This is a genomic window from Methanofollis formosanus (assembly GCF_019633745.1).
Lineage (GTDB): Archaea > Halobacteriota > Methanomicrobia > Methanomicrobiales > Methanofollaceae > Methanofollis > Methanofollis formosanus.
The window spans coordinates 172,229-287,571 of record NZ_CP037968.1 but is presented as its reverse complement, the minus strand read 5'-3'; the positions used below and the strand labels follow the sequence as shown (position 1 = coordinate 287,571).

General features: G+C 57.8%; 89 protein-coding genes and 1 tRNA gene (2 of these 90 running past the window's edge). 46 read left to right on the top strand and 44 right to left on the bottom strand.

What is annotated here, in order from left to right; genetic code table 11:
• Positions 1-839 carry the 3' portion of a PHP domain-containing protein gene (locus E2N92_RS01140; protein WP_220681871.1) on the top strand. Its footprint begins 13 nt before the window's first position, so 839 of the gene's 852 nt are visible here — the last part of the coding sequence; its start codon lies off the left edge, out of view; the stop codon is at positions 837-839.
• A 600-nt stretch (positions 840-1,439) separates the two neighbouring features.
• Here the strand turns inward: E2N92_RS01140 and cls are convergent.
• The 4 genes from cls to E2N92_RS01120 form a co-directional block, all read right to left on the bottom strand.
• A complete protein-coding gene (gene cls, locus E2N92_RS01135; protein ID WP_220681870.1) occupies positions 1,440-2,870 on the bottom strand; it encodes a cardiolipin synthase in 1,431 nt (476 codons plus the stop codon).
• Positions 2,871-2,953: 83 nt separating this feature from the next.
• On the bottom strand, positions 2,954-3,703 hold the full coding sequence (locus E2N92_RS01130) for an ABC transporter permease (protein ID WP_220681869.1): 750 nt from the start codon (positions 3,701-3,703) through the stop codon (positions 2,954-2,956).
• Between the two features lies 1 nt (position 3,704).
• Positions 3,705-4,691 (bottom strand): ATP-binding cassette domain-containing protein, encoded by a 987-nt coding sequence (locus tag E2N92_RS01125; RefSeq protein WP_220681868.1) that lies wholly within the window; start codon positions 4,689-4,691, stop codon positions 3,705-3,707.
• Positions 4,688-5,170: a PadR family transcriptional regulator gene (locus E2N92_RS01120; protein ID WP_220681867.1), complete on the bottom strand. Its 483-nt coding sequence runs from the start codon at positions 5,168-5,170 to the stop codon at positions 4,688-4,690. Before E2N92_RS01120 ends, E2N92_RS01125 begins: the two co-directional genes overlap by 4 nt.
• 171 nt (positions 5,171-5,341) lie before the next feature.
• Between E2N92_RS01120 and codB the strand changes: the two genes are divergently transcribed.
• Positions 5,342-6,622 (top strand): cytosine permease, encoded by a 1,281-nt coding sequence (codB, locus tag E2N92_RS01115; RefSeq protein ID WP_220681866.1) that lies wholly within the window; start codon positions 5,342-5,344, stop codon positions 6,620-6,622.
• On the opposite strand, the gene E2N92_RS01110 is transcribed toward codB, so the two are convergent.
• Entirely contained in the window at positions 6,567-7,460 is an 894-nt protein-coding gene (locus tag E2N92_RS01110) for a hypothetical protein (RefSeq protein WP_220681865.1), read from the bottom strand. The genes codB and E2N92_RS01110 overlap by 56 nt on opposite strands.
• A gap of 144 nt (positions 7,461-7,604) precedes the next feature.
• Between E2N92_RS01110 and E2N92_RS01105 the strand changes: the two genes are divergently transcribed.
• A complete protein-coding gene (locus E2N92_RS01105; protein ID WP_220681864.1) occupies positions 7,605-8,714 on the top strand; it encodes a chloride channel protein in 1,110 nt (369 codons plus the stop codon).
• A 99-nt stretch (positions 8,715-8,813) separates the two neighbouring features.
• Here the strand turns inward: E2N92_RS01105 and E2N92_RS01100 are convergent, their stop codons facing one another.
• Positions 8,814-9,464, bottom strand: coding sequence for a CPCC family cysteine-rich protein (locus E2N92_RS01100; protein WP_220681863.1), 651 nt, complete (start codon positions 9,462-9,464; stop codon positions 8,814-8,816).
• Positions 9,465-9,730: 266 nt separating this feature from the next.
• On the opposite strand from E2N92_RS01100, the gene E2N92_RS01095 reads away from it, so the two are divergent.
• The 3 genes from E2N92_RS01095 to E2N92_RS01085 all read left to right on the top strand — a co-directional run bounded on the left by E2N92_RS01095 (position 9,731) and on the right by E2N92_RS01085 (position 13,221).
• Positions 9,731-11,452 (top strand): hypothetical protein, encoded by a 1,722-nt coding sequence (locus E2N92_RS01095; RefSeq protein WP_220681862.1) that lies wholly within the window; start codon positions 9,731-9,733, stop codon positions 11,450-11,452.
• Positions 11,453-11,682: 230 nt separating this feature from the next.
• Positions 11,683-12,708 (top strand): helix-turn-helix domain-containing protein, encoded by a 1,026-nt coding sequence (locus E2N92_RS01090; RefSeq protein ID WP_220681861.1) that lies wholly within the window; start codon positions 11,683-11,685, stop codon positions 12,706-12,708.
• Positions 12,709-13,221: a PIN domain-containing protein gene (locus E2N92_RS01085; protein WP_220681860.1), complete on the top strand. Its 513-nt coding sequence runs from the start codon at positions 12,709-12,711 to the stop codon at positions 13,219-13,221. It begins immediately after the preceding gene.
• 66 nt (positions 13,222-13,287) lie between these two features.
• On the opposite strand, the gene E2N92_RS13680 is transcribed toward E2N92_RS01085, so the two are convergent.
• Genes E2N92_RS13680 through E2N92_RS01065 form a run of 4 tightly spaced genes read right to left on the bottom strand, consistent with a single transcriptional unit; the run spans position 13,288 to position 21,741 of the window.
• Complete coding sequence (locus E2N92_RS13680; protein WP_281425790.1) at positions 13,288-15,294, bottom strand: PKD domain-containing protein; 2,007 nt, start codon at positions 15,292-15,294, stop codon at positions 13,288-13,290.
• A complete protein-coding gene (locus E2N92_RS01075) occupies positions 15,291-16,043 on the bottom strand; it encodes a hypothetical protein (RefSeq protein WP_220681859.1) in 753 nt (250 codons plus the stop codon). The genes E2N92_RS13680 and E2N92_RS01075 overlap by 4 nt, the downstream gene beginning before the upstream one ends.
• A gap of 10 nt (positions 16,044-16,053) precedes the next feature.
• Complete coding sequence (locus tag E2N92_RS01070) at positions 16,054-18,915, bottom strand: DUF3821 domain-containing protein (protein ID WP_220681858.1); 2,862 nt, start codon at positions 18,913-18,915, stop codon at positions 16,054-16,056.
• A 9-nt stretch (positions 18,916-18,924) separates the two neighbouring features.
• Complete coding sequence (locus E2N92_RS01065; protein WP_220681857.1) at positions 18,925-21,741, bottom strand: hypothetical protein; 2,817 nt, start codon at positions 21,739-21,741, stop codon at positions 18,925-18,927.
• A 646-nt stretch (positions 21,742-22,387) separates the two neighbouring features.
• Here E2N92_RS01065 and E2N92_RS01060 point away from each other — a divergent pair.
• The 4 genes from E2N92_RS01060 to E2N92_RS01045 all read left to right on the top strand — a co-directional run bounded on the left by E2N92_RS01060 (position 22,388) and on the right by E2N92_RS01045 (position 24,778).
• Positions 22,388-22,660 carry an ACT domain-containing protein gene (locus tag E2N92_RS01060; RefSeq protein WP_220681856.1) on the top strand — a complete coding sequence of 91 codons (273 nt, stop codon included), beginning with the start codon at positions 22,388-22,390 and terminating at the stop codon, positions 22,658-22,660.
• 11 nt (positions 22,661-22,671) lie between these two features.
• Positions 22,672-24,036 (top strand): PFL family protein, encoded by a 1,365-nt coding sequence (locus E2N92_RS01055; protein ID WP_220681855.1) that lies wholly within the window; start codon positions 22,672-22,674, stop codon positions 24,034-24,036.
• Positions 24,037-24,179: 143 nt separating this feature from the next.
• Positions 24,180-24,449: a hypothetical protein gene (locus tag E2N92_RS01050; RefSeq protein ID WP_220681854.1), complete on the top strand. Its 270-nt coding sequence runs from the start codon at positions 24,180-24,182 to the stop codon at positions 24,447-24,449.
• Positions 24,446-24,778 (top strand): type II toxin-antitoxin system RelE/ParE family toxin, encoded by a 333-nt coding sequence (locus tag E2N92_RS01045; protein ID WP_220681853.1) that lies wholly within the window; start codon positions 24,446-24,448, stop codon positions 24,776-24,778. Before E2N92_RS01050 ends, E2N92_RS01045 begins: the two co-directional genes overlap by 4 nt.
• A 77-nt stretch (positions 24,779-24,855) precedes the next feature.
• Here E2N92_RS01045 and E2N92_RS01040 read toward each other — a convergent pair whose 3' ends face one another.
• A complete protein-coding gene (locus tag E2N92_RS01040; RefSeq protein ID WP_220681852.1) occupies positions 24,856-25,386 on the bottom strand; it encodes a GNAT family N-acetyltransferase in 531 nt (176 codons plus the stop codon).
• Between the two features lie 431 nt (positions 25,387-25,817).
• Positions 25,818-26,474, bottom strand: coding sequence for a hypothetical protein (locus tag E2N92_RS01035; protein ID WP_220681851.1), 657 nt, complete (start codon positions 26,472-26,474; stop codon positions 25,818-25,820).
• 239 nt (positions 26,475-26,713) lie between these two features.
• Between E2N92_RS01035 and E2N92_RS01030 the strand changes: the two genes are divergently transcribed.
• The gene (locus E2N92_RS01030; protein ID WP_220681850.1) at positions 26,714-27,508 is read left to right on the top strand and encodes a hypothetical protein; all 795 of its coding nucleotides are present in this window, start codon (positions 26,714-26,716) and stop codon (positions 27,506-27,508) included.
• A gap of 24 nt (positions 27,509-27,532) precedes the next feature.
• Here E2N92_RS01030 and E2N92_RS01025 read toward each other — a convergent pair whose 3' ends face one another.
• A complete protein-coding gene (locus tag E2N92_RS01025; RefSeq protein WP_220681849.1) occupies positions 27,533-28,111 on the bottom strand; it encodes a HEAT repeat domain-containing protein in 579 nt (192 codons plus the stop codon).
• 88 nt (positions 28,112-28,199) lie between these two features.
• On the opposite strand from E2N92_RS01025, the gene E2N92_RS01020 reads away from it, so the two are divergent.
• The gene (locus E2N92_RS01020) at positions 28,200-29,033 is read left to right on the top strand and encodes an esterase/lipase family protein (RefSeq protein WP_220681848.1); all 834 of its coding nucleotides are present in this window, start codon (positions 28,200-28,202) and stop codon (positions 29,031-29,033) included.
• Between the two features lie 64 nt (positions 29,034-29,097).
• Complete coding sequence (locus E2N92_RS01015) at positions 29,098-30,150, top strand: hypothetical protein (protein WP_220681847.1); 1,053 nt, start codon at positions 29,098-29,100, stop codon at positions 30,148-30,150.
• Positions 30,151-30,546: 396 nt separating this feature from the next.
• On the opposite strand, the gene E2N92_RS01010 is transcribed toward E2N92_RS01015, so the two are convergent.
• The 4 genes from E2N92_RS01010 to E2N92_RS00995 form a co-directional block, all read right to left on the bottom strand.
• Entirely contained in the window at positions 30,547-30,819 is a 273-nt protein-coding gene (locus E2N92_RS01010) for a type II toxin-antitoxin system RelE family toxin (RefSeq protein WP_220681846.1), read from the bottom strand.
• Positions 30,816-31,046: a DUF7557 family protein gene (locus E2N92_RS01005; RefSeq protein ID WP_220681845.1), complete on the bottom strand. Its 231-nt coding sequence runs from the start codon at positions 31,044-31,046 to the stop codon at positions 30,816-30,818. Before E2N92_RS01005 ends, E2N92_RS01010 begins: the two co-directional genes overlap by 4 nt.
• Before the next feature lie 675 nt (positions 31,047-31,721).
• Entirely contained in the window at positions 31,722-33,806 is a 2,085-nt protein-coding gene (locus E2N92_RS01000) for a M3 family metallopeptidase (RefSeq protein WP_220681844.1), read from the bottom strand.
• A gap of 66 nt (positions 33,807-33,872) precedes the next feature.
• Positions 33,873-35,660: a dipeptidase gene (locus tag E2N92_RS00995; RefSeq protein ID WP_220681843.1), complete on the bottom strand. Its 1,788-nt coding sequence runs from the start codon at positions 35,658-35,660 to the stop codon at positions 33,873-33,875.
• A gap of 154 nt (positions 35,661-35,814) precedes the next feature.
• Here E2N92_RS00995 and E2N92_RS00990 point away from each other — a divergent pair, with 154 nt between their 5' ends.
• Entirely contained in the window at positions 35,815-36,651 is an 837-nt protein-coding gene (locus tag E2N92_RS00990; RefSeq protein WP_220681842.1) for a PDC sensor domain-containing protein, read from the top strand.
• A 416-nt stretch (positions 36,652-37,067) separates the two neighbouring features.
• Here E2N92_RS00990 and E2N92_RS00985 read toward each other — a convergent pair whose 3' ends face one another.
• Positions 37,068-37,931, bottom strand: a complete 864-nt coding sequence (locus E2N92_RS00985) for a cupin domain-containing protein (protein WP_220681841.1) — start codon at positions 37,929-37,931, stop codon at positions 37,068-37,070.
• Positions 37,932-38,280: 349 nt separating this feature from the next.
• On the opposite strand from E2N92_RS00985, the gene E2N92_RS00980 reads away from it, so the two are divergent.
• Positions 38,281-38,529, top strand: coding sequence for a hypothetical protein (locus tag E2N92_RS00980; RefSeq protein ID WP_220681840.1), 249 nt, complete (start codon positions 38,281-38,283; stop codon positions 38,527-38,529).
• A gap of 242 nt (positions 38,530-38,771) precedes the next feature.
• Entirely contained in the window at positions 38,772-39,914 is a 1,143-nt protein-coding gene (locus E2N92_RS00975; protein WP_220681839.1) for a tetratricopeptide repeat protein, read from the top strand.
• A gap of 769 nt (positions 39,915-40,683) precedes the next feature.
• On the opposite strand, the gene E2N92_RS00970 is transcribed toward E2N92_RS00975, so the two are convergent.
• Positions 40,684-40,821: a hypothetical protein gene (locus E2N92_RS00970; protein ID WP_220681838.1), complete on the bottom strand. Its 138-nt coding sequence runs from the start codon at positions 40,819-40,821 to the stop codon at positions 40,684-40,686.
• Positions 40,822-41,177: 356 nt separating this feature from the next.
• Positions 41,178-41,261 (bottom strand) — tRNA-Leu (locus tag E2N92_RS00965).
• A 508-nt stretch (positions 41,262-41,769) separates the two neighbouring features.
• Between E2N92_RS00965 and E2N92_RS00960 the strand changes: the two genes are divergently transcribed.
• Together E2N92_RS00960 and E2N92_RS00955 are read left to right on the top strand one after the other, a co-directional pair.
• A complete protein-coding gene (locus tag E2N92_RS00960) occupies positions 41,770-42,819 on the top strand; it encodes an alpha/beta hydrolase (RefSeq protein ID WP_220681837.1) in 1,050 nt (349 codons plus the stop codon).
• Between the two features lie 97 nt (positions 42,820-42,916).
• Entirely contained in the window at positions 42,917-43,630 is a 714-nt protein-coding gene (locus E2N92_RS00955) for a SagB/ThcOx family dehydrogenase (RefSeq protein WP_220681836.1), read from the top strand.
• 73 nt (positions 43,631-43,703) lie between these two features.
• Here E2N92_RS00955 and E2N92_RS00950 read toward each other — a convergent pair whose 3' ends face one another.
• Entirely contained in the window at positions 43,704-43,964 is a 261-nt protein-coding gene (locus E2N92_RS00950; protein WP_209629481.1) for an RNA recognition motif domain-containing protein, read from the bottom strand.
• 166 nt (positions 43,965-44,130) lie between these two features.
• Positions 44,131-44,394 (bottom strand): hypothetical protein, encoded by a 264-nt coding sequence (locus E2N92_RS00945; protein ID WP_220681835.1) that lies wholly within the window; start codon positions 44,392-44,394, stop codon positions 44,131-44,133.
• Positions 44,395-44,512: 118 nt separating this feature from the next.
• On the opposite strand from E2N92_RS00945, the gene E2N92_RS00940 reads away from it, so the two are divergent.
• Positions 44,513-45,097: a hypothetical protein gene (locus E2N92_RS00940; RefSeq protein WP_220681834.1), complete on the top strand. Its 585-nt coding sequence runs from the start codon at positions 44,513-44,515 to the stop codon at positions 45,095-45,097.
• 33 nt (positions 45,098-45,130) lie between these two features.
• On the opposite strand, the gene hcp is transcribed toward E2N92_RS00940, so the two are convergent.
• Complete coding sequence (gene hcp / locus E2N92_RS00935; protein WP_220681833.1) at positions 45,131-46,756, bottom strand: hydroxylamine reductase; 1,626 nt, start codon at positions 46,754-46,756, stop codon at positions 45,131-45,133.
• A gap of 87 nt (positions 46,757-46,843) precedes the next feature.
• Between hcp and E2N92_RS00930 the strand changes: the two genes are divergently transcribed.
• The 4 genes from E2N92_RS00930 to E2N92_RS00915 all read left to right on the top strand — a co-directional run bounded on the left by E2N92_RS00930 (position 46,844) and on the right by E2N92_RS00915 (position 50,335).
• Complete coding sequence (locus E2N92_RS00930) at positions 46,844-47,203, top strand: winged helix-turn-helix transcriptional regulator (protein WP_220682910.1); 360 nt, start codon at positions 46,844-46,846, stop codon at positions 47,201-47,203.
• A 105-nt stretch (positions 47,204-47,308) separates the two neighbouring features.
• Positions 47,309-48,370: an AI-2E family transporter gene (locus E2N92_RS00925; protein ID WP_220681832.1), complete on the top strand. Its 1,062-nt coding sequence runs from the start codon at positions 47,309-47,311 to the stop codon at positions 48,368-48,370.
• Positions 48,371-48,551: 181 nt separating this feature from the next.
• Positions 48,552-49,787 (top strand): methyltransferase domain-containing protein, encoded by a 1,236-nt coding sequence (locus E2N92_RS00920; protein WP_220681831.1) that lies wholly within the window; start codon positions 48,552-48,554, stop codon positions 49,785-49,787.
• Positions 49,788-49,864: 77 nt separating this feature from the next.
• Positions 49,865-50,335, top strand: a complete 471-nt coding sequence (locus E2N92_RS00915; RefSeq protein WP_220681830.1) for a hypothetical protein — start codon at positions 49,865-49,867, stop codon at positions 50,333-50,335.
• On the opposite strand, the gene E2N92_RS00910 is transcribed toward E2N92_RS00915, so the two are convergent.
• Complete coding sequence (locus E2N92_RS00910; protein ID WP_220681829.1) at positions 50,313-52,040, bottom strand: ABC-ATPase domain-containing protein; 1,728 nt, start codon at positions 52,038-52,040, stop codon at positions 50,313-50,315. The genes E2N92_RS00915 and E2N92_RS00910 overlap by 23 nt on opposite strands.
• Positions 52,041-52,144: 104 nt before the next feature.
• Here E2N92_RS00910 and E2N92_RS00905 point away from each other — a divergent pair, with 104 nt between their 5' ends.
• Together E2N92_RS00905 and E2N92_RS00900 are read left to right on the top strand one after the other, a co-directional pair.
• Complete coding sequence (locus tag E2N92_RS00905; protein ID WP_220681828.1) at positions 52,145-52,627, top strand: YkgJ family cysteine cluster protein; 483 nt, start codon at positions 52,145-52,147, stop codon at positions 52,625-52,627.
• Positions 52,628-53,506: 879 nt separating this feature from the next.
• Positions 53,507-54,211, top strand: a complete 705-nt coding sequence (locus E2N92_RS00900) for a queuosine precursor transporter (protein ID WP_246589266.1) — start codon at positions 53,507-53,509, stop codon at positions 54,209-54,211.
• Between the two features lie 251 nt (positions 54,212-54,462).
• Here E2N92_RS00900 and E2N92_RS00895 read toward each other — a convergent pair whose 3' ends face one another.
• Complete coding sequence (locus E2N92_RS00895) at positions 54,463-56,052, bottom strand: GAF domain-containing protein (protein ID WP_220681827.1); 1,590 nt, start codon at positions 56,050-56,052, stop codon at positions 54,463-54,465.
• Positions 56,053-56,174: 122 nt separating this feature from the next.
• On the opposite strand from E2N92_RS00895, the gene E2N92_RS00890 reads away from it, so the two are divergent.
• From E2N92_RS00890 to E2N92_RS00875, 4 genes are all read left to right on the top strand, one after another.
• Positions 56,175-56,852 carry a DUF169 domain-containing protein gene (locus tag E2N92_RS00890; protein ID WP_220681826.1) on the top strand — a complete coding sequence of 226 codons (678 nt, stop codon included), beginning with the start codon at positions 56,175-56,177 and terminating at the stop codon, positions 56,850-56,852.
• 2 nt (positions 56,853-56,854) lie between these two features.
• Positions 56,855-57,691, top strand: a complete 837-nt coding sequence (locus E2N92_RS00885) for a DsrE family protein (protein WP_220681825.1) — start codon at positions 56,855-56,857, stop codon at positions 57,689-57,691.
• A 12-nt stretch (positions 57,692-57,703) separates the two neighbouring features.
• A complete protein-coding gene (locus tag E2N92_RS00880; protein ID WP_220681824.1) occupies positions 57,704-58,033 on the top strand; it encodes a DUF5400 family protein in 330 nt (109 codons plus the stop codon).
• 119 nt (positions 58,034-58,152) lie between these two features.
• The gene (locus E2N92_RS00875) at positions 58,153-59,313 is read left to right on the top strand and encodes a TIGR04083 family peptide-modifying radical SAM enzyme (RefSeq protein ID WP_220681823.1); all 1,161 of its coding nucleotides are present in this window, start codon (positions 58,153-58,155) and stop codon (positions 59,311-59,313) included.
• A 215-nt stretch (positions 59,314-59,528) separates the two neighbouring features.
• Here E2N92_RS00875 and E2N92_RS00870 read toward each other — a convergent pair whose 3' ends face one another.
• Both E2N92_RS00870 and E2N92_RS00865 read right to left on the bottom strand, forming a co-directional pair.
• On the bottom strand, positions 59,529-60,359 hold the full coding sequence (locus E2N92_RS00870; RefSeq protein WP_220681822.1) for an SDR family NAD(P)-dependent oxidoreductase: 831 nt from the start codon (positions 60,357-60,359) through the stop codon (positions 59,529-59,531).
• 14 nt (positions 60,360-60,373) lie between these two features.
• Positions 60,374-61,168 (bottom strand): acetoacetate decarboxylase family protein, encoded by a 795-nt coding sequence (locus tag E2N92_RS00865; protein WP_220681821.1) that lies wholly within the window; start codon positions 61,166-61,168, stop codon positions 60,374-60,376.
• 407 nt (positions 61,169-61,575) lie between these two features.
• Between E2N92_RS00865 and E2N92_RS00860 the strand changes: the two genes are divergently transcribed.
• Positions 61,576-62,166 carry a DUF308 domain-containing protein gene (locus E2N92_RS00860; protein ID WP_246589264.1) on the top strand — a complete coding sequence of 197 codons (591 nt, stop codon included), beginning with the start codon at positions 61,576-61,578 and terminating at the stop codon, positions 62,164-62,166.
• 5 nt (positions 62,167-62,171) lie between these two features.
• Positions 62,172-62,777: a hypothetical protein gene (locus E2N92_RS00855; RefSeq protein ID WP_220681820.1), complete on the top strand. Its 606-nt coding sequence runs from the start codon at positions 62,172-62,174 to the stop codon at positions 62,775-62,777.
• Positions 62,778-62,845: 68 nt separating this feature from the next.
• Here E2N92_RS00855 and E2N92_RS00850 read toward each other — a convergent pair whose 3' ends face one another.
• Complete coding sequence (locus E2N92_RS00850; RefSeq protein WP_220681819.1) at positions 62,846-63,610, bottom strand: 4Fe-4S binding protein; 765 nt, start codon at positions 63,608-63,610, stop codon at positions 62,846-62,848.
• A gap of 317 nt (positions 63,611-63,927) precedes the next feature.
• On the opposite strand from E2N92_RS00850, the gene E2N92_RS00845 reads away from it, so the two are divergent.
• Positions 63,928-64,368, top strand: a complete 441-nt coding sequence (locus tag E2N92_RS00845; protein WP_220681818.1) for a hypothetical protein — start codon at positions 63,928-63,930, stop codon at positions 64,366-64,368.
• Between the two features lie 653 nt (positions 64,369-65,021).
• Here E2N92_RS00845 and E2N92_RS00840 read toward each other — a convergent pair.
• The 7 genes from E2N92_RS00840 to E2N92_RS00810 form a co-directional block, all read right to left on the bottom strand.
• Positions 65,022-67,247 (bottom strand): tetratricopeptide repeat protein, encoded by a 2,226-nt coding sequence (locus E2N92_RS00840; RefSeq protein WP_220681817.1) that lies wholly within the window; start codon positions 67,245-67,247, stop codon positions 65,022-65,024.
• A gap of 586 nt (positions 67,248-67,833) precedes the next feature.
• On the bottom strand, positions 67,834-69,348 hold the full coding sequence (locus E2N92_RS00835; protein WP_220681816.1) for a tetratricopeptide repeat protein: 1,515 nt from the start codon (positions 69,346-69,348) through the stop codon (positions 67,834-67,836).
• A gap of 509 nt (positions 69,349-69,857) precedes the next feature.
• Entirely contained in the window at positions 69,858-71,672 is a 1,815-nt protein-coding gene (locus tag E2N92_RS00830; RefSeq protein WP_220681815.1) for a toll/interleukin-1 receptor domain-containing protein, read from the bottom strand.
• A 555-nt stretch (positions 71,673-72,227) separates the two neighbouring features.
• Positions 72,228-74,147: a protein kinase domain-containing protein gene (locus tag E2N92_RS00825; protein WP_220681814.1), complete on the bottom strand. Its 1,920-nt coding sequence runs from the start codon at positions 74,145-74,147 to the stop codon at positions 72,228-72,230.
• A gap of 289 nt (positions 74,148-74,436) precedes the next feature.
• On the bottom strand, positions 74,437-75,513 hold the full coding sequence (locus tag E2N92_RS00820; RefSeq protein WP_220681813.1) for a hypothetical protein: 1,077 nt from the start codon (positions 75,511-75,513) through the stop codon (positions 74,437-74,439).
• 47 nt (positions 75,514-75,560) lie between these two features.
• Positions 75,561-75,851: a RyR domain-containing protein gene (locus E2N92_RS00815; RefSeq protein ID WP_220681812.1), complete on the bottom strand. Its 291-nt coding sequence runs from the start codon at positions 75,849-75,851 to the stop codon at positions 75,561-75,563.
• Between the two features lie 18 nt (positions 75,852-75,869).
• Positions 75,870-76,727 carry a M48 family metallopeptidase gene (locus tag E2N92_RS00810; RefSeq protein WP_220681811.1) on the bottom strand — a complete coding sequence of 286 codons (858 nt, stop codon included), beginning with the start codon at positions 76,725-76,727 and terminating at the stop codon, positions 75,870-75,872.
• Between the two features lie 341 nt (positions 76,728-77,068).
• Between E2N92_RS00810 and E2N92_RS00805 the strand changes: the two genes are divergently transcribed.
• Both E2N92_RS00805 and E2N92_RS00800 read left to right on the top strand, forming a co-directional pair.
• Positions 77,069-80,119: a tetratricopeptide repeat protein gene (locus tag E2N92_RS00805; RefSeq protein WP_220681810.1), complete on the top strand. Its 3,051-nt coding sequence runs from the start codon at positions 77,069-77,071 to the stop codon at positions 80,117-80,119.
• Between the two features lie 495 nt (positions 80,120-80,614).
• The gene (locus tag E2N92_RS00800) at positions 80,615-86,212 is read left to right on the top strand and encodes a P-loop domain-containing protein (RefSeq protein ID WP_220681809.1); all 5,598 of its coding nucleotides are present in this window, start codon (positions 80,615-80,617) and stop codon (positions 86,210-86,212) included.
• On the opposite strand, the gene E2N92_RS00795 is transcribed toward E2N92_RS00800, so the two are convergent.
• On the bottom strand, positions 86,209-87,963 hold the full coding sequence (locus tag E2N92_RS00795) for an NAD-binding protein (protein ID WP_220681808.1): 1,755 nt from the start codon (positions 87,961-87,963) through the stop codon (positions 86,209-86,211). The two genes, E2N92_RS00800 and E2N92_RS00795, sit on opposite strands and share 4 nt — an antisense overlap.
• Before the next feature lie 288 nt (positions 87,964-88,251).
• Positions 88,252-89,103, bottom strand: coding sequence for a toll/interleukin-1 receptor domain-containing protein (locus tag E2N92_RS00790; RefSeq protein ID WP_220681807.1), 852 nt, complete (start codon positions 89,101-89,103; stop codon positions 88,252-88,254).
• A 297-nt stretch (positions 89,104-89,400) separates the two neighbouring features.
• Between E2N92_RS00790 and E2N92_RS00785 the strand changes: the two genes are divergently transcribed.
• Positions 89,401-90,042 carry a hypothetical protein gene (locus E2N92_RS00785; RefSeq protein ID WP_220681806.1) on the top strand — a complete coding sequence of 214 codons (642 nt, stop codon included), beginning with the start codon at positions 89,401-89,403 and terminating at the stop codon, positions 90,040-90,042.
• Positions 90,043-90,138: 96 nt separating this feature from the next.
• Complete coding sequence (locus E2N92_RS00780; protein WP_220681805.1) at positions 90,139-90,816, top strand: class I SAM-dependent methyltransferase; 678 nt, start codon at positions 90,139-90,141, stop codon at positions 90,814-90,816.
• A 13-nt stretch (positions 90,817-90,829) separates the two neighbouring features.
• On the opposite strand, the gene E2N92_RS00775 is transcribed toward E2N92_RS00780, so the two are convergent.
• Positions 90,830-91,981 (bottom strand): hypothetical protein, encoded by a 1,152-nt coding sequence (locus E2N92_RS00775; RefSeq protein WP_220681804.1) that lies wholly within the window; start codon positions 91,979-91,981, stop codon positions 90,830-90,832.
• Between the two features lie 115 nt (positions 91,982-92,096).
• Here E2N92_RS00775 and E2N92_RS00770 point away from each other — a divergent pair, with 115 nt between their 5' ends.
• From E2N92_RS00770 to E2N92_RS00750, 5 genes are all read left to right on the top strand, one after another.
• Positions 92,097-92,750: a hypothetical protein gene (locus E2N92_RS00770; RefSeq protein WP_220681803.1), complete on the top strand. Its 654-nt coding sequence runs from the start codon at positions 92,097-92,099 to the stop codon at positions 92,748-92,750.
• Positions 92,751-92,819: 69 nt separating this feature from the next.
• Entirely contained in the window at positions 92,820-94,055 is a 1,236-nt protein-coding gene (locus tag E2N92_RS00765; RefSeq protein WP_220681802.1) for a cation diffusion facilitator family transporter, read from the top strand.
• A gap of 68 nt (positions 94,056-94,123) precedes the next feature.
• Positions 94,124-97,174 carry an ATP-dependent helicase gene (locus E2N92_RS00760; protein ID WP_220681801.1) on the top strand — a complete coding sequence of 1,017 codons (3,051 nt, stop codon included), beginning with the start codon at positions 94,124-94,126 and terminating at the stop codon, positions 97,172-97,174.
• A gap of 49 nt (positions 97,175-97,223) precedes the next feature.
• Positions 97,224-98,591, top strand: a complete 1,368-nt coding sequence (locus E2N92_RS00755) for an ATP-binding protein (protein WP_220681800.1) — start codon at positions 97,224-97,226, stop codon at positions 98,589-98,591.
• A gap of 30 nt (positions 98,592-98,621) precedes the next feature.
• The gene (locus tag E2N92_RS00750; RefSeq protein WP_281425802.1) at positions 98,622-98,795 is read left to right on the top strand and encodes an ADP-ribosylglycohydrolase family protein; all 174 of its coding nucleotides are present in this window, start codon (positions 98,622-98,624) and stop codon (positions 98,793-98,795) included.
• A 66-nt stretch (positions 98,796-98,861) separates the two neighbouring features.
• On the opposite strand, the gene E2N92_RS00745 is transcribed toward E2N92_RS00750, so the two are convergent.
• Positions 98,862-101,810: a tetratricopeptide repeat protein gene (locus tag E2N92_RS00745; protein ID WP_220681799.1), complete on the bottom strand. Its 2,949-nt coding sequence runs from the start codon at positions 101,808-101,810 to the stop codon at positions 98,862-98,864.
• A gap of 117 nt (positions 101,811-101,927) precedes the next feature.
• On the bottom strand, positions 101,928-102,761 hold the full coding sequence (locus E2N92_RS00740; protein WP_220681798.1) for a viperin family antiviral radical SAM protein: 834 nt from the start codon (positions 102,759-102,761) through the stop codon (positions 101,928-101,930).
• Positions 102,762-102,853: 92 nt separating this feature from the next.
• On the opposite strand from E2N92_RS00740, the gene E2N92_RS00735 reads away from it, so the two are divergent.
• The 5 genes from E2N92_RS00735 to E2N92_RS00720 all read left to right on the top strand — a co-directional run bounded on the left by E2N92_RS00735 (position 102,854) and on the right by E2N92_RS00720 (position 108,148).
• The gene (locus tag E2N92_RS00735; protein WP_220681797.1) at positions 102,854-103,633 is read left to right on the top strand and encodes a hypothetical protein; all 780 of its coding nucleotides are present in this window, start codon (positions 102,854-102,856) and stop codon (positions 103,631-103,633) included.
• Positions 103,634-103,710: 77 nt separating this feature from the next.
• Positions 103,711-103,839, top strand: coding sequence for a hypothetical protein (locus E2N92_RS13675; RefSeq protein WP_281425789.1), 129 nt, complete (start codon positions 103,711-103,713; stop codon positions 103,837-103,839).
• 1,257 nt (positions 103,840-105,096) lie between these two features.
• Positions 105,097-106,134: a tRNA-guanine transglycosylase gene (locus E2N92_RS00730; protein WP_246589261.1), complete on the top strand. Its 1,038-nt coding sequence runs from the start codon at positions 105,097-105,099 to the stop codon at positions 106,132-106,134.
• The gene (locus tag E2N92_RS00725) at positions 106,131-106,970 is read left to right on the top strand and encodes a hypothetical protein (protein ID WP_220681796.1); all 840 of its coding nucleotides are present in this window, start codon (positions 106,131-106,133) and stop codon (positions 106,968-106,970) included. Before E2N92_RS00730 ends, E2N92_RS00725 begins: the two co-directional genes overlap by 4 nt.
• Positions 106,967-108,148, top strand: coding sequence for a BREX system ATP-binding domain-containing protein (locus E2N92_RS00720; protein WP_220681795.1), 1,182 nt, complete (start codon positions 106,967-106,969; stop codon positions 108,146-108,148). The genes E2N92_RS00725 and E2N92_RS00720 overlap by 4 nt, the downstream gene beginning before the upstream one ends.
• Positions 108,149-108,297: 149 nt before the next feature.
• Here E2N92_RS00720 and E2N92_RS00715 read toward each other — a convergent pair whose 3' ends face one another.
• The 4 genes from E2N92_RS00715 to E2N92_RS00700 form a co-directional block, all read right to left on the bottom strand.
• Positions 108,298-109,815: a HEAT repeat domain-containing protein gene (locus E2N92_RS00715; protein WP_220681794.1), complete on the bottom strand. Its 1,518-nt coding sequence runs from the start codon at positions 109,813-109,815 to the stop codon at positions 108,298-108,300.
• Between the two features lie 263 nt (positions 109,816-110,078).
• Positions 110,079-113,267 carry an AAA domain-containing protein gene (locus E2N92_RS00710; RefSeq protein WP_220681793.1) on the bottom strand — a complete coding sequence of 1,063 codons (3,189 nt, stop codon included), beginning with the start codon at positions 113,265-113,267 and terminating at the stop codon, positions 110,079-110,081.
• On the bottom strand, positions 113,267-115,339 hold the full coding sequence (locus E2N92_RS00705) for a hypothetical protein (protein WP_220681792.1): 2,073 nt from the start codon (positions 115,337-115,339) through the stop codon (positions 113,267-113,269). Before E2N92_RS00705 ends, E2N92_RS00710 begins: the two co-directional genes overlap by 1 nt.
• Positions 115,336-115,343 carry the 3' end of a DEAD/DEAH box helicase gene (locus E2N92_RS00700; RefSeq protein ID WP_220681791.1) on the bottom strand. It continues 2,563 nt past the right edge of the window, so only the last 8 of its 2,571 coding nucleotides appear in the window; its start codon lies beyond the right edge, outside the window — the gene reads right to left on this strand; it ends in the stop codon at positions 115,336-115,338. Before E2N92_RS00700 ends, E2N92_RS00705 begins: the two co-directional genes overlap by 4 nt.

The following is a 115,343-nucleotide window of genomic DNA, read 5'->3' as shown; positions in this document are numbered from 1 at the left end:
CATCCACCCCGATCGTCTTCAAGACGCCGACCCCTGAAGAGACCGCACGCCCGGGTTTCCTTGCCGCCGACCTCCACGTCCACACCAACCACTCCGACTCCTCCACCAGGGTGCAAGACCTCCTGCAATCGGCCGCAAGGCAGGGGATCGGGTGCGCGGTCACCGACCACAACCAGGTCGGCGGGGCCGTCGAGGCCTGCCGGGCCGGGAGCGGTGTTCCGGTCATCCCGGGGATCGAGGTGAGCGCCGACGACGGCCCCCACCTCCTCCTGTACTTCCCGGCACTCTCCGACCTCACCGACTTCTACCGCCGCCACATCGAGAGGAAGAAGAGAGAGGGTCCGTGCCTCGCGATAAAGATGACGACGGCAGAGGTCCTGGACGCCCGGGAGGGCTATCACTGCGTCGCCGTCGAGGCGCACCCCTGCGGCTACGCCTTCCTGAACCGCGGCATGCGGCAGGGGATCGAGCGCGGGTGCATCGAGGCCGAGACCTTCGACCGCCTCGACGCCCTGGAGGTGATCTGCGGCGGGATGGCCCGCGCCCACAACCTCGCCGCCGCCGACCTCGCCCGGAGCCATGGCCTTGGTCGGACCGGCGGGACCGATGCCCACCTCCTCCGCGAACTCGGCGGCGTCGTCACCTGTGCCGAGGCGGAGAGTGTGGAGGAGTTTCTGGAGGCCGTCGTGCATCGCAAGACCGTCGTGGTCGGGCGGGAACGCACCCTCGCCGAGAAGGCGATGATGGGGGCGGCGGTCCTCCCCCACCACATCCCGTACGCCATCCCGATTCTCAGGAGCCGGATCAGGGAGACGTTTTTTGAGGGGATGGGGAAGTAGAATCGGGCATGAGCCTCGGGCTCAAGCATACGGGATGAAAATTTTTCTGATGAAATCTTCGGGTGTGGAATAGTCCATGATTATTCCGTTGCGATGGTGCGGTGAGCGTGAACACCACTCTATCGCCGCCCCCTGGCTATCTTCGTCCGTGAGGGGTCCGGGGGGCAAAGCCCCCCGGCGCGAGATGACGGTGAAGAGTCTGCGATGAGGGCGGCCCGTCCGATCATCAAGCCTTCCCACACGCTTACGCCGGGGGCGCTGCCCCCGGTCCCCCGGAATTGCGATTGGGCCGGGAAGGCAGAGGATGGAATCATTCAGCGGAGGTATTATTTTCTCTGCGTATCTCCCTTGAGGGACCCTAAAGAGGCCAGGTCATCATAAAAAATCTGGAGAGCCGATCATCTGGATCATTTTCATGGTAAACCCTTGATCCCTTAACTCAAGGGCATCGGGAGGAGCACAGCGCCGTGCCGCCCCTCGGCTATCTTCATCCGTGGGGGTCCGGGGGTGAAACCCCCGGCGCGAGACAGCGGTGAAGATTCTGCGATGGGGGCGGCCCGTCCGTCCGATCGGTTCTCAGGATCTTTTAACCACAGACCCCTACCCCAGCGGGGAGAAGAGGCGGGAGACCGACTCCTTCATCCTGACCCACCTGGGCCGGGCGGCATAAAGTTCAGGCGTGATCTCGGTGCAGACCTCGAGGTCCCGGACAAACCGCCGCTTCATCTCGCCCCCGACCGTTGTATCGTAGAAGAAGGCGTTCGCCTCGAAGTTCAACTTGAAACTCCGCACATCCCAGTTGGCGCTCCCGACCGAGCCCGCCGTCCCGTCGACGACGATGGTCTTGGCGTGGATGAAGCCGTTGTCGTAGGTGTAGGCCCGCACGCCGGCGTCGAGGAGGTCGCCGACAAAGGAGAGACTGGCCCAGTAGACGAACGGATGGTCGGGCTTGCAGGGGATCATCACCCGCACGTCGACGCCGGAGAGCGCCGCGAGGCGGAGGGCGTCGGTGACGCTCTCGTCGGGGACGAAGTACGGGCTCTGGATATACACCGACGACCGGGCCGAGTTGATCAGCTTGATGTAGCCCTCCTTGATCGGGCTCCACCTGGTGTCGGGGCCGCCCGAGACGATCTGGACCGGGACGGTGCCGGGCACCTCGGGGTCCGGGAAGTAGACCGGGTCGGAGCCGTGGTACTCGCCGGTCGCATGGTTCCAGTCGAGGAAGAACCGCAGCTGCAGCATGTTTACGGCCCGCCCGGTGATCCTGACCGCGGTGTCCCGCCAGTATCCGAGCGGCCCGGTGCCCAGGTACTCGTCGCCGATGTTGAACCCGCCGATGAACCCGACCGTCCCGTCGATGACGGCGATCTTTCGGTGGTTGCGGTAGTTGACCCGGTACAGCGAGGGGAAGAAGACCCCGATCTCGCCCCCGGCGTCGGTCAGTTCGCGGAAGGCCTCCTTCGACCCGCCGCCTGCCCGCGTCCCGACGGCGTCGAAGAGGAGACGGACCTCGACGCCTTCCTTCGCCTTCTCCGCGAGGGCATGGACGACCGAGCGCCCGAGTTCGTCGTCGTTGACGATGAAATATTCCAGGTGGATGTGGTGACGTGCCGCACCGATGGCTTCGAAGAGGGCGGCGAACTTCTCTTTCCCGTCGGTGTAGACCTCGACCTCGTTCTTCTCGGTCACGAGCGCCTGGTTGTTCCTGAGGAGGGCGAGGATGGTGTCGCGGTATTGTTCGGCCGCCGGGTTTGCAAACCTGAACTCGCGGTCGACCAGGTCCTGGTGCTGCTCCTCGAAGAGCCCTTTGAGGTACTGGTCGGCCTCCTCCTTGAGGGTGAACATCTTCTGCCTGGTGAAGTTCTGCCCGAAGATGAGGTACAGGGCAAACCCGAGCGGGGGCAGGAGGAAGAGCACCATCAGCCATGCCAGGGCGGCGGTGGGGTTTTTGCGTTCGAAGAAGACGACGACGATGGCGAAGAGGATGTTGAAGAAGAGGATGACGCTGAGGATGAGTGTCCAGTCCATTATCATCCTCATCGGTGGGAGGCGAGATATGGGTTTCGAGAGAGGGCCGACACTCGCCGGGAGCGCCGGCGCCCTCCCCCCTCTCATACCGTGATCTTTCTGAAGAGATAGGCCCCGACGACGGTCATCACGACGGCGCACCCGCTCAGCACGATACCGCAGAGGAGCGGATCGATCTGGGCCGAGCCGGAGAGCCCGTAGCGTATCCCCTCCACCCCGTAGGTGAGGGGGTCAAGGAGCGTGAACGGCCTGAGCCAGGACGGGAGGCTGCTGATGGGGAACAGCGCGCCCGAGAGGCCGAAGATCGGGAAGACGACAAAGTTCATGACGAGCTGGAACCCGTGCATGTCCTCCATCCTGGATGCGATGCCGATCCCGAAGGCGGTGAAGGTCACGCCGATGAGGAGCATGAAGAGAAATGCGATGACGAACCCGGCCGGATTGGTGAGTTGCAGCCCGATGAAGAGCGAGAGCACCAGGATGATCACGCCCTGGATGAACGCCGTCGTGGCACCTCCAAACGTCTGGCCCAGCATGATCTCGATCCTGGAGACCGGGGCGACCAGGGTCTCCTTGAGAAACCCGAACTGCTTGTCCCAGATGACCTGGATGCCTGAGAAGATGGAGGTGAAGAGGACGCTCATCGAGACGATGCCCGGGATGAGGAATGCGACATAGCCCTCCTCGGCGCCCGGGATCCGCACCACCTCGTTCAGCCCGAAGCCCATGATCACCAGGAAGAAGAGGGGCATCCCGAGGCTGCCGACGATCCTGCTCCGTGAACGGAGGTAGAGTTTGATGTTTCGCAGCCAGATGGTGTAGACGATGTCCATGTTACCGCCTCATCCGATGACGCATCAGCATCTGGTTCGTGCCTGACGCGTGTTCGTCCCGCATCGCCCGCCCGGTCATGTGCAGAAAGACGTCCTCGAGGGTCGGGGTGTGCACCGAGACCGACCTGATCCCGACGCCCTGCGCACTGAGAAGGTTCACGATCCCGGGAATCTCCTCTTCGGCGTGCCGGAGGCGTACGGTCACGGTGCTCTCCTGGCGTTCGACCTGGCCCGGCCACGCCGCATCGATCCTGGCATATGCCTCCTCCGCGTCTGGCGAGTCGATGGTGATGATGTCGCCCCCGATCGCGGCTTTGAGATTCTCCGGGGTGTCCATGGCGACGATCCGGCCGTGATCGATGATCGCCACCCGGTCGCAGAGGCGGTCGGCCTCCTCCATGTAATGGGTGGTGAGGATGATCGTGATCCCCTCTTCGGTGTTCATCTGCTCGATGTACGCCCAGAGGTGGTTTCTCGTCTGCGGGTCCAGGCCGAGGGTGGGTTCGTCGAGGAAGAGGACAGCCGGCCGGTGCAGGAGACCGCGGGCGATCTCGAGACGCCGTTTCATCCCGCCTGAGAAGGTCTTGACCTGGTGGTCTTTCTTCTCGCCCAGGCCGACCAGGTCCATGAGCTCGGCGATCCGCCGGTCCCGCAGGTCTCCGGGGATCCGGTAGAGGCGGCCGTGAAAGTCCATGTTCTCATAGGCGGTGAGTTCTTCGTCCAGGGTCTGGTCCTGGAAGACGATCCCGATGGACCGGCGCACGCCGTCCTCGTCGGTCAGGATGTCGTGACCGTCGACGGTCGCCCGGCCCGACGTCGGTCTGAGCATGGTCGCCAGCATCGAGATGGTGGTGGTCTTGCCGGCGCCGTTGGGGCCGAGCAGGCCGAAGATTTCTCCTTTGCGGATCGCAAACGAGATCGCGTCGACCGCGACGAAGTCGCCGAAGGTCCTGGTGAGTTCCCGGACGTCGATGGCAGGGTTGGTCATTTGATCCTCCGCAGGTCGTCGAGGCATTGCCCGAGAATTTTTTCTGCCTCTTCGTCTTTTTCAGGTGGGAGTGCGTCGATGACGCTTCTGATCTCGACGAAGAGGGCGTTCACCTCGCGTTTTTCATCTCCAAAGATCTCGACGAGCAGATTTTTCATCTGCAGCATCTTCTCTCTCGACTCTCTCCGGTGCTGTCGGTGGGCCCGCAGCGTCTCCTCGCCGCTCTTCGTCAGTTCATAGACCTGCTTCGAACGTTTTCCGGTCTCACAGACGCGTATGAGTGCTTCTTCTTCGAGTTGTTTCAGCAGGGGATAGAGGGTCCCCTTGCTCGGCACCCATGTCCCTTCGGTCTTTTCCTCGATCTCCTTGAGGAGGTCGTAGCCTGACTTCGGGCCCCGGGCGAGAGAGTGGAGGATGTAGAGGGCGATGAGCCCCCGCTCCCGTCCGTTCTTTGATGGAAACTTCCAGATGCCTGTCATGGTGGTGGTCGCGTGATGTTTCGGTTCCGAACCGTTCTATTCCACACCATGTACCCCCATGAGAAGATATAATCCTTTCGCCTACGGCTCCAGACCGCCATCGTCCACAGATCAGAACCCTGAAAACCTCTCCACGCCCACGTTTTCCAGAGCCAACCCGGCGGTGCCACCATGGACAAAGGCTACGACGAGACCATCGAAGACTACCCCCTCTCTCCCGTCCCCCCGCATGCCCGCCGGGGTTTTCTCCCGACCGTCGTCATCCTCCTCGGCTTCACGTTCTTCTCGGCGACGATGTGGGGCGGCGGTGCGATCGGCGTCGCCTTCCCCTTCTGGCCCGACCTGATCGCCGTCATCCTCCTCGGCAACCTCCTCCTCGCGGGCTACGTGGCGGCGCTTGCCTATGTCTCCCAGAGGAGCGGACTGAACACGGCGCTGATGGGCAGGTACTGTTTTGGCAGAATCGGGAGCCGCTGGCCCGACCTGGTCCTCGGCCTCACCCAGGTCGGGTGGTACGCCTGGGGGACGGCGACGATCGCTATCCTCTCTGTCGACCTCCTGGGCCTCGGCGAAGGGTGGACGGCGCCGCTCATGATCCTCTTCGGCGTCACCTTCTGCCTGACCGCTTTCATCGGGTACCGCGGGCTCGAACGGCTTTCCCTGGTCTCGGTCCCCCTCATGTGCCTGCTCATCGTCGTGAGCATGGCGCTCGCCACGCGGGACGCCGGGGGCGCGGCCGGGATCCTCGCCATCGCGCCCACGGCCACCATGGGCGTCGGCGAGGCGGTGACCATCGTGGTCGGAACCTTCATCGCCGGGGGGACGCAGGCGACGAACTGGACGCGGTTCTCCGACACCCCGCGCACCGCCGTGGGTGCGGCGGTGATCGCCTTTCTGCTGGGAAACGGCCTGATGGTCCTGGTCGGTGCTTACGGTGCGCTGGTCTATGGGGAAAGCGACATCGTGCAGATGCTCGGCCTCCAGGGCCTGCTCGTCGGGGGCGTCGTGATGCTCTTCATGAACATCTGGACGACGCAGGACAACACCATCTACAACTTTTCGGTGGCCGGGTGCGACCTGTTGCGGACGAACCGGCGCCGACTGATCACGCTCGGCGGAGCGGGGGCGGGCACCGTCCTCGCGCTTCTCGGGATGTACGACTGGCTCGTCCCCTATATGCAGATGCTCGGCATCCTGATCCCGCCGATCGGCGTGATCATCCTCGCGGACTTTGTTCTTGTTCGGAAGGGCCGGTATCCCTCTCTCGAGGAGGCGGACCGGTGCGCCGTTCGCTGGGCCGGGGTCGTCGCCTATATCCTGGCGTCGGCCGTCGCCGTCTCTTCTCCGGGCATCCCCCCGCTCAACGGGATCGTCGCCGCGTTTCTGCTCTACGGCGTCACCGCCCGATACCTGCAGCCATCCGCCGCCTCAGTTCCGCGCCGTTCTGGATGAAGACGATCCCGAGCGCGACGAGGATCAGCGCCAGGAGGTCGAGCATCAGTTTCAGGAAGGCCTGCGGCGCGAGGAAGATGAGCGAACCGAGGACGAGCGAGAGGATCCCGAGGGCGAGGCGTTTGAAGAGGCCTTCGGGTACGGCCTGCCGTCCCCTGGAGACGCGTCTGAACGAGACCAGGGCGCTCGCAAACATCCAGACGGCCAGGACGACGAAGATGATCATGGTCCAGAGCGCGACCGGGAGGGAGGCCGAACTGGCGCCCAGCGCCACGACGCACAGCCCGAGGAAGACGCTCCCCTTCGAGGCGACGGCCGGCGGGTGGAGGGAGACGCCATTCATCACGATGAGGAGGCCGAGGCCCGCGATGAGGAGAGGGATGAGGAGCGAGACGAGCACGGCGAAGATGTGGACCGGGTGGGCGAGGATGGCGAGGGCGGCGAGGATCACCGCACAGCCGGCGATGACCATGAACTGCCAGGTCCTCCGCTGCCCTTCGAGGACCAGACGGGTCTCGTCGCTTCTGGCGGTGCGGGCGCTGGTGACCAGGGCGAGGAAGGTCTCGCCGATCATCAGGATGAGCGGGGCGTCGTCGATGAGGTGGAGGAGCGGGTGCTGTTTTGGGTCGTAGCGGTCGTAATGGACCCGCCACTCGGCGGCGGTCTCATGGAGGTGGTAGTTGCCTTTCCGGTAACTGGCCAGGGTGCCGGGCGAGGGGACATTGATCCTGGACCGCTTCCACCCGCCGTCCAGCGGTTCGGTCACCGCCTCTCTGGGGACAGCGACTTCCCATACGCCCTGGTCCAGGGGTCCGAGGAACTCTTCAAGTCTGGTCATGGTCTCGTTCGTTGTGTACCGGGCAAATCGTATCAGTACACTCTCAGGAGAGGGGATATGTCTTGTCTTTTCGAGTGGGGGAGGACGCCGGTGTCCCGCGCCCCTATAAATATCACGCCGCCCATCTCAGCCATGACCTGACCGATGCCGCCGGACGATCCCGCCGCCTTCGGGCACACCCTGCGTTTCGCACTCGCGGCCGTCCTGCTTGCGGTGGCCGCCGCGGGAGCGATGGTGCTCTTCCTCGCGGTGCAGTACGGGGGGGTGGCACTGATCTGGCCGGAATCGCCGCCGGTGCCGTACTTCACCCTCCTCCTCACCACCGCGGGCGGCCTCGCGGTCGGGCTCTGTCTCCATCTCTTCGGCGACCACGTGGGCCTGCTCCAGGAGACCCTCGCGACCTTCGAGAAGACCGGCCGCTTCGAACCGCAGTATCTCCCGGCCGGGCTGCTCACCATCTACCTCTCCCTCGTTTCCGGCGCCAGCCTGGGGCCTGAGGTGGCCGCCGTCGATATGGGCGGCGGGATGGGCACCCGCCTCGGCGACCGGGTGGCGGCCCTGAAAGACCGCGTCCGAGACCTCTCGACGGTCGGCTTCCTCGGGTGCCTGGTGGGTTTTGCGATCTATCTCCTTCTCACCGGTCCGCCCGGCGCCCTGTACCCGGTCCCGCCCTACACCTTCGTCGCCGTCGACCTCCTCTACGCGGCGGTCCTCGGTCTCGTCGGCGCCGCGGCCGGGGTGGGCTTCATCTATTCCTACCACCTCTTTGCCCGCCTCACCGCACCCCTCGCCGACCGCCCGCTCCTCCGCGGCCTGCTCGGGGGTCTTGGCCTCGGCATCCTCGGCACCCTCGCCCCGCTCGTCCTCTTCTCAGGCCAGACCGAGTTCCGGACCGTGCTTGCCGAGGGGGCGGCGATGGGCGCGGTCATGCTCCTCGGGATCGTCGCGGCCAAGATCCTTGCCAGTACCTGGTGCATGGCCACGGTCTTCAAGGGCGGCCCGGTCTTCCCGCTCTTCTTTGCGGGCGGCACCCTCGGCATGGCCGCGAGTCTCCTCGCCCCCGGCGTCCCCATCGCCCTCGCCGTCCCCGCGGCCATGGCCGGGATGACCGTCGCGGTGCTGAAGATGCCGTCGGTGGTCCTCGTCCTCCTCGCGATGGTGTTTTTGCAGTGGGATATCGTGCCGGCGGTGGTGGTCGCGACGCTGGTGGGGTACGCGGCGACGCGGGGGGTGGTGTTGATTGAGAAGGGGTGATGGGGTGGGCGGCCTGACCGTCCTGTTCGACCTGAATTCTGAAAAAAATCGGTGGCATGATCACATGCCGGCGCTGAGCACAGTTACACTATGGAACCGTCAGGACCGTTTGTATTTGAGCGGCCCGTCTCTGTCGACAGAGTGTATTGAGCGCTGATCATAGGCACCATATTTTCGGAAATTTTCTCTTCCTTCTCTCAGTGTCATATGATTGGGGCCGCTATATTCATGGTCCTCGTTCACGCCGTCGTCCTCCCAGAAACAGACGTCGCAGATCTCATACATCCCTCTCTCACCCAAAGTATGATACCCGCAACAGGGACATCGCTCAAGTTCGTCCTCGTCGCCTACAATTGCGTCGATCTCCGGATTGATCGTTTTCAGTCGTTCAAGGACGTATTCGTTCCTGGCACCACAGTACTCGAAGGGCCGATGGAGGTACACCAGATAATCATACCTCGGGTTATCAGGGTCTCCGGGCACTTCTTTCTCAATGATCTCGACTACAATGTCTTCGGGAACTTTGTCCTTGAGATATTCTCTGGTCGCGGCTGCAGAGATCGTATGGTAATAGTCCCAGAAGCTCAGGAGTAATTCTTTCCGTTCACCAGCAGACAGCCCGAGGATATCATGTTTGGTGAGGAGACATTCAGCATCTTCCCGGGAAATATCTCCGGAGAGATCCATGATGTCAGGGAGATTGGCGTACTCTTCCAATGACAGGAGGCGGGGTTCGTCGTTTGATACCATGTCATATCATGGAATCAATATTCCGATAAATATGACGGGTTTGAATTTATTTCGCTGACATAATAACCCTTGATTAAAACGATCTATAATTTTTTTTCTTTTCACAACCGGCGGTTTGCCCTCCCGTGGGATTCTGGAAATGGGTCTGCACCTGATTCCTCTCTCGTCAGTATGTACTTATCCGGCACGTTCCGCACCTCCAGGTTTACACAAATCCCCCATCATACCACAATATTCATACAAATCACTGATATACGAATAGAGGAATGCAAAACGGGCACATCGAGGTCTTACCCTCCAATATCGTGATGGAAGAATACCTCACTCCGGCAATAGCATATTACCACGAGATACTGGACAAAATCACCCCCTATTTTTTTGTAGACAATAAACTCGTCAAAATGATCGGGCTCCAGCAGCTGGTCGTCTCAAAGGAATACCAGATCAAACGGAATGACGCACGGTCGGCGAAGGGGGTCGATTACGTCAGGGAATGTGTCGCCCGGATACACTCGCCAGATCATCTGCTCGATATCATGGAACGCTGGGGAGCCTTCGACCTCTGCTTCTCGGCCCCGTCCTTCAAAGACCCGGGTCTCGGGACACAGGTGAGAAAAACATTCTGCAAGGTTGGCACCCGGCTTTTTGACTGCGATAACTGCCCGAACACCACCTGCAAACACAACCTCCTCTGGTCGGACTCCTCGATGGTCTTTGATATCGACACCAGCGAGCCCAGACTTGAAGAGACGTTCCACGCCCTCACCGCAGCGATGGAGACGCTTGGCCTCGACTACGCGGTAAAACTCTCTTCCCTCAAGGGATTGCACATGAACGTGGGCCTCCCGGCAGATGCCGGCACCACACTCTTCGACCGGAGCATCTGCCAGTATTGCCTCATGAAAGAGTTGCAGGCGCAGGGGATCCCGGTTGACGACAACTCCCTCGACCCGGTCCCGATCATCAGGGCGCCCTACTCTCTCCACTACCGGCGTCTCACCCCGTCACTCCCGGTGGACGAGGAGACCTTCGACGAAGCGAGAGAACATCTCCGGTCAATTGAAAGAGAGAACCTTATCGATCGGATCCCGCGCTCCCTTGAGGTTGCCGGCGACTGGGATCTGACCTGGGACGTAACCCCGTGCACCGACGATCGATTCGACCGGATTCTCGGAAGATGGAGAGAACAGGCGGAGCGTGCAATCCTTCGCGAGAAGAGTACCCATGAGAAGAGCAGATCGTCGGCGGGGATCTTCCTGAGAAAAGGGCGGGAGATGACCGACGAAGATCAGAGAAATGCCGCCCGATTACTCCTTGAGACCGGCAAGAGCAGGGAGCAGGTGCAGGCCATCCTCAAAGAATGTCTGAACAATCCACCCAAGGCGGAAAAAGATCACCAACCGGGACGCACAGGAATGGTCAGACTGGAGGCCCAGCAGGACATCCCGGGCTATATCATGAGCATCCCCCCACCGCTGGTTCTTCTTCTGATCGACAATGCGACCCTTGAGGATATGCGCCGGATCACCGGTGCACCCCCGGTCCCGGTGAAGGCGCAGTGCACGAACACCGACGAAGGCATGAAGATGCTCTTCCAGGAACCAAAACTCTTCAGGCGGTATCCCAGAAAATGGAACTGCCGCAGCATCTTCATCGGAGGTCTTTATTCATCGTTCAAGTATTGTTCGGCTGCCGACACCGTGGTCTCCGTCAAGACCAGGCATGTCTGGGACCGGGACATGAAGGTCCTCACCGAACTTGAGCAGGTGCTCAACGAAGGGAACCACGACTTTGTGACCGCCCATCTCCTTGGCCTGGACTATTGCAAAGATCATGGCCTCGATACCGACGGGGCTCTCCTCGTGTTCGAACGGATCATAAAAGCCGTGTCGTCCTCAACATCGAACGTCGTCCTGATCACCGATCATTCGGGGGAAGAGATGGTCCCGTTTTTTGCCTCTCTGGTGCATGGGGACGAATATGCCTGACTCGGAAGAGAAGATGTACACCATGGGAGAATCAGGATCTTTGAAGGACAATTCGTTCAAAGATGGAATCAGAAGGCTCTGAAACCCGCCGTCCCACCTGAAAAACCCCCCGTAGAAAAAGATCACAATCTTCAAATATCGTGATGGAGACTGGTGCATAGTTTACAAAATCACGAACATCAGAACTTTTGTAAACTTCACGGCAACCAGGTCGAAGAGGAGTGAGCCATATGAGCATTGCCGAGCGGATAAAAGCGGCCCGAAGAAGTGCCGGGATGAACCAGCGGGAACTCGGTGCAGCAGTTGGGGTAAGTGCGACGGCGATTTCGAAGTACGAACGAGGAGAGGTGGTCCCGGGTTCGGGTACGCTCATCCGCCTCAGTGAGGCCCTGGACGTCAATATCGACTTCTTCTTCCGGCAGATCACGGTGCACCTCTCAGCACCGCAGTACCGGTGCCACCGACCGCTCACCAAAAAAGAGGAGCATATCATCCACGCGAAGGTGACCGACTGGCTGGAACGCTACCTGGAGATCGAGATGATCTCGGGCATCCGGGCCGATCTGGACCTCCCGCCGCGCGAAGAGTGCCGGGCATCCGGCATGGAGGAGGTGGAAGCAGTCGCCTCGCGGCTACGCGAGGCATGGGACCTTGGCCTCGACCCCATCGAGAACGTGATGGACGTCCTGGAACAGCACGGGATCAAGGTCGGGACCATCGAGGCACCCGACTCCTTCGACGCCCTGACATTTTACCACGACGAGAGGACGCCGGTGATCGCAGTCAACACCGCCATGAGCGGGGACCGCCAGCGCTACAACTGCGCCCACGAACTGGGGCACCTGCTCCTCCAGGTGGAGCACCCACTCGATGAAGAAGCGGCGGCGCACCGGTTTGCCGGTGCATTTCTTGTGCCCCGCGAGATGGTCTGGAAAGAACTGGGGAAGAAACGCCATGCCATCGATCTCCGGGAACTCTATCTCCTCAAGCACAAGTATGGGATGAGCATGAAGGCCTGGGTCCGTCGTGCCCTGGACCTCGGGGTCATCACCGGGGTGACCGCAAAAGGGCTGGATGCCCGGCTGAACCAGGTGAAGGCCGGCAAAGAAGAGCCGGCGAAAGCGGTGAGACATGAAACGCCCACGTACATGCATCTGCTCATCCTGCGGGCCATGAACGAGAAGAAGATCACGCAGTCGCGGGCCAGGGAACTCTTCGGGGGCGACCTGCCCGGGATCGCCGCAGGGGCTGAGTAGGTGCGGCGGACGCAGGGCATCCCCCCGACCTGCGCCGTCGATGCAAACGTACTCTTTGATCTCTTCGCCGGGGGAGTCCTGCACGATCTCTTCTCCCTTGAATGTGTCTTCCTGACCACCGACATCGTGGCCCATGAGGTCAGGACCATCCCGCTCACGGACCTGCTCTGTCTTGGGCTCGAGATCCGGGAACTTCCCGGCGAGCAGGTCCTCGAGATGCTTGAACTCAGGAAGAACTATCCTGCTCTTTCCATGGAGGACATCTCGGTGATGGTCCTCGCACGCCATAGCGGGGCCGTCCTTCTCACCGGGGACGGCACGCTGCGAAAAACCGCACGGGAAGAAGGAGTTGTGCTCCACGGCACCCTCTGGCTCATGGATCTCCTCGTCGCCGGCGAGATCGTGACGCCGAGCAGGGCGGCCGGGGCGATCGAGACGATGCGGCAGAACGGGCGCTGGCTGCCGGGCGAGGAGTGCGAACGGAGGATCGATGGGTGGAGAGAGACGGAGTGAACGAGGTTGGACGACCCCCAGGTCAGGGCGCCTGTAAGGTCTTGCACTTCGTCCGAAAAAAAGAAATTATCCGTTCAACGCAAACCACGCGTCCCGCAGCCCCACATTGTACTGCGCGATGAACATGGCGTCGCCCACCTCGATCACGCCGTTCCGGTGGACGTCGGTCTTCTGGAACTGTTCGGTCCCGGGCGCGGGTTCTGCCGTGATGCCGACGACCTCTTTCAGTACCCTGAGCGTGTCGGCCTGGTCGACCACGCCGTTGTCGTTCGCGTCGCCGTAGAGGAGCGGCGTGACCGTGATGTAAGCGGCCTTCGTGCAGGTCTCCTCGCCGCCGTTGACCGAGAGGGTCACGGTGTAGTTGCCGGGTGCGGTGTAGGTGTGGGTGGGGTTTTGTTTGGTGGAGGTGGCATCGTCGCCGAAGGTCCAGAGCCAGTTCGTCGGGGCGCCTGTGGATTGATCCGTGAAGTGCACGGTGAGGGGAGCGGCGCCCGAGGTGACGTCGGCGGAAAACCGGGCGGAGGTACCCGTGCCGCTCACCGTGATCGTGCCGCCGGAGGTGTCGGTTCCGCCCGGACCGCTCACCGTCAGGGTGGGGGTGTAGGTGCCGGCCGTCGCGTAGGTGTGCGTGACAGTCCTGGCGGTCGCGGTTACCCCGTCGCCGAAGTCCCAGAGCCGGGCGGTGATATCGCCGGACGAGACGTCGGTGAAGGTCACCGCGAGGGGTGCGACGCCCTTGACCGGATCGGCGGTGAACGAGGCTATCGGTCTCTCGATGCCGACCAGGACCGTGGCGGTGCCGGTGGCGGGCGCGTACCTCCCGCCCGCGTCGTCGTCGACCTTCGCCCCGGTGATCCCGCAGGCAGTCACGCCCTTCTCCCCGCCCTTGAGGGTGAAAGTGCAGAGGGTGACGTTCCGGTCACCCGGGCGTACGGCATTGTTCAGGTCCGCGGCCTTCACCCGGACCGAACCGGCGGGCAGGGTGTCGTGTGTCTGCATCTGCGCCCACTCCGGGAATGCGACGGCGGCGATCTCGGCCATCGCCGGATCCCGGACCTCGAAGGAGAACAGATACCCTGACAGCCCCTGCGGCACGGTGTCCATCACCACCGAGACCGTGGTCGTCTCGCCGGGCGCCACCTCCGCGACCGAGGGTTCGATCTCAAGGGAAGTATCTGCCGCGGGCGCGACCGTCACCTGGCACCCGCCGGTAGCGGGAGCATAGCGCCCGCCGGCGTCGTCGTCGACCTGCTTGTGGGTGATCGCGATCTCCGCCGACCCGGCCGCGACCCCGCGGAGGCGGAGGGTGCAGAGCGTGACATCGGTCGCACCCGCACCGACTTCATGGTTCAGGTCCGCGGCCTTCACCTGGATGCAGCCCGCGGGCACCGTCCCGTTCCCGGTCATCCCGGCCCATGCCGGAAATACGATCCCGTCGATCACCGCCACGTCGGGATCGTCCGAGGCCACCGTGATCTCATAGCCGGAGAGGCCCCCGGGCACACGGTCCATCGTCACCGCGACCTCGACGACCTGATCAGGGAGGAGGGTGGCGCTGGCCGGGTCCATGGCGACCGATGTCGTCGGCCCGCCGCCCACGACCACCGTCGCCGGCGCGGAGAGCGGCGCATACCTCCCGCCCGCGTCGTCGTCCACCGCCATCGCGGTGACCGTAAGCGCGGTCGTGCCCGCGGTCTCACCCCTGAGAGTGAGGGTGCAGAGGGTGACGTCGGTCGCACCCGCCCCGACGGCATTCTCCAGGTCCGCGACCTTGACTTCCAGGGCGTCTGCCGGCAGAGGGCCGGCGGCCGTCATCCGGGCCCAGTCAGGGAACTCCACGCCGGCGATCCCGGCGACCGCCGGGTCGTCGATCGCGAAGGTGATCGCATATCCGGACAGCCCCTGCGGGAGGGTGTCGATCACGACCGCGACCGTCGCGTTCTCCCCTGATTCCGCCTGCACCTCGGCAGGGCTCATGCCGACCACCGGCGCCGCGGCGCATGCCGGTGCGACGAGGAGGAGCGAGAGAAGGAGCAGCGCTCCGACGGCCGCCCGACCGGTGATGCGGGTCATCGCTCCCTCCTGCAAAAGACGATGCCGGCAACGGCCAGGCCTGCACCGACCAGGAGAGCCTGATCGGTGCCCGCCGCCTGCTCTGTCGTGGCTGTTGGCACAGAGGTCGTTGCGGCGGCGGCCGTGGCCGGCGTCCTGGCGACCGTCTCCGTCTCCTGCGGTGTTTCGGCCGGGGCGGTGGTGCCGCCCGGGGTCTCGGTCACGGTTGCCGGGGGCGTGGTGACGGGTGCTGTCGTCGCCCATTCATCATCCCCGGAGTCCCCGGAGGAAGAAGCCTCTTCTCCCACGCTCAACCGGCGCTCCACAACCGCAAGCACATACCGTCCCCCGGTGTCGTCGTCGATCTTTTCGGGGGTGATGACCAGGGCGGTCGTCCCCTCGGCGGTCGGCGTGACCGTAACGGTCAGCAGGTCCACGGTATCCGCACTCCCCTCCACCTGCCGACCGATGTCTACGCCCGAGGCCCAGGTGCATGCGGACGGCAGGGTGCCGTTGGAGTGGAGCGTCGCCCAGGAGGGGAAGGAGACGGCGGTGATTGCCGCCACGTCCCCGTTCTCCACGCAGACGCTGATGTTGTAACCCGAGACTCCCTTCGCCGCGTCGTTGAGGCTGACCGAGACCTGGACCGGCACGCCGATCCCGGCACCCGAGAGGTCGCCGTCCACGACGAGGGCGGGTTCTGCGCTCGCCGGGACGGCGAGGAACACCCCCAGCGAAAGAAGGATAAGAACGATGGTTCTCGACCACATGGTTCTTCCCTCAGATCGACCTGAAGAGTTCGACGACGTCGTTGAAACCGATAAACCCGCTTGTATCATAGTCAAAGGCGCCGCAAGGCTGGCTCTTCTCGATGAACGTCATCCCGTTGAAGTACAGCACCACGTCGTTGAACCCGGTCCAGCCGTTGCCGTCAAGGTCTTCATACCTCCCGTCCCCGTCCGGGTCGGTCGGGATGGGATAGAACCCTCCTTCCGGGTGCGGGAAGGCGTGGATGGCGATGACCTCCAGGAGGCCGTCCTCTGTCTGCGGGGCATACCTGCTCCAGGCGTCGCTCTCGACGGTCCGCGGCGAGATGGCGATGCCGGTGCTCCCTGCGGCGTCGCCGCGGACGGAGAGGGTGCAGAGCGTGACCTCGCACGCTCCCGGCGTGACCATGTCGTTCAGGTCGGCGGCCCGGATCGTGAGAGTGTCGGCGGGCAGGTCCCCCGTCTTTGCGAGGCCGGCCCATGCGGGGAGGTCGACCTTCACGATCTCGGCGGCCCCGGTCTCGGTCAGGTCGACGGTGATCTCAAACCCGGAGAGTCCCTGTGGTGCACGGTCCAGGACAACCGAGAGCGTCTCGGTCCCGCCGACGGCGACGGTGCTGTTCCCGGGCCTGAGCCGGAGAGTGCAGGGGACCGAACCGCTGACGGTGAAGGTGGCGGTCTGCTGCACGTCGATGTTCACGGACTCCACGCAGACGGTGTAGGTGCCGGGCGCGAACGCCGAGGTGTCGATCTCAAACGACCACTCGTTCCCGCCGTCCTCTCCTCCGACCACCGTCGCCGTGCCCGAGGCGACGGAAGAGTTTGCGGCGGCGACGTCGACGTAGAGGACGTTCCCTTCTGCAAGGTTCGTCGTGCCGGTGATGACGAAGCGGTCGCCGACCGGCCGCTCGCCGATCTCGTCGACGGAGATCCGCGGTTCTTCGATGGTGACGACGCAGTCGGCATGGATGTCGTCACAGTTCGGTGAGTCGAGGGCGTTGACGAGGGCGGCCACATTCCCGGAGGCCGAGAGTTTGCCGAGGTCGATGAGGTTGCCGACGGCGTCACGGATGACGAAATATGTCGGGTTATGGAGCCTCCCGGTGGCCATTGCCTCCTCGATCTCAACCTGGGTGGCAGGGCGGACGTTGAACATCCCGTCTTTCATCGGGTGCTGGACGATCACCGAGTAGTTGCCCGGGCTCAGATAGGCGGTATCGGCCCGTTCAACAATGAACGTGAAGGTGCCGTCCTCACCGACGGTTGCGGTATATCCCAGGAGATTGTAGTTGTTCCCGAGCATCCACACCAGGACACAGTCCGGAGAACCGGTCGCCGTGCCGGTGATCGTGAAGCAATCGCCCTGTGCTACCTCTTCACCGGATGTCCCGGCGACAAGGGTGGGGTCTTTGAGTTCGAAAGAGCAAGCGTCATAGATGACGCCATCGAGATGGCCGGCATCGACCCAATATCCGTCTGCATCGGTGCACGTACCCGCCGCATAGAGCGTATAGGTGCCGGCGCTGAGGACCGCGCCGCAGCACGGGGAGGCCCAGCGGTATTCCCAGGTGCCGTCCGACTCGACGCACCGGCAAGCATAGTGGCCCCACGACGCCATCCCGGTGACGTCATTCGGACTGACACCCCTCCCGTCGCCGAGGTTCGGCCCGGTCAGGAAGAGGTAGACGTCGTCGCTGTCGGTGTTGGTGCCCGTGAAGACGATCTCGTCGCCGACAGAATGGGACGTCCCTTTTGCAGCGAGGGTGACCTTGCCCTTCTCGACGGTGACCTGCACGCTGTCGGCGGCCGTGGCGTCGCCGGTGTTGACGACCGTGAGCGTGTAGACGGTGTCGCTGGTGGAGGCGTTGGTCGCGAACTCGATCACCCGCGTGCCGGTTGCATCGGTGGCGACCGTCGCCGCCGTACCGGAGACATAGATGTCCCCGGCACAGGCGCGTTCATCATTTGCCCTGGTGTCGGCGGCCGCGTCGGCGGCGCCGGAGAAGGCGCCTTCCGTCATTATGACCCCGGGTTGGGCCGGGGAGATGAACGGGTACGCGGCGTCCCCGGCGTCCTCGATGTAGAGGTTATAGCAGGTCTTCGCGTCTCCGGTGATGCGGACCACAAAGGGGTTGCCCCGTATCACGCGTTCCCTGTCGGTCTCGATCGTCGTGCCGACGGTGGCGACCTTGAAGGTCACGATGTTCGAATTGTCGGCATAGTCGTTGAAGCCGCGGGGGCTCTCCCACTCAGCCCGGGCGGTGTAGGTGCCGTCCTCCATCTCGCCGACGTCGAGGCCGGTCACGTACACCTTCGGGCAGTCCAGTGCGATCCCGGTGAGACTGGTACCTGCGATCTGCGTGGTGGTCGCACCGTCCGGTGTGGTGAGTTTGATCCTCACGGTGGCCGTCGGCAGGAAGGTGCCGACCTCGGGGGCATCGAGCACAAAGGCGATCCTGCTGTTTCTGGAGACAGTGCCGCCGTCGATCGAGGCGCTCCTGTCCACATCGAGCACGGCGTCCAGCGAGACCGACGGATCCCTGATGTAGATCTTCTCGACGGTCGGCGCCGAGTTCTGGTGGAGGTAGTAGGTGCCGTAGTGGCCCGCCAGGTCGATCTGGACCAGGTCGAGATCTGCAGCATTATCCACTCTGAAAGCATATTCCTGGCCGTAGGATACGTCATCGTACTGATATTGTGCGAACAGGTCGCCGTTCATAACGAAGGAAGAGAGGTCCAGCCCCTCCTCATAATCAAAGACAGTGTCGCCGCTTGCGACCGTCCGTGCGGACACCGGCATGGCGATCGCCGAGAGGGTCAGCACGACGACGAGAGCAACCACGCAGCCGCCTGTCAAGAATTTTTTCACGTCCATGGAAATCACCTAGATCCTCTCGAAGAGGCCGACCACATCGTTGAACCCGATGAAACCGCTTCCGTCGTAGTCGAAGGCATCGATGGGCTGGTTGTGCTCGATAAAGTCCATCCCGTTGAAGTAGAGCACCACGTCGTTGAACCCGGTCCAGCCGTTGCCGTCGAGGTCCTCGAACACCCCGTCACCGTCCGGATCGGTGGGTGGCGGATACGCACTGCCGTCCCCTCTCTGGAACGGGACGACCGTGACCACGTCAAGGGTTCCCTTGACGGTCTCGGGTGCATACCTGCCGCCGAAGTCGGTGTCCACTTTGGTGGGGACAAGGGTGATCCCGGTCGTGCCGGTCGCCGTGCCCCTGATGGTGAGGGTGCAGAGGGTGACGTCCGCGGCCCCGGCCGCGACCTCGTCGTTCAGGTCGACGCCCGTGATCCAGAGGGTGTCGGCGGGCAGAGCGCCGGTCGAGGAGAGGGCGTTCCAGGTGGGGAAGGAGACTCCGACGATCTCGGCCACGGCGGGATCGTCGAGGGAGACGGTGAGGTTGTATCCTGAGAGTCCTTCCGGCGCGGTGTTCAGGACGACGGCGTACTCCGTGGTCGAGGAGAGGAAGGCCGTGCCCGTGGCCGGGGTGAACGAGAGGGTGGGGGTCGGTGCTCCCCTGACGACGAAGGACCCTGAGGCCGAAGTCTCCACCTCGACCCCTGAGACCTGGACCTCATAGCCGCCGGGTGCGAGGCCGACGGTGCTGATCACATGGGACCAGCGGTGTTCGCCGTTCACGTCCGCAACCTCAAGAACGCTGGAGAGGTTCACTGAGGCCGACCTGACCGTGAGCGCCAGATGGTCGCCGGCGGCCAGGGTGGTCGTGCCCGTGATCGTGACGTTCTCACCGATATCGACCTCCCCGATCTCGTCGATCACGATCTCTGGGATCTGGACGGTAAACGCGGCGCCGGCACAGATGTCGTCGCATGCGGGTTCCCGGATCGCTTCCAGCACGGTAAATGCGGCGTCAGAGGCGGTCATGCCGCTCAGGTCGAGGACGGCGCCGGTGGCGTTGACGACCCTGACGCTCCCGCCCTGAGGAACAGTCGGGTCGGGCCTGACCGCATAGGTGCCGTCGGTCATCGGGTGCTGGACGATGAGGTAGTGCTGGCCCGGGTACATCAGGGCGGTCATGTCCCGCTCGAAGGTGTGGAGGAAGGTGTCGTCTCCCTGGACCGGGAGCGTGTAGGTCTCAACGGCACCGCCGTCCCCGAATGCCCAGAGGGCGACGGTTTCGGGGGATCCAGTCGCCGTACCCTCGATGGAGACCTCGTCCCCTGCGGCGATGCGGGTGGCCGAGGCCTGCACCGATACGGATGGGCCCTGGACCCGAACAACAGCGGAGTCGTATTTCACGTCTCCCAGGTCTCCAGCGCAGACATATCTGCCGCTCCCGTCCACAAAGGAACTGGCGGCGTACAGGGTGTAGATGCCGGGGGGGAGAGCGTCGGGGTACATCCCGGTGTCCCAGCAGTATTCCCAGGTGTCGTCGGCCTGCACGTCCACCGTGAGGTAGGCACCGTTCGCCGCCGATGCCGAGAGATTGTCGAGCGGCACGCCGTTCTTGTCGAGGTTCGGGCCGGTCATGAAGAGGTAGACTGTGTCGCTGTCGGTGTTGGTGCCGGAGAGTGCGATCTCCTCTCCCGGATAAGAGGTGCCCGCCCCTCCGGCGGTTATGGTGACCTCGCCCTGCTCGACGGTGACCGTGACCTCGTCGGACCTGGTGGCGTCTGAGGGGTCGACGACCTTGATCGTGAAGGTCCGATCGTCGGTGGCGGCCGTCGTCGAGAACTCGAGGGTCCGGGTGCCGGCGGAGGTGGTGGTCACGACGGCGGCGGTGTCGGGCGCATAGGGACCGTACCCGTATGCACGCTCACGATTTGCGATCTGGCTTGCTGCCGGGTCGGGGGCGCCGGTGAATTCCGTCGCCATCAGGGTGACGCCCGGTTGGCCGGGTTTGATGAGGGGGTACCCGTCGGGTGGGATGGCTGCGTCCCTGACATACAGGAAGTACGCCGCTTTCGGTTCGCCGGCGAGGGTCACGGCAAAGGAGTTGCCCCTGACAAGGCGCTCCTTGTTGGACTCGATCCCGAAGGGGAAGGTGCCGACCGTGAAGTTCACCGTGTTGGAGTCGGCGGCATAGTTTGCGAAGCTATGGGGGCTCTGCCACGTTGCCTGAGCGGTATAGGTGCCTTCTTCAAGCCCGAAGAGGTCGATGGCACCGATATATGTCAACGATCTGTTCAGGGCGTGGTTCGTGAGGTATCGGTCCCCGATGACGAACGTCTTCGCCCCGTTGGGTTTGGTGATCTCGACCTTTACCGTGGCGTCCAGGGAGGAGAGTGCGACCTGGGGGGCGACGAACTTGAAGGCAATCGGGGTCCGGGGTGAGACCTTCATCCCGTCGATCGAGGACGAGTGGTCATACTCCAGGACCACGTCGAGCGTTACGGTCGGTTCACGGACGTAGACGCGCTTGCCGGTCGCGGCACCGCCGGAGACGAGGTAGTAGGTGCCGTAATGGCCCTGCAGGTCGATCGCCGTCAGGTCGAGAGATGCCGCCTGGGGGATCGGGATAACGTAGACCTGAACCTTGCCGGGATCGTCGTCGGTGTACTGTACCAGTCTGTCGCCGTCCGCTGCGATGGCGGTGAGGTCGAGGTCGGTCTCATAGTCGAAGATGAGATCTCCCTCTGCGACGGTCCTCGCCGCGGCCGGCATGATCAGCAGGGCCGCAATAAGCAGAAAGACAATAATAACATGGTTGAAGGGGGGTTTTTTCATCGATTTCACTCCGTTACCGATGAGATCTGGAGACGGTGCGGCACGGTACGGTCCGCGCCGGGATGGAACGCTCCATATCAGGTATGATCCCCCAATAAGGATGGCAATATTATATTCTTTTCTATTTTTATCTTGAAAATTTGTCGATATGGAATATATAATGAATATATGCTCAATATTTTCATAATTGTGGGTTTGTCCCAGGGGTCTCAAACAAAGATCCGGGACGGTGTCCCGGGCAGCGGAACCGAATCGCAGGCCATGGCAGACGCGGTCCCCCCTTCCGGTTCGGGCGAGCGCCCCGGGATCTCTGCGTCTACAGCAGGACCGTCCGTTCAGGTAGCCCTTCACCAGGTCATGGGGGGACGAACTCGGTGCTCCCGACCGGCCGGTGCGGGGGCGTCGCATTGCCTGCCGGGATCTGCGGGTTCTTCTCGCCGATGAGCCCGGTGTACCGGAGAGGCATCCGGCGGAGAGGAGCGTGCAGATGAAGTTGAGCGCGATCGTCCTGTGCATGGGCTCGAGACTCGACCGAAAAAATAAATCTGATCTTCCGGAAGCGATCGTCTCAGACCTGCCCGGTGTTTCCTCTGCGACGAAATTAATCTTGAGAGAACACCAATGTATTACCAGGATGTGCCAGGGCATGAAAAAAACCATCATCACGGTCGTGGGCAGAGACACCGTCGGGATCATTGCGAAGGTCTGCACCTATCTCGCGGAGAACCAGGTGAATGTCGAGGACATCTCCCAGACCATCGTGCAGGGTTACTTCAATATGATGATGATCGTCGACACCGGCAGGTCAACCAAACCCTTCGGCGAGATGGTCAATGAACTCGAGGCGCTCGGCGATGAGATCGGGGTCAGGATCCGGTGCCAGCGCGAGGACATCTTTACGAAAATGCACCGGATCTGAGAGGCGTGCCGATGATCAATCTCTTAGAGGTCAACGAGACGAACACGATGATCGAGCAGGAGAAGCTCGATGTCCGCACCATCACGCTGGGCATCAGTCTTCTCGACTGCATCGACGCCGACCTGGACACCCTCAACCGAAATATCTACGAGAAGATCACCCGCGTCGCACGAGACCTCGTCTCGACGGGCAGGGAGATCGAACTTGAATACGGCATTCCGATCGTCAACAAACGCATCTCCGTCACCCCCATCGCCCTGGTGGGAGGACGGGCCTGCACCTCTCCCGAGGACTTCGTGACGATCGCAGAGACCCTTGACCGGGCCGCGAAGGAGACCGGGGTGAACTTCCTGGGAGGCTACTCCGCGCTCGTCTCCAAGGGCATGACGAAGGCCGACGAGAATCTCATCCGCTCCATCCCGGAGGCCCTCGCATCCACGGAGCGGGTCTGCAGTTCGGTGAATGTCGGGTCCACCAGGACCGGCATCAACATGGACGCCGTGAAACTGATGGGCGAGATCGTGCTGGAGACGGCCGAGGCGACGAAAGAGGACAGTTCTCTTGGGTGTGCAAAACTCGTCGTCTTCTGCAACGCCCCCGACGACAACCCCTTCATGGCCGGGGCCTTCCACGGCGTGACCGAGGCGGACGCGGTCATCAACGTGGGCGTCAGCGGGCCGGGCGTGGTGAAGCACGCCCTCGAAGGCGTGCGGAGCGAGAACTTCGAGGTGCTCTGCGAGACCGTGAAGAAGACGGCCTTCAAGGTCACCCGCGTCGGGCAACTGGTGGCCCAGGAGGCCTCGGAGCGGCTCGGGGTGCCGTTCGGGATCGTCGACCTTTCGCTCGCACCGACACCGGCGGTGGGCGACAGCGTGGCCGGGATCCTGGAGGAGATGGGCCTGGAGTCGGTCGGTGCGCCGGGCACGACGGCGGCGCTCGCGCTCCTCAACGACCAGGTGAAGAAGGGAGGGGTGATGGCCAGTTCGTTTGTCGGCGGACTGAGCGGCGCCTTCATCCCGGTCAGCGAGGACCAGGGCATGATCGACGCCGTCAACCGCGGGGCCCTCTCGATCGAGAAACTCGAGGCGATGACCTGCGTCTGCTCGGTCGGCCTGGACATGATCGCGATCCCTGGCGATACCCCGGCCACCACCATCGCCGGCATCATCGCCGACGAGGCGGCGATCGGCATGATCAACCAGAAGACGACCGCCGTCCGGCTCATCCCGGTCATCGGGAAAGAGGTCGGCGACACGGTGGAGTTCGGCGGGCTGCTCGGGTATGCGCCGGTGCAGCAGGTCAACCCCTTCGGCTGCGAGGCGTTCGTGAACCGCGGCGGGAGGATCCCGGCGCCGATTCATAGTTTCAAAAATTGAGAATTTCTCCGGGGGCTTTCCTCTCGATAGACGGGGATGGGAAGGACTCCCTCTCCTCACAGCGGTTTCGGGCTGAGGAGAGGAGGTCCTCTCCCATGGGCGTCCCCATTTGTTATATATAGTTATACACCAAACGATCGCCCATGTCCACCTCCACCGCCTCGCACTCACCCACCCTGGAGACCATCCGCATGATCGAGGACTTCGCCCGGGAGCACAGCGGCGAATACCGGCGCCGTGCCATGTGGTCCAGTCTCCCCAGAAAAACCATGTACCAGACCTTTAAGACGGTGATCGACTATCTCATCGAGTCGAACAAGATTGCAATCGATGCAGGAGGCAAGGTCTGCTGGATCTTCGACCCCGACCTCACGCGACGCTACCTGGGGCGTGACGACCTGCAGATCCGATGAAGGCGAAGATCTTTTTTGCCGACGAGAATGTCAGGGATTCTTTTGTCGCCCTGAAACATTCACGCCGCTCCGAGGACCAGAAACTCTCGGCGATTCTTGACCGGGCGTTCGACGCCCTCTCAGAGAACGCCTTCCGTGGCGTCCAGATCCAGAAAAAGCAGGTGCCGAAGGCGTATCGGCGGTGCCATTCTTCGATCCAGAATCTCTGGAAGTACAACCTGACCGACTCCTGGCGCCTGATCTATACCGTGGCCAGCGACGGGGAAACGATCGTGGTGATCATCGAGTGGCTGGACCACACGACCTATGAGCGGCGGTTCGGATACTGACCGTTTTCCCCAGAGATAGCCACCCAGATGATTTCAACAAAGCCGTTCGAAGATGAACCATCCCATCGTTTTTGCATTTATTCGTCCCTGAAACAAGCGTATATCACTTCGTCCATGATCGCCCCGTTCTTTGTGATCGCTTTTTTATGCACGGCCTCCCGTTGAAAACCGCATTTTTCAAGGACACGCGCTGATGCACGGTTGTTCTCAAAGATTCCCGCCTGAATTCTGACAACGTCCAGACGCTCGAAGGCAATTGGTACGAGAGCCTTCACTGCTTCGGTAACAATTCCCCTGCCCTGATAGGGTGCTGCCAGCCAGTACCCGATCTCTGCCGTATTTCGGTACACGTCGTCCAGAGGGGTGACACCGATCCCTCCGGCAGCCTCTCCGTCCACCTCTATTGCGAGCAGGATCGCGGACGACGTGCCGGATGCCATATGTATGAAATTTTCGGCATCGTTCAGGGTATAGGGGGAGGGGAAGCCGTCCCGCATAGAACCCGCGATATCCGGATTGTTCGCATGGCGTGCAAGGGCGGGTGCATCATTTCTCTCCCAGGGACGAAGAGATGCTGATTTTGTCTGGATACAGAGGGGCGGTTTCATTGTATCATATCTCGTGCACGTATGGTTTCTTTTTATCTGGTCGATATTATTCGATCGGTCTTTGCCGGTGTTCTCATCGCCTGTTGTGTGTGGAAGGGGCGATCCTTCTGCTTGTTACCGGGGAGCGAACAGATATCAAGTGTTGAGCCGCCCCCACCGATCTTCATCGGGGGATCGGGGGGCACGGCCCCCAGGCACGATATGGCGATGAAGATCCTGCGACGGGGGCGGCCAACCCCCCCACTCGCACTCCGAAAAAGCAATTTTACAGAGTCAAAAAATGTTTTTGATCCTGGGGATGGTTCAAGCGTGAATACTTTTGGGATGACCTCTTATTGTGAATGAGGGGATTAAGAGGGTATAGTTTTTGATCTCGGTCTATCGGTTATGTACTTTTTTGAGGATGGATTTCGACGAAATCAATTTTCAATTTATTTGATTTCGCTAAGGTGTATTATCCAAAACTTCAAAAAGAGCATATAATCTTCAGAGTCTGAGGATATTTCAAATTCGATTACTTCGCGCTCTCCTTTCTTTGTTGTATTTATTTCACTTATGGCAAATCTTTTATCTAAACGATTCAGCTCGATGTTGACGCATAACGTATCTGCTTCGTTCACGAAACTTGCATCAATGAATGGACGTTTTAAAAATCGATCTGTATAACCCACAAAAAGTTTTGCAACATCAAGAGCATCTTCTACAACATCTGCATTTGGGTTCAGATATTCATGTTCCAGTAAATTTCGATTTTTATTTATTTTTCCTAAGATCCGTGGTGTTATTACACCAATTTGTTTTAAATGATCTACTTTTTTTGGAAAATCCCATCTTTTTTCAATTGCATGATCATATAAGTCGAAAACGTACAGAAGAGAGTCTATTTGACAGTGGATTGCCCGTTTTACATTTGAAAGACAGTTTATATATTTGTGTATTAAATCGCTGTTTAAATCGTCTTCAGAATATTTTAGATACTGATGAGATGTTATTTCAAATGGTATTTCAATATCTTCTTGAGAACCTCCGTCAAAGTGCAACTTTTCACGGTAATACCTTGCTAGGGATTCTTGTTGGCTCTCTTGCATTATCCGATCAGATGTTTTTTCTTAATATATTCCTTTCTTTTTGCCTCTATTTTGTAATTTTGGCCATATTATTGTAATATTTGTACATGGGCAACATACCCTGCCAGTAAAATGTCAATGCCCCCCTCTAGATTGACCATCGAAATCGTCGTCTCCTCACATCTGTTCGCGATAGAGAGAAAGAGGAATCGTTATCTTTAGATTCCTATTGTGAATTATCCGGGGCCGCCGATACCTGCATGACCGTCGGTGTGATTCAACATGCAGATGATGGAACTATCACAAATTCGTGGGCACACCCGATTTCCATGATGGGCATCATTATCTGTCAGATAATATTTCTAGTTCATTTTATGCAAAGAAAATGTGATATTTGCGGGAATGACATTGGTGATACCAATTCTTTTTGTGGCATGTGTGGTGTCGATTTACGGGAGGCAAAAAGCCCGGACGAACCCGAGATCATGATCGAAAAATCTCGACCCTCCCGAAACGGAAAAAAATCCACCTTGCAAAAAGATTCTCCGAAAGACGGGGACGTCATTCACTGGTGTGCGATCCGTACTCTCTGTGACTCGCATGAGATGTCCTTTCCACTCTTCATGAATCTTATTCTGGTTTTTGCCAGCGGTAAAAGGAAACTGGGTTTCTGTGATTGTCCCGCATGTCACCAGGGATACCGGGAGATGTTGGCGAATATCATTAATGTCACCGAGAAAAAGAAATTGACCGCACATAGTCGGGTGATTGTAATTCAAACTCGCGGGGCTCAGATCGACGGCGTGAAGTTCGACATCCCGGAATATGTAGGTCCTCTCACCGAAAAGAGAGGGGAGAAACCAACTCCTCAAATCGAAGATCCCGTACCTCACCCCGCAAACAGGGGGAAGATCACGATCGAAATTGATAGCGATGTGCTTGAGAATGCAGTGCTCACGGTATTAAAATCCGAGAAAGGCCGGGAGATCATTCAAGCTATCCCGAGAAAGTACACAAAAACAAAAGGTCAGGACGGAAAGGGGAAGAAGGGGTAAATCCCCGCGGCACTACCGAACGGATCAGGTGAAATCCTTTATCTCACCCAACTTTTCGAGCGCCTTCTCGACCGGCGTCTCCGGGGTGTGAAACGTCCGCTCCGTGATGGAGGCGAGGACGACTTTTTCGGCAGGATCGGTCACCCGTCCGCTCCACGAGGCGTCACTCTGCCAGACACACTCGAACTCGTCCCGCTCCCGCGCCTTCTGCAGGGGCCCGATCGCACGCCTGTCCCCGATCTCGCCGAGGGCCCAGGCCGCGACCCAGACATAGTCGGAGCAGGCGCTTGAGAGGCCCCGGATCAGGGGTTCGACCGCCCGAGAGTCTTTCAGTTTTCCGAGGGTCCAGGCGGCGGCCATATTCAGGGTGAACTCCCCCTCCTCCCTGACGACAGGAGCGGTGAAGTCCAGGGAGGCGATGAGAGGGTCGACGGCGCGGGGGTCGCCGAGATGGCCGAGGGCCCAGGCGGCCTTCCACCGCACGGCGATATCGTCGTCGGAGAGTTTCTCTATCAAGGACGCCCCGGCGTCGTCGCCAAGGTCGGTGAACTCCTCTCTCCAGTCCCAGGACTCCTTCTCAAATGCCCGGATCGTGCGGTCCATATGCCGCTGAGATATGGGCCATGCCATATATCTCTTCCCCGGACCGGACCAAAGGCTCATGGTGTTTCAGGGAGAGAGAAATCGCGAGATGCGGCGAGAAAGCTGTCCGGCCGTACTGGTCCACGGGTGGAGGAGTCATCCCGGCGTCTGGAAACGCCTGATACCGCACCTTGAGGCGGCAAAGATACCGTACTGGATCTATGACCACAGCGAGATGGGCGACGCCGTACCCGGCGAGACCGCCGCGGCGTTCGGGGACTTCCTCGCCCTGACGCGGGACGAGACCGGGTATGCCGGACCTGTGGACATCGTCTGCCACTCGATGGGAACCTGCATCGCCCGCTACCTCCTGGAGGTGATCGACGGGGGACGGCGGGAGGAGCGGGTCGGGCAGTTGATCGGCCTCGGGCCGCCGAACAACGGATCTTCCATTGCCGAACTCTTCAGCGATCCCGAGTACGGCCCCGAGGTCGTCGACCGCCTGGCCGGGGTCTTCGTGCCCCGCACCTTCGACCCCGAAGACGACGTCATCGTGCAGGAGTTCAGGCCGGGCAGCAGGACCATCGCCGCGCTGCGGGGTGCGAAGGGCCGCGACGACATTGCGTACAGGCTGATCCTTGCCGCGAACCTCACGGCCACCCCTGCCTTCTTCCCCTGTTTCGAGGGAAAGACCTGGACCCTCGGCCCCGACGGCGAGTGGCTGACGACCTATGCTGGCGACGGCATCGTGCCGCTCACCGACTCGTACCTGCGGGGCGCAGGCATGGACATCCTCCCGGCAGACCCTGTGGCCCTGGCAGAGCGGCCCGAACAATACTGCCATATCGGCCTGCCCAGGAACCCCGAAGTGATCGCGAGGGTGATGGAGTACCTCCAGAACCCGGCGACCCGCCCCGGGTCGGTCTGCCCGGAGAGGGAGTAAGAGGTTGAAAAGAACATCAACAGGCACATTAGGTGCGGCGGCATTCTCTCATCAGAGTTGATGCATGCCGTCGATCAGAAGATGCCCCTCCTGTACGATCTATTATGACGAGAGCCTGCCTGCATGCCCGTTCTGCGGGGCCCCGAACGATACCCTGCCGCACGGGCCGCTCTCATCGCCGGACAGGGGAACGGTCCGCAACCCCCTGGTCGCCGCCCTCTGCAGTCTCCTCTGGGTCGGGTGGGGACAGTGGTATAATGGGCGGACCGACGACGGCCTCTTCTATCTCGGGGCATACACAGTCACGGCACTCCTCGCCACCTTCCTCGTCGTGCCGCTCTTCTTCGTCTCGTTCTGGGCATCCGCGGCAGTGCTCCTGCTCGCCGTCGCGGCCGTCGTCGGGATCCTCGGCCATTCCATATACGACGCCTACAGGACGGCGGACAAAATCAACCGGGGCGACGCGGCATTCACCGGGAAGAGCAGGCTCTTCTGGGTGCCGGCCTCAGTGTATGTTCTGGTGATCGCCATGATCGCGGTGATCCTGCTCATCGGGCCGGTGCCTCCGGCAGAAGAACATGCCGATGACATCATAGATGCCCCTGTACCGGTGGCGACCACGCCGCCGGCGCCCGACACCCAGAGAACAGAGTTCTTCGACCTCTTCCTGACAGAAGACGATCTTCCCGCAGATTATGCCCCGCCCAGATACAAGTTGATACCCGAGTCGGACCTCTCCCCGACCATGAGAGAACTCGGGGCGAACGTAGGATTTGTAGAATTTTTTTCAGAAGAACCGGCACCAAAGCCGGGGGACCTCGTCATCTCGCAGAAACTCATCACCTTCCCTGAAGGAAATGCCACCAGAATGGTCGACTCCGACTACGAGACCTACTCCATCGGACGAAACGAAGTGCTCGACCCGCCCGCCATCGGGGAGAACTCCGCGGCATTCAAACTGATCGGACGTGACCGGAATGCGACCGAGGACCACATTCATTACGTGATCACCTTCTCGCAATACGATCTCTATGAGATGTTCGTGACCGTCGGGCCTGATCCCGATTATGAACTGCTTGAGGATCTCGCCGTGAAAGCCGCGGCAAAGATTCCATGAAGGGCTGGATCGGAAATAAAAGTTCGTATCCCCGTTCTGGAGTGTGGAAGGAACTGATCCTTGATCCTTCTCCATGTGACCAGGGAGCGAACAGAAATCAAGTGTTGAGCCGCCCCCACCTATCTTCACGCACGTTGACAGGAAAGATATTGCAATTGAGGGCGGCACTGTCGATCAACGTGCCTTCCCCCATGCTTGTGCCGGGGGCTCTGCCCCCGGACCCCCGTGATGAAGATAGGGCAGGGAAGGCCGAATAAATGATTCTGAAAGACGGGATGTCGTCCTCCCCCTATCTTCGCACGGAGGGTTCGGGGGGCGGCCAGCTCCCCGGCGAAGAGAACCATCAAGATGATTTCTACAGAGCCGTATCAAGAGCGTTTCTCCAGAGTCGGTGTGTCAATATTTCCGGTAAACCGTGCTCCGGTTTCCAATCTCAATCACGGCGATAACCATCGTATTATCTTCAATGATGAGAATGACCCGATAATGTCCCACACGAAGAGAGTACACCGGACTGCTCTGGTGTCCCCTCAATTTCTTAACGTGAGATCGAGGATACGGCTCGTCTGCCAGGGCATAGAGTTCCTCTTTGATCTGTCGGGCATCGGGATCCGGGATCCTGTTGAAGTCTCGCTCGGCACCCGGCAGGATGATCAGCCGCCAGATCATTCAAGGCCCCGTTCCCGGACAACCCCTTCAAAGGGGCGACCCCGACCGGCCCGGATATCTGCGATACCCTCCTCAATCTTTTTCAAAGTATCTTCGCTCAAGGGTTCAGGGTCATATGCCATGTCCAGAAGACGGTTCAACGTCTCGTCGTAGGTCTCTCGGGGGTGGATCTTGATGCCGTCCAGACGGGACTTTGTCTCGGGCCGAAGCTGGATCGTCGTGACCATAGTGATCCATAGAGGACTATAGGGCATAAAGATTGTGGGACGTGCTCAGAATAGAACCGAAGATCGGGGAGTGCTCCAGGCAATATCTGACACCAAAAAAACTCTATCTGTGCGAGTTTTTGTTATGAAGCCGTCCCAGAACTCGCCTTGCCCTGACAGGCGAGTGGAAGAATTATCGGAAAGCACGGTGTCGTTCCAGAGATTATTGCCGCCCCTCCCCTATCTTCGTCGTGGGGGGGGTCCGGGGGGTCTCCCCCCGGCAGGAGAGAGTGAGGGAACATGCTTTCTACTCTCTGTGGGCGGCACGTCGGATCGGTCCGCCTTCCTCCGTCAATCGCGCCGGGAGTACCGACTCCAGAACCCCGTGATGCCGGTTAAGGCGGGGGAGGAAGAGGAATGGCCAGGAAGAGTCTCGATCCTGATGATGGATCGAAACCTGGATACTTCTGGGATATGGTCTATGAATACAGGTCACTGCTCAACGTAACTCAGTCAGATTTCCTGAAATTTATTTTCAGTTACATTTTGGGGCACTACCGAAGATCGACTCAGAAAATCTGCAGGGTAAAATCCCTGATCGCTATCCTCTGTCCCCTGCTTATTCTCTGTTCGCGGGAGGACGTGAGGAAGGCCCCCGCCGAAGACCTCCGTCAGGAAGATCTTTTCCAGAGCCGATCAATCCTCCCCGTCGACCTCGATCCCGAGGTGCCGGCACAGCGCCTCAGGCCCCGGCTCTCTCCCCAGGAAATTCTCCAGAAGCACGGTGCCGTCTTCCATATTGCCCCGTGAAAGGATCTCGTCCCTGAACTTCATCCCGGTGGTCCGGTTGGTCATCCCGCCCTCCTTGAACTCGTCGACGATATCGAGGGCATAGACCTTCGACCAGAGATACCCATAATACCCGGCATCGTACCCGCCCATGAGATGGCCGAACGACGCGGGCTGATGGGTACCGGCAAGAGGCCGCGTACCCGTTACATCCTCATAGGTCTGAGACCAGACCTCGGTCACGTTGACCGGTGCGGTCGCGGTGTGGAACCGCATATCCTCCAGAGAATTGACAAGCAGACGACCGGTATAGAGATTCCCTGCCCCGACATCCCTGGCCGCAATGACGCGGTCACGAAGTTCAGGCGGAATTTTTTCGGACGAGTTGGTATAATGGCCTGAGATCGATTCCAGGACCTCGGGATCCCAGGCCCACTCCTCAAGCGTCTGGGAAGGCGTCTCGACAAAATCCCACTCCACATTGAACCCTGACAGAGAGCCATACGGTGCGGTCGTCAGGAGATAGTGCATCGCATGCCCGGTCTCGTGGAAGAGCGTCTCGATCTCGTACATGGTCAGAAGCGACGGCTTCTCCCCTTCGGGCGTGCGGAAATTACCTATGATCGCAACGACCGGCGTCGAGTACGTCCCGTCCTTCATCCTCCCGCCGATCACCGGCGTCGCACAGAAGTGCCCGAACTTCCCCTCACGCGGATAGAGATCAAGATACAGGTAGCCGATCAGATCATCGCCGGTCTGGTCTTTCACCGCATAAAGCCTGACATCTGGATCCCAGACAGCAGCGTCCTCGACCTCGGAGAACTCGACGCCGAAGAGCGTCCCGTAGGTGTCGAAAAGGCCCTGAAGGACGGTGTCGAGCGGGAAGTATTCCCTGACCTCCTCCTCGTCATAGGCATACTCCTCCTGCTTCTGGATATCCTGGAGGTACGCGACATCCCAGGGCTCGACCGTCGTCGCCGCCGGGTCCATACGCGTCTTGATCGCGAGAAGGCCCGCCATCTCGGCGGTGTATTTTTCCTTCAGGGGTGCCTGCATGGAGGTGAGAAATGCCATCACATTGCTCGTGTTCCCTGCCATCCTGCCCTCGATCCGGTAGTCGGCCCATGTGGCGTACCCCAGTTCCCGTGCAATCTGCTGGCGGAGCACGATCGCCTCTTCGAGCAGGGGGGTGTTCGCCTCCGCCTGCCGGTTGTGGTATGCCTCGTACATCCGCTTGCGTGTCCCGGCATCGTCGGCATAGGTCATCACCGCGACATAGTCGGGGCGCTTCGCGGTGACGAGATAGGCCCCCTCCGGCGTCTGCGAGAACGCCGCCATCGACGACGACGGCACGCCGGCAAGTTCGTCGGCGGTGCACTCGATCGTGGTGTTGTCGTTGTTCAGGTTGGCCGAGTACCTCGTCTCGAGTCCGCTCAACTCAGTCCTCATCTCCCGAACCTTCACGAGGCGATCTTCAGGGAGCTTCAGCCCGTTCTTCTCAAACTCCCTCATGGTCACGTCGTAGAGCCGGGACTCCTCGGGAGTGCGCGGGATCCGGTCATGGAGAGCGTCGTAGAGATCGCGCCGGGTGTAGACACCGGTAAGGAAGACCGATGCAGATTCTTCACAGGCCATGCCCTCTGCGGCGATTCTTTTGTCGGGGTACACCGAGCCCATCAGCATGAGGGGGCCGACGGCGTCTGAATAGTCTGCGAGTGTCCGGTCGAATGCGAGGACCGTGTTCTCGAAGGTGCGATCTTCAGGAGGGATCGCGGCAATGGCGTCGAGCGAAGCGTTTGCCTTCTCCTCTGCGGCCTCGTTCAGTTGCGTGATCTCGCCGGGGGAGTAGTGGCTCCGGATGGGGTCGACACCGTTTGCGGGCTCTTCTTGCCGTGCATTCTCAAGACATCCTGCGGTCGTGAGGAGGAAGGCGGTCAGGAGGATGAGCCACGATAGACGGTGAAGACGGATAGGGGGGACGCGGGTATGCATGGAAATCAGGTTGTACGTCGCTCTGACGGAAGATAAAGGCGCAAGCCCGAGAGGGCAAAAAAAGGATCAGATCCTCTCCAGGATCTGATCGATCGACGCGTTTCTGGGGACCCAGACATTCTCGCCGGTGTAGTTCAGGCCCGGCGTGGCGCGGAGGCGCTCGAGGTCGTAGACCCTCGGGCCGTACTGGTAGTCGGCCTCCTGGTACCACCATGCCGGATACCCGGGTTCGTCGACGTCCTCGGTCGCCGGGTCGGTGATGAGTCCGTTCGAGTACTTCACGACCAGCATCGCCGAGAGATCCTGCCACTCGTCGATGATCTCGTCGCCCCGCTGCACCGTGAAGTCGGTGAGGAGACGGCGGGCACCGGCCTCGTCGCCCGCGGCGATCATCGCGGCCGCCCGTGCGTCGGTCTCCCCGACCTGCCGGATCGAGTCAGCTTCGAGTGCGGCCTGTTCTGCCCGGATGTCCTCGATCATCGCGTCGTACCTGAGCATCGCCCAGTTGGTCACGAAGTCGAAGGTCCAGTAGGCGGCGTCGGGGTCGTACTCTGTCCGCGTCCCGGTCGTATAGGCGGTTGAGACATTCTCCGATCCGGCGTACATCGGTGCGTACACCGTCTCGTAGGTCACGGCCGGACCGAACCAGAGGACGCCCCCGACAGGGTCGGGGAGGCTGGACCGCGCCTCGGCGACATAACTGTAACTGCAAAAGACCGCCGATACCGGCCGCGGGTTCGCCCCGGCCCGCACCTCGATAGAGGACTCGTTCTGGAAATCGGTGTGGGCGTCGGCGGGCCCGAGATAGCGGTACGGGTTCCCGAACGGTCCGGCGGCGACGCCCGCCGTCAGGTCGAAGTCGGTGCCCTCATAGTGGTCGCGGAAGAGCGAGAGGGCGGTCGTGCGGTTGACGGGCGTGTCGGGCACGACCGTAAAGGGCAGGGCCTTCGTGTACGAGTCCTCGACATAGGGGCTCAGGTTCAGCGAGGGCGCAAGCCGGTCCTGGATGCGCCAGACCCTCATCAACGAATAATAGGGATGGGAGTATTCGCCGTAACTCGTCGCCTCCAGCCAGTCGAAGTCGCCTTCAGAGGACGACCGGAGCCCGTACTCCTCGGCGATGGCGAAAAGGTCGGGGGTGTACAGCATGTCCGGGTCGCCCTCCGCGAAGGTGCGGATCCTGAACTCGTTCCCGGCCACGAAAACCTCGCCGTCCGGGATCTTCTCGGCGACCCAGAGCCCGCCGGTGCCCGCCGGACTGGAGCACATCTCGATGACCCACGCCTCCTTCGGGTCGGCGAAGATGAGCGTCTCGCCGGTCCCGTAATAGCCGTAGGTGTCGATGAGGCTGCCGACCAGTTCGACCGCGTCCCGTGCGGTGGTGCAGCGTTCGAGCGCCACGTTCGAGAGTTCGGACGAGTAGAAGATCCGCTTCCCCTCCTCGGCGTCGAGCTGGACCTTCGCATAATCGGTGCACTCGGCGCTGAGCAGTTGGTGCTCGTTCATCATGGCGTAGGAGGCGGTGTAGTAGGCGTAGGTGTGCGGCACCTGTTCGATGGAGCCGAGGACGAGCCCGGTGGCGTTCCCTGCTTTTTTGCCTGCGGCGTCAGAACCGCTGTTCGGATCGAAGTAGATCGCCCTCGTCGCTCCCGGGGCATGGTCTGCCGCCGGGACATAGGTCAGGGTGATGTCGTCGATGTTTCTCCAGTCGGGCCCGACGCCGTCGTTGGTGTGGCCGACATACATCGTGCCGTTCTCTGAGGCGCCCGGCGTGACCGCAAAGATGGTGCACGCCGAGACGGGCGCACACGCAAGAAGAATCAGCAGGACCAGAAAGATTCCCGTACGTCTCATACGGAAAAGTGGAGATCTGAGAAATAAAAGTATCGTCATTGTGTGTTTCACCACTTCCGATCCCCATGGACCGAATCGGAGATGTTCTCCTCTCGGTGTTTCCCCATTTTCTCCGTGCGTCGATTTCTTTTCCTCCCCTGTCGACAGGTGATGTATGAAATCACACGTATGGACGATCGCTCTCGTCCTGGTGGCGGCCTCCCTGCTCTGTGCCGGCTGTATGACCCCCACAGAGGACGGTGCCTCTGATGACGCCGCCCGCGTGGAGATGCTCTCCCTCCTCGGCGAGATGCAGGGGACGGTCACCGGAAGCCTGACGGCGATCGACCGGGCGGCGGCGGAGACGGCCGCGGGTCTTGGGAGCACCGGGCTTTCGGGGCCAGAGGCTGAGGCGCTCCTCGACGGTGCGCTGGCGGCCGATCCGTCCGTCTCCACGGCGATCGTGGTCGCGCGCAACGGCACGGTCACTGCCGCCAGGCCCGCCGCCCTCGGGCTTGTCGGGAGCAACCTGGGCGAGCAGGCGGTTGTGCAGCGGGTCTTCGAGCGGAAGGTGCCGGTGATGTCAGACCTCTTCCCCCTTGCAGAGGGCGGGTACGCGGCGACGATCGAGTGCCCCGTCTTCTCGCCGGATGAAGAGATGATCGGCATGGTGAGCGTCTCCTTCCTGCCCGACCGTCTCGTCGGCGAGCACGCAGAGTCTGCCATCACCGGGACGCCCTATACCGTGATGGCCGCCCAGGCAGGCGGTCTGGTGCTCTACGATGCGGACCCCGAAGAGATCGGGAAGGAGACGCTCAACGAATCCCTGTATGCGGACTTCCCGGAGATCCTCGAGACTGCACGATCATTTTCCGGGAACTGGTCCGGGCATGCGACCTACTCCTTCTATGACACCGGCTTTGGAGAGGTCGTCGATAAGGAGATGTACTGGACGACGGTCGGTCTGCACGGTACGGAGTGGCGCCTGGTCGTCATCCGCCCCCTCGTCTGAGGGCGTGCCCGACCAAAAGATCACTTTTTTTCACGATCTCTCTCAGGAGAAAAACGGCCGGTGCGGCCGTTCACTCAGAGGTCGTCCTAGAACTCCCCCTGGCCTTGATAGGTGACCTGAAGACGTTTCTGAGGCACGGCGCCGTTCAAGAGCGTGCTGCCGCCCCACCCCTATCTTCGTCGTGGGGGGTTCCGGGGGGCACGGCCCCCCGGCGAGAGAGAGCAAGGAAACACGCTTTCTTCTCTTTGTGGGCGGCACATCGGATCATCACGCCGGAGGCAGCGCTCCAGGAATCCCCGGGATTGTGATTGAAGCGAGGAAGGTAGAGGAATAATGACTGAGAAGAGTCTCGATCTCGGGATTGATCGAGCCCCGGATACTTCTGGGATATGCTCGAAAAATAATGGAGAGGCCGGTCACTCCAGCATCTCGGTCCGTTCGGGCGTCCAGGCCGGGTCGACGAAACTGAGCATCGTCGAGTTCGTCGCCGCGACGTTCCGGTAGCCTTTCACGCGGTCGGGCGGGACATAGGCCGCACTCCCGGCAGGGACTCGCACCGATCCGGCGTCCGGGGTGAAGACCTCGACCTCGCCGTCGAGCACATAGACCAGTTCGGACGATCCGTTGAGCCGGTTGTATCCGATCGACCCGCCCGGGAGGAATTCGACGTACGCCACACTGTACTCGATCGGGAGGTTCATCTCCTCCATCAGCACCGGGTTTGCGAGGGTGTAGATCATCATCTCAGACCCGAGATCCCACTCGATCCCGCCCCTGGGGTCGGGGATGACGACCGGCACGCCGTCGGTCGTCCCCGCGAGAGCCGTCAGGTCGTCGCCCGAGATCTCATTTTCCGCCGCGAAGGGCGGCTGGATCACGTCGACGTACCTGAGGTCGGTCGCCCCGACCGAGGCGATCGACTGGAGCACCCCTGCGGGGAGGAGCACGACCTCCCCTGCGCGAGCGGTCACCGTCTGGTTGTCGCACTGGATCTCGGCCTCGCCCTCGATGAGATAGACGAACTCGGTGGTCCCGACCAGCCGGTGCGGGGGCGTGGCGTTGCCCGGCGGGATGGTGACCATTCCGATGCTGTAGTTTGCCGGGATATCCGGGGTCTCCTCGCCGATGAGCCCGGTGTAGGTGCCCTGACCCCCGAAGAGGGAGAACGGTTCGTCTGGCGTGACCGGGATGACGCCTTCCTCTGCCTGCGGAGGTTCTGGTGAGAGGCATCCGGCAGAGAGGAGGATGGAGATGAGGATGAGCGCGATCGTCCTGTGCATGATGGGCATAAAGTTAGCGTGAATTGATAAATCTGATCCGATGCGGTGGTCGGATGGTCCCGGCCCCGCCGGCTCTTGCATCATTCCAGCAGGTTTGCCGCAGGATTACAGCGACGTCTGCGAAGATCAAGCGGCCGGGAACGGTTCTGGATCTGCCAGTACGAGTACAGATAGAGAGACGCGTCTCTCTCTTAGTACTGAAGTACAGCAAAACGCACACGCACCCGGTGGCACCGGTTCCCCGGTGTCCGGGTGTGGGTGTGGGTGCGATCCCCGGAATGGTGGAAACGATCCGGCGATGTCCCCGTTTCGGGGTGCGAATCGTGATCAGCCCTCTCCTCATCGTCCGTTGAGTGACGCCATCATCCGCAACCTGCTGAAAACCGATGAAAAAAGAGGGGGACGGCTGCAAGAGACGTTGCCGGGCGTCCTGGACCACCGGGAGTTTGCCCGGGTGGTGCAGCAGGTGTGGAATATGGGGACGGGATCACACCTCGCCCCGGATCTCTCCGATCTGACCTTTTTTTTCGATTTCCGCTCTGCTGATCCAGGCAGGATGGGCCGCATTTGGGAAATTGTTATTCTGGGGATATTTTGACGGGTTGAGCGTGGAAACTGCGGGTATATCGGCGTCAGAACGGGAGGTAGAGGGGGTGTCGGACTTCGCATGAGGGATGGTGCCGGTGCGGGCGAGGAAAGGGCGGGAGAGATGGGCGGAAATCGGCGCGTTTTTGGGGTGAAATGGCGGGAAGAAAGAATGAATCGAATAATATCGACCGACAGATATGTGCAATCATCAAATTTCCACATATATTCGTATTGGTGGAGGATTTGAGAGGAATGGAGAAGAGTGCAGATGAATGGTGCCATGAAGGAAACACGTTCTTTCATGAAGAACAGTATGAAGATGCCATAGGGTGCTATGATCGGGCGATTGCAATCGATCCAAACAATCCAGCAGCATGGGATGGCAAAGGAGCCGTCCTCATGAAACTCAACAGGTTCGAGGACGCCATAGAGTGTGATGACCAGGCTATTGCCATCGACCCAGGCTACTCCAGAGCATGGAATGGCAAAAGACTTGCCCTCATGATACTCGGCAGGTTTGAGGATGCCATTGAGTGCTGCGATCAGGCACTTGCAATCGATCCAAACAACCCTGAGACATGGCATGTCAGAGGACTTGCCTTTAATGAGCTTGGACGGTATGAAGTCGCCATAGAGTGTTATGATCGAGCGATTGCAATCGATCCGAACAACCCCGGGGTATGGTTCAGCAAAGGATTCGCCCTCAATGAACTTGGACGGTATGAAGACGCTGTAAGGTGTTATGATCAGGTGATTGCGATTGATCCATACGATCATCAGTCATGGCTCAGGAAAGGATCTCTCTTCAATGAACTCGGTCGGTATGAGGACGCCATAGAGTGCTATGACCGGGCGCTTGCAATCGACCCAAACAATCTTGAGGCATTGCTCGGCAAAGGATTTGCCCTCACTGAACTCGGACGGTATGAAGACGCCATAGAGTGTTGCGATCAGGCGCTTGCAATTGATCCGAACATCCCTGGAGCATTGCTATGCAAGGGATTCGCCCTCAATGAACTTGGACGCTGTGAAGACGCCATAGAGTGTTATGACCGGATGCTTGCAATTGATCAAAACAACCCCGGGGCGTTGTTCAGCAAAGGATTCGCCCTCACTGAACTTGGACGGTATGAAGACGCCATAGAGTGTTATGATCAGGTGATGGTAATTGATCCGAATGTCTCGGCGGCATGGTGCTTCAAAGGACTCGCCCTCGATGAACTTGAACACTATGAAGACGCTATAGCGTGTTATAATCAGGCGATTGCGATCGATCCAAACGACCCTATGGTATGGATCAAGAAAGGAAGTGTCCTCATGAAACTCGGTCGACATGAAGAGGGTCGAGAGTGTCAGGAACGGGCGGTTGCAATCAGTCCTGGAATAATAGAATGAAATAAATTCTTTCATACTTTTTCGGATCTAATTCCCCTACCTGTGGCGATTGTTCCGTCTTTTATCCAACACAGCCCCCGCTGAAGAGGGACATCGTCCACCGCTTGCAGGCCTCGACTTGCTTCTCCAGAATGGGCCCTCCTCCGACCGCTCGATCGAAACCGAATCTTCCAAACAACGCTCCGCTCGACAACGCAGCACTCCAACAACAGCAAAAAAAGTGAAGTTCAGTGAAGGGTGAAAGATTCGGACCCCCGTGAAGAGGCCGAAACGAATCTCTCCCGGACTCATCGGCGGTACACCGGCGACGCGGCGGTAACGCATCGGCGTCGGTGAGGAGTCCGGGGCCTTTTCCTGCAGGAGAGGCAGATGCATATGCCCTCTCCGGGTTATTCAGCCACATCTGCGTGGCACAGGTGATCATGATACGAGATGGGTGATATATACGGGCCGTGCGGCGTGAAAGTGAACGCGTGCCTTTGCGGGTGCGGGTTGGCGGGCCACCGTGGGCCGCTCGCACGCTCCCGTCCCACCGTGGTCCGATGATCCAGGATCCTTTTCCGTCTCCTCCGACCGCCCGCGGCTTCGTCGCCCTGCTCCTCACCGCCGGCTCCGGAGAGGGCGGCCGGTCCCCCATGCTGCGGCACAGGCCACGTCGGGCATGCTCACGGCCATTCTTCATTCGTGTGGTGCCTCCTTTTCTTCGCGGGGGCAATCCGCTCACGCTCTGGCCCTTAAAAAAAGAAAAATCGTTGAAAATTTCAGTGGCTCACTTGATCTTTTTGTTGAGCTTCTTGAGTTTCTTCTTGGCGGCCTCGTTCCCCCCGGCCGCCTGCTTTGAGAGAACTTCTGCCTTGGCCTTCTTCACTTTGTTCTGCTTCTCCAGTTGTTTCTTGCTCATTGCCATACCGTTTCCTCGTTCAGGCCGAAGTCTGGTTTAATTCGTATCTTTTTCTTCTTATAAACCCGTATCGCTGTAAAACCCTGAAAAATCTTCGAATAAACGAAAAGCAGACCAATACAACTGATATTTTTACAACTTTTAACAGTCGGCAATGTGTAATTTAAAAATATTTTATCAACTCTCAAATCTGACATAATCTGCCAGTCTGAGTTTAATCGCCTGAGGAAACTGTCCGGTACAACAATAAAGATTTTCATTTTTTGACAGTTCGCAGACCTTCCCTCACCAGATCATGAAATTCCCCACTATCAGTAAATGGACAATTCCAGAAGTGAATTAACTGTAACCCTGAGAATAAATGCGAGGGATGGGATTCGAACCCATGGACACCTTCGTGACCGGATCTTAAGTCCGGCGCCTTTGGCCAGCTTGGCTACCCTCGCTCTCCTACTAGAAGGACACCTGACAACAAAAAGGTGATGGAGGCCAGGGGGGTTGAGAACGTTCTTTCCTTGATTTTTAACAATTATAATGAATAAACATGAAGTAATCTCTTTAAATATGGGCCTATTTTGAAATTGGAACGCGTGAAAACAATAAAATACCCAAATGATCAATTCTATTGGCCGGAGGTGCAGTCCACACACCATATCCCGATAGGGATGACGACATCTCCAGACCGTGCGGCGCCGTGCTGCAATCAACACCATGCACACGCGCACCTCTTAACGTCCATCCTTTGGCGCCGCACGACCATCTCCTGCCCGAAATGAACATTTTGCTGCGGCGTGACCGCGAGGGAGCGCGACGGTCGGTCATCCCTGCAATGGCCTCGACCCGGCATCGGGGTCAAAAAACGCCGCCTCTCCTGTAAATATTTCCTAAAAAATCACAAGACGTTTATCGTTCCCTGAAAAACCTTTGAGAAAGAATATATCCGAGGTAGAGATCATGAAAACACCATCCGCCTATCGCCTCCTGGCCGCCCTCCTCCTCCTTGCAATCGCCATGATTGCCGCAGGATGCGTCCAGACCCCGGCGCCGACAACGCCGACGACACCAACCCCCGACATTCCCATCCCCACCGACATCAGCGCCGAAGCGCAGGAGATCCTCAGGACCACCACCGCCGTCACCGTCCCGGCCAACATCCCCCTCGAAGAGGTGCAGAAGGCCAGGGCGATGAGCGCCGAAGCAAAGAAACCGGCCCTCGACGCACTCCGCAGCCGGATGGAGAGCACCGAGACCGGAGAAATCGCCGGCGTCCCGGTACTGGTCATCACGCCCGAAAACGCCACCCCGACCGAGACCATCGCCATCTACATCCACGGCGGCGACTGGATCTTCAACAACGCCGAGTACCCCATGGCCTACCTCTTCGCCCAGGACCTCGGCCTCACCGTCTACTCGGTCGACTACCGTCTTGCACCCGAACACCCCTACCCCGCACCGCTTGACGACTGCTACGCCGTCTATGAAACCCTGATCACCGAGCACGGCCCCGCACACGTCGTCGTCATGGGCGACTCGGCCGGCGGCAACCTCGCCCTCGCCACCATGGTCAGGGCCCACGAGAACGACCTCCCCATGCCTGCCGCCCTCGCCCTCCTCTCCCCGGCCGTCGATCTGGCCGGCGGCAGCGACAGCCTGTACACCAACGACGGCCTCGACCCGGTCCTCTCCCGCGAGACCCTCATCACCGGGTTCACCATCTACGCCGCAGGCCATGACCACACCGACCCGCTGCTCTCGCCGCTCTACGCAAACTTCTCCGCCGATTACCCGCCCACCCTCGTCGTCACCGGCACCCGCGACCTCCTCCTGAGCGAGTGCGCACGACTCCACCAGACGATGACACACAACGGCGTCGACGCCGAGCTGACCGTCTACGAAGGCATGTGGCACGTCTTCGAGGGCTCCACCGTCCCCGAGGCCGCCGCCGCCCGCCAGGAGATCGCGGCCTTCCTCCTCGAACACCTCGGCGAGGATGCCCGGGCGTAACTGAAGAAACCATCGCCATCTTTTTTCACGCCCCTCCGTGAAGGGAGCGGTATAAATACCAGGTCGTCGGGTATGCCCCAACATGGGAGGGGTCAGGATGAACTATCTGCTGATCATGCTTTTTGTTACGATCGTGATAATCGTCGGGTTGACGGTGGTCTTCTCCGCACTGCAGACACCGGAGGTCGGGGCGCCGGCAAACGAGAGCGAGGCGGAGAGCGTACAACTCCCGGCGCCCCGCGAGAACGGCGGACGATCGATCGAGGAGGCGCTCGCAACCCGGCGGTCGGTGCGGGAGTACGCCGACGGGCCGTTGACCCTTGCCGAACTCTCGCAACTTCTCTGGGCCGCTCAGGGAGTGACCGACGAGATGTCGGGCTTCAGGACCGCTCCGTCGGCCGGGGCGCTGTACCCGCTTGAGGTCTACGTGGCGGCCGGCGAGGTGACCGACCTGCCCGCCGGCGTCTACCGCTACCTCCCGGCAGAGCACCGACTCGAACGAGTGGCGGAGGGGGATGTCAGGCGCGACCTTGCAGGCGCGGCCCTCAACCAGTCGGCGGTCCGGGACGCCGCGGCCGTCATCGCGATCGCCGGCGTGTACGAGCGGACCACCGGGAAGTACGGGGAGCGAGGGATCCGGTACGTGCACATGGAATCAGGGCATGCGGCGCAGAACATCTACCTCCAGGCCACGTCCCTCGGACACGGGGCCGTCTCCATCGGGGCGTTCCATGACGACGAGGTCGGGCGCGTCCTCGGGATGAATGAGGACGAGCGTCCGCTCTACCTGATGCCGGTCGGAAGACGATAATAGAACGCTGACGCTCAGCGTTTAGACTGGATGTGACAGATCGCACATCCTAAAAAAGGAGAAAGAGAGAAACTCAGTATCTCCGGTATTCGTTGCGCGGGCGCGGCGGGCGGGCCTCGTCGATCCGAAGCGTGCGCCCTTCAAACTCGGTCTCGTTCAGGGCTTCCTTGGCGCTCTCGGCTTCCTCGGGGGTGCCCATCTCAACGAATCCGAATCCCTTGCGCTCAATGACGCGGACGCTCTTGACGTCGCCGTACTGGGAAAACAATTCTTCCAACTGATCTTCAGTTACCGAATATGTCAGGTTTCCGACATACAACTTGCTGGTTTCCATTACAGGTCTCCACTTATATGATGATACTTATAGGTGATGAATCCTTGGGTGGGGAAATGCAGAGCAGTAATGCTGAGCCCTGATTCTATGCAGATTCCACCTGTGTTTGGCAGGGGAAACCAGGTCTGCGGCATGGAAGCGCCGGGGTGGAGAGGGGAAATCCCCTTCAGTCCCGCACGATCTCCCCACCGGCGTCCCGGACCGCCGTCTCGATCCCGGCCAGGAGTTCGGCGTCATGGAGGGCATAGTCGAGCATCGGAAACCCGGCCACCAGGGCGATGGGTTTGAGCACGAGCAGGGGCGCTCTCCCACCTTTTTCAGGGTTCGATCCCGGCGCCACCACCTCGGTGGATCCATCCTCCCAGATGGCGAGGTTGCCGTATCCCTGGGCATCCCAGAGTTGTTTGATGATCTCGCGGGTATGCAGCATTGTCTCTTCCTCGATGATTGAGAGTCGGGGGCGGCAGGTATCAACCTTGTGGCGGGTCGTCTTCGTCGGCCAACGGCACCTTCATGCCTCGCCATGGTGAGTGATCTCCGGGAATATGATGCAGGACGACGATAGGACGATTCTTCTGACCGCCGACCTGGAGAAAGCCCTGGCGGCCGGGGACGACGAGGCGGTCCATGCCGCCCTCCACGACCTCCTCCTGTACAAGGCGGTGCACCCGCTCACACCCGCGGACCTCGACATAGTCGCCGCGGTGCTCGACCTCGGGGGGCGGGGGGCGCGGACGGCCCTTAAGATTGTGTACACCTCGGCGATGCGGCAGGGGACGCTGCCGGGAGACCGCGACGCGGCGGCCGTGCGGCTTCGCGCCGTTCTCGAACGTGCCGGCGACGACCGCACGGCGGTGAGGCACGCCCTCCACCTCCTCGCCGTCCTGGGCGACGGCCGGGCGGTTGTAGAGCACCTGGCCGCCGAAGGCGATGCGGTGCGAAAAGAGGACTACCTCTCGCCGGTGATGGCGGCCGTGCTCACGCGTTCCGACGCCGACCTCGCCGCGGTGCAGGCCGCGTTGAGCGGGCGGGCGGCAGAGGAGATCCGGGCCATCAGGGAGTACGCCCGCGATCCCGACGCCTACGAGGAGCGGGTGCGTATGACGCAGGAAGACGAGGTCGAGATCCTGTAGGGCGGGCCACAAAAAAAGTGAAAAGATCGGCCGTCAGTGTTCGGGCACCATCAGCGCCAGATCTTCGGCGACGGTCGTGTTCGCCCTGATCCCGAAGTTCTCGACGAGCACCTTCAGCACGCCGGGGGAGACGAAGGCGGGGAGGCGGGGGCCGAGGGTGATGTTCTTCACGCCCAGGTTGAGGAGGGCGAGGAGGACGAGCACCGCCTTCTGCTCGTACCAGGCGATGTTGTACGAGATGGGCAGGTCGTTGATCCCGACGTCGAAGGCCTTCGCGAGCGCCTGTGCGATCACCACCAGGGAGTAGCAGTCATTGCACTGGCCGGCATCGAGGACGCGGGGGATGCCGCCGATGTCGCCAAGGTCGAGGCTGTTGTAGCGGAACTTGGCGCAGCCCGCGGTCAGGATCACGGTGTCCCTGGGCAGGGCCTTTGCGAACTCGGTGTAGTAGGAACGCTCGCTCTGCCGCCCGTCGCAGCCTGCCATGACGATGAACCGCCGGATCGCGCCCGCCTTCACCGCATCGACGACGGTGTCGGCGATGGAGAGCACCGCACCATGGGCGCACCCGGTGATGAGATCCCGGGGCCTTACCCTGCCGTGCAGGTTCTTCGGGGGCCGGCAGTGTCGTGCGTGCTCGATCACGGCCGAGAAGTCCCTGGTGCCGTCCGCGGCGTCCGGGATGTGGGTGCACCCGGCAAACCCGACCGGGCCGGTGGTGTAGATGCGGTCCCGGTACGACGCCTTCGGCGGGATGAGACAGTTGGTGGTGACGAGCACCGGGCCGTTGAAGGCCTCGAACTCCTCTTTCTGGAAGGGCCACGATCCGCCGTAGTTGCCGATCAGGTGTTCGTACTCTGTGAACATCGGGTAGGCGTGGGCGGGGAGCATCTCGCCATGGGTGTACACGTCCACGCCCGTCCCCTCGGTCTGGTCGAGGAGGTCCTTGAGATCTTTGAGGTCGTGGCCGGTGACGAGGATGCCCGGCCGCGTGCCCGGCGCCGTCCTGACCGCGGTGATCGCCGGGGTGCCGAAGGTCGCGGTGTTCGCGGTGTCGAGGAGGGCGAGCACCTGCACGCCCACGCCGCCGCACTCCAGCACGATGCCGACCATCTCGTCGACGGTGAGGTCGCGGAGGGTGGACGCAAGCGCTCTCTGGATGAAGGCCGTGACCTCGTCGTCCTCATACCCGAGGGCGGCGGCGTGGTAGTAGTATGCGCCGACGCCCTTCAGGGCGTAGACGAGGAGTTCGCGCAGAGACCGCACGTCTTCGTCGGCGGTCGCGAGCACACCCACCTCGTCTGCCTTCGCCGCGATCCCGGCGTCGTTTGCCGGTGTCCAGGTGCAGGCGTCGGGCTCGTCCTCGCCGGCAGGCGGGAGGGCGTCGCGGATCGCGATCGCACGGGCGATATAGTCGCGGAAACGCACCCGGTCAAAGTTCACGTTGGTCAGGGTCGCAAAGAGGGCCTCGGCGATGAACGTCCCGGCCTCTTTATTCCCCACCCCGTGTTCCATCGCCACGAGGTTGCGCACCGCGATTCCCCTGGTCAGGTAGATCAGGACGTCCTGAAGTCCGGCGGTCTCGGCGTCCTTGCCGCAGACACCGACAGTCGTGCATCCGCACCCTCGTGCGGCCTCTTCACACTGATAGCAATACATGCTCTGGCTCCTTCGCTGTATCTTATTGATACAAAGTATACAATGTATACCAAACTATATGAGGCAGAAAGTTTCTACCACTATACCATGCAGGAAGGGTGCACCGTCAACGCAACGCTCACATATCTGGGAAAGAAGTGGACGCTCCTCGTCCTCCTGGAACTCTACAAGGGCACCGAATACACCCGGCGATTTTCAGAACTCAAAGACGCACTCCCGGGCATCACCTCGAAAGTCCTCTCCGCCCGGTTGAAAGAACTCGAAGAGGAAGGACTGATCTGGAAACAGGTGGAGGCCTCCACGTTCCCGGTGAAGAGCGAGTACGGCCTGACCGAGAGCGGCGTCGAGATCATCGACGTCATCAGGGAGATCAAGCGATGGGCGCTGAAGTGGAAGATCGACAACATCGCCTGCGGGTCGCAGGACTGCCGGGACTGTGTGCTCTAGACCGACGAAATACGGGATGAAAATATGATATAACCTCGTCCTTCCCCCGGATCGATTCCCAAAGATGATATCCTATCGTCCCCCAGTACGACGCAGAGTTATACTATGGACCGTCCTTTAGAATTCTCCGGCACACTGCAGTCCCTGGCCATCATGGCGGCACTCGTCGTGATCGTCATCGGAATGCGGTATTGTTCATATATCGTCAACCTCCTCCTCATATCCCTGATCCTGACCATCCTGACCCTCCCGGCAATGGAGATGCTCAGGAAACGGGGTCTGCCCGACCTCGCCGCCATGGGCGTCATCTCGGCCGTCGCCGCCGTGGTGCTGATCATCGGGGTGGTGATCACCGTCCGCTCCTTCGAGACGCTGATCAACGACCTGCCGACCTACCAGGCCGACCTGCAGATGCGTCTCGCCGACCTGCTGGCGCTCTTCCATGACGTCGGCATCGATACCTCCGCGTTCGCTCCCTCGTCCTTCCATCTCGCAGACGTCGTCACGTTCGTCGAGCCCTATGCCATCGGGCTCGGGAATGCACTCATGTACCTCTTCTTCATCCTGATCATGACGATATTCGCCGTCCTGGAGATCCCCCAGATCTCCGAACGCCTGAAGCGGGGGCTGGTGCGTGAACCAGGGGCCTTTGTCGGGATCGAGAAGATGAGCGGACTCATGATGGATTTCGTGATCGTCAGGACCGAGGCGAACCTCATCCACGGCGTCCTCTTCGGCCTCTCGCTCTGGCTGATGGGGATCCATTCGGCCGTCTTGTGGGGGACCCTCACCTTCATCCTGGCCTTCATCCCCTATATCGGCCTCATCCTCGCTGCCATCCCGGCAATCTTCTTTGCCTGGCTCCAGTACGGTCTCTGGGGGGCGGCGGCGGTCGTGGGGATCGTCATCCTCCTCAACGCCGTCGTCGAGAACCCGGTCTATGCCAGGATCGCGTCGAAGCGGTTCGAGATGCCGCCGCTCGTCGTCATCCTCTCGCTCATCGTCTGGGGCTGGATCCTGGGTCTGCCAGGCATGATCTTTGCCGTGCCGATCACGCTCCTCCTGATCATCCTGTTCCAGTGCAGCGACGAGTTGCGGTGGATCAATGGTCTGCTCGGGGTCTCCGGCATCTTCGGGGAGAAGACGTGCAAAAACGGCCCTGAGTGAGGCCATATTTTTTTCGGGGCCGGTCGCCGTGTCCGGTCCCGTGCCCTCTGTCTGACAAGCATGGCGGATGCCGGCGTTCGTCACCTCTTCTGCCCGGACCTGACCGTCAGCAGGTATGCCCGGCCAGGAAATACTACGGATATCCGTAACATTTATTGCCGGCATCGCCGTACACCATAGTATGGGCATGCCCACAATCGCACGCATCCGCCTCTCGCTGGGAATGGTGCAGATCGCCATGAATATGCTCGGGGAGGTCGACCGGGGACGAAAAAGTCCCCTCTCCCCTGCTGCCACGGAGATCCTCTACTCTGCCTACTTCTCCAGGATCTGCATGGGGGATGTCGCCGGCATGCTCGGTGTCTCCCGGAGCACCGCCACCGATCACATCAACCATCTCGAAAAAGAGGGATATGTCCGCAGGGTCAGGAGCCCGGACGACCGGCGGGCCTACTATATCGCCCCCACCAGAAAAGGGGAAGAGTGGCTCCTTGCGATAGAAGGGCGTCTCTTCGCGTACCTCGAAGAGGGGATGGCGCAGCTGACAGGGGAAGAGCAGCAGGAGTTTGCCCGGCTGTGTGCGAAGTTCACCGGCGTCCATGACGAGACGTCGTTTTCAGGCGTGCTTCAGGATCTGAAACGATCCCGGGACCGCCTGCATGTGCCGATGACGGTCGTGAAAGAGGGCAGACTCCTAAGGCTTGAAGAAGTGGCCGATGCACGATATCATGCAGATGAAGAAGAACAGGTGAAACAGATGTTTGAAGAGAGAATACCGGAAACCGATGACGGCATCCAGGACGAGATGATCGTCGAATTCTATGAAGAGATGCAGAAGAACCTGAGGGACGCGGGGCACCTCCCTCTTGGGGGGCTCCTCGAATCCGGGATCAGGGCGGGTACGGCCCTCGAAATTGGACCGGGCCCAGGCTATCTCGGTCTGGAGTGGTTGAAGGCAACCGAAGAGACCAGGCTGGTCGGTCTTGAGATCAGTCAGGCAATGATCGCCTCTGCAGAAAAGAACGCCGCCGGCTACGGTCTGACGGCGAGGGTCCGATACCAGGAAGGCAACGCCCTTGCGATGCCGTTTGAAGACGGCGTCTTTGATGCGGTTTTTTCGAACGGTTCCCTCCACGAATGGGAGTCTCCGGAAAGGGTTTTTGATGAGATCTCACGGGTCTTGAAGGTGGGCGGGCGATTCTGCATCACCGACCTCAGGCGCGATCTCTCACCCGGGATCTACCGGCAGATGTACGACTCCTGCGAACCGCCGGAGATCAGGCCCGGTTTTGAGTCTTCGGTCAGGGCGGCGTATACCAGGGAGGAGATCATGGATCTGCTCGGGCGTTCGCACCTGACCGGCTGGCAGGTGATCGCCCATCCTTTCGGGCTGGTGATACACGGGAAAAAGGCGTGACTCGATACGCTCGAAAAAATTCTTTTTTCAGGTCGGTCGGGCGATCCCTTGATTGCTTCTCCGCCGAAGAACCGTCTATGGATGGAAACTTCTGCCGGTGCTATCTCGGCGACGGCACGCCGCCGTCGAACCGGTTTTGCCGGTCCTGTCCCGACGCGGCGAGCGCCTGCGATCCTCTGTGGCGGCAGGTGATCGCCCTTGCCGGCTCGAAGGACGGGGCGCCGGTCCCGCTCCCCGGCACCCGTGCACTGCTCTCCCCCAATCCGAAGAACCCGGATTTTGTCAGGCTCCAGGTGAACTGCCGGTGGGGTCTCCCGAAAGAAGATTTTCTGTATTATATCGCCACCGGGCATGAGAAGATGGGGCGGAAAGGAGGGCGCGATGATCCGCGTGCGTCTCCGAGTATGACGCGGCAGGAGCCGTACGTGCAGGCGATCGTCGCGCTGCTCGGCGGCATGGACGCTCCTGAGATCGCGGCCGTACGGGAGGTGCAACGAGGTGGGGACCGGGAGGGACCCGACCCGCCTACCGGGTCTGCCCGGCCCTGAAGGCCCTGAGGCGGTTGAGCGCCGCGGCAAGTTCGAAGGGCCTGAACGCCGCAAGTCCGCCGACCGGGTGTGAGGTGAGGGCGTCGAGGCCGTTCTCTTCGACCTCGGCGGCGACGGCCCTGACCACCTCGGCAAGGGTCGAACGCCCGTTCATCTGGCGCTTTGCCCTGAGCATGCCATGGGCGATGGCCGCCGTCTGGGCCGGGTCGACGACCTGCGCCACGGCCGAGAGGTCGACCTCGTGGACGCCGAACCTGATGCCGCGGACACCGTCGGCCGCCACTTTTGCCTCCCGTCTGCCTTTGCTCGCGTCGATGCTCCGCGCCTCGGGCACCCGCCGCATGAAGGTGCCAAACCCGTCTTTTGGTGAAGTGAACCGTTCCGAGGCGTAGCGTGCGGCGATCGCCTGCGCCCGTGCGGTGGCGTCTTCGGAGCGGTAGGCCTGCATGCAGACGACGGTGTCGGCGATGTCGAAGTAGTCGCCCGAGCCGCCGATGACGAGCACGGTCGAGACGCCGAGGTCGCGGTACAGCGCCCGTGCCCGGTCGATGAAGGGCGTGATCGGTTCCTGGTCGTCGGCGACGAGTTCCTGCATCCGTCGGTCCCGGATCATCATATTCGTGGCCGCGGTGTCCTCGTCGATGAGGAGGAGGCGGGTGCCGCTCTCCAGGGCTTCCATGATGTTGGCCGCCTGCGAGGTGCTCCCGCTCGCGTTCTCGGTGGAGAAGGCGCGGGTGTCCCGGCCGTCGGGGAGGTCGGCGATGAAGGGCGAGATGTCGACCTGCTCCACCCGGCGGCCGTCTTCGGCGCGGATCTTCACGGCGGTGGGGTCGGCGACGACGTACTCCCGGCCGTCGCCGGGGACGTGGGTGTAGACGCCCCGTTCGATCGCACGGAGCAGGGTGGACTTGCCGTGGAAGCCGCCGCCGACGATGAGGGTGATGCCGGCCGGCACGCCCATGCCGGCGACGGTGCCTCGGTTCGGGAGGTCGATCTCGACCCGCAGGGAGGGCGGCGAGACGAAGGGGACGGCGCCTTTGAGGGGGCGGTCGTCCACGCCGCTCGCCCGCGGGAGGACGGCGCCGTCGGCGACGAAGGCGACGAGGCCCCGGTCCTGGAGCGCGGACCTGAGATGGTCGGCGTCCTCGGTCACCTCGAGGTGGCGGTCGAGGGCGGCGGCGTCGACGGCGGGGTACAGGAGCGAGGGCCGCACCAGGGCCGGGACGTCTTCGAAGAAGATCGCCTCCGCCTGCCGCCCGAGCACGCTCCGGCCGCGTGCCGGGAGGCCGACGGTGAACCGCACCTCGACGGCGTGCTCGGCGGTGACGACGACGGATGAGCGCTCCAGCACCTCCTGGCCGGGGCGGGCGACGGCGATCTGCCCGCTCTTCCCGCTCCCCCGGCGGTTCTGGCCCGCGGCGTCGATGGCCGCGGCAAAGCCCCTGGCAAGGAAGTCCCTGAAGGCCACCTCGCGGGTCTTCGTCGAGAAGCACCCGGCCGGGAAGTTCGCGACCTTTGCCGCCACCCGCACCCGCACGCGGCTCGGGGCGGCGAAGGGATCGCCCTGGGCGTGGTCGATGATGAGGGTGAAGTCGTCGAAGGCGTAGGCCCCCTCGCAGTCTTTGTATGCTTTGTATCCGCGGCCGTCGATCCGTCTCAGGATGTCCCTGAGCCGTCCGGCCGGTTGTATCGTCTCGCGGGCCATGGTTGGGGTAGGTATGGGGGAGGGGGGTGATAGGGTTTTGTGTCCGTGGTGGAGGGGCAATTTTATGGGGTGGCTGAACGTTCTCCTCATCGAGGAGAGACCCCATGCCGTTCACGTGCATCCAGTGCGGGGAGTGCTGCAGCCACCTGGGCGACGTCCACGTCGTGACCGAGGCGTGCGGCGACGGACGTTTTGTGATGCTCAACCGCTACACCGGGGAGGAGCACGCCGTCAGGATCGATCCCGACAAACTCCATCTCTTCCCCGACCGCAGCATCTCCGAGCGCTGGCCGCAGGCCTGCCCCTTCCTCAGAGACGATCCTGCGCAGAACCGGATCTGCTGCATCATCCACCTCACGAGGCCCGAGATCTGCCGGGAGTACGCCTGCTGGCGTCTGCTCATCCTGAACGCGAGAGGGAGACGGGTGGGCCGAGTGATGGAGCGCCGGCACCTCGCGACCGACGACCCCGGCCTCGCAGCGTTCTGGGAGAGATCGATCAGGACGATCCGAGAGGACGACGATGCCGGGTGGGACGAGCGGGCGATCGAGGCGCTGACGCAGGCGGGGTATCGGGTCAGGCGGTAGCGGGAAAATGTTCACCGTCGCCTCGCGCCGGGGGGCGGCGTCACTCTCTTCGGGATCTTTTTTCTCTGCCTTCCTGACTCTATCGCAATTCCCGGGGGTTCCGGGGGCAGAGCCCCCGGCGCGATTCATGGAGAAGGCATGAGATCGATCGGTACAAGGATCAGGTACGTGATGATCCAACGTGCCGCCCCCAATCGCAGAATATTTCCTGCCGTCTCGCGCCGGGGGTTGCGACCCCCGGACCCCCCACGACGAAGATAGCCGGGGGGCGGCACGATGTTCTTCAGGATTTTTTTGTCTTCGTCATGTTCTCTGTTTTCCCAACCCAATCCTGTCGCGGAGGTCCGGCGGGTCTCCCCCCAGCGCGATTCATGGAGGAAGACATGAAATCGATCAGTACAAGGATCAGGTCCGTGATGATCAGACGTGCCCCCCTCACCAAAGAAATTTCACCTCCGTCTCGCGCCGGGGGCACGTGCCCCCGGAACCCCCACGGATGAAGATAGCCAACGGGCGGCACGATGTTCTTCAGGATTTTTTTTGTCTTCGCGTTCATGTTCTCTGCCTTCCCGACCTAATCCTGTCGCGGGGGTCCGGGGGTCGCAACCCCCGGCGCGATTCATGATGGAAGGCATGAGATCGATCGGTACAAGGATCAGGTACGTGATGATCAGACGTGCCGCCCTCATCGCAGAATTTTCACTGCCATGTCGCGATTGAGAGGGAGCAAGAATTCCTCCACACATGGAAGCGCTGCTCGGAAGGATTTCATATGGTATGCCTCTGATGTGTGCTCCCGGCACATGGCCAACCCCCCACAGACGAAGAAAATCCCGCCCCTCCCCTCGCGATACCAGCATCTAAGTCCTCTTCCGCCCAATGTCTAACGACATCATGGACTTCCCCATCGTCTGGCTCTACTGGATCCTCAGCCTCACCATCGTCACCTACGCCTCGGCGTACATCATCAGGCACCACCGTGAGTACGGCTACCCCGCCCTGGTCGGGTTCTATGTCGTCTACCTCGCCGCCTCCCAGGTGCTTGCCGCACGATTCATCGAGTTCGACCTGGGCATCGCCGTCTTCTTCGCGCCGGCCGGGGTGTTCATCTACCCCTTCCTCTCGCAGGCCATCGACATGATCAACGAGGTCTACGGCGAGCACAAAACCCACATCGCCATCGGGATCGCCTTCCTCACGCAGGTGCTCCTCGTCGCCTTCATCGTGATGACCAACACCCTCACGCCGGCGCCCTTTTTCGCCTACGAAGATATGTGGCAGGACGTCTTTGCCCAGAGCCTCAGGATCATCCTCGCCTCCTGGGTCACCTTCCTGGTCGCCCAGAACATCGACGCCTGGATCTTCGCGAGGCTCAAGGAGCGTTACCCCGACCGCGTCCTCCTCAGGAGCGTCTCCAGCGACCTCTTCAGCCTCACGGTAGACAGCGTCATCTTCGTCACCATCGCCTTCGCTGGGGTCGCTCCCCTCGTCCCGCTCATCATCGGTCAGATCGTGGCGAAGAACGTCATCGGCTTCCTGGATACGCCGTGGTTCTGGTGGTATAAGAGATATTTAGAAAAATAGGCGCGGAATATCTCCGCTTTATTTCTATTTTCTTTCTGTGGCCCATTTCACACCGCGAAGATCATGGGGATTGATGGGGGAAGGGATCGAGCTGAAAAACCGAGTGATTATACTCGTGGGGTCTACCGATCTGCCTTCCCCGCCCTATCTTCATCCCGGGGGTTCCGGGGGCAGCGCCCCCGGCGCGAGTGCGAAGGAAGGCATGAGCTTCCAGAGAATTACAAAAAAAATCGGGGCCTCAAAAGAGTTCCTCACCCCCGCGCCGCCAGCTCCCGCGCCAGCCTCGAACGTTCCAGAGCCAGCCCCAGCTGGAGCCCGATGGAGGAGAGGTTCTCCAGACTGGTGCGCATATAGCGCTTCTCTCTGCCGCTCCCCATATTCAGCAGCCCCACCACCTCGCCGCCGATCTTGATCGGCATGATGAGAACCGTCTTCACCCCCTGCGCCCTGACGGCCTCGTCGAGCGCGGCATAGGCCGGAGTCTCGGGGGTGATGTACACGACCTTCTGCTCGGCAAACGCCCGCTCGAAGAGGGCATCGAAGACGCCGGAGAGACACATCTGCCGCAGGCTCTCGGGCATGTTGCGCTGCACCCGCGGCACCATCTCGTCGGCCTCGTCGAGGAGGTAGACACAGCCCATCTCGAACCCGAGCGCCCCCATCACTGCCTCGATGGAACGCTCCAGCATCGACGCCTCGTCCTGTGCGTCGTTGAGGATCCCGGAGAGGCGGTTGAGGGCCAGGAGCGTGTTGACATACTCGCTCCGCTCCCGGTCGAGGCGCTGCATCTTCAGGGCGCTCGCCAGTTCGTCGGCGACGATCTCCAGGCTCTCGACCAGCGTCGCGCTCGCCGCTGAACCGAGGAGCAGGAGGACGGCGCCGGTCGCCTCCTCCTCCTCGATGATCGGGACGGCAAGGGCGGATTTTACCTCCCCCTCGATGCCGGGGAGGGCGAGCGGCCCGGCGGTCGCGGTCTCGAGATTTTCCATGCTCTCCCTCACCAGCGGAGTGACGGCGGCCAGGCGGTCGGCGGAAGGCTCGAAGGTGGCGTAGGCCGGGTGCCCGCCGGGCGTGAAGACCGCTGCACCGAGGTACGGGGCCAGTTTCTCCCTGATGCCCGTCATCGTCCCCTCAAGAAGGTGCTCCTCGTCCGGTGCGGTCCCCACGCTCCTGATGATATACAGCAGCGCCTCCAGGTCCCGCTTCGTCCGCCGCCGACTCGAAAGATCTTCCCCGATGACGGCCACGCACCCGGCCGGGCCGGTGGCGGGCGGGGGGACGAGGGTGACGGCATAGGGGCGGTAGACCCCGGCCTTCTCCCTGAGGTCGAGTTCGACGGTGGCGGCCCGGCCCGCTCTCACCGACTGGAGCGCCCCGTCCACTCTCGTCTCGTCGGTCGGGCGGAGGAGGTCGCGCAGGCTCCCGGCCTCAGGAAAGAGGGAGGCGAAGAGACGGTTTGCGGCCAGCACCCTGAGGTCGTCGGTGACGGTCAGGACGATCGTTTCCGGGAGGGCGAGCCGGTCGGCGAGGTCGGCCTCCTGCCGCCTGACCTCGTAGAGGGCGAAGGCCAGGGCCGCGAGGTCGGCCTCCTCTTCGGCAGGCGCCGCTTCAGGTGCCGCCTGCTCCCCCGCTGCCGCTCCCTCCTTCACCATCCAGAGTTTGCTGCGGCCGACAAAGGTGTACTCCAGGAGCCCCCTCGCATGGAGGATGCCGAGATATTTCAGGACCGTGGCCCTGCTCTTCCCGGTCCCCCTGGAGATCTTGTCGAGCATGCACTCCTCAGGCCGGTGCGACCTGAGGTAGGAGAGGATCACCTGCTCGGTATCTGAGTACGTCTCCATGATCCCCTCTGAGTCTATACTATATCGTCTAATATCTTTCGCCACAGGGAAAAGTATATATCAAAACTATACTATACAGTATAGTTAGACCACACAGTCTAAAACCATGAGGTGAAACGACCATGTCCTACGAGACGACCGCAACCGAACTCATCGAACTGCTGGGGCTGAAGGGCAGCCCCGTCGCCGTGAAACTTGCGAAGACCGCCGACGACGTGCCGGCAGGCTATGCAAAAATCGAGAAGAGCAGGCACTGCCAGTTTGTCCAGGACGCCAGGCTCAAAGGGGCCACCGGATATGCCACCGCCGAGGAGCACCTGTGCAAGGGCGGCGCCGGCGTCATGGGCATCGGCCCCCTCCCCGAGCACCTGGCCAATGGGAGCACCTACCACAAACTCGGCAACTTCAAGACCGCCGAAGGGGCGCTCGAGACCGTCGCCGCGATGCCGAAGAGCACCGAGGACGTCTACGCCTCGGTCTACGCCCCCCTGGAGACGGCCGCCTTCGAGCCCGACGTGGTCGTCATCGTCGCCACGCCCGGGCAGGCCCTGCGGCTCAGCCAGGCCTCCCTCCACGCCCACGGCGGCCGGGTCTCCAGCGACTACTCGGGGATCCAGTCCATCTGTGCCGACGCCGTCGTCGCCGTCATCCAGCGCGGCGTGCCCAACATGACCCTGGGCTGCAATGGCTCGCGGAAGAACTCCGGGATCGCCGAAGACGAGGTGATCCTCGGCATCCCGCCCGCCCACCTCGGCGGGATCGTCGAGGCCCTGCGAGTCTTCAAGGAGAAGTGGGGGTGAAGATGGCAAAGACCGTCAGCGCCCTCGGGATCAAAGCCCCGAACGCCTCCATCCTCGCCGACAACGTCGTCAAACATCTGGACGACCCGGCGGAGACCGTCGTCTTCCTCCTCAGCCCGGGCGCCGAGGAGGGGATGGAGGCCGTGGCCGGGAAGCACGGCTACACCCTGGAGATCACATCAGCAGAGAACCACACGGAGGCACGCATGACACCCGCCGGCAATATCATGGAAGAGATCGACGTCAGCGGGGACTTCTGTCCCGGCCCGGTGATCACGGTCGGCACCATCCTCGCCACCCTCCCGGTCGGGGAGAGGCTGAAAGTCACGAGCGCGAGCGCCGACTCGATCGCCGACATCGCCGCCGCCGTCGAGTCGTCGGGCTCGAAGGTCGTGAAGCAGGGCGCCGACGGCGAGAAACACTACCTCATCGCCGAGAAGGCCGAGAAGCAGGAGGGGACCCAGGCCGTCGTGAGCCGCGACCGCGTCCTCATCGCCCAGAGCAACGGAATCGGCAACGCCGAGCGGGCCTACGCAACCTTCCTCTTTGCGAAGGCGGCGCAGAGCATGGGCAAAGAGGTGACGATCTTCCTGCTCATGGACGGCGTGAGCATGGCGCGGCAGGGGAACGCCGCGGTCGTCAAACACCCGGCCTTCGACCGCCTCGACCACCTCATGGACGAGGTGATCCGGGGCGGGGCCACGGTCTATGCCTGCGAGATGAGCGCGAAGTTCAGGGGGATCGGTGAGGCCGACCTCGTGGACGGGGTCAGACTGGCCGGGGCCGCGACCTACATCCAGCTCCTCAGCGACCCCGCGAACGCCGTCGTCAACTTCTGAGGTGATTACACAATGGAAACGATCTATCAGGTGCTCGCCCTTGCGGTCCTCGCAAGCAGCATGGTGACCGGGTTCATTATCTTCAGGATGCTCGGAATGAAACTCGCTCTCCACTTCGGGGCGCTGATGCTCGCCCTCGTCGCCACCCTGGCCGCCCTTGCGACCGGCATCCCGGCGCTTGCCCTGGCCGCCGCCGCCCTCCAGGTGCTGGCGACGGTCACGGCCTTCACCCAGGTCTGGGCCACGTTCAAGTATTCCTTCCAGACCTCGCCGGGTTTCGCGCCGCACCTCGCCATGGTGACGATGCTCCCGGTGCTCGCGGCGGCCTCGGTGCTGCTGTGAACTGCAAGCCCCACAAACGTCCAGCCTCGTTCATCCCCCAATACTTCTTTTTTGCCCGGGCCGGTGGGGCCGGGGTCGATTTGGAAAACTATACCTCTCAGCATGATGCACCTCCACGTATGAAAAGCACCTTCCACATCATGCTCATCCCCACCCTGGGCTGCCCGGCCCACTGCAAATATTGCTGGAGTTCGGATGAGCACTCTCCCCGGATGAGCATCGAGACGATCGAGGAGGTGGTCGCGTGGCTCAAGGACTTCAGGGACGACCAGGTCACCGTCACCTTCCACGGCGGCGAACCCCTCCTGGCCGGCGAGGCATTTTACCGCGAGGCCCTCCCCCTCCTCTCCGATGGGCTCAGCCACCTCAACCCCACCTTTGCCATCCAGACCAACCTCTGGCTCCTCACCCCCGGCATCGCCGACCTCTTCGCGGAGTACAACATCCCCATCGGCTCCAGCATCGACGGCCCCAAAGAGATCTGCGACGTGCAACGGGGCGAGGGCTACTATGAGCGGACGATGCGGGGCTACGAGATCGCCCGCGAGCACGGCCTCGACGTCCGCTTCATCTGCACCTTCACCTCCGACTCGGTGGAGCGCAAGGAGGAGATCTTCGACTTCTTCCTCGAGAACAACCTGACCCTCAAACTCCACCCGGCCCTCCCGTCGCTGCGCGACTCCAACCCGGACCGCTGGACGCTTTCCCCGGAGAAGTACGGCGAACTCCTCATCTACCTCCTCGACCAGTCCCTCGAACACCTGGGCGAGATCGAAGTGATGAACATCAACGACCTCTGCCGGGGCGTCTTCACCCGCCACGGCACGGTCTGCACCTACGCCGACTGCATGGGCAACACCTTCGCGATCGGGCCGGACGGGAGCATCTACCCGTGTTACCGTTTCGTGGGCATGCCGGAGTTCGTGATGGGCAATGTCGCCACGCACCCGAGCAGGGAGGAACTCGAAGCGTCCGCGGTCTGGAAGCAGATGGAGGCGTTCAGGGCATATGTGGACGAGCACTGCAAGGACTGCGCCCACATCAAATACTGCCGGGGCGGGTGCCCGTACAACGCCATCGCACCGACCGGCGGTGAGGTCATGGGCGTCGACCCGCACTGCCCGGCCTATGCCAGGATCTTCGAGGAGATCGGCGGCCGGATCAACAAGGAGATGTTCGAGTCCTCGCCTTTCTTAGAGATGGGCGGCCCGCGGTCGCGGCGATCACGGGCGACGAAGCCGGGCGTGATGGCGCTGATCCGGCAGATTGCGATGCGGTGAGAGGGTCGACGACCCTTCTTTCTTCTCTGTCTCGAGAACGTCTCTCAACGCTATCGCATGACACAACAGGATCCACAGACCGCCATTTCAGCGATCGTATCGAATATGGGCAACAATTGAAAGACGATCCCAACGCAGAGAAGGAGCCTGAAGAATCCGGCGCATCGGTCCGCCCGGGGGCGGTCACCAGGAAAAAAAGGCGAGATCCCGGGATCTCAGAAATACGTCCCCCCCTTCTCGAACGCCTCCCGACGGTCACGCGCCATCTGGAACAACCGCTCTTCCACCTCGCGGTCGCCGAGGACATACCCCTTCCAGACATCGGTATTCGGGTCCTCGGGCACGATGATGATCCCCTTCTGCTCCGCGACCCGGTCCAGGATGAAAGCCGCCGCTTTCTCCACAGGATAGGCGTCGTCCGGGATCCGCAGTTCGCCGTGGGTTTTGCCGTCGATGCTCTTGTTGAAGATCGCGGTCGCGATATTGGCCGGACAGATGGTCGAGAAGTGGAGCCCTTTCTCTGCAAACTCGTACTTCAGGCACTCGGTCATGCCGGTCACCCCGTACTTCGTGAGAGAGTAGAGCGCCTGGAACGGAGGCGGGATGATGCCTGCAATCGAACTGGTGTTCACGACATGGCCCGACCCCTGCCTGAGCATGATCGGCACCGCGAAATGGACGCCGTAGATGACGCTCCAGAGATTGGTATCGATGATCGTCTTCCAGTCCTCCAGGGTGACCTGCTCGAACGGAAGGGTGCCGCCCACCCCTGCATTGTTGAAGAGGAAGTCCAGTCTGCCGGCCTCCGCCGCCGTCTCTTCAATACCCTTCTGCACCTGTTCCTGCTTTGTCACGTCCATGACGAGCGTGCGGACGCGCTCCCCGTACGCGGAGAGTTGTTCTGCGGCTCGTGCGATCTTTTCCGGGTTGCGCCCGGCCATGTAGACGGTCGCCCCCCTCTTCAGCAGTTCCTCGCTCACCGCATACCCGATCCCGGAGTTTGCGCCGGTGACGATCGCGATCTTACCTGTGTAATACTCATCCATATGGTCCACCTCTCTCATTCGATGACCCTCGCACCCATCGCGTGCAGGACGGCCTTTCCCTCGGTCAGTACCGCCTGCGTCACCCTTTTGACCGGGAGGGCGGCAAGGCTGTTGACGATGTAGTACTGGACAGGGTTCTGCATCGGGGTCAGTTCGGTCCACCGGAGACTGCCAACGCCCGCCTGTGCCGATTCCACCTCCACGCCCTGCGGGTAGAGGACGAACTGGCTCAACTCCGCGCCCGGCGCCCCCACCTTCGGGATATACCGCCACCCCAGGGTGTTCATGGACGCCATCTGAGTTTTCACGGCGTCCAGGTCCCCCCCGGTGATCGCTCCCGCAGCCTCGAAGTCCAGGGTGAGGAAGGTGTTCCCCTCGTAGCTGACCGTCGTGGCATAATGGGGCCGGACGATGTGCAGGTCCTCGATATCTGCATAAATTTTTGGAATACCCGTCTGCTCCCGCCCTCCGAGGATGGGGGCGGTCTTGTTCTCCCAGACCACCAGGGTGTACGCACCGTCCAGCTGGTCCTTCTCGCCGTGGAACCTGACCGGCGCCGCCACATTGATCAGGTTGTACTGGCCGCCCTGCATCCAGTTGATCTCGGTGAATTTGCTGAAACTCACCTGCACCTCAGGGGCCAGGAGTTCAAACCCTTCAGGGATGTACTGTTCGAGAAGATCTCTCTCGGTCTCATAACTGAGCGTCAGGGCCGTCGATCGTTGCGTGACGATCGTCCCGGGATCAAACTTGCCGCCCCCAAAATGGACCGGCATCAGGTACGTGAAGTCACTCCGCGGTTGGAACATGAATATCCCTCTCCGCTGGATCTCATCTGATGAGATATATATTGTTTGATTTCTATCAGGCCTGCCATGAATTCCGACCTTGGAGAAAACATCCTTTTCGCATCACCACAACACCTGGAGAGAGGACTGGTGGGGGCGGGCGAAGGATCAGGGATCCTTCAACACCACAAAAATCTGCGACAAAAAATGTTCGATCGCATATGCCTGAGGCCGGGGTCCATACCCGATTCTCCAGACCTCCATCCCGAGCCGAAAATGGGCACACTTAAATATCATATGTACGATAGTGCAACAACTCAACTGATGAGCCCTATCTCATCGCCCTCTTTCAAATCCGTCCCTGGAGGAATAGACCTCTGGCACCTGAAGGTCAGCAGAACGACAAAGCCTCTTCACCAGCAGGAGCGGTGTCCGACCTCTCCCTCGAGGTCGTCATCATCCTGATCTTTGGCATCTTCATGCTCCTCTTCGGCCTGCTCCTCTTTTGGATCCATACCGGCGACCTCCCCTATGCGCCGGACAGCACCTACGGACTCTTCCTCGTCATCGTCTCCTTTCAGGTCATCACGATGGGGAAGACTCCCTTCGGCGACCTCCGGCGGTCCTGGGCGGTCGTTATCCTCGGGATCTGCACGGCGATCATCGGGATGGTCGCCTGTTTCATTCCCGGCACCCTGTCCGTGCTCGTCCGCGTCCTTGTCGGCGTCATGCTCTCTCTCGGCGGGACCGCTCTTCTTCTGCAGTTGTTCCTCCCTGAAGAGAGGGCGAGGACCTGGATGAAGATCTCAGGGGTCTTGCGCCACCTCACCGTCGCCTGCACGCTGGTGTATCTCATGTCGGTCATCCTGGGGCTTGTCACCCTCTTCCCCGGCATCACCACCGATCCGCAGACCGCAGTGCTCCTCATCATCTACGGCATCGGCTTTTTCTATCTCTCGTGGAGTCTTCAGACCGTTTATCGGGTGTACCCCCCTGAGGAGACACCAACGCCCGGATGATTCCCATGACGTCAGAGAACCCAACGGACCGTTCAAGCCTGTTCAGGGATGTCTCCTTCCCGCTCACGATCGCCATACTCATCATGGTCGGGACGCTCCTGGTACTCCTGGGACTCCTGCTCTTCCCGGTAAACCTGGGGATGATCCCCTTCTCCCCGGACGGCCAGCTCGGTCTGCTGATGGTCGTCATGGCCATCCAGATGATGGCGCTGGGAGAGACGCCGATGGGCCAGTATACGCGGTCGTGGTTCCTGATTGCCGTCGGGATCGCATTTGCGGCGATGGGCGTTGTCTCGTGTATCGTCCCGGGAGTCCTGACCGATCTGCTCAGGGTCCTCCTCGGGCTCCTGAACATCGTCGGCGGAGGAGTCCTCCTGACAAAACGGTTTTTCCCGCTGCTGCACGGCACCGGAACCCCTCCGGCCGGCCCTCTTCCTCCGGGCCTGAAAAATCTCATGGTCACGCAGACGGTGCTGAACATCGTCGCGATCGCGTTCGGGATCAGCATGCTCGTGCCGGGTCTTGTTTCGGGTCTGGTGATTGCAGGAGTTATCGTGATCAACGGGATCCTGCTCTTTGCGCTGGGAGGCATTCTTCTGAAGTTATCATAGGTTTTCATCCCCCGAAATTGAGTCGACCCATCGGACTCTATCCTTCTCGTCTCGGGGGGGACCGCTCTTCATTCCATGACGGCAGAATCTTGTCGTTCTTTTACCATTGCACGGATCGTCTCATACCCCTGCAGGTGGAACGGGCAGACCCGTATGCACACCCCGCAGCCATGGTGCTCCTCGAAGTACGGGTGGCATTTCTTCGCGTCGATAAAGGGGCGGCGTCTCTTCGAACCCGGATCGATCGCCCCTCCCGGACAATGTCTGGCGCATTCCCCACACGTCATGCAGAACTCACGGATCCATAGATGCGGGTTCTCAGAACGGACCGGCAGGTTCGTGATGCTCGTATAGACTGCCGCAATTCTCTGGCACGGCCCGTTCTGTGGCGATATCAGAAGCCCGTGCCTCCCGCGAAGACCGATCTTCGCGTTCTCCGCGAGGTTCGGGAACGACACTTTCCCGCCCAGTGCGGGATCTGCCTGGGCTCCAAACCCGTGTGCCCGTAGATGATCGGCGACCCGGTTCACGATCTCCCCGAGCATGGCATAGGATGCAAAAAATGTGTCCGAACCATCAATGCTCGGAACAGTATCGATCTTCGCTCTGTCCATCGGGGCGGTGATCACGATGGCGTTTGTATAGAGGATCCCTTTCTGTTTGAAGATCTCATCTTCGCAAACCCTCGCATAGCCGATCTCCGAGAAGCCCATCCCGGTCAGGGTGAGTTCGAGATCCCGGATAAAGTCGTCATCGGCAATCGTCCGGGGGTTTTCAGGATTCGTGTCCAGTGAGATGACGCTCTGCTTCTGGGCCCTTCTGATCCGTCTCATGTGAGGCATTATTCGTATCAAGAACAGAACCCGCTCTTTCAAACCCGAGGGGGGAGACATCGGTCTGTCCGGATCTCGGAACTCGTCTCTCTGCGGGGATCCGGGGCCGGAGAGGAACACGCCTTCATATCCCAGGATTGTGCTCTCGTCGTCTTCGAGTTCGGCAAGAAAATCCTGCATCTTTCCCCCTTTCATCCTCTTTTTTGTCATGGTCCCTCCGGATCTCACCTGAACGTTTCGGGATGAAATAGCATTCGATCCTGTCGTTTGGGATCGGTAAAGGTCAACATAAATAATTCCTCATCAATAATTCCCTTATGACATCTCAGAACCCCGAACAAAACCCCGACCCGCCGATCTGCCTCCCCGCCTACCTCATCCCCGGGAAAAAATCCATAGTGGCAGTCTGGTGCCCGCACTGCGGCCTCCTCCACCATCACGGCGAGGGGCCGGGCCGTCTCTTCTTCCACCGGATGGCGCACTGCGTTTGCCCCGCAGACGGGGAGGACGCCTCCCCCTACCGGGCCTCCGGCTACTTTGTCATCCCGACCGGGCGGACGCTGTCCGTGGAGAAAAAAACCCCTGGAGCGTGGGCACGGCCGTTCTCCTATACCGAGGCCGTCGGCCATATCGTCGCCTGGTACCTGCGGGCGGGGTACCCGGACGAGGAGATCACCGGCGCACTGGCAGGATTTGAGCGGATGTACGAGAGTACCGCAGAGAAGTACCTGGCGCAGGGCGAGATGCCCGTTCTCTAATCCTATCCCTTTTTCTGGTTTCTTCGGGAATGTCGGCATTGGACCGACTTTATGGCTCTCCAGATGCCGATCGCCCCCCACCCGGACAGAAATACGGCCATATCGCCCTCCGGTCGGGACTCGATCCCCCGGATCCGGGGGCAGATCGGGCGTATCCGGAGTGCCCGGCAGAATGGCGTTTCTTCAGGAAATACCGGAAAATCCGTGGATTCTACAGGCCATTTCAGGGCTCTTATGAGCGTGAGAGATATCAAACCATTCTGACCTGTCGGGGCGCCGGTATATAGGCCGGAGAATTCGCAGGAAATCGTCGCGATTCTGGCGGCCCCCGGCATTTGTGAGAGGCAGCGGGGTCTCTCTCTGTCGGGTGCCTGTGTTTGTTGAAGATGGCCTGTTTTGGAAGAAGATGTACGAGGTGTTTGATCGAGAGAAAGATATCGGAGAAACCAGTACGAGACAGCCATTTAAGTCCTTAAAAGGAGATTCAACGAGGATATAGAGGTGCTGAATCTTCATATTTAGGCCAGGGGGATCCAGATTGAACCCATCACACACCATCACGAAGGCGGTTCATAAGAGAACCAAAACGTCACATGGCCGAAAAATGCCGCTCTTTTCCGGTCGGCAGAAAGTATTGAGAGGTGTTCGCCCCCTCATCCTCCGGCCATCCTGCGGATCTCTTCGAGGTTGGGCCGGATCTCCTCTGCCCGTCTCTCCAAACCGCATGATGTGGCGGTCCTGTACGCCTCCTCGATGAGTGGCAGGGCTTTTTCGGGGTCTTCCCTGTCGAATGCCAGTAGAATGGCCTGGTTCGAGAGCGCAAACAAAAGTCCTTCGGTAGCGCCGACCTCTCGACAGATCCGTTCCTGTTCCCGGTAGAGTTCCATGGCGCCGTCGAGGTCACCCCGCTGATAGATGATGTTCCCCTGGTTTCCGAGGCATGTCTGCAGGGAGTCTTTCAACCCGAGTTCCCGGCAGATGCGTTCCTCATCTTTGTGGAGTTCCATGGCGCCATCGAGGTCACCCCGATCAGAGAGGAGATTTCCCTGGTTTCCAAGGCATGTTTGTAGGCTGTCCTTCAGGCCGAGTTCCCTGCAGATCCGCTCTTGTTCCTTATAGAGTTCCATGGCGCCGTCAAGGTCGCCCCGATCAGAGAGGATATTCGCCTGGTTTCCAAGGCATGTTTGTAGGCTGTCTTTCAGCCCCAGCTCCCGGCAGATGCGTTCCTCCTCTTTGTGGAGTTCCATGGCGCCGTCAAGGTCACCCCGATCAGAGAGGATGATCCCCTGGTTTCCGAGGCATCCCTGCAGGTAGTCTTTCAGCCCCAGTTCCCGGCAGATGAGTTCCTGTTCTCTGTAGAACTCCATGGCGCCGTCAGGGTCACCCCGATCAGAGAGAATGATCCCCTGGGATCCAAGGGCTACCTGCAAGCTATCCCTTAGCCCGAGTTCCCGACAGATCCGCTCCTTTTCCTTGTAAAGCTCCATGGCGCCGTCAGGGTCACCACGAGCAGAGAGAATGTTCCCCTGGTTTCCGAGGGATCTCTGTAATTCGTCCTTCAACCCGTTTTTCCGGCAGATCCGTTCCTGTTCCTTGTAGAGTACCATGGCGCCGTCAAGGTCACCACGAGTAGAGAGTATGGCACCCTGGTTCCCCACAGATCTCTGTAGCCTCTCCATCATCCCACGTTCGCAGCAGATCTGTTCTTCCTCCCTGAGAAGGCCCATAGCATCGTCCAATTCGCCCCTATCATAAAGAATTAATCCCCGATTTGCGAGGGATCTCTGTAGGTCAGTCTTCAACCCGAGTTCCCGGCAGATCTCTTCCTCTTCACGGTGAAGGTCCATGGCGCCGTCAAGGTCACCACGAGCCCGCAAGATAAGTGCTTGATTCCCAAGGGATGCCTGCAAAGAATCCTTTAGCCCGATTTCCCGGCAGATCTGCTCCTGTTCCTTGTAGAGATCCAGAGCGTTGTCAAGATCTCCCCGATCTAGAAATATATTCGCCTGGTTCCAGAGAGCTTCCTGCAGGCCGTCCATCACCCCTAGTTCTCGGCAGATCTGCTCCTGTTCCCGGTAGAGTTCCATGGCGCCGTCAAGGTCATCCCGCAGATAGAGAATAGTCCCTCTCTTCTCAAGACATTTCCGCAGATTATCCTTCAGCCCGAGTTCCCGGCAGATCTGCTCCTGTTCCCGGTAGAGTTCCATGGCGCCGTCAAGGTCATCCCGCAGATAGAGGATAGTCCCTCTCTTCTCAAGACATTTCCGCAGATTATCCTTCAGCCCAAGTTCCCGGCAGATCTGCCCCTGTTCCCGGTAGAGTTCCATGGCGCCGTCGAGGTCACCCTGTGTTTGGAGGATAAGCCCCTGGTTTCCAAGAGATCTCTGCAAACCGTCCTTCAGCCCGAGTTCCCGGCAGATCTCTTCCTGTTCCTTGAAGAGTTTCATGGCACTGCTGATGTCATCTCGAAGATAGCAGACTCCCGCCTGGTTCCCAAGAGATCTCTGCAGGCCGTCCATCAGCCCGAGTTCCCGGCACATTTCTTCTTGTATCTTGAGGAGTTCCATGGCGCCGTCAAGGTCACCCCACTTCAGGTACACAGTCCCCTGACTCCCGAGTGCTGCTGCCAGGCCCTCTCTGTCCCCACTCTCCCTGCAGATCCGCTCCTGTTCCTTGAAGAGTGTTAATGCCTCATCGAGATCGCCTGCCTCAAAGAGTGCAACGCCTCGGGTCCGGATCTCATGCCAGTCTGCATCCTCAGTTGACGCACCGACCCCCTGATCTGTGCCGACGCAGCCAGCGCCACCACTCATGACGATGACAATGAAGAGGATCGTTCCTATGGTCAGGAGCCCTGCGCCCCTTTTCCCGGCTACCATGTCCTCCCCTCCCTTATGGATCTCAGAATGCGTCTCTCTGGTTTGACCCGTTTTCTCATCGGACTCTCAACGTGTGCCTTCTTCATTCTCCCTCGCTCGGCGAAGTTGTCCACACGTCGAGAGAGAGATCGTGATTTTTCGGCATGTAGGCGTCAAGTCGATGACCGATACGGATGATCTGCGGCATGGGGGTACTCCGTATTACTCACATATTTTTTAAAGTCCATATTAATGAATCGAAATAAAATGGAGACGGTATCCAGTGGGGAACTTTGCTTTCGGGTGATTTCTTTAGAAGAGCATCTCGAGAGAAACGATCTCATCGAATTCTCTCTCTCCAGGAATGTACTTATGACGAAGGACGTCGGTGAAAAGAGGTGCCGAATGGCCCATACGTGACGGAGGACGCGGTCTCTCCTCAGGTGTCGCGAAGACCAGTGGCAGGTTCCTGTACCGGGTGAACGACAGAGGCGATACGGCACTTGCGACGATTGATCGATCAAAGCAGGAAAAAATGAACCTCTGGATAAGATAAGTCCAGACTTTCACTTATTCAAATTTTGAGAATGATTCCTGAATATTCTTCTCAATTGTAGATTTGGTTTTTTTCCAGATCGTTCCCCTCGATCTCAACCATCAAACACGCCTGGTTCCAACGGGCGTCCTCCAATCCTTTAGAGTTACCGATCTCACTGCAGACCTGTTCCTGTTCTTGGAAAAGAGCCATTGCCTTATCGATGTCCCCCATCTTGTAGTAGACCTTCCCCTGGTTGCCAAGCGATGCCTGAAGGCCGAACCGGTCCCCGATCTTTCTGCAGATCTGTTCCTGCTCGCGATACAGATCCAGAGCGCTGTCAAAGTCGTCCTTCAGAGCGAGAATCTTTGCCTGGTTCCCGAAGGTGTGCGCCAGACCCTGCTCGTCCCCCATCTCCCTGTAGATGAGTTCTTCTTCTTTGTGAAGCGCCATCGCCCCGTCGGGATCACCCTGCGAGAGGATGAGGATTGCCTGGTTGCCGAGCGATGCCGCAAGGCCTGCTCTGTACCCTGTCTCCCGGGAGATCTGCTCCTGCTCCCTGTAAAGATCAAGTGCGCCGTCAAGATCTCCTTTATCTGAAAGGACGTCCCCCTGGTTCCCGAGAGAGTCCGAGACCTTGTTCATATCTCCGTTCTCTCTGCAGAGTTTTTCCTGTTCTTTGTAGAGTTCCATGGCCCTGTCGAGGTCGCCCTGGGCTTTGAAGATGTTTGCCTGGTTCCCGAGAGAAGTTGCAAGGTTTTGTTCGTCCCCCGTTTCCCGGTATATCTGCTCCTGTTCTCTGTAGAGCGCCAGGGCATCGTCAAGGTCGTCCCGTTCTGCAAGGATGACACCCTGGTTTCCAAGGGATGCTGCAAGATCATTCTTCGATCCGATCTCTCTGCAGATCTGCTCCTGTTCTTTGTAGAGGGCGAGCGCACCGTCATAGTCGCCTCTATTTTTGAGGATGTTGCCCTCTATCCCGAGAACCTGCATCAGACCGAATGCATCCCCGATCTCCCTGCAGATCTGCTTCTGCTCATTATAGAGGGCGAGCGCACCATCGAGATCGCCCCGGCTCTTCAAGATCATCCCCTGGTTGCCAAGGGAATATGCGATGTACTTTTTGTTCCCGATTTCCCTGCTGATCTGTTCTTGTTCTTTGTAGAGCGCCATGGCCGCGTCAAGATCGCTCCGTTCTGTGAGGAGGTTCCCCTGGCTGCCGAGTGCGGCCGCGAGAGTCTCATTATATCCATTCTCTCTGCTGATCCGTTCCTGCTCGTTGTAGAGCGCCAGGGCACCGTCAAGATCGCCTTTGGAGTGGATAACAGTACCCTGGTTGCCGAGTGCGGCTGCTATCCCTTCCTTGTCGCCACTCTCCCTGCAGACCCGCTCCTGTTCCTTGAAGAGCGCGAGTGCGCCGTCAAAGTCGCCTGCTTGATAGAGTTCGACGCCGCGGTCGCGAATCTCCTGCCAGTCGCTGTCTTCGGTTGCCGCACCGACGCATCCGGCACCACCGGTCATGACGATGACGGCAAAGAGGATCATTCCTATGGTCGGGAGTCTTTCGCCTCTTTTCCCGGCTACCATGTACGCCCCTCCATCACGGGCACCAGAGTGTGCCTCTCCGGTTCGATCCGTTTTCCCATTGGACTTTCAGCGTGTGCCTCCCTCATGCTCCCTCGTCCTGAGGAATCATTCGCACGACGGCTGAGATGATCATGGATCCGCGGCACTATACCGGCGAACCTGGTACTGCTATGGATGGTCTGTAGCATGGTGATGCTCCGATATGATTCACATATTTTTTAAAGTCCATATTAATGAATCGAAACAAAATTGGAGATGATATGGGCGGAAAGATCCCCCCATGTGTAGAATACAGATTTCAGTTTGTTTTTGCCTGAAAATTGTACTTCGGGTCGATAAGGGAGATCAGATCCCTGGAAGAATTACAGATCAACATAATTGAGATCTGAATCGTACGTGAGGCACAGAAAAAATTGTATCTATTTCTTCAATCCTGAAGGCGGCATCCTGTCCGCCCGCCCCCCTCCGTCACATCTGAGAGGATGGCCGGGTGGAGTCCAGAGCCGACTTCACGCTCCGGCCAGAGCCCGGATCTCCTCACACTTGATCTGGATCATCTCTGCTTCTGTGTCCATCCCGCATGACGATGCGATCCTGTACGCCTCTTCGATGAGCGGCAGGGCATTGCCCGGATCCCCCCGCTCGTATGCCATCAGGTATGCCTGGTTCCAGAGCGAGTACATCAGGCCTTCCTGATATCCGAGATCCTTGCAGAGTCGCTCATGCTTTTTGAACTCGATCATGGCACCCTCGGGATCGCCGGTGTTGAGGAGGACGACTCCCTGGTTTCCAACAGCATCAGCTTCCCCCTGCGGATCCCCTATATTCCTGCAGATCTGCTCCTGCTCTTTGAAGAGCGGCAATGCACCGTTTTCACCACTATAAAGGAGAATGAGACCCTGGATCCCAAGAGATCTGGCGCGGCCTCTGGCATCCTGAATCTCCCTGCAGATCTTTTCCTGTTCGGTACAGAGCGCCCTGGCCCCGTCATAATCCTCCTTCTTCCAGAGTATGAATGCCTGGTTTCCAAGCGATTTCGCGAGTTCTTCTCGGTCTCCGATCTCCCTGGAGATCTTTTCCTGCTCCTTGCAGAGTGCCAGTGCGTCGTCGTCGTTGCCCCGGGTACATTCTATGAGGCTTTGCGTTCCGAGAGACGCTGCAAGGCCCGCTTTATCTCCGCTGTTCCTGCAGATCTCCTCCGCTTCTGTGCAGAGCGCCATGGCCCCGTTGCGATCGCCTTTCATGAGGAGGATCTGCGCCTGGTTGTCGAGCGATTGCGCGAGGCATTTCTGGTCTCCGCTTTCTCTGGAATACCGTTCCTGTGTCTGGAAAAGTTCCATGGCGCCATCGGGATTGCTCCGGGCCATCAGGATCGATCCCTGGTTGCCGAGGGATTTTGCCAGGCCTGCTTTATCGACAGTCTCCCTGCAGACCCGCTCCTGCCCTTTATAGAGTGCCATCGCCCCGTCGAGGTCGCCCATCCTGGCGAGCGTGAGTCCCTGGTTTCCAAGTGAGTCTGCAATACCTTTGTTGTCCCCGATCTTTCTGCAGATCTGCTCCTGCTCTTTGAAGAGTGCCAGTGCGTCGTCAAGATCCCCCTGAGCGAAGAGATCAAGACCGCGATCCCGCACCTCCTCCCAGTCGGTCGTACCTGCCTGGGCGATCGCGTCGGCATTCGTTCCGGCGGTGACGGTTGAGCCACCGCTATCAGGAGGATTCGTATTGGTGTCTCCCGAGAATATGGCAAGGCCAACGACCCCGGCGAGGAGGACGATCGCCACGAGGGCAAGAGCATAATATGTCTTTACCGGCCTTTGACCCGTGAGGCCGGTACTTCCTGCGGGCTCCCTCCTGAGACCGGAGTAGTTTTTCCCTGCCCGTCTCCCTGCTTCCTCCTCCGGCAGGCTCTGAGGCGCCTCCCCTATGCCCAGGGTATTGGCAAGATGGTCTGCAAGTTTGTGAATATGATCCTCGACCGGGGGTGTCAGAGCATCGATCCAGTGGATCCTGCTGATATGATAGTCCATCTCGGGGGTGGGCACGGCGTCTTCGATGCGGAACGGAATGACGACGACGTGCCTCTTTGATGCCTGCTCGAGCTCCCGCATCACATGCTCCGAGTTGCAGGCATTCGAGGAGAAGATGAGGACCATCGCCTTTGCGTCGCCGATGGCCTCCACGAGAGCCCGGGCATAGGGCGTCCCCGGCGGCACGTCCCGCGGTGCGATCCAGCACCGTATCTTCCGCTCTTCGAGAAGGTGACAGACCGCATCTGCCACCGCTTTGTCAATGCTTGAATAACTGATGAAGACGTCGTGGGGCATCGGGGATCACCGTTCTGGATTTTACGGTGGGGAATATATGAATATAAGCGTGTTCTTTTTCTTCGAGGGACGATTGTTGTCTGGTGTTTGGAAATTGGGGTAAAAAACAGACCTGAGGTCCGAGTGCCATTTTATCGGCGTGAAGTTCCGGCATTCACGGTGAAAGATCTGGGAACCTGTCGTTCACCCGGAACCTAGTGACTTCAGAACTCATAGTGAGATGATCATCGTTTGGCGCAGGGATCGCTCTGGTGGCGAGGGAGGCGAAGTGGATCAATGAGGGAGATCCACCTCTTCCCTCATCAGGTTTAGAAAAACCTCTATAGTCCTCCCCAGAAGGCTTGCTGTGAGATCTCTCGGTTTTTTGGGCAAGCGAGTTTCGGGATCGATTGCAAGTACCAGGTCATTACACTCTATGGCGTCCACATACTATTTACATGAAATATTTTTTCTTCAGAGCACCGTTCTTCTCCACTATTCTCCATCATTGTCAAATCATCCCTTCAGACAGATTTATGACCAAAATTACTGATTTTATATATATAATCACAGGAATTATTCGAAAGATTCATTTTGTACTTTGTGGTCGATGACCCTCGCTTTCTCCATCAGTTCGTATGGGATTTCGGTCACCCCTTCTTCAAGACAGCACCTGATCTGATCGGTCAACTCCCGTGTTCCCTCCCTGACATCTCCCCGAACATAATTGCTTAGATCGGTTGCATACCTGTACGCCCCGCCCGTCTCTCCGATCATCAGATTGATCAGCATCAGTTCGCTGCAGTACTGGGCCGAACGACCGACGTCATCTCTGTCGATACTCAACTTCAGCGACTCGGCATAGTTCATATTCAGGTAGCCCGCAAGGTCGCGCTGGAGGTTGAAGATCGATTGATAGCGGCGGTTGGGATCCTTGTGTAGACATCTGAGAATGATCAGCTCGAGGCCTGCTGTCTCTGGGTTGACCTGGACGGGCGGGACCGGTTCAGAGGTTGTGATCTTCATCCCGGTCTCTACCATGGTCTTCCCCGTGAAGGGAGGGTCACCGCAGACCAGTTCGTACAGGATGACCCCAAGTTGCCAGATTTCAGTTCGGGTGTCCATTTTCTTCTCCCCAATCTGTTCAGGTGAAGTATACTCAAGAGTGAACACGTCCATAACCCGACTCAGGCCCCAGTCGGCCACCTTCGGGACGCCGTTTTTTAGCATGATGTTCTGGGGTTTGAGATCTTGGTGGAGGATGAACTGAGCATGGGCGTATTTGAGCCCTTCACAGACGTTGAAAAGGATCCAGGCGGCCTCATCGCATACCATAGGTCGGTCCACATCGTTGAGGGAAGAGTCGCAAAGTTCCATTTCAAAGTAGGGTACCGGCAGGATATTGTAATCATAGACTTTAACGATGTTTTCATGGTCCAGCGAGATCCACTTCTGGATTTCGTTCAGGAAGGCCGGGGCCGTGCTTTCGTCAAGGGAGATGGGGATCTTGACAGCCACATCCAAGTCGTTCTTTTTTCTCGCCCTGTAAACCCGTGCAAACCCACCCTTCCCGATGTAGGTCCAGTTATGGTAGCGGTTGGCGATTTCGGAGACCAAAGGCTCCCCTTCACTCGGAGGTCGGGGCATCGTGCCCATGCCTGGCAAGCCGTCGATCACCTCAATCCAGAACTCTTGCTGGTGATCGTATTTTTTCCCGTTTTCGTCGGTGCAGTTTAGTGATATCTCTAAAGGGATCTCCCCTTTCGTCCTGGGCCTGACGCCGAACTCCAGAGTTGCCGTCGTCCCGGCCCGCACTGTCACTGGTTTGATCCATTTGGTATCGAAATCCTCGGAGAAGATGACATACGTCTCGAACGCGTGGGCGTCGCCGGAGTTGGTGATCTTCAATTGCGCTCGAGTCCATTCGCCAGCGTTCAGGCGGGTCCGCTCGAATTGGACAGTGAGTTCAGGGCGATCACATACCTCAACTGCTCCCATATGTTGTTTTTGCTTACGGTACGTTTCTCCCTTTTTAAGCCACTCATCGGCGTTCCTGCCGGGGGGTGTCGTCTCCCTCTTAGGCGATGCTTCCACGGCGATGAGATGTTGTTGGATCTCCTTCGCAAGGCGGCTGACGTGTTCCTCAAAGGGCGGCGAGATCGCATCCATCCAGTGGACTGAGGTGAGGAGAAGTTTCACACCCTTGCTTGGCATCACGTCCTCGATCCTGACCGGGAAGATCTTCTTGTCGAGGGTAATCGCTTCGGTCAGTTCGTTCAGGGTGAATTTCGAACCATTGGAACTTGCCGATATAAGATAGACCACGGAGGTGCAGTCATGGATCGCGTCCATGATGTCTTCAGCCCAGTGACCACCGGTATCAGCGTCTCGCTTGGCGTACCAGCACCGGATCTTCTGCTCTTCGAGGATGTGACAGATCGCCTCGACTGCCTTGATGTCAACTGTCGAATAACTGATGAAGACGTCGTGGGGCATCAGGGATCACCGTTCAGGATAGTATGGATGAGAATATATGGAAAGTGCAGATATAAGTGTGCCTTTTTTTCTCCGACGAGATAATGCCGACTGGAAACCTGGAAACATTTGACGTCCAGAATACTGCTCTGAAACCCGTCGAATGAATACCTCTCTGCCATCGCGACAAAGATCGGGGAACCTGTCGCTCACCAGGATCCCGTGATCGCATCAACAGGTATCGCCGGGACGAACGACGGCCGGACTGATGAACCCATGGACGGGCATCTCATCCGTCATGCCGCCCCTCTTAATACCACTCGGCCTCGATCACGAGGCGCAGCCATTCGCGGTGTTCGGCTTCGAGGAAATTCTCGCACTGCCAGAGGATTTGCAAGATCGCTTTCCCATCGATTACGTCTTTCCCTAACTCGTCGCTCAGGTTCCGATCATACTGAAGGAGCGCCCCGTATTTGGCGCGGTAAAGCGCAGCACTCCGGCCGAACTGATGGGCCGTGCGATAGGTGCGGAGCCCTGCCGCCAGCACGGGAAACGCGATCGCCAGGAAGATCATCACGATGCTGAGCGTGTGCATCGCATGGCTCGAAACAAGGAAGAGATCGATGATGAAGTGGCAAAAGACCGCTACAATGCCAAGGAAGAAGAAGATCTCGGGCACCTTCTCGGTGTACCTATTGATCTTCTCGTTCCGTTCGGCACGCTTTTTGAAGTAGCCGTTCGCCTGATAGTAAAGGCGTTTTTTCCGGTAATAGTCCACCAGGTTTCGGAGGGCACTATCGTCACATCCACACCCGGTGAGACCGGAGGGAAAGAGGCGGACCTCTTCCTCGGTGGCCCACCGGTGGACCGACTCCCTGTCCAGATTGTGGAGTGCATCGCTCTCCGTATTCACGAAGGTCTTCCAGGCCTCCAGAGAACCCGACGACGAATCGCCCCAGAGAGAGGGGGGGATCAAGGCGCGGAATTTCAGGAACCGGTACCGCTCCGCCTGGTGTCTCTTTAAAAGCCAGCTCTTCTGGTGGGCCCCCCACAGACCTGCAACCACGGCGAAGAAGGTGAGAAGGGTCAGGACGATCTCGATCGAGAGCGGCAGATGTACCGCCTCCCCCATATCCAGAGAGAGAAACGAGAGCTGAATCGCCGCAAGCAGGACCGCGGCGGTGCCGGCGATCGCCGCGACGGCGGTCAGCCTATTGTGGGTCTCCTGGTTCGTGATCGCCTCTTTGTCCGCTGTGTTGTACGGCTCCCACAGATGCACCTGAAGATATGCAAGAGCGCTTCCCAGAGGCTCGGGACGTGCCTCCTCTTTGGGGTCGTCCCGCATGTCGGAATCTGGAGAAAGGTCCACCGTCTCGACACTATTCATCTATTTCACCCTGAAAAAGAGGATAAACACATTTCAACCTTGAATGATCACGATTTTTTCTTTTCAATCGTATAACCAAGGGAGATTATCATTTTCAATGTTTCTATTGCTGTTCTGCGGTCGTAGTCCTTCTCGGTCTCAGGAAGATCGTTGTAGGGCACCAGGTCGGGCCTTACTCTCTTTTCCAGGTCCATCTGAGGGCCATAGTGCCATCCCTCTGCCATACGCCCTCTGGCCCAGGTGTCATGGACATGCCGCGCCAGCAGTTCCACCAGCTCGTCGACCTCCTCGGGGAGCTCGATGCCCGCAGTGTCGATAGGTTCAGGGGTGTAGGTCATCGGTGTTCTCTCCGAGGATCATCCCTGATCCATCCGGGTCTTCCTCGTCATGACGTCCAGATACTCCCCTGCCTCGATCCACTTCATCAGTTCGGCGGCCCGGACCACCGTCCAGGGGTGGGTCATCTCGAACGCGGGGTTGTACATCACATACATTTTGATGAACCTGTTCATCGTCTGGTAGTCGTATGCATCAAAGTCCCGCGCCTGTTTGATGAAGTCACGCGGGTTGACCTGATCCATGTACTTCAACGGCACGCCCGCGATCTTCATGCTGGCGCCCGCGGCGACATTGATGTCCTGGCATGCCAGGAGCCCGGCCCGGTCGGCGGTGAACTCGGTCATCCGGGACCAGTGGAGGAGGGCGACCTTGAGGCCGGTCATGACGACGTCGCCAAGGCCGAAGGTTATCTCGCTGATGACCCCGCCCATCACCTGCAGAATGTCGGCTGTCTGTTTGTACAGCAGGTGGCGGCTCTTGATGTGTCCCATCTCGTGACCGATGATATAGAGGAGTTCGTCGTCGGTGAGGGCGTCGACCGTCTGGGTGTTGAGGATGATGACGGGCTTTTCTATGCCGGCGGTGCAGGCGTTGATCCACGGGTTCTGCTGGATGTAGAGGTCGATCTCATAGTTGACGTTGAGGATCTCTCTGGCCTCGGAGAAGAGTTCGTGGATGTGGGGGAAATTCTGCGGCGTGACCCGGACGCCATTGCCGGTGTACAGCACCCGGAGTGCGTTCTCCCCGACATGCTCCCAGAGTTTGGTGATGAAGGTGTTCAGGCCGGGAGTCGCCTCCAATGCCCTGAGAGCCTGGTGGTCGAAGGGATGTTCGTATTCGTCGTCGTGCAGGCCTGCAATGATCTCTCTGGGCATGGCATAGAGATGGGCATTGATTGTTTTAAATATAGCAGATTCGTATTTGGAGTACTTTTATACCCGGGATAAGGGATCCCTTTCACCCTGCCCGTCGATCCGGTTTCCTCGTGGCCGTCGGTCGGCCGGGTGCGTGCCGGGTACTTTTGGAGGGGGAGATTTTCCCCCTTGCCCATGCTGTGCGGGCTCGATCTCGGGAACTGATCCCCGTACTCTGTCGGCATCGATGAATCCATGAATGGGTCGGCTTGGGTTAAATGCAACATCGAAAATAGTCGGATCCATATAGATATCGTTAATATGTCCCGAGAGGATGTTTCCCATATCCAGAAGGGGCTGTCATGCGGATCTTCATCAGTTACGGACGGAACGACGCGCTTGAGTTGGCACAGAAAATTGCTTCCTGGCTTCGTGACCAGGGCCACGAGCCCTGGCTTGACGTCGAAAACGGGATCCCTCCCAGCAAACCATTTGACGTCAGGATCGAGGTGGGTATCAGAGAGAGCACCATGGTCCTCGCGCTCCTCTCCCCCTGGAGTGTCCGTCCGGAGGGTTTCTGCCGGAATGAAATCCTCTATGCTCAGGCACACAATATCGACATCCTCCCGGTCCGGATTGCCGACGTCACCCCGCCGATCCAGATCATTTCCTTAAATTATCTGGATGTGAGCGCGGATCCCGGGAAGGTGTTCGAGCTCCTCCCCTCCGCACTCGATCAGATTGCCCGTAACGCCTTCCCCTGGCAGACCACATCGACCGTCGGCAGCACCGAAAAGTGGTGGGAGAAGATTCGCACCCTCACCTTTCAGGAAGAGCTGAAACGCTATGGTGGTGAATTTACCGGGAGGGAGTGGCTCTTCGATCAGTTGAATGACTGGGCGTCCGCTCCGGAATCGCGTCTCCTCCTCCTCACTGGCGAAACCGGGATCGGAAAGAGCGCCCTTGCCGCCCAGACGACCGCCCGGATGGACGTGAAAGGGATCCACTTCTGTTCCCGGTCGAACCCAGAGTCCTGCCAGCCCGCGTCCCTGATCTCAGAGATCGTCTTCCAGTTTGCCCACCAGTTCCCTCCCTACCGCGAGATACTGGACCAGATCTCTCCGCCCCATGCTTCGACACCTCCCGAGGCGCTATTCAGAACTCTTGTGACCGACCGACTCCTGGCCTGCGAAGATCGGCTCGGTGTCGAAGGGCCGTGGATTATGGTCGTCGACGGCCTCGACGAGGCCGGCGCCGGGTCTGCGATGGTCGACTTTCTCATCGAATCGGTGGAACGGTTCCCGCCCTGGTTCAGGGTGATCGCCACGGCACGGCCCGACCGCGAACTCCTTGCCCGGTTCCGGGGGAGCGGGATGAGGGTGCTGAACCTCGCTGCCTCTTCGGACGACAACCTCGGGGATCTTGCAAAATATATCGGAAAACGGGTGGATTCCGGGCCATTGAATGCCCTCCCTGGCATCAGAAAACAGATCGAGGATCTGGCCGCCGGGAACTTCCTCTATGCCAGAACGGTCCTGGACGCGCTGACCGATGCCGATCCCCTCTACCGCCTCGCACCCGAAGACCTGGGTACGCTCCCGCCCACCCTCGGCGGGCTGTACGATCGGATGTTCAGAAAACGGTTCTCCGATCTGGATACCTACGAGAACGAAGTCGCCCCGCTGGCGGCGTGCCTTGCCGCCACACGAGGCCCGATACCGGAGGCCTTCCTGATCGCCGCTTCCGGCCTCGATCCGATGACCGCAGCCAGGGGGTTGCGCATCCTCTCACAATTCCTGACCCATTCCGATGCAGGGCTCCGCTTCTTCCACCAGAGTCTCGTCCAGTGGCTGACGGACGACCCGGTGGGAAACCCGTTCTCGGTATTTATGGAGGAAGGAAACCGGATGCTGGCGGAGGCGTGCCTGCAGGAACTGCGTTCGGGAAGAGAGGAGTTGTTGGATTATGTTCTGTTCACCGCACCTTTTTACCTCATGGACCTTGGGCGCTTCGCCGACCTGGAGGAGGTTCTCCGCGACTCCCGCTATATCACACAGTTCTGGGAGATAGATAGCGAAAAAATGCTGGCCCTCTGGGCGCTGGTTGAGCGAACAACTCCGCTGCGAATCACGACGGTGTATAAACCGATGGTCGAGTCGCCGTCTCGATACGATCTTTCAGTTTTGAGTAACGTCGCGATAATGTTCTATTCTGCCGGTCATTTCAACGAATCAGCTGAATTATGGGGTCATATTGGCGAGTGCTACCAAAAAAATAATGATCTCAAGGGCCTGCAGGTCTCCCTCGGAAAACAGGGGAATATCCTTCTAACTCGGGGTGAGTTAGACGGTGCCATGGAGTTCTATCGGGAACAGGAGCGGATCTGCCGGGAACTCGGGCTGAAGGCTGACCTGCAGACATCTCTCGGGAACGAGGGGATCATCCTCAAAGAACTGGGCGACCTTGACGGCGCCATGGAACTCTACAAGGAACAGGAGCGGATCTGCCGGGAACTCGGGCTGATAGACGGCCTGCAGAAATCCCTTGGAAACCAGGGGAACATACTCTCTGATCGGGGTGACCTCGACGACGCCATGGAACTCTACAAGGAACAGAAACGCATCTGTCAGGAACTCGGGCTGAAGGCCGACCTGCAGGCAGGCCTCGGAAACCAGGGGAACATCCTCAAGACTCGGGGTGACCTTGACGGCGCCATGAATCTCTACCGAGAACAGGAACGGATCTGCCGGGAACTCGGGCTGAAGACCAGTCTGCAGGCATCCCTCGGAAACCAGGGGATCATTATGTGGGCTCAGGATAACCTGGACGGTGCTATGAATCTCTACCGAGAACAGGAACGGATCTGCCGGGAACTCGGGCTGAAGACCAGTCTACAACGATCTCTCGGAAACCAGGGGATCATTATCTGGGCTCAGGGTAACCCGGACGGTGCTATGAATCTCTACCGAGAACAGGAACGGATCTGCCGGGAACTCGGGCTGAAGACCAGTCTACAACGATCCCTTGGGAACCAGGGAGTCATTCTCTGGGCTCAGGATAACCTGAACGGCGCCATGGAACTCCACAAGGAGGAGGAACGGATCTGCCGGGAACTCGGGCTGAAGGCTGATCTGCAACGATCTCTCGGGAACCAGGGGAATATCCTTCTAACTCGGGGTGAGTTGGACAGTTCCATAGAACTCTACAAGGAACAGCAACGGATCTGCCGAGAACTCGGGCTGAAGGATGGCCTCGCTATCTCCCTCGCAAAACAGGGATCTATTGAGGCCCAGAGAGGAGACTTCAACCAGGCACGAGCATTAGTCAAAGAAGCACACCAGATTGCCGTGCAGGATGGGTACGTAGCGCTTGCGAGACAAATCAAGGAGATCCTTGAACAATTGAACCAATGAAACACCACATTGAGAGCAGCCACCATGACGAGTGAAATAGACCCATATGACTGGGAGGACGAGTACAACACCAATCATTCAAATATACATCAATACCTCAACGAAAAATTTTGTAGAGTGTGGGTGTGACTCCGGGGATGCTGCCGGGGAGTTCCGGAGCGACCTTGATAGTGATGGCCAGTTGGATGTGCCCGATTCTGCAAAGGAGAAGTTGAACGAAATGTTTCTCTGCTAAGAACCCTGGCAGAAAATGATCATCTCCTGATAGGGTCAGGATCCGTTGCTTCAGGGCCTGGTTCCAAGATCCTGGAAAACCCGGATATCCGGTGCCAGAAATCGAGAATAAACGATCTCGACCCCTGTGAGGGTTGCCCGAAGTCCTCTCCCGATAACAATTCAATCCGAACACAAACCGCAAGATATACTACCTCATTCTGCGAAAAATCGCCATAAGAATAAACTCGTCCTGAATCAGGTGGTTTCTGAGGGCTTAAGATGTCTGATAATATCATGTGTCCCAAATGTGGTGCTCACGACGTCCATTATCGGAGAAAACGCAAGGACTGGATCTGCGACGAGTGCGACCACGTATGGGTTCGGGACGAGGATTCGATCCATGAAAAGCCAAAAAAATTCAGGATCTTTCTGAGTTATGGACATGATACCTTCGCCCCCCAGGCACTGCGGATAAAGGCGGACCTGGAAAAGAGGGGGCATGAAGTCTGGTTCGACCTGGAACGGATCAAAGAAGGACGCGACTGGGAGGCCTACATCGAAGAGGGCCTGAAGAGATGCGACAAGGTGGTGCTCCTCATGACCCCTTACTCTGTGCGGAGACGCAACCCCGTAGATCCAGGATCCTATGACGGTTATTGCTTAAACGAGATCGCCCTCGCGATTCAGCGGAACAAACTCATTATCCCGGTGCTGCTGGTCGAACTGCCCGAAGGCCCGCCTACCTCGATCTGCAGAATTCAGTACCTCGACCTCCGCGATGCCGTACCGATCGAAGAGCATGAAGAGCGATACGTGACCCGCTTCGATCGACTGATCCATGCAATCGAACATGACGACCTGGATTTTGAAGGCGGGCAGGCACGTTTGCATAACCTGCTCATGCCACTCAATTTTGATGCAGAAATCAAGCACCATATTGCGCGGTTCACCGGGAGAACCTGGTTGAAAGAGGAGATCGATCTCTGGCTGTACGAAAAGCCGGACTCACGCGTATTCTGGTTGACAGGCGGGCCGGGGATCGGAAAAACGGCCATAGCAACTCATTTATGCCACAGTCACGGCGATGTCGTCGCCTATCACCTCTGCATACATGGAAACGAAGACAAAAGCGATCCGCGCCGGGCCCTGCTTTCTATCGCCTACCAGATCGCTCAGCACCTGCCGGAATATAATCAGCGGCTGAATACACTTGATCTCGAAAGAGAGGTGTTCAAAAATACCCAGACGCTCTTTGACAATCTTGTCGTCCAACCTCTGACCTCTGACTTCCCTGTGCCCGACCGCCCCTGCCTGGTGATCATCGACGCGATCGATGAGGCAACACGGGAGGGCCAGAATGAGATTGCAACCTTTATCCGCGATCAGTGGGGGAAGACGCCCTCATGGCTTCGTCTCATGATCACCAGTCGTCCGGAGGCCGAGATCGTTACAACGCTGACAAATCTCAATCCATACGTCTTCGATGCCAGGAGGGCTGAGAACCTGCAAGATCTACGGCAATACCTCGTCGAATCTCTGAGGCAGATGGGTTTGAAACCTGCTGACGGATCTGTTGAGGAGATCCTGAAGAGAAGTGAAGGGGTGTTCCTCTATGGCGTAGTGGTCCTCGAAGAGATCGCTCTTGGCAGGATCGATCCCGATAGACCAGACGATCTCCCCCATGGCATGGCGGGGTACTACCAGAAGTTCTTTGAACGCCAGTTCCCGGATCTCCTCCACTTCAATCACAAGATCAAGCCGATTCTTGAAAATATTTGTGCGTCACGCGAACCCCTTTCAATCGCCTTTCTTGCCGCTTCGGTCGGCATCGGTGAGATCGAACTGCGTCACCGGCTTTCACATCTCGGATCTCTTTTTCCGATCCATACCGCCGCATCATCCGAGGGTTTGATCGCGACGGTAACGCCTTTCCACAAATCCCTTCTGGACTGGCTTGTGGGGATAGACGAAAACACAGGGTATCCCCTTGCAGGGCGGCATGCAATCGACGTGCAGGCCGGCCAACAGAACCTTGCCGACAGATGCTGGAGAGAATATCGGGACGGGCCGACACGGATGGGCCGCTATGCCATCCGCCACCTCCCCTCTCATCTGGCCTCGCTGAACCGGTGGGAAGACCTGACAGAACTCCTCACCGACTTTGAATTTATCGAGTCGAAAGTGCGGGAGAGCGGGCCGAATCCGCTGATCGATGACTACGACTTTGTCCTTCAATCGGAGAATAATGCGTCAGAAAACCTTTCTGGGAGCATGGCAGAGAGCCTCCGTCTCATCCAGGGTTCGCTCAGACTGTCATCGCATATTCTTCAAAACGATGCATCGCAACTGGGTAGCCAGCTTTTCGGGCGATTATGCCATCGCGAAGAACCGGAAATTCAGGACTTTTTAGATCGTGTGAAAGCATCAAACCAGAGACCCTGGTTGCGGCCGATCGTTCCCTCGCTCACCCCTCCGGACGAAGCCGGAGCTCTGATCCGCACCCTCACTCATGTAGGATATGTTCCAGTGGCGGTGATGCCTGATGGCAAATCTATTCTCTCGAAATCTTTTGAAGGAATATATATCTGGGATCTTGAAACGGGTGATGAGATATATCGGGTCTCTGATTTTGGACCACATATACTCGTGATCGATGCCGCACCGACACCCGACTACCAGAATGTGGTATTTTTATTACAGACATATGAACCTGAGACAGCAAAAATCGGGATATGGGATCACAGGGACATCAAGATAATCCATACGTTCACAGGGCATATCGATTTCTTCTCACGAATTCTCGTAACTCACGATGGTCGCCATGCAATCCTGCATATTAAGGAAGAGGAAGATTATCTAAAAATCATCGACCTTGAGACCGGCCAGGAAGTCCAGACGCTCATCGGACACACAGCACGTATAGAGGCAATAGCCCTGGTTCCTGACGGTTCGTGTCTGGTTTCAGGATCTGCAGATGGAACCCTGAAGGTCTGGGATCTTGCAAGCGGTCAAGAACTGCATACGCTGTCCGGTCATAGTAAGAGCGTTACCACCATAGCAGTGACTTCTGATGGCCGGCGAGCGGTATCAGGATCCCGGGATGAGACTGTCAGGATCTGGGATCTAGAGAGAGGGTGTGAATTACGCATGCTCTCTGGCCATACTGGAGGGGTCACAAAAATGGCCATAACCCCGGATGGCCGGCGAGTAATAGCAGGATCTAGTACAGGATCTTATCAGAGCATCCTGAAAATATGGGATCTCACAAGCGGTCAGGAACTGCACACGCTCTCTATTTTCCTAGGGATCAAGTCAATGGTGTGTACCCCTGACAGCCGATATTTAATTACTGGCTCTCCTATCGGTACCGTGACAATCTGTGATCTTGAAACAGGTCGAGAATGGCATACTCTGGGTCACCACACTGAAGATGTTTTGGACATCGTTGTGACATCTGATGGTCATCGGGCGGTTTCGGGCTCCTTGGATACCACCCTGAAGATATGGGATCTGCAAATCAATTCAGAACTGCAAACCTCTCTTGACCATTATATAATGGGCGTGGATAAAATCTCCGTGACTCCTGATGGTCGCCAAGCGTTTTCGGTTTCCTCTGATGGTTTCCTGAAAGCATGGGATCTTGAGACCGTTCGGGAACGTGGTACACTTGTGGAGGATGCTGATCCTGTCATTGTGGTTGTCATGTCTCCGGACGGATGCCTCGCCGTTGCTCGGTCGCGCGACGAAACCATGAAGATGTACGATCTTGCAAAAAACGGTCGGCAACTCGATACACTGGTGGATCATGTTGACAAGGTCAATGTGGTTGCCGTGTCTCCTGATGGGAACCTGGTCGTTTCCGGATCGCGCGACGAAACGTTGAAAATCTGGGATCGTGAGAAGGGCCACGAACCACCCTGTACCCTTGCGGGATATAACCGGTCCATCTATTCCGTCGCAGTGACGCCCGATACAACGACCGCCGTAACAGGGTCTGTTGACGGTACTCTGAAGGTCTGGGATCTTGTAAATGGTCGTGAAATGCAGACTCTTGCCGGACACACCGACTGGGTAAGTGCCGTTGCCGTGACACCTGACGGTCGCCGGTGTATCTCGGGGTCGCTGGATTCCACCCTGAAGGTCTGGGATCTGATAAATGAACACGAAATGCACACCCTGACTGGGCATACGGACCGGATCACGTCGGTAGTGATGACCCGGGACGGTCTACGTGCCGTATCCGGTTCTGTTGACGGAACCCTGCGGATCTGGGATCTTGAGGACGGACGCGAGTTGCATCTTCTTGCCGGCCATACCCGGGGGATCACTGCCATTGCCCTGACCTCCGACGAACGGCAGGTAATTTCTGGTTCGAACGACACCTCCCTGAAAGTCTGGGATCTTGAGAGTGGTCGGGAACTGCATACCCTGAAAGGACACACTCTCGGGATAAACACGGTTGCCGTGACATCTGACGGTCGCCGGATCATTTCAGGATCCGACGACACGACCCTGAAAGTCTGGAACCTTATGAGCGGTCGGGAACTGCATACTCTGAAGGGGCATGCTAAGGGGATATGCACGGTTGCGGTTACCTCAGATGATCGAAGAGCCATATCTGGTTCAGGTGAGACTATTATAAGGGTCTGGGATCTGGAGAGCGGTCTGGAAATACAGACATTGGAGGATGGAGATGAGATTTGCACAGTTGCAGTGACCCCTGACGGTCAGCGGGTCGTAGTTGGAAGTTGGTATGGTCAATTCAATGTTCATGATCTAAAATCAGGGGAAGTTCTTTATTGGACAGTGGAACATAAAGGCCCTGTCATTACGATAGCAGTCAGCACGGATGGTCTCCGTGGGGTCTCTGGATCCCGCGATGAGAGTCTCAGGGTATGGAACCTTGAAACAGGGGAACTGCTACGCACTCTCACCGGTCGGAATAATGGATCTGCACTATTCTCAGAAAATCCGTTTGAGTCTGTATCCAATTCACTTTGGATCCCAAGATCAATATCTGCAATTGCAATGACTCCAGATTCGCGTCATCTCATCTCTGGGTTTGATGACGGTTTCCTGAAAGTATGGGATCTTAAAACGAGAGAAGAAAAGGCAATTCTTGGTTCCCACCGTGGCAGACTATTATCAGGTCAAGTTGCCACAATCCTTGTGACCCCCGATGGTCAGCACGTTGTTTCTGGGTCCAGAGATACTCTGAAATTCTGGAACCTCTCAGACTTTGAGGAGGTCTACTCATTGAATAGTCAGATAGAAAGATTCGATTCGATAGCCCTCACACCAGACGGTCGCCGGATCGTATCAGGATCAAACAACCATACCCTGAAGATCCGGGATCTTGCAACCGGCAAGGAGATCTTCACTCTTGCCGAATCTCGTCCCGGCGATCAGGAGGAACAACCGACCTCAACGAGAGATCCCGTCACCGCGGTGGTACTGACGTGGGACGGCAGATATGCCATATCAGGATCCGAAGATCGTACCCTGAAAATCTGGGATCTTGAGAAAAGAGCGTTCGTCACATCATTCGTCGCGGAAGGAGAGATTAACGATCTCGGCTTTTCAAACCATCTCGGAGTCGTCGTCGCCGGCGATGCTACGGGACGGGTCCATCTGCTCCACCTGGAGAATCTGCCTTTAGGTTCCCCGATCGTCACTCCCTTCCATTCCCCGGACGAGAAGAACTGTGCGTTCGGGTGCCTGTGTTGCTGCACATGGTCTGAGATCCCCCCTGACGCCCTCGGAACAGCAATCCGATGCCCGCACTGCAACGAAGAACTCCGTTTGAACCCCTTTGCCATCGAGTCGGACTGGCGGCCTATCGCACAGGCATGGATGCACGAAAAGGAGGAGGATTAATCCCCCCCTCTCTCCAGCCTGACGATCTTCATATCCACGCGTGCGAGGAGAGCAGGGATGATCCGCACCGCCACCCGGTCGTACTCCTTGATCTCCTCGGAAAGGTCGACGTACGGCACAAGATATGGCGAGATCTTCCTCTCCACATCTTTCTCCCTGCCGTACGTCCAGCCCTCCGCAACCCGCTCATCCATCCACCGCTCATGCTCCATCTCCGCCAGCATCTCGATCTCTTCTTTACTGAAGGTAAAGGGCCGCTCGTCCCAGTCGGTGAGCGGAGCAATGCTGCAGGCGATCGCGGCAAGTTTCTTGCGGATCTGGTCGGCCTGTTTCCGGTTCGACTCGCGGAGATCGGACCTGAGTTCCCTCCACGGCTTCATCGCCTCGTCGGCATCCCGGGCAGAACCGTCTTTGATTCGCAGCTCGCGGTAATGTTCGTGAATCGCCCGTCCCAGGATCTCGCGGGAACCGCCGACGATCATCTCCATGCAGCACTCGCTTGCAACGAGGGGGAACGAGAATACATTCGAAAAGATCGGGGACGTCCTGAAGGTCTCGAACAACCGCGTGATCCCGTCCTCGTGCGTGGACCTGACCACGATCGGGACGTCTGCAAATGCAGGCCTCTGGTTGAGCGTCAGGGCGGTGGATACACCGATCGAAGAATCGTCGATACAGATATAGACGCGGGAAAAAGGCTTTTCCTCTCCATAGCAGAGGAAATCACCCCTCTGGAATTCGAGGGAGGCGAGGTCCATCTCCACGACCTTGAGATCGCAGTATTGCGCAAGCGAGGGGTGCCGCCAGAGCATAAGATCCCGCTTCCTCTCCGCGTCCCTGTCGATGCAGGTGACGGTTATCCTCGAGGAATTCTCAGATGTCTTCTTCCATTTTTTCACCGTCTGCACGATGAGAGTCTCGCCCATCCGCCCGAGGCCGAGCACCAGGAGATGGGCAGTGCTTCCACTCTGTTCTTCGGCGGTGAAAGATGGGTGCTCCTTCTGGATGCAGTACCCCGCGATCTGGTAGAGATTGAAGAACTCCATCGCAAAGGGGGCGCCATGTCGGTCGACGCGGGCGGTGGAGAGGAGAAAGGCCCGGTACAGAAGGGGATCTTCCAGATGGAGGTGGCACCGCACCCGGGAGTTTCCGGCGATATCCCGGCACTTCATCGCGATCTCCGTATTCACCTCGTCATTGCCGGTCACGACGAAGATGTCCCGCGCCCTGTGGACCCGTGCCTTTTTCAGCAGATCCTCCCTCGTGGCGTCCCCGATAAACACCTCCGCCCCCAATGCCCGGCACGCCTCGATCTCTCGGTTTAAGGGATCCCTCTCGATGATCGCGACGAACACTCCTCGGTCAAGGTAATGCCGCGCGATGGACGGCCCGAGGTATCCGCAACCGCAGATCACCACATGACCCGGGTAGAAGAGGAGTTTGATGGTGCGGAGACGGTCCATCAGCATCCACAGGACGATAAGCAGGGTGGAGAACGTCAACAACGGGGCCAGAAACCGTGCCACGTCCAGTTGCCAGTTATTGATCAGCACCTGCCCGCCTGACTGGAGCACGAAGAGTTGCAACGTATAATACAACAGGTCATTGGCCGTGTGCGCCTCCCCGGCCGCGGCGTAGGCAATGGAAAATCCCCAGTACCCGAGCATCACGATAAATGCCGCAAGGGCGATGATGATGCACCACCCTGTCGGAATGAAATCGTCCAGGTCGGATCCAGTGCTACGCCCCATGACCGCTCCTCTTTCCCGCCCTGAACCGCACGGCCCTCCAGCCATGTGCGACCGGTACGAAACTCTCCACCTTCATCTTCTTCAGCCTCAGTCATCATTCAGGATCCCGAGAGACCCGGTCTTCTCTGCGGGCCCATGTGGTACCCCTGCGGAGGAAACACACGTCTCTTCCACTCTCTCGGTTCAGACAGGGAATACCCAGCAGAGCCCTGCCTTACGGAGTGATGCGCATCATCGGTGTTTCTATTCGAATGATTATAAAAGAGATGATTTATGATCCCGGATATATCATGGACCTATTCTTGAGATCAGGCGGCTGTACCCCTCGTCACTGTCGGATGTCACCGCATTGATCCAGGTAGGTTCTCCGATGAGACACCTGATCTCCCGCGCCATCTCCACCTCCTCTGTCCGGAAAAATATGACCTCGATACCGCGAGCGACGGCCCTGGAGAGTTGTTCGGTAACCTCTTCCGATCGGTTTGCATGAGAGGAGAAGACGAGGACCATCCGGTCGCACGTATCCAGCCCTGCCGATTCGGGATTCCGCACGCCCTGCATGGCGGCCACGTCCCGGGGAGAGATCCAGCAGGGGATGCCCCGTGATTCAAGAGTTGCGCATAGCCCCTCTGCAGTATCGTTGTCCTCAGGCACATAACAGATATAGACTGGCGGATAGTCCGCGCCTCCTTCAACAATACCTCGTTGATGCCCAGCCTCTTTCAGTGCGGTAATCCGCTCACTCTGTGCCGACGCCGTTTCGATCATCGTCGCATCAGGAACAAAGTATGGCCTCGCCTCCAGTATCCGCCGGGTGGATGAGAGGATCTCCTCTATATTTGCCTTGTTTTTACCGAATAGATCAAAGGCATACCCGACGTCGATGGGAGGAGCCTTAGCAGTAGATGTGATTGTTACCTGGCAACAATCCGGTGTGGTGGGGGTGGCGGTTATCAGGATTTGTTCTCCCCAGGTACAGAAGTTGATCCCCCGGCTGGCCTGGATCAATCCTTCTTCTCCGAGACTTTTTTCGATTGTGATGCCGTCCATTGTTTTGAGGACTTCCAGAAGAATTTCAAAGACATAACCGGCAGGAGCAGGGACTTCGATTGATTTTTTTTCTTGAGAGTAATATCCCATATATTCACCAGCCTGTATATTGTGTAGGAGTGTTGCGATATATCGGCAATGAATGTAACGAAACATGTTCTTACAGGCCCAAAATGAATGGTCGTGCAATTTTTGTTCCCCGCAATCCTCTAAACATGCTCGACTGGGAACTGTGTACTTATCTTGATATTTGAACAATTGCGACCACCGCAGATCTATGTAATGGGCCATTTTGCCCGGATAAATCATTCATTCAATAAACAGGTTGGCAAATTATCGGAAATTAAAATAGTAAAATCTATAACTAAACAATTCATCTAGAGTATTATGGCTTTAATCGACATGCTGAAGAACCGAAATCAAAAAATAGAATCGAATTCAGTTGCTTCATCGAAAAATGAGTGCTATATCTGCAGGCGGTCCGAAGAAGAGATCGCCGCACTGACCGCTACAATGACCGAGGAGGTCGATCAGAAGATCCAGGTCCTCCAGGCCAGGATCCGATCGAAAAAGGCCGAGGTCACCGAATATTATCAGTCCATCATCGATCAGCTCGAGGGAAACCAGTACCTCGACTTCAAGATCGAGACGATCAAGACCGACATCCCGCAGTTCGGCACCAAGATCCCGAACGTGAACGAGATCGTCCAGAAAAGTTGCTCGGACTCAGAGACCGTTTTAAACGTGGTGGAGAGATTGAACGAGTCGATCCACCAGATCGCCACCGACCCGGCGTACGACATCGGTCAGGACCATCCCGAGATCAAGGAGGCCTACGACGAGATCCGGTCTCTTGAAGAGGAAAAGCACCTCATCGCCGACACCCTGAAACTCAGGAGCAGAGCGGTGCACCCGGGCACCGGGGGGCCGGGCCAGATCTCGATCCATCTCTGCGGGATCTGCTCGGGGCTGCTGGAGGAGGCGGGCAGGGGATCGTACGCGGCCGCCGATGATCCTGCTGAAGAGTGATCCGACCCCCTCTTCTCAATCTCTTTTCGGGAAGACCGATCGCCGGGGCCGACGCGTGCTCCTGATTTATATCCTCGCGGCCCCTGACCGCCACCCATGGACGAGGTGAAGGCGGCGTTCGATGCCGGGGCGTTGGAATACGACGCCCAGCGACGATGGATCATCCCCGAGATCGAGGCGTTCTACGGCGCCGCCGTCTGGGCGGCGGCGTGGCCCGGGGAGGCTCCGGCCATCCTGGACGTCGGTGCCGGCACCGGTCTCCTCTCCGCCCTGCTCCTGCAGAGGTACCCGCAGGCGTCCGTCACCCTCCTCGACAACGCGACGAAGATGCTGGCAGTGGCGGAGCGGCGTTTTGCCGGGAGGAGCAGGGTGCACTATCTGGTCGGGGACTACCGGGAGGAACCTCTACCCCGGCGGTACGACCTGATCGCATCGGCCCTCTCCATCCACCACCTTGAACACGAAGAGAAATACACCCTGTATCAGCGGATCTTCGAGGCCCTCCACCCGGGCGGCGTCTTTGTGAACGCGGAGCAGGTGAAAGGCGAGAGCGCCTGGCAGCAGGAGCGCAACTTCGTCTACTGGGACACCTTCGTGAACGACGGCCCCCTCCCCCCGGAGACAAAGCAGGAGCTCCTGGGAAGGCGGGACCGCCTGGACCGGATGGAGAAACTCTCGGTCCAGCTGCGGTGGCTGACCGAGATCGGGTTCGTCGACGTGGATGTCGTGTACAAGAACCGACCCTTTGCGGTATTTTCAGGGAGGAGGGCGTGACCGGGAACCCCGTTCAGTTCATATCGAGAAAGAGCGAGGCATAACTCTCCGCCACCGTTGCCGACACCAGGGGCTTCTCCTCGTTCAGCCACTCATAGAACCCTTCCATCGAGCGGGTGGGCGTCCGTTTGCTCTGGTAGACGAGGTCCCCCGAGTTGTTCTGCACGATCTTGAGGTATTCCTCCTTCCCCTTCACCTTCAGATAGATGACCGGGGTGTAGGCCGGGATGTCGAAGGCGATCACCACTCGGCGGAACTCCCGGTTCACGTCGTCGGCATCATAGACCGCGTCCTTGACCCTGACCGCCCGGTCATGGAGCATCGCCTCGACCCCGGCATCGTCCAGGGTGCCGAGCATGATCTTTTTGGAGAGCGGGTTGACGACCGCGGAGAGCGCGTCCATCCCGCCGTCTCCCCCGGAGAGCATGGCCCTGACGACCTGCTCGCGGTTGTGGTCATGGATCGCCCGGTAGTCGAAGGCATGGCCGGGCCTGATCCCGGCAAGGTCGAGGAACTTCGGATGAGGCGCTGGTTTTCCCGGTCGTTTTCGTATCGACCCCTCGTAGATGAGGTCCCTGATCTCCTCTATGGGATCGGTGATCAGGACGAGGTTGTCGGGTTCGGCTGCGATCTGCTGGATGCTGCTGTACCGGGAGACGTCCGCCGACGAGACCAGGACGAAGGGCACGCGCCTCTGCCCGAGCATCGAGCCCAGCAACATTTTTTTATAGGAGATCTCGTCGTGAAACTCCTTGAGGCCCATCGCCGAGGTGATCACCTCGAAGAAGCCCAGGTCTCCATGATGGTCCACAAAAAAGAGGTCCATCTCGGCGATCGTCTGGCCGTTCCCCCGGACGGTCAGGTTCCCTTTCTCCGAATAATAAAATCCGTTCTGATCGGAGTGCGGTCTGATATGGGGCCCTTGAGCGTCGGCGCCCTTCCTGACGACCGCCTTGAGGGTGTCGGTCCTGAGGGAGAGGGCGAGCAGGATCTCATAGACCAGAAACTCGTACCACCGCCCTTCGGCGGTGCGCTGGAGCACATAGTCCTCGGCGAAGAGTTCCGTTTTCTCAGGGATCCGGAGGTGACGGAGGGCCTGCTGTGCAATGGTCTCGTCGAAGAAATCGCGGGGAAAATTGTCGTCCAGCCAATCCAAAAATTCCATTTTGTGATTAGAGGGTGATGGTATCGGAATATTATATGTTTCTATCTTCGCAATCTTTTTCTCGGTATGCCTTGAGGCCGCCATCCTTTTCTCGTACCCGGCCCATCGCCTCCATATGGATGTCGCAGCCGCAGCCGTCAGAAAGGCCCGGGACCTCGGCGCCACGGTGGCGGGTTTTGTCCCGGCACAACAATTGAATGACTGTCCTTCCGCACGGGGTGCCGGTCCGCCGGGATTTTGCGCCAGGACCGGGTCGGTCCTGGTGCTGGGGCTCTATCATGACCCCGACCGCCCTGAGATGGACTGGTGGGAGGAGGGAGCGAGCACCCCAGGCGACCGGATGCTGCAGCAGATCGCCGAAGAACTTCGCCGGTGGCTGGGAGCAGTGCACGGGGTCGATGCCCGCGTCCTCCCCTACCAGATCCAGGACGGCGGGATCTACCTGAAGGACGCCGCGGTGATGGCGGGCCTGGGCTACATCGGGCGGAACAACCTGGTGATCGTCCCGGGGTTTGGGGCGAGCATCCGGTTCAGGGCGCTCTGGGTCGACCTGGAGGTGCCCTTACCCGATGCCGGGCGTCGGCCCGCCTTCTGCGAGGAGTGTCCGGCCCCCTGCCAGACGGCGTGTCCCATGCACGCCTTCGTCGACGGGCGGTATCACCGGGCCGAGTGCCTGGAAAGGATCGATGTGAACAAAAAAACCGCACGCGGGGAGCGGCGGTCGACCGACCACTGCCGCGTCTGCGAACTGGTCTGTCCGGCGAAGTGAACGGATTCGATCCCGCTCCGCAACGGTTATCGGTCGGCGCGAAGAAAAAGAGCATTCGAGGTGACCGGCATGGAAGAAGCGCATCCGGAGAGCGACCGGCGACAGGCCGACGCCGCGGTCCGGCGGGTCGCGTTCATTTCGCTCGCCGTGAACGTCGGGCTCGTGCTGGTGAAACTCGGTCTTGCCGGAATCTCGGGAAGCCTGGCGCTCGGCACCGACGCCGTCCACTCGTCCCTGGACGTCCTCGCCTCGCTCGCCCTCCTTGCCGGCATCTGGATCTCCTCGCGCACGAGCCGGGAGTTTCCCTACGGGCTGTACAAGGTCGAAAACCTCGTCGCCGTGGTCATCGCCCTGCTGGTCTTTTTCACGGCATGGGAGATCACGGCCGCGGCCATCGGCGGCGAGGCGACGGCCCTGCCCTTCGACGGATGGGTGCTCATCGCCGTCGCCGCCCTGATCTCGGTGCCCTACTTCCTCGGCACCTACGAGGTGCGGATGGGCACCGCCTACCACTCCCCGAGCCTCGTCGCCGACGGGAAACAGCACCGGGTGGACGTGCTCTCCACCTCGGTGGTCTTTTTTGCTCTGCTGGGCCGCTCCTTCGGGCTGCCCCTCGACCACCTTGCGGCAGTCGTCATCGCCGCCCTCATCGCCTACTCAGGATGGGGCATCCTCAAAGACAGCATGCGCACGCTCCTCGACGCCTCGATCGACCACGAGACGCGGGACACCATCAGGGCGGCGATCCTCGCCGAACCGATGGTGACCGGCGTGCGGGACCTGACCGGCCGCAACTCCGGTCGGTATATCTTTGTCGAGGCGAGCGTCGCGATGAAGCAGACCGACCTGGCGGAGGCGACACTGGTGAGCGAACGCATCCAGGCCCGTATCCGCGGCCTGGTCCCCAATGTGGAGCGGGTGGTCATCCACCCCGAACCCGGCGAGCGCTCACAGGTGCGCTATGCCGTGCCGCTCAACGACCTCGACGGCACGCTCAGCCCCCACTTCGGGGAGGCGCCCTATTTCGCTCTCCTCGACTTCGGCGTGAAGGAGGGGAGGCTGCAGCGCAAAGAGGTCCTTGCCAACCTGGCAAGCGGGATGGAAAAACAGAAAGGGCTGCGGGCGGCCGAGATGCTCCTCGAGCAGAAGCCCGACGTCGTCTATGCACAACAGTCCTTCGCCGGGAAGTCGCCGGAATATGTCTTCGAGTCGGCAAGGGTCGCGATGAGGACGACCGGGGTGGAGACGCTGCGGGAGCTCACGGGAGTGATCGAGGCGGAGATGGAGGAAGAACGAGACGAGTGAACGGCGCTCGGCCGCAGATGAAAATCCCAACCTATTTCCTGCCGTGCGGAGCATCCATTCCTGAACCCATGCACACCCATACACTCTCCGGCCTGAACCCCCGCCAGCAGGAGGCGGTCACGGGCCTCGGCAAACAACTCGTCCTCGCGGGCCCGGGATCCGGCAAGACCCGCGTCATCACCGAGAAGATCCTTCACCTGATCAGAGACGCCCATGCCCGTCCCGACGAGGTTCTCGCCCTCACCTTCTCCGAGAAGGCGGCCCGCGAGATGCAGGCGCGGATCGACCGGGCCGGCGACCTCACCGCGGGCTGCACGGTCCAGACCTTTCACTCCTTCTGCTTTGCCCTCCTCAAAGACCACCCCCTCGAGAGCGGGCTTAACCTCAGAAACGGCCTGATCAGCAGGACGAACCAGATCGTCTGGGGACAGCGCACCATCGACGCCTTCGGCTTCGAGGCGATCGAGGTCGGGAACAACGCCGCGGGTGTCATCGAGTCGGTGATGGACGGGATCAGCAGCCTCAGAAACGAACTGATCGCCCCGGTCGACCTGGAAGCCTATCTCGGGACGCGGCCAGACGACGACCTGGAGGCCTGCCGGCTCGGCGACCTTCTCTCGGTCTACCGCGCCTACGAAGCCTACAAACGGGACGAGCGGCTCATCGACTTCGACGACATGATCCACGAGGCTGTCGCCCTCCTGGAGAGGCACCCCATCGTGCGGGACCGTCTCAGGGCGCAGTACCCCTACATCCTGGTCGACGAGTTCCAGGACACCAACTATGCCCAGCTCGCCCTGGTCAAGTCCCTCTGCAACGGCCATCTCTGCGTCGTCGGCGACGACGACCAGACGATCTACCGGTTCAGGGGCGCATACTTCGGCAATGTGAAGGACTTCACCGAGACCTACCCGGACCGCTCGCTCACCGTGCTGAACCAGAACTACCGCAACTCAGGCACCATCCTCGCCCTCGCCGGAGAACTCATCGACCACACCCCCGACCGCCCTGCAAAGCACCTCCGGACCGGGAACCCGGCGGGCGAACCGGTCGTCGTCGCCGAGTGCGAGACCGAGGCGGCCGAGGCGGTCTACGTGGCCGACGAGATCCGGCGTCTCCTTGAAACGACGTTCAGCCCGCGGCAGGAAGGGGCGCCGCGGCGGTACCGCTGCAGCGACATCGCCGTCCTCTGCCGCCAACGCGCCCAGGGGCAGAAGGTCTACCGCCAGCTCGTGAACGACGGCATTCCTGCCGAGTTCGTGGGCGAGATGGAGGCCTTCAGGTTCCCGGCAGCCAGGGACCTCATCGCCGCCCTGCGGGTGGTCGACGACCCCCTGAACGCCGGCATCCCGATCAACCGTCTGCTGCGCCGGGCCGGGGTCTCGGAACTGACGGTCCAGCAGATCAACCGCGAGGCGCGGGCGAGTGCCGATCCCGAGACCGACACCGACGGCGTCTACGAGGTGCTGCTCAGGCACTCCGACGACGACCCGGCGGTGCGCGAGGTCGCCGACCGCCTGGCACGCTTCATCGAGATGAAGGCGACGCTCCCGGTCCCCGACCTCGTCTACACCCTGATGATGGAGAGCGGGGGGCTGTACTATGCCGCGATCAGGGGCGGCGCCGCCAGGGAGCGGCGGGTGCTGGACTGGCTCTACCGTCTCGCCACCGAGTACGCCGACCTGACGCGGGAGCCGACCATCGCCGACTTCCTTGTCTACCTCGACCAGGTGGGCGAGCTCTCGGTGGAGATGGACGAGGCGCCGGTGGAGGACGCCGTCAGGATCATGACGATCCACCAGAGCAAGGGGACCGAGTTCCCGGTCGTCTTCCTCCTCGACCTCTCTGAAGGCAGGTTCCCGGTGCGGCACCGGGCAAAGGCGTTCACCGTACCCCGCGACCTCGCACGGAGCATGGTCCCCGAGGAGGACGAGCGCGAACTCTCCCTGCAGGAGGAACGGCGGCTCTGCTATGTGGCCATGACCAGGGCCGAGGAGCGGCTGTACCTGACGCGGGCGGTGATGTACGGCCAGAGGAAGACCGCGGCAAAGCCGTCCCTCTTCCTGACCGAACTCGACTACCAGAAAAACCCGCTCGTCAGGCTCGTCACCGTCCCGGCCCCGCAGACGGTGGCCGACGGGGTGGTCGTCGGCGACCAGGAGCAGGCACGGCAGCGGCTGCAGCAGGAGGCGATCCGGGCCGTCGCCGAGATGCGGCTCTCGACGGCGGTACAACGCCTCGCCGATCTGGAGAAGTGCCGACTGCTCGCCGCGGGAGCGGACCCGGGATCATTCGATCCGGCCTCCTTCTTCTCGGTCCCTGCGACGTCCTTCGACCCCGGGGTGACGGCGAGGACGCGGCCCGAGCCCTGGCTGGCCGACGACCTCCGGCTCTCGGCCTCGGCCCTCACCACCTACGAGGACTGCCCTCTCAGGTTCAAGTTCGGGACGGTGCTGCGGGTGCCGACGAGGCCGAAGACCTTCTTCTCCCTCGGGACCTCGCTTCACGCCGTCTGCGAGCAGATGGGACGCCGGAAGATGGCCGGGGAAACGGTCACGCTCGACGCCGCCCTCGCCGTCCTCGACGCCGTCTGGTCCTCGGCCGGGTACCCCTCGAGGACGAAGGAGGAAGAGGACCTCGCGAGGGCCAGGGAGATGGTCGCGACCTATGTCGCCTGGGAGGCGGCGAACCCCAACGAGGTGGTGGACGTCGAGCGGTGGTTCGAGTTCTTCATCGACGGCGTCCGATTCGTCGGCTCCATCGACCGCCTGGAGCGGACGCCCGAAGGGCGGTATGTGGTGGTCGACTACAAGTCGGGCGGCACGACCTCGATCACCAAGAAGCGTCTCCCTGAAAACATCCAGCTCAACCTCTACTCCCTCGCCGTCAGGGAGATCTTTGGCGACCTTCCCGAGCGGGCGACTTTCTTCTTTGTGCGGGAGAAGAAGGAGTGGAGTTATCTCCCGACCGAGGAGACGGTCGGGGCGTTCAGGGCGCGGGTGTCGGCCGACATCGAGCAGATCCGGGCGGGGGCGTTCCCGGCGGTGACGGGGTACGGGTGCAGTCGGTGTGATTATCGGATGCTCTGCGAGGGGACGGAGGGGGAGCGGGAGTGGTAATCACCGGGTCCTGCGCAACCATTATTACTAATCCAGATTAGTACTAATCATGATTAGACCCTTCGTCGACCGGGAGGAGGAGCGCCGCCTCCTTGAGGAGGAGTGGCAGAAGCCGGGCGGACGGATGGTCATCCTGTACGGTCGGCGCCGGATCGGGAAGACCAGGCTCCTCGCCGAGTTCGTGCAGGGAAAAGAGGGCATCCTCTCCTTCTCCGAGGACGTCGCAGCGCCGCTCCAGATCAAACAGTTCCAGGCAGCGTGTGCGGCCTTCTTCGACGACGACCTCCTCGCCTCCCTCCACATCGAGACCTGGGACCAGATCTTCACCTACCTCGCCCGAAAACCTCTCGCCACACGGGCCTACCTCGTCATCGACGAGTTCACGTACCTCATCAAAAACGATCCCTCGATCCTCTCGGCACTCCAGAAGGCCTGGGACACCGAACTCGCCGGCTCGAACTGGTGCATCCTCCTCTGCGGCTCGATGCTCGGGCTCATGAGCGACCTCGCCCTCTCGGCCACCTCCCCTCTCTACGGCAGGCGGACCAGGGACATGCTCCTCGAAGCCCTGCCCTTCGTCCATGCCAGAAGATTCCTTGACCAATCCTTCCCGGACGCCCTGCGGACCTACCTCGCCATCGGCGGCGTCCCCGAATACCTGCTCAAGGCCGGGGACTACGATGCATTCTCCACATTTGTCGAGCGGGAGTTCTTCTCCCGCTTTGGCTACTTCTACCGCGAGCCCTACTTCATCCTCTCCCAGGAGTTCCGGGAACTCAAGACCTACCAGTCGATCATCAACGCCATCGCCGAGGGCAACACCGCACCGGGCGCCATCGCGCAGTTCTGCGGCATGGACACCCGCCAGATCTATCCCTATCTCGAGGGCATGATCCGCCTCGGGATCGTGGAGCGCGAACTGCCCATTCTGGTGGATACCAGGCGCGGCGTCTACCAGATCAAAGACACGGTCTTTGATTTCTGGTACTCCTTTGTCTTCCCAAACCGCGAGGCGATCGAGACCGACACCCTCCTCCCCTCCTCTCTTGCGATGGACCGCTACTTCGGGAAACCGTTCGAGAGATTTGTGCGCCGGGAGGTCGTGCCCGCGATCCTTCCGGGCAGCAGGACCGGGCGGTGGTGGTGGAAGGGCGAGGAGATCGATCTCGTGGCGGTCGACGATTCCGTCCGCCGCATCGTCTTTGGCGAGTGCAAGTGGGGCGGTCTTAGCCTCCGTGAGGCGCGAGGGGTGTTCTCGCGCCTGGAGAGGAAAGCGGCGAAGGTGCGGCACGAGCACTACCCGGAGGAGCGCTATCTCCTCGTTGCAGGGAACGTGGAGGGGAAGGAAGAACTGCGGGCCGAGGGCTACCTGGTGTACGACCTCGCCGATATCGAGGTTCTCATGGGGGGTGCGTGATGGACCGCCGCTCCCGATACCGCGGGGTGCCTGCTCGCGGTGAACCTCGGCGACGACGCCGACACCACCGGCGCGGTGTATGGGCAGCTCGCGGGGGCGTACTATGGCGAAGAGGGGATCCCGGCGGCGTGGGTGGGGAGGCTCGCGCTGCGGGAGAGGATTCTGGGGCTGGCGGATGGGTTGGTGGACGGATGTTCTGGGTGAAGGGGGGGTGCCGGTGCTCAGACAGATTTTTGAAAAAAGTGGGGTCAATGGAAATCTTCAAAGGGCTTATTCACTCAGATCTGAAAGAATCCCTATAATTTTATTGATGATCGTCACCATCTCCCTCCTCTTCTCCATCACCTCATCTCTGCTGTAGAATGATAGATGGGCGGCACCGTTCCGCTCCAGAGAAAGGTCCCGGCAGAGACTCCCGATCCGGTTAATTACCTCCTCGGAGAACCCTTTCTCCTCCATCATATTCAAGAACTTCAGGCTCAACGGATTTTTGTGTGTTTTTCTTATATCTGACACCAATTTATCCCACTGACCCAGAGCAAGGGATTTCTCAGGGGTGCCAAGCACCGTCTTCAGCGTGAACGGCAACGCCGGGATCTTTTTTTCATCAGATCCTTTCCAGAAAGCAGATCGGATCCCGATGCCCGGCGTGGTGCAGAACCGGGAGTCCTGCCGGATCTGTTCCCTGATAGGGAGGAGAATAGTCTCATACAGCATTTTCTCCACCCCTTTCCCATACTGGATGACGACCGGGCCGAGGTCGTAGGACGCACGTTCGGGGCCGGTAAATACACTGTACAACAACCAGTCGCCGGTCCTGAAGACCGAACGTACCTCCTCTGAATCGATCCGTGACAGGGAGATCACGTTCGCAGACATTCTGGTGATCTCCTCCTCCATCTGCCGCAATCGATCGTTCTCAGGATCGATTTCACATGCCTTTTTGATTGAGGCGAGTGCCCGGTCATATTCCATCATGCAGGTATGACAGCGTGCCAGTCCTGCATGTGCATCCAGTGATTGCGGTGCCTCGGCCGTTGCCCGCGCAAACCATTTGCACGCGCTTTCGTGGTCTCCCTCGGCGAAGTAGGATTCGGCGATCAGATTGAAGATTGCTGCCCGCTCAGACCCGGACTCTGCACCCTCAGCGGCTCTCTGGAACCACGCACGGGCCTCGGCACTCATACTGTTCAGGAGATATGCTTGTCCAATAAATAGAGCAGGGTTGCCAGGCAGACCGAGAGCAGAAAACTCTCTGGAAAATGCTTTCAAAAACCGGGTCGAGAGAGCCGGGTCATCCCATCCTGTGGTATCAAAGATGACTGGCTTGAGGATGCCGATATAGCCGTTCTCAGGTCCGGCCATATTCCCTGTACCGGCAGAACAGAGGGCCGAGCGGATCCCTTCAGAAACCTCCTCATCAATCTCTCTGGTATCCCGGGCCTTCAGCAGGGCAAAGGAAATCCAGCAGAATGATTTTGTATATGACCCTTCGTCAGAAAGTTCTGCAGCCCTTCGCAGAAGATCGATTGCCTCGGTATTTTTTCCGAAATGTCTGAGAAGGCTGGATTTTTCTGAATACGTAGTAGGAGTAGGGCGAATGTCCAGGAGACACTCGATCCAGTGCATGGCATCCATATACTGAAACGATAGTACTGCATTCCTGTATCGGCGTTGATAGATCTCCACCCTTTTCCTGGATTCGGTCTCACGGATCGTTTGGAAATCGGGATCATCCATAGTTCGGGTGAACAGATCGAGTCTTTCAAGGGCGATGGAGAAGTGCGGATCCTTCGGATTGGCCAGGTTGACATACTCGGTCAGATGTTCGTATTCCTGATCATGTTCGCCTGTCCGCCTGGACGCCTCGGCGAGATTGTATTCTATGGAACTCAGAATTTCTGAAGGAAGATGACAGGTATCTTTAACGATTCCGGCAATATCTTTTCGGAACCGTTCGCTGCCGTTAAGATAATGCTGCATCTCAGCGCAATTTTTCCGCTCGACGAATTCTTTGTATTCACGAGTGCCCTGTTCCAGTTTTTTCGTCAGTTTTCGTGCAGTCTCGTACCATCTCAGGGCAGACTGGTAGTCTTCATATTCCCGGTATGACGTTGCGGTGGAACTCGCGATATAATATTTCGCCTTCCTGTCCTTCTCATGGGAGAACGCATGTTCACCAATTTTTGCCGCGTGTTCATAAAAACCGGCATAATACAACTGGCTGATCCTGAAGAGATAATAATAAGATTGATTCTCAGGAACATATCGGTCGATCTCTGAGAGATACTTCTCACCGATCGAAAACGGATAGTCGCCATTGAGGATCTCGATCTTTTCTTCACGTGAAAGATGTGAGAACCACTCATACGCCGCAATGGTAGAACTATCTGCCTCAAACTTCCAGAGTTCACGGACCACATTGATGTCGGTGCCGGAATCAACGACACTTTTCCCGAATATCGCCTTTTCAAGGATTGTCAGGAACGGCAGGATCGGAATAGTCCACTCCATGAGGGACATGTCAGGCAGTGCAGAATCACCGGATGCAAAGTATCTCCCTTTGAATTTGAGGTTCTGCACCGAAAACCGGTTTATTGCATGCAAAATATCGTCGGTAAATCCGGCCGCTGGAAAGAGAGGATCGTCCACTCCCATCATTGGTCCATAATAGAGTCCACTCGCTTGATCGCTCATCTGTTGGCGTATCGCAATGATCTCAAGATCATTGTCGATTCTGCCTTCCGCGGCTTCGAGGCGCGTCTGAAGGTATCTGAGTTTGCTCTCTCCCTCCCTTTGGGAACGGTCTCTGTTATAATCAGAGATCATGAAGGGATCCTGGGAAAATCGTATGGCCTCTTCAAAGGGATCCAGTCCCTTTTCAGCGGCTGCAGAAACTATTTCTGCCAGACCCTTGGGCCCGGGCACATCAGGATCTGAATATGGTATGCTGGATGTCTCTCCAAAGAGCAGGAGAATTTTCTGTCGAATCCTATCCTGAATTGCAGAGCTTTCTTCCACTCTCTCGAAAGCGTACTGTGCAAATCCCGGGTCGCGCTTTAGGCGGACCAACATCTGGTTCGTGAGGGCATGATCGATGAATCGGTCACGCTTCTCCTCATGGGAGAGGTCCTGCACTGATTGGAGAAATTCTTGGTCCGCCTGAATAACATATGACTCCCAGAGAAAATCCCTTATCGGGTGTGTATTAAGCATCATTGATCAATCAAACTCGTATTATGTGTTCAATAAATTTTCTAACGTTCCTTATTCCGAAAACGGTGATATTGCTGTGAATTTTTGCAAAATTATCCAGCATCTCGGTACAGCAGCAGATCACCATGCATACACTCCTCCCCTCCCAAGATACTGCATTTCGTCGACATATCTTGAGACACCAGCCCCAAGTACATCATCCAACGAGAACTTCCTGATCACTCTCCCGGTATCGGTCTTCACACGACCACCAGGGGTGATCATAAAATACGAGCCCTCGATCATTGCCGATGATTCAAAAACGGGCCGTACACCTCCACGGAGGACGACCCCGGCATGGCGGTCGGCGAAGGCCCGGAACTCAACATCGGTCACCGAGAGATCGGCCACCGCTTCATCATTTTCCCCTCTGATATGAAGCATCTGCAGTACCTTCCAGCGGTCGGGGTCGGCCCTCCTGATGAACGCCGTCATGTCTTCATCCCAGGAAAGTGCGGTGACGGTCGTGTTGATCTTCAGCCTGATCCCGGCGTCCCTGATCGCATTGGATAGACAAATGCAGTGACTGACATGGTGGCCGTCTCCCCGGCCGAGGCGTGCTTCGGTCTCCTCGGAGGCGGAATCGACCGAGAGCGCGATCCAGTCGATACAATTCCGGTGGGCCAGGATCAGTTCAGGTGTCAGCCTCGACCCGTTCGTCGTGATCGAGACAGTCATCCCGAGGTCATGGGCGACCTGGCAGTAATCAAAGAGGCGAGGATGGAGGAGGGGCTCCCCGCCGGCAAAGTTGATCTTCTCCATCCCTGCATCGGCAAGACGAGAGAGAATTCTCGATCCATCCGAAAAAGAGACCGGACGTTCCCCGAGGTTCCGGGCGAAGCAGAACCTGCAGGAGTAGTTGCAGGCAGGGGTGAGGTGCCAGTTCACAGACCTGATGGTGGGTTGGGCAGGCATGCAGAATGGTCCTCGTGGAACAGCCATCATGGTGATGTGAAATTGTTTCAAAAATCGGAAACAATTTAATGTTCACTGTTCTTTTTGATGATATGGCTGAACCGCACCTCCTTTTCATCAGTGCAGGGGAACACATCCACGAAACCTTCCCGGCCTGCATCAAAAACCTGAACGAGATCACCCATGCCGTCGTCGTCGTAGAGGAGAGTGTCTACCACGATCTCCCTGGCGATCCCGGGCACATGAAGACGGTCAAGCCCCAGATCCGGGAGGCGATCTCTGGGGTGCAGAAGATTTGCGAATTGATGAAGATCGAATTTTCAGAAGCCAGAACAAAGGACACCGGGATCTCTTCAGTCCGTGACACCGTGCTCACCGCCTCCCGTCAGTACCCGGCGGCACGTATCTCTTTCAACCTGAGCGGCGGGACAAAGATGCTCTCCCTTTCTCTTTTTATCATGGCGCTCTGGCTGGATGCACAGGTGTACCTGACGCCGAGAAACGATCAGATCGAGCATATCCTCATCCCGAAGATGCATCTCGACGATATCAGGAGGAACCCCAACTACCCCGCGGCCCTTGAAGTTCTCTCCACCAGTTCAGGGAACTGGATGACCCGCCAGAAATTCGAGACAGAGATGAAAAGAGTCTACACGCCGTCACCTTTTTCCGACGATACAAAGACGAAACGGACCCCAAACAAGGCGACTTTCACCAGGATCCTGCAACAACTCATCGAGTGGGACCTTGTCGAGGTGGCACCCTGCGAGAATAACAAAAAGCGAAAGCAGTACTGCCTGACGCCCCACGGAGAGTTTGCGCAGAAGATGCTCCATGCCGAAGGCAGAAACGATGGCCCTCAAATGAAATAGTTGCAGAGTTCTGAGACCATTTCCAGATACGTTCACGAGATATTCCTGCCAATCCCTGAAAAAAAGGAGGTGAAGAGATGGGAAAGAAAGGATCGATGACTCCCGGTGCGGCACGCCGGGTCCAGGCCGCTGCCGACCGGAGCGGCACCAACCAGGGCTTTAAGTCCCGGGCTATGTCCTCGGCTGCGAAGAACAGCAAAAAATAACTCTTTTTTTTCAGGCTGATTGTCTGAATGACGAGGGTCTTGTGATGATCTCCGTGTTTTTCTCTTCATGGTACTTCTGAATGTGGAGGAGGGGTTGCATAATGGTCTTTGAGGGTTGAGTGTTGTATCGGCAGGGGGCTCTGCCCGGATCGATCCTCCCGTGAGGGCCCTCCCGGCCATGACGACGCTTACACCTTTCCAGCAGGTTTTCAGCAGATTTCCAGCAGGTGCAGCGAGGATCAAACGGCGAGGAGAGGTGTTGGATCTGCCAGTACTTAGTACAGAGAGAGACGCGTCTCTCTCTTAGTACTATATTACAGCAAAACCCACACCCACCCGGTAGCTGGAGTTCTCATGGGTCTTGAGGGGGGTGTGGGTGTGAGATCTGAAATGCTGCAACCGATCTCCTGATCTCTGGGGATGGCGGGTTGAATCGGGATCGGGGTGCTTGAGGTGGTTTTTTGGGCGGCAGCACCTGCTGCAACCTGCTGCAAAGAGAGGGGATCTGCTGCACATGTGGGTGAGGAGATGGTTAGCAGTTGAGCATAAGATGAAGTGACGTCTCAATAAGGAGATGAGTAGAGTAAAAAGGGACATAAAGGGGATGACTCGATTGACCTGGTGGAGCAATGCTGCCCTTCATCAGTTCAACCCAAATGGCCAACTGACATGAATTTTGGGCTCTGTAGAAACCCTCACCTTTTCCGGGTGCGAGCGCGATTCAACCACCTTCCCCCATCTTCTTGCCGGGGGCTCTGCCCCCGGACCCCCGGGATGAAGATAGGGACGGGAAGGCAAAATCAATGGCCATGAAAAGTGTATTGCTGTATCCCGCCTATCTTCACGCGGGGGGACCGGGGGGCGGCCAACCCCCCGCAGAGATAGCAAACCTGAGGAATTCTACAGAGCCGATTTTTCATACTTATTTTGGATTTAATTCGCGTCCAATCTCTTCAATAATACAATTTGGTTCTTTGAATCCGTATACTTTCATACGGCGGTCATCTTCTAATCGACGGGAAAAAATCCAACCCGATTTAACAAGAATAGGAAGTACCTGGCCGGCATATGACCTTGAGATATTGAGTATCTCCTGAGCATCTGTATGGGTGAAATTTCCACCTTTCTTTACGTAATAGAGTCGAGCAAATTTTTCGAGGAGGTGTTTCGGGATCGATTGGGCCATTTCGTATGTTGAATATAGGGGAAAACTTACTTATACACATGAGTAGTCTACCTATTTAGTGGACTAATTAGATGACGAGCATGACGAATATTAGAATTATTGATACAGCAACAAGAGAGCTTGAAACACCTGCCTTTTTTCCGGTCCATAACGGAGGAAAAGGAGGGGAGGGGAATACGCCGAGATACTGGGAAATGATTCCAGATATGAATACAATGATGATCAACGCGTATTCTATCTACTCCAGTCCTTTGTATGAAAAAATGGGTGAAGGCGGCCTTCATGACAAATATTCAAATAATGGGGTGTTTTTTGTCGATAGCGGAGGGTTTCAACAGAAGAATCACGATCTGACTCTTGATCCCATAGAAATGCTTAGAGTTCAGGAGAATGTTGGCGCCGATATTGCTGCGACACTGGATCTGCCGGTATTTGCTAAAGATTGTATCTATAATCAGAAATATTCTGATGCTGTAAAAATATCTGTTAAAAATGCACTTATTGCTCTTGATAATCGAGAACGTGAAGATATGCTCATATATGCATCATTACAGGGGAACGATCCTATAATGATGATGAATACTATCGATTATCTAAAGAAAAGAGGTAACTTTGATGGTTTTGCCATCGGTGGATGCATTTCCAAACGTTCGGACTATCATGCAATCATAGACATCATACATGCCGTCAGAAAACGAATTGGTGACCTTCCACTGCATGTTTTTGGCCTGGGGGGTCCAACAATGATTCCACTCATGGTCTATATGGGGGCTGATACATTTGATTCATCTGCTTTTCTCAAGGCTGGATCTAAACGCCTCTACTATATGCCCGGCAACGGATCTATAGAGTTCTCAGATATTCCTGAGACAACGTACCTTCCCTGTACGTGTCCAATCTGTAGCATACACCCCTATGAAGAAGTACGCTCTGAAAGAAAACTCATCGGAATGCACAATCTCTGGATGATTACACATGAGATCCGGAAATTAAAAATGGCAATCGAAGAGAATGAGGTTGAACAGTATCTAGAGAAACGATTTATGAACAGTCCAGCAATGTACGAGGCCTTCCGATATGCTAAAGCAAAAAAGAGAGGTCTGGTATGAGGAAGAGTGCGCGCCTTGTAACATTTAGCAAAGTTGTCGAGACAGCGTTCTATGTGGTGCAAGAACAGGAGACATCATATAGTCAACTACAGGAACATTTGGGCGTTTCAATGGACCGATCAAAGGAGATCCTCCGGGAAATGGCTAGAATGGACCTTATATTGCAGAATGAGGATCATTTCAAAAAAACAGCCACAACAATAAAATTCGTACAGGCCATCAGAGAAGATGATTGGAGAACTGTTCACCAGATAATGATGGGATATCCACACTATGCCACATTCTATTATGGAGTTAGGAAATATGGGCCGATCGAATTAAACAACCTCCCTAACCTCATCTCAGATGAATATTTCAACTTTAATTCAGCGACTCTCCAATATATATCAGACTTGACATTACGGGTCGGAACAATTCAGCAGAATGTGTTCAACAATCATTACTATGCTATAGATGACACAAATGAGTCCTTCACCGTGGCATTGTTGAACATCTACGACGAACTCAACCGATCAGGGGTCGGAAACCTAAAACAGCGATATGTTGAGATCCCGAAGATCAGGGAACACGTATGTGAAAAATTAAAAATTCAAAGAGAAACATTCGATAAAAAATTTTTAGACCTCTATGTAAAGAATATTGGAAGATTGGAATTATCTGGAGCACCCATCACAACGCACGCAAAAAAATCTGATAAGAAGATAAAGTCGGTCAACTTTTCAGAGATGCCTGATAGAATCACGATGGAACTCACCTCTGATCAGTATTTAAACGGGATCGAGTGCGGAAGAAGGCAGTACTATTACCTTGCCATTCATAAGAGGGATTTATCATGAATAATTTGAATATTGTCACATCTAAGAAGGATTACACGATCTTTGGGTTAAATGCGAATCCATTCCCCTATTCGGGAATACCGGAGCAAGTTCCGGACATATATGTTGGCCAGCAAGAAGTGATGGACAAGGTTAGCAATGTACTCTCTTCCGTGATATCGACTGGACAGTCAAATCACCTTATCCTTACAGGATCCTATGGCAACGGGAAGAGCCACACACTGAAATATATTCAGGCTCAGATCAGGGATCAATTTTGTGAAAATTCAGTCCTCAAACCGGTCACGGGTTATGTTGCTCAACCGGGTGAGTCTTTCTGGGATATCTATAGAGATTTCATCTACGATCTTGGTTCGACCTATCTTCGAGAGTGTTCAAGGGAATATATCGCGAAAGTTTCAGAAGAACTCTCGAAAAATGGCAAGATCGAAGAAGACATCGAGCCTGGAATGGGGTGGCGAGCCGTTGAGAGAGGGAAAGTTCTGCTTTCAGATATCGTTCCTCAGGCTTATGTCCTCCTCTCTGAATTGACAAAGTACCCCGACTTTTCCCGGGCATTTTTGAACCTTGCATATGAAGAAAACGCGTATACATCCTGGGAGTGGTTGAGTGGAGAGGCGATTGAGTATTCACGTCGGAGAGAACTGCATCTGACCTCGAACATCACTGCAAATCATGCCCAGCGTGCATTTATTGCATTAAAAACAACCTTGGAGCAGATCAATCACTCGCCTGTGATCATGCTCATCGACGAGTTTGAATTTATCGAGACGCTTCAGGCACGGACAAAACAGAATATGCTTAATTCTCTCCGGCATTTGATCGATGTCAATCCGACAGGGCTCTCTGTGATTATCGCGTGTGCACCCGAGGTCTGGGAAACCCTTGTTGCCGAATATCATGCATTTTCAGATCGTATCGCAAAAGAAGCCAACTTAAAACCGCTGGATAAACATTCGGTCACCTACATGGTCACAGAATACCTCAACACCTGCAGAACCGCCCCCTCCGATTCGATCGAGCCATTCACAGAGGAAAGTATCCAGAGGATATTCATAGAGGGGAACGGGAACGCGCGGCGGATCATTACGATATGTGGTCAGGCGATCGATGAGGCTCTTTTGCATGAGATGAAGTGTGTTGATCTGGGAGTGTTTGAAGGTATAGACGAGATATGATAAATCTGGTGAATCAACCATGAATCCCAATGAGAGCAGTCCGTTGAAAATACGACGAGAAAAAAGGAATGATGATCCATATGAGATGGGAGAGGGCGTGTTATATCGCCTGTTTTGGATCTGATGTGTTTCAGATCCAATATTAATATCTATTGGTTCAGAATCCTCTCAATCTCCCCTCTAACAATCTCCATTTGTTCCTTATTAAGATGAGTTTGAAGAATCGCAACAGCCTGTGGACTACCAATCACTCCCAAAGATCGAACACATTCCTCTCGAACCAGAACATTAGAATCTGAAAGTCCCTTTTCAAGGGCCATGATCGACGCTGGAGTGTTCTGATCAGACAAAGCCTGTGCGGCAATTACGCGGGCCTTAGGATGTGGGGTGGATTGCAGAATATCAGCAAGTACCTCGGACGTACGGGAAAAAGGGAACGATTTAATAGAAGTGGTTGCACAGACCGCGACTGACTGAGTGTATCTCAATGCGACTTTGTGCAATAAACTCAGAGATTTATCGTTTTTCATGAGGGATAGTTTTTTTATGGCTCTGATCTGGACTAAAGGATCTGAGGAGTGGAGAGACGGGATGATTGAATTGATTTTTGAATCAGGGTCTTCTTTTGTGTGATATTTATTTGAGTTCTTAGTTGGAACTAACTCGTTTTGAATGTATTTTTTTGATGTTTTGGTCGGGGTTGACTTCTTGTGAACCGTTTTTTTCTGAACTTTCTTTGGATATTTCAGATTTTTGCTTTTTCTTATCGTCTCTGTTTTTCTATGTGTAAAATTAGCTCGGGGAAGTGAACTCGCATCTAGATTCAGAGTGATCATTTTGAAGAGACACTTGTTGACTTTCTGAAATCGCGAATACTCGGCCCCAAGGCCATGATATCTGCAATAATTCATTGTATTGCAAAGATTTACAACACAATACTGAAGATCAGGTATCGAACCCAGGCCTTGACTCAAAAATGCCTGGTAGTATTGATATTCGGTTTTTAAATTCCGATGGCCATATTTTCTTGCCAAAATATCTGCTGTATCTGTAAATTTATCCCATATCTGTTGATAGAGTGTACGATCGCTGAGCACAGGGAGGGGTCCATATAAGGTGTCAACAAAGAATGTCTTTTCAGAATTGAAATGTTTCAGAATTATATCTTCTGGAATCCCCCAATATAAGGTTAAATTCTGAAAGAATGCTTCTTTTTGGATTTCATATGGAGTGGTACTGGATTTGTCTTCATCATTTAGAAACTCGGACCATTTTAAGAGGCTAAATCCAAGTGTGGGGTCAAAAATACGGCCTCGAATAGGGATAGGAATGAGTGAAAACCTATATTTCCTATGGCCCCCGTTTGGATCATTGTAAGCAGTTCGAAGGGGGATATATCCACCGTCAAATGCTGCAACATCGCCCATGAGTGGATTGACTATTTTTCTAACATCTTGTTTCTGTATTCCATATTTTGATGCAAGCTCTTCAACGGTCCACGAACCTGCTATCAGATCATCAATAAGCAGTTGAACAAGGGGTCGCTCAAGAATCCGATAACTGTTTGGATCAAAGGATTTAAAATGACTCACAAGACGACCGTTTGAGATTACCTGCTGAGAATCAATCAAATCTTTCATCTGCTGTTCGCTGATAGAGACATTCACCTAAATCACCAGTTTAACAATGTATATAGTGACAATAATTTCTGATTTGTTTCAACTCTTCTAGAGGTTTATTTTCTGCTACTATACATCAATTGCCTCCTGAACAAGAAAAAGATAGGGATGACATCTAAATCGCCTGTGATTGCGGTAAATGTTCTCCTTCTGTTCCAATATTGAACAACGGATTCGCTGATTCCAGTCCATCGGATCATCTTTGATTAACATCACAATATCTCTGTTCCATTCTGAAATATGAAAAGGCATTATACCCCATCCTGAATGCAATTTTTAGAAATAATCTCTGCAATCAATCTATTCTGTTCAATTGTATCTTTATTGCCGACAACAATGAGATTCTCTTCGGCGGAGGTGAACATCGTGTACAGCAGACGAGGGTCTGTCAATGGGGATCTGATGACCCGTTCTGAGTTCGCACTCACAAGAGAGAGAATGCATGAACGGAAACTCCGGCCACTGATCTGGAAGGGGAGCCATACAGACACATCGCTGATCTTGTTGGTGTACAACTTCTCCTTCAGAAGCGAGGCCTGAGAAATAGATGGGGTGATGACAACTGTCTCTTCCCGCTCATCGGTGGACATCGCCTTCAGAAGCGCAACGACCTCATCTGCTTCCTCTTCGTTTGAATAAAGCAGTTCTTGAAGAGTTTCGGACAATGAGATAGGAATGCGGATCACAAGAGAGACATTTTCCTTCGGATCCGACGCATTCATGTTCCCGAGTGGATCAATCCGAACAACCGTATATGAACACTCTCCAACTGAGAACGAACTTCCAGTGCTGTAGTCTTTGATGGAATATTTTGGAAGGTTTTCAATGAGTGCCTCTATCATTGTAGCATCCAGAATACGGTCTGGTTCAATGACCATCTGGTACTTCATCGGTTCATTCCCCATGCAGATCTGATAGAGACAGTCGACACGAGACACTCCCTTCTCATGTCCCTTTACATCGACGAATGTGAGGTTCCCATCGATCCGCTCAGAAGATATCTCCGAATCGATCTTATCGAAGGCTTGAATCACACTTCCCGGGAGTCGCTTGAAGGGCTCGTGGTAGATTGCATAATCCTGTGACTCAAAAAATGAATCATAGAGGATGAGTCGTTCAAAGGGTCTTTCTCCAAGTCCGAGTGTTCGTGCCTCTCGACTCCTCACCGGATATGACATTCTGAATGCATCGCCGATAAGAAGCGTTGAATATCCGAGATTTTTGATATAGTAGAATACTGGCTCAAAAAATTGTTCGGCGCCTGTTGCAAACACATAATCAAAGTAATGCCGTCTTTCAGGGTCTGAAAGAAACTCAAAGAAATGAGAACGTTGAAGAAATCCGATATCGGTTACTATCAAACGTGACAAAGAAATTTTGTCCTGAATATCTTTGGGTGAATTTTTGTTTCCGATCTCACAGACCCTGGGTTCTGGAGGGAACTCTTCTTCTCGATCAACAATGAGAATATCGTGTTTCTTGGGATAAAGTCCAATAAAACCCTCTATTTCAGATCTATTCCTTAAAACAACAAGAATTGAGAATTTTTGAGAGAGATGTGCAAGAACTTCTACACATCGTCTGACGTCAGATGTCTGGGATGGGGAATGGAGTGCAACCAGACGTTTTCTAAAGAGATCGTCGGCTACATCCTTTGAATTATACTCTTTGACTGCACGTTTTTCGAGAATTTTATTCCGGGAACCGGAGGAGAGTCTCATCTCCCGCATGTTGCGCTCTGTATAGTCGATCACTCTGAGCAGATATCGCATGATCCATTTCTCAGAATAATCCTTGGAAAGAGCATATCCGGATGATGTAAAGAAATCTTCACAGGGAGTGCCTCCGAAGAGAACATGGAGATCATTGAGCCCGATCTGGGTCAATGTTCCAGAATAGGTGTGTTTTCCATCCTCTGTGGATATATTAACTCGTTCGCCGGGAATACAGTCGAGGCACGGGAGAGCCTCATCTGATCCAAAGACACAGACCTGATCTGATAGTTTCGTGAGTTTCAGGCTGTCAATTTTCTGACCGCTCATCCGAAGTGTCTCATCAGTGAGGTTGCGGACCTGTCTGAAAAGAAGATCAAGTTCTTCGTTCTCTGCCGAGACAGCCTTGCGGATCTTGTTCCAATGATCGATGATCTCCGTGTTGAAGTAGGAGAACTTCAGTGTGCAATCATCAAAAAGGGGGCATAATGCAGTTACCTTGCCAGTTTCATCATACGCATAGCAATCCCAGTATCGCTCGGTCTGACAGTAAAATGAACATGCTGGATACATTTTTCGGAGAGAATAGGGAGAGGGATGCCGGTACCTGCACTCATCACAATCCATGCCTTGTGGAGACGGAAGTTGCATCCCCCTCCTCATGACCAAGACGCGGTGACGGGCGTACAGGATAGTGTCGATATCGTCATCGGTCAACTCCACAGGATGGATGTGACGATATTCACCAGAACTCCCTGATTTTACACACTTTGAAAACATGAGATATCCCATGCGATTGCCTGAGTCCAGATAACTCACAAGGAGGTAGACCTTGAGTTGTATCAGGTGTTCTTCATGAAGATTCGAGGAAGTTTTGAGTTCTACCGGAACAGATCCATTCACGAAAAAGTCGATCACACCTGAAAATCCGTAGAGATGGTTGACCATCCGTTCAGTGGCGACAGGTTTGCCTCTGAAAAAATCTGCCACCTCGGTGTCCTGTGTGAGATCTTTGAGATGAAAATATATGTCTTTCTGGACATTATCGAGGGGAGTACCTGCTAGGAGGTGGAGAGCAGAATCCATTCGAAATGTCGTATTCGTCTCATGTTCTACGATTTCACGTAAGATCCTATTTTTTTCTCCACTTCTCATCTCAGAAAGATGAATGATCTCCCCTGATGTAGTGAGTAGTTCGCAGATACTATGGACAACATTGCCTCGGGAGATATGTTTCACAGGTCTTTTGAGGACGTTGTCCATGGTATTCTTGATATATTCAAGATAATAGATCCTCGGGCAATGAAGAGCACCAATGATCTCTCTGGGCCCGATCGCGATGGAAGGATGAGCGATAAGAATCCGTTCAACATTTATCCAAACGATACCAGAAGAACATTTTAGATAACCCTCGAAGAACACCTCCTCACCTTGACTGAATAGATGAGACATTTTTTTATGCTCTTCGTCATCACCTGAGAAAATTGAGACAAGCTTCGATGACGTTTCGGTGTAGGGGAGCCAGGAGGGAGGATGTTCCCAGATCGCAATTCTGATGTCGTGTTGGTGTCCTGAAGGAACCTCAAGATTCAGCAAATACTTTGGTCCACCTTGAGTTGTTGAATGGTAGGGCTGTGACGATAAACGTGCCCTACTCTGGATCCATTCTTCTTTGTATGCCTCTGGTTCTTTCACGAGTTTATCAAAGGGAACATATGTTCCAGTCATCAGATCACGTCCAGTAGATTCAGGAGCACGCGCTTATCACGATGTTCATAGCGAGCAGATGTAATTCCATACTGATTGTCAAGATCGATGCACTCCGGGCAGGCATTTATGCAGACAGGCATGATCTCATCGACCCGTGCGGAAATTTCGGTAAGATCCCCTTTATGCCGTGTGCGGAATACTTCAAACAACCGGAGGGCCCGAGGGTCATAGAACGGGTGGGCGGAACAGTAGAGAAGCATGTCAGTGCTGTTTGGTGTCCTCTTCAGGACAGACTTCACTTTGTCATAACCGAGCACAAGTTCCCGATAGAATGCAATCAAATCCTCAGAGGTGGTAAAACGTTTAAGATCAAGCTTGACAAAAGTGCAAATATCGTCTCGTTTTTTGTTGTCGAGTGATATGTGCCTGTTCTTTTCCAGATCATCAAGCGCATTGTTGACCACCTGTTCCTGCAGATCTTTATCCTCTAAAAAGACCCCCGAGAGGAAATGCGTATTGTATTTTTTAAATATCGACCTGATTATTGCATCTCCTACATCTACATCGCACAGGATGGCTTGTCGTATCTGATCATTGATGCTGTCGGCAGGTTCAGCGACAAGAGTTTGTATTTTTGCATAAAATTCACGTGCGATCCCTGTTCCCCCCTGGTAAGTGTCATAGGCATAAACATGCAGTTGCCCATTATCCATGGAATCAGACCAGAATGTAAGTCCCTCACCAACAATACTGAAGACCTGTTGGCTCCAGACCTGAATCGCCTTTTCAATAGTCTGTGAGAGAACCTGTTGAATGAATCCTCTAAAGGAGGTCTCGTTAAATGCCTCTTCAATAAGACCACGTAGTTTTCTCTGATGCTTTTCGAGGATCTCTATAATCTCAACTCGATGTTCAGGGGTGATCCCGGCGAGTCGGAGTCTAATCTCGCTCTCCTGGGGGATCAATTGCGAGACTATTCTTTTCTGTTCATCCAGATTCTTTCTGAAAAATGCACCCAGATCATGGTCTGGGTTCATTTCTTTGAGAACATAATCCACACCACACAGAAAATTGAGGAACCAGTCCACATCATAGAGTGACCCCAGCAGTCCCTCTTTCTGGAGAACAGATGAGTGTAACAGCGTGCCGAGATAGGCTAGCCTCAAATCGTTCTGTAACACTGGTTGTGACGCCACATCTGTCATCACCTTTTCAAGATGTGGTCGGAGGTCAATCGAGAAAATGACAGCCTGGGAAATATGCTCTGTACCGATAAGGGCATATTGATCATCCTGATCATGGTAGAATGGAATAAGTCTGGTGAGGGATTGGCCGTTGGTGAAAAGTTGAAGGCAGTTTGCATAGTAGCAGCGTGCCAGTCGAAAATCAGGAATGTATGCTGCCGATTGCAGAAGAGAGTCCTGCTGGAAAGTTACAGCGTTGGTGTCTCCGCTCCCTCCTGTTGTATCGAGAACCGAAAGAGGTATGGTCTCCCATAATGGTGAAGAAATCGGATCTCTTTTGGCTTCATGGGTGGTACCTTCGGTACGGCGTTGTGTCAGCAGGTGGATCGTATCGTCCCAATAGAATATGCCATGGGGTTCAATCTCCTCGACATAGACGGTTTCGGGGAAATAGATCGACGTCTGGTCTGTTGGAAGATCAAGAGGTGAGAAGGTTTCTTGAGAATAGATCTCATTCAATGCGACGACTTTTCTGCAGTCAAACGTCTGCTCGATCTTCGAGGCGCCCTGTACACAACTGCTCGGTTGCCAGATTGCACGGAAATGTTTGAATCCCCATCGTTTTTTGTAGCCTCCCGGTAAAAAGTTGCTCAAAATGAACTCTTTACCTTCGGCATCAAGCGTCTGTTGCCTTCCCTCTGTGCGCTGAACAATGGCGATCGTTCCACCAACCCGTTCTGGAATAAAATTCGCCGGAACACAACAGGGCTTGACCGTTGCCGGATCCAGGTTGAAGAGATCAGGGGGGTGCATATAGGCATAATTGAATTTTCCAGGTCCAGAACCGAATTTCTGCCAGTAATTATGGGCCGCCCGTAGTCTGGCAATCTTTTCTTCTCGATTCATATTT

Coding starts and splice junctions, on each gene's coding strand:
- cls (WP_220681870.1), bottom strand. CDS start 2,870: ATGGACTGGACACTCATCCTCAGCGTCATCCTCTTCTTCAACATCCTC.
- E2N92_RS01130 (WP_220681869.1), bottom strand. CDS start 3,703: ATGGACATCGTCTACACCATCTGGCTGCGAAACATCAAACTCTACCTC.
- E2N92_RS01125 (WP_220681868.1), bottom strand. CDS start 4,691: ATGACCAACCCTGCCATCGACGTCCGGGAACTCACCAGGACCTTCGGC.
- E2N92_RS01120 (WP_220681867.1), bottom strand. CDS start 5,170: ATGACAGGCATCTGGAAGTTTCCATCAAAGAACGGACGGGAGCGGGGG.
- codB (WP_220681866.1), top strand. CDS start 5,342: ATGGACAAAGGCTACGACGAGACCATCGAAGACTACCCCCTCTCTCCC.
- E2N92_RS01110 (WP_220681865.1), bottom strand. CDS start 7,460: ATGACCAGACTTGAAGAGTTCCTCGGACCCCTGGACCAGGGCGTATGG.
- E2N92_RS01105 (WP_220681864.1), top strand. CDS start 7,605: ATGCCGCCGGACGATCCCGCCGCCTTCGGGCACACCCTGCGTTTCGCA.
- E2N92_RS01100 (WP_220681863.1), bottom strand. CDS start 9,464: ATGGTATCAAACGACGAACCCCGCCTCCTGTCATTGGAAGAGTACGCC.
- E2N92_RS01095 (WP_220681862.1), top strand. CDS start 9,731: ATGCAAAACGGGCACATCGAGGTCTTACCCTCCAATATCGTGATGGAA.
- E2N92_RS01090 (WP_220681861.1), top strand. CDS start 11,683: ATGAGCATTGCCGAGCGGATAAAAGCGGCCCGAAGAAGTGCCGGGATG.
- E2N92_RS13680 (WP_281425790.1), bottom strand. CDS start 15,294: ATGACCCGCATCACCGGTCGGGCGGCCGTCGGAGCGCTGCTCCTTCTC.
- E2N92_RS01075 (WP_220681859.1), bottom strand. CDS start 16,043: ATGTGGTCGAGAACCATCGTTCTTATCCTTCTTTCGCTGGGGGTGTTC.
- E2N92_RS01070 (WP_220681858.1), bottom strand. CDS start 18,915: ATGGACGTGAAAAAATTCTTGACAGGCGGCTGCGTGGTTGCTCTCGTC.
- E2N92_RS01065 (WP_220681857.1), bottom strand. CDS start 21,741: ATGAAAAAACCCCCCTTCAACCATGTTATTATTGTCTTTCTGCTTATT.
- E2N92_RS01060 (WP_220681856.1), top strand. CDS start 22,388: ATGAAAAAAACCATCATCACGGTCGTGGGCAGAGACACCGTCGGGATC.
- E2N92_RS01055 (WP_220681855.1), top strand. CDS start 22,672: ATGATCAATCTCTTAGAGGTCAACGAGACGAACACGATGATCGAGCAG.
- E2N92_RS01050 (WP_220681854.1), top strand. CDS start 24,180: ATGTCCACCTCCACCGCCTCGCACTCACCCACCCTGGAGACCATCCGC.
- E2N92_RS01045 (WP_220681853.1), top strand. CDS start 24,446: ATGAAGGCGAAGATCTTTTTTGCCGACGAGAATGTCAGGGATTCTTTT.
- E2N92_RS01040 (WP_220681852.1), bottom strand. CDS start 25,386: ATGAAACCGCCCCTCTGTATCCAGACAAAATCAGCATCTCTTCGTCCC.
- E2N92_RS01035 (WP_220681851.1), bottom strand. CDS start 26,474: ATGCAAGAGAGCCAACAAGAATCCCTAGCAAGGTATTACCGTGAAAAG.
- E2N92_RS01030 (WP_220681850.1), top strand. CDS start 26,714: ATGACCGTCGGTGTGATTCAACATGCAGATGATGGAACTATCACAAAT.
- E2N92_RS01025 (WP_220681849.1), bottom strand. CDS start 28,111: ATGGACCGCACGATCCGGGCATTTGAGAAGGAGTCCTGGGACTGGAGA.
- E2N92_RS01020 (WP_220681848.1), top strand. CDS start 28,200: ATGCGGCGAGAAAGCTGTCCGGCCGTACTGGTCCACGGGTGGAGGAGT.
- E2N92_RS01015 (WP_220681847.1), top strand. CDS start 29,098: ATGCCGTCGATCAGAAGATGCCCCTCCTGTACGATCTATTATGACGAG.
- E2N92_RS01010 (WP_220681846.1), bottom strand. CDS start 30,819: ATGATCTGGCGGCTGATCATCCTGCCGGGTGCCGAGCGAGACTTCAAC.
- E2N92_RS01005 (WP_220681845.1), bottom strand. CDS start 31,046: ATGGTCACGACGATCCAGCTTCGGCCCGAGACAAAGTCCCGTCTGGAC.
- E2N92_RS01000 (WP_220681844.1), bottom strand. CDS start 33,806: ATGCATACCCGCGTCCCCCCTATCCGTCTTCACCGTCTATCGTGGCTC.
- E2N92_RS00995 (WP_220681843.1), bottom strand. CDS start 35,660: ATGAGACGTACGGGAATCTTTCTGGTCCTGCTGATTCTTCTTGCGTGT.
- E2N92_RS00990 (WP_220681842.1), top strand. CDS start 35,815: ATGAAATCACACGTATGGACGATCGCTCTCGTCCTGGTGGCGGCCTCC.
- E2N92_RS00985 (WP_220681841.1), bottom strand. CDS start 37,931: ATGCACAGGACGATCGCGCTCATCCTCATCTCCATCCTCCTCTCTGCC.
- E2N92_RS00975 (WP_220681839.1), top strand. CDS start 38,772: ATGGAGAAGAGTGCAGATGAATGGTGCCATGAAGGAAACACGTTCTTT.
- E2N92_RS00970 (WP_220681838.1), bottom strand. CDS start 40,821: ATGGCAATGAGCAAGAAACAACTGGAGAAGCAGAACAAAGTGAAGAAG.
- E2N92_RS00960 (WP_220681837.1), top strand. CDS start 41,770: ATGAAAACACCATCCGCCTATCGCCTCCTGGCCGCCCTCCTCCTCCTT.
- E2N92_RS00955 (WP_220681836.1), top strand. CDS start 42,917: ATGAACTATCTGCTGATCATGCTTTTTGTTACGATCGTGATAATCGTC.
- E2N92_RS00950 (WP_209629481.1), bottom strand. CDS start 43,964: ATGGAAACCAGCAAGTTGTATGTCGGAAACCTGACATATTCGGTAACT.
- E2N92_RS00945 (WP_220681835.1), bottom strand. CDS start 44,394: ATGCTGCATACCCGCGAGATCATCAAACAACTCTGGGATGCCCAGGGA.
- E2N92_RS00940 (WP_220681834.1), top strand. CDS start 44,513: ATGCAGGACGACGATAGGACGATTCTTCTGACCGCCGACCTGGAGAAA.
- hcp (WP_220681833.1), bottom strand. CDS start 46,756: ATGTATTGCTATCAGTGTGAAGAGGCCGCACGAGGGTGCGGATGCACG.
- E2N92_RS00930 (WP_220682910.1), top strand. CDS start 46,844: ATGCAGGAAGGGTGCACCGTCAACGCAACGCTCACATATCTGGGAAAG.
- E2N92_RS00925 (WP_220681832.1), top strand. CDS start 47,309: ATGGACCGTCCTTTAGAATTCTCCGGCACACTGCAGTCCCTGGCCATC.
- E2N92_RS00920 (WP_220681831.1), top strand. CDS start 48,552: ATGGGCATGCCCACAATCGCACGCATCCGCCTCTCGCTGGGAATGGTG.
- E2N92_RS00915 (WP_220681830.1), top strand. CDS start 49,865: ATGGATGGAAACTTCTGCCGGTGCTATCTCGGCGACGGCACGCCGCCG.
- E2N92_RS00910 (WP_220681829.1), bottom strand. CDS start 52,040: ATGGCCCGCGAGACGATACAACCGGCCGGACGGCTCAGGGACATCCTG.
- E2N92_RS00905 (WP_220681828.1), top strand. CDS start 52,145: ATGCCGTTCACGTGCATCCAGTGCGGGGAGTGCTGCAGCCACCTGGGC.
- E2N92_RS00900 (WP_246589266.1), top strand. CDS start 53,507: ATGTCTAACGACATCATGGACTTCCCCATCGTCTGGCTCTACTGGATC.
- E2N92_RS00895 (WP_220681827.1), bottom strand. CDS start 56,052: ATGGAGACGTACTCAGATACCGAGCAGGTGATCCTCTCCTACCTCAGG.
- E2N92_RS00890 (WP_220681826.1), top strand. CDS start 56,175: ATGTCCTACGAGACGACCGCAACCGAACTCATCGAACTGCTGGGGCTG.
- E2N92_RS00885 (WP_220681825.1), top strand. CDS start 56,855: ATGGCAAAGACCGTCAGCGCCCTCGGGATCAAAGCCCCGAACGCCTCC.
- E2N92_RS00880 (WP_220681824.1), top strand. CDS start 57,704: ATGGAAACGATCTATCAGGTGCTCGCCCTTGCGGTCCTCGCAAGCAGC.
- E2N92_RS00875 (WP_220681823.1), top strand. CDS start 58,153: ATGAAAAGCACCTTCCACATCATGCTCATCCCCACCCTGGGCTGCCCG.
- E2N92_RS00870 (WP_220681822.1), bottom strand. CDS start 60,359: ATGGATGAGTATTACACAGGTAAGATCGCGATCGTCACCGGCGCAAAC.
- E2N92_RS00865 (WP_220681821.1), bottom strand. CDS start 61,168: ATGTTCCAACCGCGGAGTGACTTCACGTACCTGATGCCGGTCCATTTT.
- E2N92_RS00855 (WP_220681820.1), top strand. CDS start 62,172: ATGACGTCAGAGAACCCAACGGACCGTTCAAGCCTGTTCAGGGATGTC.
- E2N92_RS00850 (WP_220681819.1), bottom strand. CDS start 63,610: ATGAGACGGATCAGAAGGGCCCAGAAGCAGAGCGTCATCTCACTGGAC.
- E2N92_RS00845 (WP_220681818.1), top strand. CDS start 63,928: ATGACATCTCAGAACCCCGAACAAAACCCCGACCCGCCGATCTGCCTC.
- E2N92_RS00840 (WP_220681817.1), bottom strand. CDS start 67,247: ATGGTAGCCGGGAAAAGGGGCGCAGGGCTCCTGACCATAGGAACGATC.
- E2N92_RS00835 (WP_220681816.1), bottom strand. CDS start 69,348: ATGGTAGCCGGGAAAAGAGGCGAAAGACTCCCGACCATAGGAATGATC.
- E2N92_RS00830 (WP_220681815.1), bottom strand. CDS start 71,672: ATGCCCCACGACGTCTTCATCAGTTATTCAAGCATTGACAAAGCGGTG.
- E2N92_RS00825 (WP_220681814.1), bottom strand. CDS start 74,147: ATGCCCCACGACGTCTTCATCAGTTATTCGACAGTTGACATCAAGGCA.
- E2N92_RS00820 (WP_220681813.1), bottom strand. CDS start 75,513: ATGAATAGTGTCGAGACGGTGGACCTTTCTCCAGATTCCGACATGCGG.
- E2N92_RS00815 (WP_220681812.1), bottom strand. CDS start 75,851: ATGACCTACACCCCTGAACCTATCGACACTGCGGGCATCGAGCTCCCC.
- E2N92_RS00810 (WP_220681811.1), bottom strand. CDS start 76,727: ATGCCCAGAGAGATCATTGCAGGCCTGCACGACGACGAATACGAACAT.
- E2N92_RS00805 (WP_220681810.1), top strand. CDS start 77,069: ATGCGGATCTTCATCAGTTACGGACGGAACGACGCGCTTGAGTTGGCA.
- E2N92_RS00800 (WP_220681809.1), top strand. CDS start 80,615: ATGTCTGATAATATCATGTGTCCCAAATGTGGTGCTCACGACGTCCAT.
- E2N92_RS00795 (WP_220681808.1), bottom strand. CDS start 87,963: ATGGGGCGTAGCACTGGATCCGACCTGGACGATTTCATTCCGACAGGG.
- E2N92_RS00790 (WP_220681807.1), bottom strand. CDS start 89,103: ATGGGATATTACTCTCAAGAAAAAAAATCAATCGAAGTCCCTGCTCCT.
- E2N92_RS00785 (WP_220681806.1), top strand. CDS start 89,401: ATGGCTTTAATCGACATGCTGAAGAACCGAAATCAAAAAATAGAATCG.
- E2N92_RS00780 (WP_220681805.1), top strand. CDS start 90,139: ATGGACGAGGTGAAGGCGGCGTTCGATGCCGGGGCGTTGGAATACGAC.
- E2N92_RS00775 (WP_220681804.1), bottom strand. CDS start 91,981: ATGGAATTTTTGGATTGGCTGGACGACAATTTTCCCCGCGATTTCTTC.
- E2N92_RS00770 (WP_220681803.1), top strand. CDS start 92,097: ATGGATGTCGCAGCCGCAGCCGTCAGAAAGGCCCGGGACCTCGGCGCC.
- E2N92_RS00765 (WP_220681802.1), top strand. CDS start 92,820: ATGGAAGAAGCGCATCCGGAGAGCGACCGGCGACAGGCCGACGCCGCG.
- E2N92_RS00760 (WP_220681801.1), top strand. CDS start 94,124: ATGCACACCCATACACTCTCCGGCCTGAACCCCCGCCAGCAGGAGGCG.
- E2N92_RS00755 (WP_220681800.1), top strand. CDS start 97,224: ATGATTAGACCCTTCGTCGACCGGGAGGAGGAGCGCCGCCTCCTTGAG.
- E2N92_RS00745 (WP_220681799.1), bottom strand. CDS start 101,810: ATGATGCTTAATACACACCCGATAAGGGATTTTCTCTGGGAGTCATAT.
- E2N92_RS00740 (WP_220681798.1), bottom strand. CDS start 102,761: ATGCCTGCCCAACCCACCATCAGGTCTGTGAACTGGCACCTCACCCCT.
- E2N92_RS00735 (WP_220681797.1), top strand. CDS start 102,854: ATGGCTGAACCGCACCTCCTTTTCATCAGTGCAGGGGAACACATCCAC.
- E2N92_RS13675 (WP_281425789.1), top strand. CDS start 103,711: ATGGGAAAGAAAGGATCGATGACTCCCGGTGCGGCACGCCGGGTCCAG.
- E2N92_RS00730 (WP_246589261.1), top strand. CDS start 105,097: ATGACGAGCATGACGAATATTAGAATTATTGATACAGCAACAAGAGAG.
- E2N92_RS00725 (WP_220681796.1), top strand. CDS start 106,131: ATGAGGAAGAGTGCGCGCCTTGTAACATTTAGCAAAGTTGTCGAGACA.
- E2N92_RS00720 (WP_220681795.1), top strand. CDS start 106,967: ATGAATAATTTGAATATTGTCACATCTAAGAAGGATTACACGATCTTT.
- E2N92_RS00710 (WP_220681793.1), bottom strand. CDS start 113,267: ATGACTGGAACATATGTTCCCTTTGATAAACTCGTGAAAGAACCAGAG.
- E2N92_RS00705 (WP_220681792.1), bottom strand. CDS start 115,339: ATGAATCGAGAAGAAAAGATTGCCAGACTACGGGCGGCCCATAATTAC.